Raw genomic sequence first — 115,343 nt, forward strand, 5'->3', positions numbered from 1 at the left:
ATGCCTCTCCATGCCATGACTGCGCCACTAACGCGATGGCCGGTCTGGAGCGAATGGCGTCAGGCGCTGCTGATTTCGGACCCCAGCTTCAACACTTCGGCACCGCTGTCGGTGGCGATGAGATAGGCGGGGTCCTGCGGCGATCCGTTGCGGCGGATGAGCGACCCCTCGATCCTGCGCTCCACATGGTGGTCGAACCGCTCGGCGACACGTCCGCGGCCGACGCCCTGCCCCCAGTTCCACTTGACCCGCCTTCCCTTACGGAATGTCTCGGTCATCTGGGCATCCTCTCCTGCTGGGGCATATGCGTCGGCCGGCCTCTCATCCTGGCAGAAGGCAAAATTCCGGGGGGCTTTTGTGGTTCCCTTGGGTTTTTCATTCTCTTGGGCTAAGGCGCGCCGATGGATGCTACCGGCCTTCGCGTCGCCCTGTTCAGCGGCAATTACAACTATGTTCGGGACGGCGCGAACCAGGCGCTCAACCGCTTCGTCGGCTATCTGCTGAGGCAGGGCGCGGCCGTGCGCGTCTATTCACCAACGACGGACACACCTGCCTTCGATCCGGCCGGCGACCTTGTGAGCGCGCCGTCATTCGCCGTGCCAGGGCGCAAGGAATATCGGGTTCCCTATCGACTGTCGGCGTCATTGCGCCGCGATCTCAAAAACTTCCGGCCCAACCTGGTGCATGTGGCCAGCCCCGACCCGCTGGGCCACCGCGCGCTCAGTTGGGCGCGTGACCATGGCCTGCCGACGGTCGCGTCCGTCCATACCCGGTTCGAAACCTATCCGCGCTATTATGGGCTGGCCTTCCTGGAGCCGCTGATCGAGTCGCTGCTCCGCCGCTTCTACCGCCGCTGCGACGCCATCGTGGCGCCATCCGAATCGATGGCGCAACTGCTGCGCGAGCAGCGGATGAACTATGATGTGGGCATCTGGACGCGCGGCATCGATCGGGACATTTTTCATCCCGCCCGACGCGACCTGGCCTGGCGGCGGTCGCTGGGCATCGCCGACGGTGTGCCGGCAATCGGTTTCATCGGCCGACTGGTGATGGAAAAGGGGCTGGACGTCTTTTCCGACACGATCGACCGACTGACCGAACGCCAGGTGCCCCACAAGGTGCTGGTGGTGGGCGAAGGCCCGGCGCGCGAATGGTTCCAGAACCGCCTGCCCCAGGCCGTCTTCACCGGGTTCCAGCAGGGGCAGGACCTGGGCCGCGCCGTCGCCAGCATGGACATGCTGTTCAATCCATCGGTTACCGAGACCTTTGGCAATGTGACGCTGGAGGCGATGGCGTGCGGCCTGCCCACGGTCGCCGCACGCGCCACGGGCAGCGAAAGCCTGGTCACCGAAGGGATCACCGGCCGCCTTATCCGGCCCGGTGCGATCGGCGATTTCGCCGACGCGTTGCAATATTATTGCCAGGACGAAAGCGCGCGCACTGCCGCCGGCAGGGCGGCCCAGGCCCGCGCCGAACGCAATGGCTGGGACCAGGTCAACCAGGCCCTGGTCGACACCTATCTGCGCGTCATCCGCCAGCGCGCCCAGGGAATGGTACCGCGTTCCAGCCCTGTTCCCTGATCGGCTCTCTGTCCCTATATCGGTCGCGATGGCCGATCTTTTTGCTTCCGATGACCCTGGCTCCGCCGATTTGGCGGACATCGCCCCGCTGGCCGACCGGCTGCGCCCGCGCACGCTGAGCGACGTGGTGGGACAGGAACATCTGACCGGTCCCGATGGCGCAATCGGCCGCATGGTGGCGGCGGGCCGGCTTTCCTCGATCATCTTCTGGGGGCCGCCTGGCACCGGCAAGACGACGATCTCCCGCCTTCTGGCGGATGCTGTGGGGATGCGGTTCGAACCGATTTCGGCGGTCTTTTCCGGAGTCGCGGACCTCAAGAAGGTCTTTGCCCTCGCCAAGGAGCATGGCCGGCGGGGCGAGAAGACGCTGTTGTTCGTGGACGAGATCCATCGGTTCAACCGCGCACAGCAGGACGGATTCCTGCCCTTCGTCGAGAACGGGACCGTCACGCTGGTGGGCGCGACCACCGAAAATCCGAGCTTCGAACTCAACGCCGCGCTGCTGTCCCGCGCACAGGTGCTTATCCTGCGTCGGCTGGACGCCGCGGCGCTGGAGCAGTTGCTGGACCGGGCAGAGGCGCTGACCGGCCGCCCGCTGCCCCTGGACGTCGCAGCGCGCGAAGCGTTGCTGGCGAGTGCGGATGGGGACGGCCGCTTCCTCCTCAACCAGGTTGAGACGCTCTATTCGATCGACATTCCGCAGCCGCTCGATCCCGCCGGCCTTTCCGCCCTGCTCCACCGCCGCGTTGCGGTCTATGACAAGGATAGGGAGGGGCATTACAACCTCATTTCCGCACTGCACAAAGCATTGCGCGGATCGGACCCACAGGCCGCGCTCTATTATCTGGCGCGGATGCTGACGGCGGGCGAGGAGCCGCTTTACGTGTTGCGGCGGCTGGTGCGTTTCGCGACCGAGGATATTGGCCTCGCCGATCCACAGGCGCTGGTCCAATGCCTTGCGGCCAAGGATGCCTATGAGTTTCTCGGTTCGCCGGAGGGGGAGCTGGCGATCGTGCAGGCCTGCCTCTATTGCGCCACGGCCCCCAAGTCGAATGCCGGCTATATGGCGATGAAGGCGTCCTTCAAGTCCGCGCGGGACACCGGATCGCTGATGCCGCCGATGAACATCGTCAACGCCCCCACCAAGCTGATGAAGCAGGTCGGCTACGGCAAGAACTATCAATATGACCATGATGCGGAGGGCGGCTTTTCCGGCGCCAATTACTGGCCGGACGAGATGAGTCCCCAGATCTATTACAGCCCCACCGATCGCGGGTTCGAGGCACGCATCGCCGAACGCATCGCCTATTGGAACCGGCTGCGGGCGGAGCGCGGCCCGGCGTGACGCCCCGCTTCGCGCGCTTCGCCGCGATCGACTGGTCGGGTGCCAAGGGCGCGCGGCACAAGGGCATAGCGATCGCCCTGTGCGAAACTGGACAGGCCGTGCCGCGCCTGATCCGCGCGCCGGGCGGCATCTGGTCGCGGCAGGCGGCCACCGACTGGTTGCTGGAGACGGCGGCCCAGACATCCACCCTGTTCGGTTTCGATTTCAGTTTCGCCCCGCCCTTCGTCACGCGCGGCGCCTATCTGCCGGGCGATGCGGCACCGGAGGACGGCCCGGCCTTCTGGGCCTATGTCGACGCAATCTGCGAGGACGCCGACCTGGGCGCGGCCAGCCTGCTGGAAGTTGCCCATCGCCGCCATTTCTATTTCGGCAAGGCGGATGGGGCGAAGGCCGGTTTCATGCACCACCGCGCCTGTGAAGCCCAATATAATGCAGGTGGCGCGGGCAAGCCTTCGACCGTCTATGATGCGATCGGCGCCGCGCAGGTGGCCAAGGCAAGCTTTGCGGGCATGAGGATGCTGCACAAGGTACGGCGGGAGGTGCCGGTCTGGCCCTTCGATCCCGTGCCCGCGACCGGATCTCTGGTCATCGAAATCTATACCAGCATCGCGGCTCGCGCGGCCGGGCGCCCCAAAGGCCGTACCAAGATGCGCGACACGGCCGCGTTGAATGCGGCGCTGTCGGCTCTGGGATCGGGCCAGCACATGGGGCCGATGCCCGACGACCATGGCGCCGACGCCCTCGTCACCGCCGCTTGGATGCGAAATGCGGCGCTGCGTCCGGACCTTTGGGCGCCACCGGCGCTGACGGCGAAAATTGCGCGAACAGAGGGCTGGACCTTCGGCGTGATCTGATAGTAAGGGCGTCCGACCCGAATGGGTGCGCCGGCTTAGCACAGCGGTAGTGCAGCGGTTTTGTAAACCGAAGGTCGGGGGTTCGATCCCCTCAGCCGGCACCATGACAGGCAGCGATGCCCGATCCCCAAAGCAAAATGGGGGCCGGCATTTCTGCCGGTCCCCACTTCCGTCGAGTCTAGCGATCCGCGTCCGTGAAGGATGCGATCATCGGCCCGGCGTGTCCTGCACGCATCCCTCGATCCGAGGTCGTTGTGCAGGCTGTGCTCCGGGTTATGGCCAAGGGCCGCCTTCCCGGTGCTGGTCATTTCTCCGATGCCCGACGTTCACTTTCGCGCGTACCCGGCAGCGGCTTCTACGACCGATCCGCCATTTGCAGTTCGATCCTTGCGGGCCGGCCTGCGACGAACCATCGATCTGACTTCAAATTCCTGAATTCTCAAGGAATTCTGGATCCGGATCACTCCGCTTCCGTCATCTCGATATGAAGATGGTCTCACCATCTGCGAGTCGTTCAAAGCGAAATCGGACAATTTGGTGACGATTTTTGCGCAAAGCTGTGGATAAGTTCGAGCCTTCGCTCACACGGGAGGCGACCAACCCGCCGGCGCGAGGGAAAATCCCGCAAATTCAAAGCCTGGCGTCACCGTGCAGCTCACCAGCGTCCAGCCGCCCTGCGGCGCGGCCGCCTGCCAATGATGCGCGGGTATCCAGCCCTGCGGGGTCTGACCAGCCAGCACGTCGCCTCCCAACAGCATTTCGCGCGCCGGTTCCTCATCCGCGGCCACTGACAAGCCGAGCGGCGCACCCGCGTGCCAGAACCAATGTTCGTCCGCATCGACCCGGTGCCAGTGCGACCGCTCATGCGCCTCCAGCAGGAACAGGATAGCCGTGCCTGCCGCCCGTTCTCCGGGGGCGGCAGGGGCGCGCCACGTCTCCCGATACCAACCGCCTTCGGGATGCGGCGCCAGACCGAGAGCCTGAATCAACGCCTGTCCCTGACGCCCATCTTCCGCGCACATCGTTTCACCTCAAATTTTATGTGTTTGAAAACAGAAACTTGGATCGTTGTCGTAGGTTCATGCAACTTCGATCAACATAAGGCGGTTCAAGCGACAAATCAGCTATCTGGAGGAGATACTCAATGCGTAAAGCCCTGCTAGCCCTGGCCGCCGTTTCGCTGGCCGTTCCCGTTTCCATGGCGGTGCCGACCGACGGTGCCCAGGCCCGCAAACATTATCGCTACAAGGAATGGCGTGGCCGGGACGGCCGCACCTATTGCCGCAAGTCCGACGGGACGACCGGCTTGATTATCGGCGGCGTCGGCGGCGCGCTGGTGGGCCGCGCGATCGACACCCGCGGCGACCGCGCGACGGGCACCATCCTGGGCGCCGCCGGCGGCGCGCTTCTCGGCAAGGAAATCGACAGCAAGCGCCGCTGCCGCTGATCGGTCGAGCGGGCGCCGCCCCTTGTCGGCGCCCGCTTCCGCAGCATCAGCGCCCATGAAAAAAGGGACGGCATCCCGTCGGATGCCGTCCCTATCTTTTATTTGGCCATAAGCCTTAGTTCGAGGCGGCGCCGCGCGCTTCCTCAACCTTGAAATTGACCTGCTGGCCGCCCGACACGCCCGAAACCTTGCCGTTCTTGACCGCGAGGTTGAAGGCCACGGCGTCGGGGAAGCGACGGCCGGAAATCACCTTGCCACCCTTGGTATCCTTCACCTGGTACACATAGGTGTAGCCCTCGTGGGTGAAGCGCTGCTTGGGGGCTTCCTCCGCCTGGACGGCGGTGGCGGCGATGGCGCTCAGCGCGCCGGCGACAATGAACTTGGACAGCATTCGCATGGGTAAACTCCTTGTGAATGCCGATCAAACACCTCTGTTTTTATTCTCGTTCTGTTGAGGCCGTCATATGTTGCGCCGCGGCAAAGAGACAATCGCAAAAAACGGCGGTCCGATTGCAGCATGTGCAACCATGTCCCACCGACGCTCTCAAGCCTTTGACATGGCGAGAATATGGTCGAACTGCGCCTTGGTCAGGGGAGATACCGACAGGCGTGGCTGGCGCAGCATTGCCATGTCCGCCAGCGCCGAATCGGCCTTCATGGCCTTCAACGTCACCGGCTTGGCGAGCTTGCGATGCGGGGCGACATGGACTGCGATCCACTTGCCGGTGTCGTCGGTGCTGTCCGGTGCGGCTTCCTCGACAATCTCCATGATGCCGACAGCCTCCACGCCGATGTTGCTGTGGTAGAAGATCGAAAGGTCGCCTTTGCGCATCGCCCGCATATGCCCCTGCGCCGCATGGTTGCGCACGCCGTCCCATTCGGCCTTCCCCTTTTCGACCAGGTCGTCGTAGGAAAACACGTCGGGCTCCGATTTCATCAGCCAGTAGTTCATTTTGCCTCCTTGCAACAGCGGCCCGGCGCGATCAAGGATGCGCCCATACGCGGGCGGTCCCATATGCGGTCCTGCCCCTTTTCGATCTTTGGAGAACAGAACGTGTCGCAAACGGTGCTGGAACAGGTGCCCGTCCTGTCCATGGCGGACATGCCCAAGGCGGATTTCGCCATTGCTTTCGGTGAATCCTTCCAACGCTTCGGCTTCGCCATGGTCAAGGACCATGGCATGGACCAGAGGCTGGTCGACGATGGCTGGGCGCTGGCTCGGCGCTTCTTCGCCCAGCCCGAGGCGGTGAAGCAGCGCTACAATGCCAAGATCAATGGCGGCCAGCGCGGTTATACCGCGTTCGGGACCGAGATCGCCAAGGGCGCGAGCGAAAATGACCTCAAGGAATTCTGGCATGTCGGCCGCGACCTGCCAGAAGGCGATCCGCTGGCAGCGACGATGCCACCCAACGTCTGGCCCGAAGAAATGCCGGAGTTCGAACCTGTGTTCGCCAGCCTCTATCGCGAGTTCGACCGCGTCGGCGCGGAACTGCTGTCCGCCATCGCGCTTTATCTGGGCCTGCCCGAACGCTGGTTCGACGGGCCTGTCGAGAATGGCAACTCGATCCTGCGTCTGCTCCACTATCCGCCGGTGTCACCCCAAGCGCCCGGCATCCGCGCCGGCGCACATGAGGATATCAACCTCATCACCCTGCTGCTGGGCGCGGAAGAAGGCGGTCTGGAACTGAAGGATCGGGACGGAAACTGGTTGCCGGTCGTGCCGCCGCCCGGCGCGCTGGCCATCAACGTGGGCGACATGCTGCAACGACTGACCAACCATGTGCTGCCGTCCACCAGCCATCGGGTGGTCAATCCGCCGCCGGAACGACGCGGTCATTCGCGTTATTCCATGCCCTTCTTCCTGCACCTGCGGCCCGACTTCATGATCGACGCGCTGCCGCAATGCGTGACCGAGGACAATCCGCGCCGCGAAGCGCCGATCAGCGCACATGATTATCTGACCGAACGACTGATCGAGATCGGGTTGATCAAGAAGGGGTAGGATCAAGGTTCGGGCGTGTCGACGATCGTTTCTAGACACGCTCGAAACGAACCGAGGCTATTTGCGCCCGCGACCCAGGGTGATGCCGATTTCCTCGCCGCGCTCGCTGAGCGCCAGCTTCACGATCTTCACCTCGACATGGCTGACCTTGTCGTCCTGGAGGAAGATAGTGTCGATGATATGGTCCGCCACCGCCTCGATCAGGGTGAAATGCACGCCTTCGGGCAGCGCGGTCGAGGCGGCGTGCTTGAGGTCCATATAGTTTTTGGACTGGGTGAGCGGGGCTTCGGGACCATAATGGTCGGCGATTCGCAACCGCGCGCTTATGGAAATTCGCAGCGGTTGCGGGAGGTGCGTCTCCTCCGAATAGATGCCGGTCAGCACATCGACGTGCAGATTGTTGACCTCCAGCGTCAGAAAATCGTCAAATCCAGTCTGCATAGCTCGCCACATGCGGCTCCCGGTCCAGCAGGCTCCTGCCGTCCGGGTGGCCCTATTTAGTCTTTCATTTTGCGAAGCGGGCGCTAAAGCCCGCCGCTCCGGCGCTGCCCCATGCGCCATTGATGGCGGATCGGCAAGACGTGTCTCACATTCTTCCCCTGGATAGTCAGCCCGAAGCGGCGATCGAGTGGCTGCTCGACGCGGCCTTCGGTCCCGACCGCCACGGCCGCACCGCCTATCGCATCCGCGAGGGAATGCCCTGGCTCGCCAGCCTGTCCTTTGCCGTCGTGGATGACGAGGGCGCGCTCATCGGGTCGCTGCAAAGCTGGCCGGTGGCGCTGACCCAGGCGGATGGTAGCCAGATCCCGCTAATCATGGTCGGCCCGGTGGCGGTCGAACCCGCACATCAGAAAGGCGGCCATGGCCGTGCCCTGATGGACATGGTGGTCGCCGCCGCGCGGGCGCAGCGCACCGAACCGCTGATGATGATCGGCGACCCGGAATATTATGGCCGCTTCTGGGGCTTTTCCGACGCGGGCACTGGCGGCTGGGACGCGCCCGGTCCGTTCGAGAAGCGCCGGCTGCTCGCCCTCTCGGTCGACGACCGGCCGGTCGGGGGCAAGGGAATGCTGGCTCCCCGGATCGCCGTCGCGGCCTGAACCCCCGCGCTGCAATTACTTCTTTGCGTTCCGAGCGATGCGCTCCTATCTCCGGCCCATGCCGATGGAGCCACTGCCAGACCTGTCCACCCTGTCGCTCGCCGATATTGCGCGCCTGGCGCAGGAAAAGCGCCTGCCACCGGTCGCGCAGTGGAACCCCGATCATTGCGGCGACAGCGAGATGCGGATCGCGCGCGATGGCACCTGGTACCATCAGGGTTCGCCGATCGGCCGCGAGGCGATGGTCCGCCTCTTTTCGAGCATATTGCGGCGCGAGCCGGACGGCAGCCATGTCCTCGTCACCCCGGTCGAGAAACTCGACATAGAGGTGGAGGATGCGCCTTTCGTCGCGGTCGAACTCAGGAGCGACGGCGAGGGTCGTGACCGCACGCTGACCTTCCGGCTCAACAGCGGCGACCTCTTGACGGCTGGCAGCGACCATGGCCTGACCCTGCGAGAAACGCCCGACGGCCCCCACCCCTATCTCCATGTTCGGGGCGGCATGGAAGCGCTGATCGCGCGCAGCGTCTATTATGAACTGATGAACCTGGCGCTGGACGAGGGCGGAGAACGGGTCGGCCTGTGGAGCGAGGGCGCCTTTTTCGCACTGGACGGCCTGACATGACGCTGGCCGAGCGGCTGCGCGCCGCGCTCGACGCAGGCCATCGCCGAGACGACTTGTTGCAACCATCCGATGTGCGCGATCCGCGGATCGAGGGCGACATTCCGCTCGCCCCCGCGGCGGTGCTGGTGGCGATCACCGACCGGCCCGAGCCGGGGTTGATCCTGACCGAACGCTCGGCGCGGCTGCGGAACCATGCCGGCCAGATCGCCTTTCCGGGCGGCCGGGTGGATGAAGGCGATGCGGACGAGATTGCCGGCGCATTGCGCGAGGCGCAGGAGGAAATCGCGCTGCACCCCGACCATGTGCAGGTGATCGGAACATCCGACCGCTATCATACCTTCACCGGCTTCGACATCGTGCCGGTTCTGGGGGTCATCCCGCCCGACCTGCCGCTGCGCCCGCGGGAGGGAGAGGTCGCCGACTGGTTCGAGGTGCCCCTGGCCTATGCGCTCGACCCGATGAACCGGGTGCGGCGCGAGGTGGAGTTTGCCGGTGCTCTGCGACAATATTACGAGATCGACTGGCAGGGGCGCCGAATCTGGGGGATCACGGCCGCCATCCTCGCCAATATTTCCCGAAGGCTGGGCCATGACCGTCTTGCTGCCTGACGCAGAATGGCAGCATCGCCACGGTCTGGACAGCCTGTTCACAACCCTGGGCGCGGCCGAGGGCAAGGCGCGTCTTGTCGGCGGCGCAGTGCGCGACGGATTGCTGGGCCTGCCCGTCAACGATCTCGACATCGCGACCACGCTCGACCCGCAAGAAGTGATCGACCGGTTGAAGGCGGCGGGGGTCAAGGCGGTTCCGACCGGCATCGACCATGGGACCATCACAGCGGTGCTGCCGGATGGGCCGGTGGAGATCACCACATTGCGCCGCGACGTCAGCACTGACGGCCGCCGCGCGACGATCGCCTATACGGATGACTGGCGCGAGGACGCGGCGCGGCGGGACTTCACCATCAACGCCCTCTACGCCGATCCGCTGACCGGCGCGATCAGCGACTTTTTCGGCGGCATCGCCGATCTGGAGGCGCGACGCCTGCGCTTCATCGGCGACGCATCGGCGCGAATCGCCGAGGATCATCTGCGCATCCTGCGCTACTTCCGCTTCCTGGCGCGCTATGGCGACAACGAACTGGACAGCAGCGCCTACGATGCGTGCATCGCCGCCGCCAACAGCCTGATGGCCCTGTCGCGCGAGCGGATCGCAGACGAGATGCTCAAACTGCTGGGCGGGGCCGCGCCGGTCCATGCCCTGCGACTGATGGTCGAAGGCGGCATCTTGCGCCCCGTCCTGCCCGAAGTGGACAACGCCGGCGTTTGCCGGGTCGAAAGCCTGATCGCGCGGGAAGGTAAAGCCGCCATCGCGCCTTCCGCCCTCCGTCGCCTGGCCGCGCTGTTGCCGCCGGACCCGATGCAGGCGGACCAGGTGGGCGCTCGACTGAAACTGTCCAACAAGGCGCGCAAGCGGTTGATGGTAGCGCTGGAACCGGCGGTGGCCGGCGAAGCGCCTCGCGCGCTCGCCTATCGCATAGGCGTCGATGGGGCGACCGATAGGCTGCTGCTCGATGCCGGCCAGTCGCTGGACGCGCTGGCGGAGCTGAACGGTTGGACGCCCCCGGTGCTGCCGATCAGTGGCGGAGCCTTGATCGCGCGGGGGCTGGAACCCGGCCCCGATGTCGCCAAGGCGCTGCAGGAAGTGCAGAAACTGTGGGTCGCGGAAGATTTCCCCAACGCCGCGCGGGTCGCGGAACTGACGGATCAGATCGTCTCGAAATTCCAGCGCGCGCGCCAGTAATCATAGGCATCATTTTCACTCATCGGGCGCGCGAAATGGTAGCCCTGCCCCTGCCAGCAGCCCATCTTCTGGAGCGCGTGCGCCAGATCCTGCGTCTCGATTCCTTCGGCCGTGACCCGAAGGTTCAGCGATTCGGCCAGCGACAATATGGTTCGCACGATGACAGCCTTGTCCCGGTCCTCCAACATGGTCGACACGAAGCTGCGATCGATCTTGAGGATGTCGATCGGCAGGCTGTGCAGGCTCGCCAGGTTGGAAAAGCCGGTGCCGAAATCGTCCATCGCGATCGGCATCTGAAGATCCTTGAGCGCAAACAGCAATTTGCGAGCCTTGTCAGGGTCCGCGATGATCGCGCTTTCGGTGAGTTCGGCCGTGAGCCGGTTGCCGGTGACGCCCGAATAGCGCAGCGCCTCCTCGAACATCGAGGCCACATCGTCGCGCGCCATCTGGATCGGCGAAAGATTGACGTTCACCCCAACCGGGATCACCTGTCCGAATTTGGCATCCCAGCGCGACAGCGCCTGCGCGGCCTCATAGGCCGCCCAACGACCTAGCGACGTGATGAGGCCGCTTTCCTCGGCCACGGCGATGAACTCGGTCGGGGGCACCCGGCCCAGTTCATCATCGTCCCAGCGGGCCAGAGCCTCGAAACCGGTGATTTCGCCGGTCTGAAGATGGATGAGCGGCTGATAAGCCAGCGCCAGCCCACCTTGGGCCAGCGCGTCGCGCAGCCGGCTCTCGATCGAAAACCGCCGCTGCGCTTCTTTGAGCACGCCATTGCGGTAGATCTCGACCTTGCCGCTCCGCTTGGCGATCTTCACCGCCGCCTGCGCCTTGCGGACCACGTCATCGGGGTCCTCCTCCAGATTGATCGAAAGCGCGCAGCCGATCGCGCAATCCACCCTGATCTGGAGGCCGCTGAGCCGGATGGGCGAACTCAGCGCCTCCTTGATCCGCTGAACGATATGAAGAGCGTCAGACAGGCCATTGTTAAGACGAGCAAATATCGCAAAATCATTGCCACCGATACGCGCCAGGACGTCGCCCTGCCGCAATCCGGATTTCAGACGCTTGGCGACGGTAATCAGCAGTTCGTCGCCCGCCATCGGCCCCAGCGATTCATTCACCCGGCTGAACCGGCTGAGGTCGATGGCAATGATCCCGAACTGGGCGTGCTCCGGCCAGGCATTATTCCGGAGCCGGTCGTCGATTTCCTCGCCGAAGCCGGTGCGGTTAGGCAAGGCCGTCAATCCATCCGACAGCAGTTCGCGCCGCAGATTCTTCTCGATCGCCCGCTCGGTCGTTCGGTCGGTGATGGTCAGCAGGATCTTGTGCCCGTCCTCTCCATCAGCCGGCAGCCGCCCCAGGGTACACATGAAATATTCCGGCCCGAGCTTGCCATCGCGGCCCATCTCAAAGCTGAGCGCATCGTTCCCTGACGCCAGGAAGTCGGCGATGCGCCCGACCCATTCATCGGCTTCTTGCACCTTCCCGGCAGTCCGTTGCCGATAACGGACCAGCGCGTCGAGGAAGCGGCGATTGCCGGCGACAACCGACAGGTTGCCGTTTTCGAAATATAATATTCCCGCGGATTGCGGCAATGCTGCAAGCCATTGATCGGCTGTAATCCCCGGATCAAGATGCGCGTCATCGTCCCCGCACAGAGGCTTACTGCTGGTCTTGTTGACCGGCCAGTTGCGCACGGACATGGATTCCATGGGTCCGGCCTATCGGGAAGCGGTAAATATTCCGGAAACGTCGTTGGGATTTGCGATGAATCAAAAGCGGTTATCGCGGGGGAAACCAGTCGGCGGCATACGCCCGGCGGCCCCCCGCGCGACTTTCCAGGGAGTCATGTCCGATTCGGTCCGGGTCCGACCCGATTCGCCTCCCATCGTCCAGCTGAGACCGTCCGACAGCCGGAAGGCGATGGCGTCGGAAAGTCCTCCATCCCGGTAGCGCTGCAACTGCACGCCCTGCCCGCGCGCCATCTTCGGCATCTCGCCGATCGCGAAGACCAGCAATTTGCGGTTCTCGCCGATCACCGCGATGCTATCCGCCCCTGGAATGACGGGATGCACGACCGCCAGCTTGCAGCCGGCCCGGACATTCACGACCTGCTTGCCCTTGCGCGTTTCAGCGATGATGTCGCCCACCGCGGCAATGAAGCCCCGCCCATCCGAGGAAGCGAACAGGATTTCACCGCCGACCCTTGCCGGCATCAGCGCGACGATCGCGCCTTCATTGTCCATGTCCACCAGTGATCGCACAGGATCGCCGAAGCCGCGCCCACCCGGCAGCTTGTCCGACGCCAGCGTGTAAATGCGCCCGGTCGACGTCGCGAGCAGCAGCTTGTCGGTGGTGTAGGCGTGGAAGGCATATTGCGGCCCGTCGCCTTCCTTGAATTTCAGCGTATCGGCAGCGGCAAGATCGCGGTGGCCGCTCATCGCCCTGATCCAGCCGCGTTCGGACAGGATGACGGTAATCGGCTCGCGCTCGATCATTGCTTCCAGCGGGATTTCCCGCGCGGGCGCGGCCTCTTCCACCAGCGAGCGGCGGCGGCCCAGCTCGGTTTCCGGCCCATAGCGCTTGCGCAGCGCGGCCAGATCCTTCTTGAGACGGGTGCGCTGACGAGCGGGGCTTTCGACCAGTTTCTCCAGTTCCTCCTTCTCCTTGACCAGTTCGCCATGCTCGCGGCGCAGTTCCATTTCCTCCAGCTTCCTCAGGGAACGCAGCCGCATGTTGAGGATCGCCTCGGCCTGCCGGTCGGTCAGGCTGAATTCCGCCATCATCACGTCTTTCGGCTCATCCTCGGTGCGGATGATCTCGATCACCCGGTCGAGGTTGAGATAGGCGATGATATAGCCGTCGAGCAGTTCCAGCCGGCCGGCGATCTTCTCCAGTCGATGCTGGGCGCGGCGGACCAGCACGTCGATCTGGTGCTTGAGCCATTCTATGAGCAGCGGCTTGAGACCCAGGACGCGCGGCGTGCGCGTGGCGTCCAGCACGTTGAGGTTCAGCGGGAAGCGATTTTCGAGGTCGGTCAGGCGGAACAGGCTGTCCATCAGCACCTGTTCGTCCACCGTCCGGGCGCGCGGTTCGATGACAATGCGGATTTCCGTGTCGGATTCATCGCGCACATCGGCCAGGATCGGCAGCTTCTTGTCGTTGATGAGCGCCGCAATCTGTTCGATCAGCTTGGATTTCTGGACCTGATAGGGGATTTGCGTGACGACGGCGATCCAGGTGCCGCGTCCATTATCCTCCTTGTGCCAGCGCGCCCGCGTGCGGAAGGCGCCGCGCCCGGTAGCATAGGCTTCGGAGATGATCGACGGACTGTCGACCAGCACGCCGCCGGTAGGGAAGTCCGGTCCCTTCACGATCTGCATCAGCGCGGCATGATCGGCCTCGGGATCGTCGATCAGCAGATTGGCTGCATCGATCAATTCGCTGACATTGTGCGGCGGAATACTCGTCGCCATGCCCACAGCGATGCCGCTGGCGCCGTTGGCGAGAAGATTGGGGAAGAGGCCGGGGAATACCTCCGGCTCCTCATCCTCACCATTATAGGTGGGACGGAAATCGACCGTTCCTTCATCCAGACCCGCCATCAGATCGGCGGCGGCTTGCGTAAGGCGCGCTTCGGTATAGCGCATCGCCGCCGCATTATCGCCGTCGATATTGCCGAAATTGCCCTGACCATCGACCAGCGGAGTGCGCAGCGAGAAATCCTGCGCCAGCCGCACCATCGCATCGTAAACCGACGCGTCGCCATGCGGGTGATATTTGCCGATCACGTCGCCGACGACGCGGGCGCATTTCTTGTAGGCGGTCGTGTTGCGCGCGGGATTGGCGACCAGCACGTCCGGGTTCGCACCGCCCGGCTCCATGCGCAGGAGGCGCATCGCCCAGAGCAGACGACGATGCACCGGCTTCAACCCGTCGCGCAGGTCAGGCAGCGAGCGGGCGGTGATAGTCGACAGGGCGTAGACGAGATAGCGCTCGGACAGCGCGTCGTCGAACGGGTGATCCTTGATGGCGTCGAACGGGTCGCGGAAATCAGTCATCGCCGATGGCTTAGCAAAGCGAGCACGAAACGGAAACGGATTTGCTCGGTCACCCGTCAGCTTGTCGAGGGCGGCGGTGATGGCGCGGTGGTCGTCCCACCGGATTAAGGACCGGCCTCAGCGTGGCAGATACCGTCCCTCCCCGTCCGCGGCGATCGCGGCTGCGAATTCGGCCGTGATCCAGTCGCGGAATGCCTTGACCTTCGGAATGTTGCGCGCGTGGGGCGGATAGACGATCCAGTAGCTGGCGATCTCGCGGACATAGGAAGGCACGGCCTCCACCAGCAGTCCGGCTTCCACCTCCGCCTTCCAGAGGAAATGATTGAGGATGGCGATGCCCTGCCCTGAAATGGCGGCCCGACCTTCCATCACCTGGCTGTCGAGCGCGATGCCGGGCGGGCCGTCCGCCGGGTCGGCCTCCACCCCCATGGCGGCGAACCATTCGTGCCACCACATATCGTCGGGCGAGAGGCGCGGCGCCGCGTGCAACGCCTGCGCATCGGCAATGCGGCCGTGCCGCTCCAGCCAGGCCGGACTGCACATCGGGACAAGGCGATTGTGCGTTAGCAACCTTGCCTCCAGCCCCGGCCATTCCCCCTTGCCGCCCCGGATCGCGAGGTCTACTCCGTCGCGCGCCAGATCGACCACGGCATCTTCGGCCTGGATCCGCACCGCGAGTTGGGGGTGACGCATCTGGAACGCGCCGATCCGGGGCGCCAGCCAGAGATGCGCGAAACTGTTGGTGCAACTGATCGTCAGCACCGCGGCATGATCCTGCGTCAGCGCGGCAAAACCGTCGCGCATCAGATCGAAGGCGCGGGTGAGGACCGGGGCGATTTCCCGCCCCTTGTCGGTCAGAGCCACCTTGCGCCCGAGCCGCTGAAACAGGCTGAGGCCCAGCCGCTCCTCCAATAGCTTCACCTGATAGCTGACCGCCGCCTGGGTCATTCCAAGTTCCTGCCCGGCGGCAGTGAAATTCTCCAGCCGCGCGGCGGCTTCGAAGACGCGGATGGCGGAGAGTGGCGGCAGGGGGGACATGGACATTCAATAAGCTGAGCTTATTTACACCGTCCAGCCTTTTGTTGGCGCGCACCGCGCAAAAACTCCATTCCTGCGCCAGCGGACATCGCGCCGCTCCTTACCACCGACTCATAAGCGAGGATCGCATCATGCGTGACGAATATGACGACCGGCTGTGGAATGACGGCCGCGAACATGCCAACCGCAGCATCGACGCGTTGCTGGCCGGAATCATGCAGGCATTCCGTGCCCTGCACCGCGTTCAGTGGGCGTCGCCGTGGACAGATTCTCCCTCCCCCGACCGGCGCTGCCGATCGTAGAAAAGTGCCGCACCTGCGAGATGGGGGGTTGCGATTTCGACCGGGAGCGCCACTTTCAAGGCCGTGACCGACCCACAGCCCTCCCCGCCCGCCCTTCCCTCCCCACCCGTTGCCCTGCTGGCGGACGCGGCGCTTTTCCTCGATTTCGATGGAACGCTGGCACCGTTGGCCGAGACGCCCGATGCGGTGGATGTGGACGATGACCTCCTCGCCATGCTGGCCGGCCTGCGTGATACGCTGGACGGCCGACTGGCGATCGTCAGCGGCCGTTCCGTGACCACGCTCCGCACGCTTGGCTTTGGTGATTTTTTCCTTGCCGGCACGCATGGGCTGGAATTTGCCCGCCCCGGCGAACCGGTGGACGCGCCGCCCCGCCTGCCCGCCATCGACGCGGTGGAGGCAGCCTTCCATGCCTTCGCCGAAGACAAGCCGGGCCTGCTGGTCGAACGCAAGTCGATCAGCGTCGGCCTTCACTTCCGTGGCGCACCGCCATGGGGCGAAGCGGCCCGGACGCTGGCGGAAGAACAGGCGGATGAGCATGGCCTGACCGTCCAGCACGGCAAGATGCTGTATGAGCTTCGCCCCGGCGGCGCCGACAAGGGCAGCGCGGTACGCAAGCTGATGGGACATCCCATGATGTCGAGAGGCGTGCCCGTCTTCATCGGCGACGACATCACCGATGAGGAAGGCTTTGCCGTGGCGGCCGAACTGGGGGGCGCGGGCATATTGGTCGGGACGCTCCGAGCCACTTTTGCGTCCTTCCGATTGGAACAGGTTGCCGCCGTCAGGCATTATCTGGCGCAGGGGATCGCCGCACAGGATTGTCGGCGCCCATCATCCTGAGCGTCGAAGGGGCCGGAAAAATCCAAGAGCCAATGTCTTCCATCCACGCCGGAAACGAGCGCACGCTCGACCTCTGGCCTATCGGCAACTGCCAGGCTTCCGCGCTGATCGACCGCGCGGGCCGCATGGTGTGGGCCTGCGTGCCGCGCGTGGACGGCGACCCCGTCTTTTCCGCGCTGCTGGATAACAAGGATTGGGACGACGGCCAGTCGCGCGGTTTCTGGGCGATCGAACTGGAAAATGTCGTCGCGATCGAGCAGCATTATATCCGCAACACGCCCATCCTGGTCACGCGCCAGAGTGACGCGCAGGGCAATGCGATCGAAACCTATGATTTCTGTCCGCGCCACAAGCAGAAGGGCCGCATCTATCGCCCCGTCGCCTTCATCCGCATCGTGCGGCCGGTGTCGGGCAGCCCCCGCATTCGCGTCAGGCTGAGGCCGACGACGAGCTGGAACGCGGACAAGGTGCCCGTCAGCTACGGCTCCAACCATATCCGCATGGTCCTGTCCTACATGGCGATGCGCGTGTCGACCAACGCCCCGATCGGGCTCATCAGTCAGGAAAGCTGGTTCCGGCTGGAACAGGACATGCATTTTTTCATGGGGCCGGACGAAGGCTTTTCGGACGCGCTGCGCCCCGCGATCGAGCGGATGCTGGACGACACCATCCATGAATGGCAACTCTGGGTGCGCGGCCTCGCCATTCCCGCCGAATGGCAGGAGGCGGTGATCCGGTCGGCCATTACCCTGAAACTTTGCCAGCATGAGGAAACCGGCGCGATCGTCGCCGCGCTCACCACCTCCATCCCCGAGCATGCCGACAGCGGGCGAAACTGGGACTATCGCTACTGCTGGGTACGCGACGCCTATTACACCGTCGAGGCGCTCAATCGCCTTGGCGCGCTCGACGTGCTGGAAACCTATCTCGTCTATCTCCGCAATATCGTCGATGGCGCGAAGGGCGGGCACATCCAGCCGCTCTATGACGTGCGCGGCAATGCGACGCTGACCGAATGGGAGGCCGACAGCCTGCCGGGCTATCGCGGCATGGGGCCTGTGCGAGTCGGCAACGCCGCCTACAGTCAGGTCCAGCATGACGCCTATGGCCAGATCGTCCTGTCATCGGTTCAGGGCTTCATCGACCAGCGCTTGTTGCGGATGGCGGGCCATGCCGATTTCGAGTCGCTGGAAGCGGTCGGCGAGCGCGCCTGGATGGTCTATGATCAGCCGGACGCAGGCCTGTGGGAATTGCGCACCCGCGCCCATGTCCACAGCTATAGCGCAGTGATGTGCTGGGCTGCCTGCGACCGCCTCGCCCACGCTGCCGCCGCACTCGACCTACCGCTGCGCGCCGCCCACTGGAAGAACCGCGCCGACACGATGAAGGCGCGCATATTGGAAGCCGCCTGGCGGAACGACAGCAAGGCGATTTCGGCCAATTTCGAGGATGATGCGCGCGACGCATCCCTGCTCCAGTTGCTGGACCTGCGCTTCCTGACCCCGGACGATCCGATGTTCGTCGGCACGCTGGCCGCGCTGGAGGCAGACCTGCGGCGCGGCAACGACATGCTCCGCTACAGCACACCTGATGATTTCGGCGAACCGGTGACGGCCTTCAACGTCTGCACCTTCTGGTTGATCGAGGCGCTGCATCGCACCGGACGCACCGAGGAGGCGCGTGCCCTGTTCGAGGAAATGCTGTCCCGCCGCACCGCTGCGGGCCTGCTGTCGGAGGACATCGACCCCATGTCCGGGGAACTATGGGGCAACTATCCCCAAACCTACTCGTTGGTCGGCATCATCAACTGCGCCGTCTTGCTGAGCAAACCGTGGAGCGCGATGCGATGAGCCGCCTGATCGTCATTTCCAACCGGGTCAGCCGCCCCAGCAAGACCGGCAACCAGGGTGGCCTGGCCGTCGCCCTGTCGCAGGCGCTACGCGAGAGCCGCGGCATCTGGGTCGGCTGGTCGGGGGAGATCACGGACAATTTTACCGGCCATATCGGCTTCGCCGAGGATGAAGGGGTCAAGACCGCGACGATCGACCTGGAAGAACAGGATGTTGACGAATATTATAACGGCTACGCCAACAAGACACTCTGGCCGCTGTTCCATTTCCGCATCGACCTGGCCGAATATGCGCGCGATTTCGAGGGGGGCTATAATCGCGTCAACCAGCGGTTCGCCGACACGGCGATGCCGCTGATCGAGCCGGAAGACATCATCTGGGTGCATGATTATCACATGATCCCGCTGGGCCAGATGCTGCGCGACCGTGGACTGAACAACCGGATGGGCTTTTTCCTTCACATTCCATGGCCGCCCACCCGCCTGCTGGTGTCGTTGCCCCATCATACCAAGCTGGTCAGCACGCTGTTCGCCTATGACGTGATCGGCTTCCATACCGAGGAATGGCTCGAATCCTTCCGCCACTATGTCGAAAAGGAGATGGGCGGGACGGTGGATGGCGATTTTGTCACGGTCGGTGACCGGACGATCCAGGCCGTCGCCTGCCCGATCGGTATCAACGCCAGGGAATTTGCAGAAGCGGCGGTAAGCGAGGATGCGGGCGACATGGTCGAACTGCTCCGCGCCTCGCTTCAGGACCGGGCGATGATCGTGGGCGTCGACCGGCTCGACTATAGCAAGGGGCTGGAGGAGAGGTTCAACGGCTATGCCCGTTTCCTAAAGGACCATCCCGAACATCACCGCAAGGTGCTGCTGACCCAGATCGCCCCCCCTTCGCGCGGGGAAGTTGAGAGCTATCAACAGATCCGCGCGACACTCGATTCGCTCGCGGGAAGGCTCAATGGCGAGTATAGCGATGTGGACTGGACCCCTATCCGCTATGTCAACCAGGGCTATCCCCGCGACAAGCTGGCCGGTATCTACCGAGCTGCGAAGATCGGCCTGGTGACGCCGCTGCGCGACGGGATGAACCTGGTCGCCAAGGAATATGTGGCGGCGCAAAACCCCGACGATCCCGGCGTGCTGATCCTGTCGCGGTTCGCTGGGGCGGCGATGCAGCTGAAGGACGCGCTGCTGATCAACCCATATAGCCCGGAAGAAATGTCCGACGCGATCAATCGCGCGCTGGCGATGCCGCTGGACGAACGCAAGCGGCGCTGGCGTGCGATGATGGACAGCGTCGAAGGGCAGGACATCAGCTGGTGGCGACAATGCTTTACCGGCCGGCTGATGGCGGTGGAGCGCCCCGCCATGCGGGCAGAGGCCGAAGTCGAGGCGGGTTGAGCGAAGGCCCGTCCGCCGCTACGCCAGCCCGATGCACATTGACGACGAAGACGAACCGCGCGGGCTGTGGCCCGCCATCCGCGCCCGATCCGGCGTGATATTGGGGGCCATCGGCCTTGCCGCCTGGATCGCCATGGTCTGGTTCATGTTCGGGGACGTCCTATAGGGCGGGCCAAAGGCTTCCTAACCGCCCCGATGATAGTCATATTCAAAGGCGCGTCCCTGCTGCTTGGTCAGGATGGCGCCGATGATGACGCCTCCCGCGCGGCGCAACCGATCGACCGAGACGCGGAGACCGCCATGATGGTTGCGGCCCCATTCTACGACCATCAAGCTCGCCTGCACGCGCGCGCCCAGAAGGGGCGTATCGCCCAGCCCTAGGATCGGCGGCGCGTCGATCAGGATCGTGTCATAATCGTCTCGCACCGCCGCCAGCAGATCGTCGAGCGCCGGCGTGGCCAGCAGTTCGGCCGGATTGGGCGGCACCGCGCCGCACGGCAGCAGCGCCAGGCGCTCGACGCCGGTCGGGATGATCGCGTCGGCCGCCCTCGCCTGCCCTGTCAGCACTTCGCTGATGCCCTTGCCGGGCGCGACGCGGAAGAGCGCGTGCTGCACCGGCCGGCGCATGTCGCCATCGATGACCAGCACGGTCTTGCCGAGACCCGCCAGCGCACGCGCCAAGGCATTGAGCGTCAAGGACTTGCCTTCCCCTTCCTGCGCACTGGTGACGAGGATGGAGCGCGGCAAGCCGCCTGCGGACGCCAGCAACAGCGAACGCGCGATGGGCGTGAAGATTTCGGGCGGCTGCGGATTATCCCCCGTCACAGGCACCGCACCCAGCAGCGGCAGGCCCACCCGTTCGGCCAGCGTGTCCGCGGACGTCACCGCATCGTCGAATATATGCCGCGCCGCCACCAGCAACAGCCCCAGCGCCAGCCCGCCGAGCGCAGCAAGAAGCAGCGTTTCGCCGATCTTGGGCGAGAAAGGGTGCGCCGGCACGGCCGCCCGGTCCAGCGGCTGAATACGGCCGGCCTGGAAGCCCGCCTGCGACGCCATGTCGCGATAGCGTTGCAACAGGCTGTCATGCAGCATCCGATAGGTGTCGACCGACCTTTCATAGATGCTGAGTTGCACATCGCGTCCGCGCGCGGCCTGGGCATCGCGCTCCAGCCCCGCGATCTCGGTCGCGATCTGCTTCTCGCCATGGACGGCGACGTCATATTGCTCCTTGAGCGATGCACGGATGCGGTTCGCCATTTCCGTCGCCTGATCGTCCAAAGCCGCGAGCCTGGCGCGCGCCTCGCGCATTTCCGGGTGCGCGTCCTTGCGAAATTGCCGTTCCTCGACCAGCGCGGCGCGCGCTTGCGCCCGCTCCGCCATCAATTGCTGCATGGCGCCGTTGTTGAGCACCTCCGGCAGCGTCTCGACACTGGCGCGTCTCGCGCTTTCCCAGCGCTTCTGCGCGGCGATCCGTTCCGACACCGCCTGCGCGCGATAGCCGTTGAGCTGCGCCAGCCGGGTCTCGATCGACCCTTCCGATGGCGCGAACTTCGGTTCGGGCGACCGGGGCTTGCCCGCTTCCTGCGCGCCCTTATCCGGCTCGACAGGCGCTCCTCCGGTCCGGGCGGCATAAATGGCCAATTCTCGCTCCGCGCGCGAAAGGTCGCGCCGAGCGCCGTCCAGTTCACCCAGCAGGAAGCGCCGCGCCTGCACGCCCGATTCGAAGCCACGTTTGAGGTCCGACCGGATCAGGCTGTCGGCATAGCTGTTGGCGACCCGCGCCGACAGCACCGGGTCGGCGCTGACGAAGCTGATCCGGATGATCCGCGACTTGCCGGGCAGTTCCACCTCCAGATTCCGGCGCAGCAGGGCAACGACCCGCTCCTGCTCGACCTGCCGCTGGCTGAGGCCGGCCGAACCTTCCTTGGGCCGGCTGACGCCCATCCCCTCGAAAAAGGTCGGCGTGCCGACCAGTGCCAGGTCGCGCACCACCTCTTCGGCCAGCGCGCGGCTGCGCAGCACTTCCAATTCGGTCTGCATGACCGTTTCCGTGTCGTCGGTCATCGATCGCGCCGCGCCCGCGCCGGCGGCGCCGGCGGGCACGTCCTCCACTTCGACCGAAGCCGTGGCGCGATAGTCCGGCGTCGACAGCAGGATGTAGAGCAACGCCGCCAGCAGGCACAGCGCCATGGTGACGAACAGGATCACGCGGTGCCGACGCAGCACCGTCCAGTAGGTGCGCGCGGCGCTCGCCAACCGGGCGCCAATGCCTTCCACTTCCGGGCTGTCCACAGGATCGATCCGGGTCGCGACCATCAACGATCTCCATCCAGCGCGATGAAGCCCGCAGCGATGGCCGGAACCGCGATCAGCGCGCCGCCCAATATCGCCTTGGCGCGCGACAGGCCGACGATCAACTGGTCGCCGGGCAGAATTTCGGGATCGGGCGCTTCGCCCTTTCGGATGGCGGCAAGATCGAACATCGCGGCCCGCCGCTCCCCATCCATGCGGCGCACGACCACGACCTGACCGAGGCTCGCCAGCCGGGTCGGTCCCTTGGCCAATGCTACTGCCTGGGACAGGGTCAATCGTCCCTCGATCGGATAGAGGCCGGGTTCCCGCACCTCACCGTCCAGCGTAATGCGACGACCCACCGCCTTCTTCACGAACAAGGTCACCTGGGGCGACACCAGATAGCGCTCACCCAACCGCCCGGCGATGACGTCGGCGGCCTCACCGGCGGTCAGGCCCGCGACCGGCACGTCGCCGATCAGCGGCATACGGACCATGCCAGCAGCCGTCACCTGTGCATCCTCCAGCGACAGGCCCGGCTCATGATAGACCTGGATGCGCAGCACGTCCTCGGGCGACAGGCGATAATCCATGCCCACGGCCGGCGGCGGCGGCACGATAGCATAGGCCGCCTCCCCCGCAGGCGCATCCTCCACGGTCGCGCAGCCCGTCAGACCCGGCAAGAGCAGGGCGGCCATCCAAAGTCGCGGCGAGCGCCAGCGCCTCATGCCTCATGTCCCCCTCTGGCGATTGATCCATGGCGCGGACAGGCGCCGTTGGATCCGGGGGTTAACGACGGGACAGGGCGATGGCAACTGTCGGCGCGACGGGGCGCGCCGCCACACTGACGGTCAGACGGCGATGCGGTCCGGTGCGGGCGCGATCCGGTGAGGCTGGTCGGGCCGACGGGGCTGATCGGGCCAGATGCCCCGCGTGTCATAGACCGCCTTGCCGGCGCGCTCGTCCACCGGGACCGATTTGAACATGTCATGATCGACCAGAATGACGAACACGCCACATTGTTCCAGAGCCGTATCGAGATCGATCAGTTCGGCCCCCGTCCCGGCAAACTCCATGGGCAGCGACTGCGCATAGGGTTCGACCAGCTTGATGCGGCGCCCATAGCGACGGGCGAGGCGCGCGGCGACCTTCACCGCCGGACTTTCGCGGAAATCGTCGATATTCGCCTTGAAGGCAAGACCGAGGCAGGCGACGTCCTCGCCCGCGAAGTCATCGATCATGTCCGACGCTCTGGCGACCACATGATCCGTCTTGCCATCATTCACCTCGCGCGCTGTGCGGATGATTCGGGCATTTTCGGGATCGCCATGGACGATGAACCAGGGATCGACGGCGATGCAGTGGCCACCGACACCGGGGCCGGGATTGAGGATGTTGACGCGCGGATGCCGGTTGGCGAGGCGGATCACCTCCCACACGTCGATATCCATATTCTCCGCGATCACCGACAATTCGTTGGCGAAGGCGATGTTGACGTCGCGGAAGCTGTTTTCGACCAGCTTCACCATTTCCGCTGCGCGGGCCGTGGTGGTGATGCAGGCGCCGCGCACGAACTGGCGGTAGAAGCCCAGCGCCTTGCGCGCGCAACGCGGCGTGATCCCGCCGATACAGCGGTCATTGTCGATCAGTTCGACCAGGATGCGGCCCGGCAGAACCCGCTCCGGGCAATAGGCGATGGCGATGTCGCCCTGGGCGCCCTGCCCGGGCATTCTGAGGTCGGCGCGCAGCGAGCCGATCACGTCGCGCAGCGCCTCGGTCGTGCCGACCGGAGACGTGGATTCCAGGATCACCGTGTCCCCGGGCTTCAGCACCGGCGCGATGGTCCGTGCCGCCTTCAGGACATAGGAGATGTCCGGCGCGCGATCTTCCGCCACCGGGGTCGGGACAGCAATGATGAAGACGTCGCTTTGCTCGACGTCCAGGCTGGCGCGCAGATGGCCCCGCGCGACCACGCCCTGAACCAGGCCGTCAAGATCGACTTCCTCGATATGGACTCGGCCCGAATTGACTGTTTCGACCACATGGGCCGACACGTCCACGCCCACTACCTGGCATCCCCCGCGCGCGATCAGAGCGGCGGTCGGCAGGCCGATATAGCCAAGGCCGATGACGGAAACCTTCTGCTTGGTGTCGACGGGCATGGGGCAGGCAATCCTTTGGGCCGGTTCGATTTGGCTGCCCTTCTGCGCGGAAATGCTGAAGATTTCGGTAATGAGACGTCAGGCGGCGCGTACCGCGGGTTTCACCATGGCCATCACCGCCGCAATCCGTTCCGCCGCCTTCCCATCGCCGAAGGGGTTGTGCGCGCGCGCCATCGCCTGATAGGCGTCTTCGTCATCGAGCAAGGCCAACACCGCGCGCACGATGCGCTCCCGGTCTGCCCCGACCAGCTTGGCTGTGCCCGCTTCGACGCCTTCGGGGCGCTCGGTCGTCTCGCGCATCACCAGCACCGGCTTGCCGAGCGAGGGCGCTTCCTCCTGCACGCCGCCGCTGTCGGTCAATACGAGATGGCAGAGGTCGAGCAGCCGGACGAAATGCGGATAGTCGAGCGGCTCGATCATCGCGACATTGGGAAGGCCGCCGAGCACGGCGTCCATCACCGGGCGGACATTGGGGTTGGGATGGACGGGGAAGATCACGGCCACGTCGGGCCGCGCGGCGATGTCCGCGATCGAGCGGGCGATCGCTTCCATCCCGCCACCGAAATTCTCGCGCCGGTGGCTGGTGACGGCGACGATCCGTTTACCCGCGAAGCGCGCAGCAAGATCGTCCAGTCCGCTCGCCAGGGACGGCTCCGCCAGTACCCGCGCGCGAGTCGCCAGCAGCGCGTCGATCACGGTGTTACCGGTGATGTGGATACTCGCAGGGTCGCGATTTTCGGCTCGCAGCGCATCCGCGGCCGCCTGAGTCGGCGCGAAGTTCATATCGGCGATGCAGGCGACCACGCGGCGATTCACCTCCTCCGGCCAAGGGTGATGGATGTCGCCGCTGCGCAGCCCTGCCTCGACATGGGCAACCGGAATCTTGCGATAATAGGCGGCAAGACTGGCCACCATGGTCGTGAGCGTATCGCCATGAACGACCACCCGGTCGGGTCTCTCGGCATCGAAAGCCTTGCCCAGTTCGACGATCAACCGGGCCGTCAGCCCGTCCAGGGTCTGGTTGGGGAGCATCACGTCCAGATCGATGTCAGGCGTTATGCCCGCTATCTCCAGCACCTGATCCAGTAGGTTGCGATGCTGCGCAGTGACGATGACGCGGGTTTGCACGCCCTGCCTGGCCCGCAGCGCATGGACCACCGGAAACATCTTGATCGCTTCGGGCCTCGTCCCGAACACAATGGCAATCTTCACGGCTCTTCCTTCTGCCTGCCCCTACGCTCCACCTGTCGCAGAAATTGGTATACAGCCCCTGAATCGCTTGCGCATTTTCTCGCTGCATTGCAGCGAACCAAATTGTGCAGAGGTTTTCCTGAAGCCATGCTACATCATATTCTTTCTTTGCGGAGCCAGAGCACCTCATGAAAATCACCATGATCGGCACAGGTTATGTGGGCCTTGTGTCGGGAGCCTGTTTTGCGGATTTCGGGCATGACGTCGTGTGCGTCGACAAGGATGCGGGCAAGATCGCGGCGATCGAATCCGGGCGGATGCCGATCTTCGAGCCGGGCCTGGACCAGTTGGTCGGCGGCAATGCGGCGGCCGGGCGGCTGACCTTCACCACCGATCTGGCAGCAGGGGTCAAGGGCGCGGACGCGATCTTCATCGCGGTCGGCACGCCCTCGCGCCGAGGCGACGGCCATGCGGACCTGAGCTATGTCTATGCTGCGGCGCGGGAGATCGTCGAGGCGCTGGACGGGCCGGCGGTGATCGTCACCAAGTCGACCGTGCCCGTGGGCACCGGCGACGAAGTCGAGCGGATCGCACGCGACCTGCGCCCGGACCTCGACATCCAGGTCGTCTCCAACCCCGAATTCCTGCGCGAAGGCGCCGCCATCGGCGACTTCAAGCGGCCCGACCGCGTCGTCGTGGGCACCACCGGATCGGAGCGCGCCATCGCGGTCATGAGCCAGATCTACCGGCCGCTCAACCTCAACCAGGCACCGCTCATGTTCACCGGCCGTCGCACCGCCGAACTGATCAAATATGCCGCCAACGCCTTCCTGGCGACCAAGATCACCTTCATCAACGAGATGGCGGACCTGTGCGAGGCGGTCGGCGCCGAGGTGCAGGACGTGTCGCGCGGCATCGGCCTCGACAACCGCATCGGTTCCAAGTTCCTGCACGCAGGGCCGGGCTATGGCGGCTCCTGCTTCCCCAAGGACACGCTGGCGCTGGTCAAGACCGGTCAGGACCATGACGCGCCGATCCGCATCGTCGAGACGGTCGTGCAGGTCAACGACCTGCGCAAGCGGGCGATGGGCCGCAAGATCGTCAAGGCGCTGGGCGGCGATGCGCGCGGCAAGACGGTCGCGCTGCTCGGCCTCACCTTCAAGCCCAATACCGACGACATGCGCGACGCCCCCAGCATCGCCATCGTCCAGGCGCTCGAGGATGCCGGCGCGAAGATCGTCGCCTATGATCCCGAAGGCATGGAGGTCGCCGCCCCGATGATGCCCGGCGTCACGATGGCAAAGGACGCCTATGAAGCCGCGAAGGGCGCCGACGCCCTCGTCCTCGTCACCGAATGGGACATCTTCCGCGCCCTCGACCTCAAGCGCCTCGCCGCCTCCATGACCGGCAACGCCCTCGTCGACCTGCGCAACATCTACCCCCTCGCCGAAGCGGCCGATGCAGGCTTCTCCCTGTCCCGCGTCGGTAGCGCGGGGCATTGATCTGGCCCTGGGAGGAAGGGCATGGTCATCACCGCGCCCTTCCTCGCATCCGTCACTGGATGATCGCAGCCCTGCTGCTGACCGGCATGATGATCGTCATGCCGGTTCTTTTCGCATTTATCTAAAGCGGCTCAGGCCTTGATCTTCCAGCCCCGGCGCAAAAGGCCATAGCAGAGACCACCGAAGATCAGGTTGAGCGCCAGCAGCACGAGGCTGCCCGTCACCACATTGGTATCCGCCGCCGCGACGAAACCGTAGCGGAATCCCGAGATGATGTAGAAGAAGGGGTTGGCATGGCTGATCCCCTGAAAAAAAGGTGGCAGCCGGTCGATCGAATAAAAAGTGCCCGACAGCAGCGCGAGCGGACCGATCACGAAATTGGTGATCGCCGCGCCATGATCGAACTTTTCCGCCCAGATTGACGTCAGCACACCAAGAAAGGCGATGAAGCTGGTACCGAGCAGGCCGAACCAGATCACCGCCCAGAGATGCGCCGGCGTCACATGGACGCCGGGCCAGGCCACCATCGCCAGCCAAAGGGCACAGCCCACCAGCACCGCGCGCGTCACCGAGGAGGCCGCGAGCGCGAACAGCAGTTCACCAACCGAAATAGGTGGCATCAGATAGTCGACCAGAGTCCCCTGCACCTTCCCCACCATCAGCGAGAAGCTGGCATTCGCGAAACAGGCGTTGATCATGCCCATGATGATGAGGCCGGGCGCGATGAAGTCGGCAAAGGGGACCGCCTCCCCGCGTAGCGTCACGGTACGACCGCCGCCGCCCAGCGCGACGATGAAGATGATGAGGAACATGAGCGTGGTGATCGCCGGCGCCCATACCGTCTGGAGTTGCACCTTCATGAAACGGCGCACTTCCTTGCGATAGAGCGCCCAGGTGCCAGCCCAGTTCACGTTCCGTATCTGCGGCACCCCCGGTTCGGCAAACAACGATTCGGTGGCAATTTTGGGCTGGTCGTTCATGGGCAGATCGACTATCGGCTGAACCGTTGTGCCGCAAGGGGTCAGGTCCGGGGATTTGAACCTGCGCGCCGCGCTTCCCATATGGGAAGCCATAGACGATTTTTGAGGAGTTTTCATTGTCCTGGACCGACGAGCGTATCGACCAGCTCAAGGCGATGTGGGAACGTGGCCTGACCGCCAGCCAGATTGCGGACGAACTGGGCGGCGTCAGCCGCAATGCGGTGATCGGCAAGGCGCATCGCCTGGGCCTGCAATCCCGCCCCTCGCCGGTAAAGGCGAACGAGGCGCCCAAGAAGGCCGCCCCGCCGCGCAAGCCCGCCCCTGCACCCGAAGTGGAGGCGCCGCGCGCAGCCGCCGCACCGATCGCACCGCCACCGGCCCCGCCGCGCCAGCCAGCGCCGGTCGCGCCCGCCGCTCCGGCTGCGCCCGCAGTTGCCGCCGCGTCCGCGGATGCGCCGCCCCCTCCACCGCAGCCGCGCATCGTCTCGGTCGGCCCCGGCGGCTTCCTGCGCCAGGGTCCGGGCGACCAGCAGGCACCGATCCCGCCCGCGCCTCCGCGCCGTCTCGTACCGGCCAAGCCCAGCCCGGAAATCGCCGACAAGACCAGCCTGCTCGACCTGACCGAGCGTATCTGCAAGTGGCCGATGGGGCATCCGGGCGAACCCGACTTCCATTTCTGCGGTGAGCAGGTGAACCCCGGCTTCCCCTATTGCGTCGAGCATTGCGGGCGCGCCTATCAGGCGCAGTTGCCACGCGGCACGCGCCGCCCACCGCCGCCGATGCCGTTTGGCGGCCCGCGCGTTCGCTAAGCCTATCGAAAAGGGCCGGTTCCCCAGGGGAGCCGGCCCTTTTCCATTCATATCGAACAATCAGAAGCGGAAGCTGGTCGTCACCATCACGCTTTGCGTGTCGAACTTGTCGCCGCGATTGATGCTGGCGCCGCCCGACGGGGTGATCCGGAAGGGATTGGTCGCCGGCGCGCTGCCCGCGCCGACATCGACCCGATAGTCGCCGACATTGTAACGGGTCCACAAATAGCGCGCGCCGATCGAGAAATTGCTCGAAACCTTGGCCTCGACACCGCCGCCCATGGTCCAGCCCCAACCATCCTCGCTCCGGCTTTCCTCCGTGAAGCTGTTGACGCCGTTACTGGTGTTGAAATTATTTTTCACCTTGGCGTAGGCCAAGCCTCCGGTGATGTAAGGCATTATGCCGCCAGGCGTCGTATAGCCCAGCCGCGCGCGCAGATTGGCATTCCAGTCGATCTTGCGCCGCATGGTGTAGAATGCCGGGGTCGTCGAAAATTCGCTGACCTTGTCGTCGACATAGGCTTGGCCGGCTTCGGCGACGACGCCAGCCACCAGGCTGCCGAACTGCATGTCATAGCCGACATGCCCCATCCAGCCGATCGCGTCCTTGTCGCTGTTGCAGCCGGCGCCCGGAGTCGCCCCGCGCGCCGCGCCGCCGCAGGTGCCCGGCGAAAAGGCATTGGCGCCGGCAGCGGTGGTCACGGCATCGTCATAGACGCCGTCGGCATCGGTATCGAAACGCAGATGCTCGCCGCCATCCCGCTTCTGCCAATTATAGCCGAACGAACCGCCGACATAGGGCCCGGTCCAATCGACCCCGCCGCCGCTGTCCTGCGCAAGGGCCGGCGTCGCCAGAACAAACGCCAGGGTGGCGCCAAGCGGCGCGATCGCGATCAACTTCATAATTATTTCTCCTCGCCTGAGCGGTCATTCGATCCGCCATCGCCAGCGCAAACGAGCCACCCCAATTTTTGTTGCACTGCAATCTGTTACTTTTCTTTGCTGGGGTTGCCCGCTTGCAACCCTTGCGCCCTTCGCCCGCCCGCTTATAGCTTGTGCCCATGTCCGAAGACCTGTTCGCCGCCAACACCTCACCCACGCAGCAATATGATGCTTCCACTATCGAGGTGCTGGAAGGACTGGAGCCGGTGCGCCGGCGTCCGGGCATGTATATCGGCGGCACGGACGAGCGCGCGCTGCACCATCTCGCCAGCGAGGTGCTGGACAACAGCATGGACGAAGCGGTCGCGGGTCACGCCACCCGGATCGAGGTGACGCTGGAAGCGGGCAACCGTCTGACCATCACCGACAATGGCCGTGGCATTCCCGTCGATCCGCATCCCAAATTCCCGGACAAGTCGGCACTGGAGGTGATCCTCACCACGCTCCATTCGGGCGGCAAGTTCGAGGGGAAGGCTTATGCCACCTCCGGCGGCCTGCATGGCGTGGGCATTTCGGTGGTCAATGCGCTTTCCACCACGACCGTGGTCGAAGTGGCGCGCAACAAGGAGCTGTTCCGCCAGAGCTTCTCGCAGGGGCTGCCCAGGACCGCGCTGGAGAAGGTCGGCGCGGCGCCCAACCGGCGCGGCACGTCGGTCAGCTTCATTCCCGACACCGAGATTTTCGGCGAACAGAAGTTCAAGCCCGCCCGCCTCCACCGCCTGGCCCGATCCAAGGCCTATCTGTTCGCGGGCGTGGAGATACGCTGGAAATGCGACCCCTCGCTCATCAGCGACGACACGCCCGCTGAGGCTGTCTTCCAGTTTCCCGGCGGCCTTGCCGACCATCTGAAGGAGCAGGTCGGCGACCGCGACTGTGCGACCAGCGTCTTTTTTTCGGGCAATCAGGATTTCCCGGGCATAGCGGGCCGGGTCGAATGGGCGGTCGCCTGGCCGCTCTGGTCGGACGGCAGCTACAGCTGGTATTGCAACACCATTCCGACGCCGGACGGCGGCACCCATGAGGCCGGCCTGCGCGCCGCGTTGGTGAAGGGCATCCGGGCGTTCGGCGATCTTGTCGGCCAGAAGAAGGCGAAGGACATCACCGCCGACGATATCATGACCTCGTCGGAGATCATGCTGTCCGTCTTCATCCGCGATCCCCAGTTCCAGAGCCAGACGAAGGATCGGCTGACCAGCCCCGATGCGGCGCGGCTGGTGGAAAATGCCGTGCGCGACCATTTCGACCATTATCTCACCGACCATATGGACCGGGGCAAGGCGCTGCTAGCCTATGTGCTGGATCGCATGGACGAGCGCCTGAAGCGCAAGCAGGAGAAGGAGGTCAAGCGCAAGACCGCCACCAACAGCCGCAAGCTGCGCCTGCCCGGCAAGCTCACCGACTGTTCCAATGATGATCCCGAAGGCGCCGAAATCTTCCTGGTCGAAGGCGATTCCGCCGGCGGTTCCGCCAAGCAGGCGCGCGATCGCAAGACCCAGGCGATCCTGCCGCTGCGCGGCAAGATCCTCAACGTTGCATCAGCGAACACCGCCAAGATACTGGCCAACCAGGAAATTGCCGACATGATCCTGGCGCTGGGCTGCGGCACGCGCAAGGACTGCAATCCCGACAATCTGCGCTATGAACGCATCGTCATCATGACCGACGCCGATGTCGATGGCGCGCATATCGCCACTTTGCTGATGACCTTCTTCTTCCAGGAAATGCCGGAACTGGTGCGGCGCGGGCATCTCTATCTGGCACAGCCCCCGCTTTACCGCCTGGTCGCGGGCGGCAAGAGCCTGTACGCCAAAGATGACGCCCATCGCGAGGAACTGCTGGCCAAGGAGTTCAAGGGCAAGAAGGTCGATATCAGCCGCTTCAAGGGTCTGGGCGAAATGAACCCGATGCAGCTGCGCGAAACCACCATGGACCCCAAGACACGGATGCTGATCCGCATCACGCTGCCCGACGATGTCGAGGACCGACAGCAGGTTCGCGACCTGGTCGACCGGCTGATGGGCACCAACCCCGCCCACCGCTTCGCCTTCATCCAGGAAAATGCCGCAGCGGTGGACGAGGAAGCGATCGACGCGTGAGGACCGGACCGATGGCTTTTCCTTCGGTCCGAAACCGGCGGAGGTAGCGCGTGCGTCCATGGTCGATCCTGTTCGCGCTGATTCTCCTGGCCCTTCCCATGCGCGCATCGGCCCAGGCCGATCCGACCTATCGATCCCGCGCCGAACAACTGGTTCGCATCCTCGCCGCTCCGGGTGACGAGGATGATTATTTTGCGCCCCTCTTCCGCGACGCCGTGCCGGTCGATCGCTGGCGCGCGGTCGCGGCCGATCTGCGCGCCCGGCACGGCCAGCCCCTTTCCCTCGGATCGGTCCGCAGCGAGACCGCAACGGCCGGCCAGGTCGAAATCCGATTCGAGCGAGCAACCGTGGGCTTCACCCTCGTCATCTCCCCGCAACCGCCCCATCGCGTGATCGGCCTGCACATCATCGGCGCGCGTACCGCCCATGACAGCCTGGACAAGGTGATGGCCGACATTGCCGCCCTGCCCGGCTCGACCGCCTTCGCCATCGCCAGGCTGACCGACGCAGGCCCGCAAATATTGTACGGCCATCGCACCGATACGCAGATGGCGACCGGCTCCAGCTTCAAGCTCTACATCCTCGCGGAACTGGCGCGCGCCGTCGCGGCCCGCGAACATCGCTGGAGCGACAGCATCCCGCTCGGTCCGAAGAGCTTTTCGGGTCGGCTGGCGGCGTGGCCGGACAAGGCGCCCATGACGCTGCACAGCCTCGCCACCGCAATGATCGCCGAAAGCGACAATAGCGCCAGCGACACGCTGCTGCTCGCGCTGGGCCGCGACCGGGTCGATGCCATGCGGCAAGCCGCCGGTCATGCCGATCCTGGAACGGCATCGCCGCTGCTCACCACGGCCGAAGCGTTCGCGCTCAAGATGCCCGCCAACAGCGATCTGCGCCGGCGCTTCGAGGCGGGTTCGCCCGCTTCGCGCCGCGCGTTGCTGCGAGAATCTGCCCAGCGACTGACCGCGGACAAGGTCGATGTGGGCAGCGTCGCCGAAATGCCGGTCGCGATCGAGAGCGTCGAATGGTTCGCAAGTTCCCGCGACATGATCGCCCTGCTCGACTGGCTGCGCCTTCATGGCGGCGACGCGCTGCCGATCCTGGCCGTCAATCCCGGCATTGCCCCGGCGGACGCGCGGCGCTGGCGCTATCTGGGGTACAAGGGGGGCAGCGAACCCGGCGTCATGGCGATGAACATGCTGGCGCAAGGGAGAGACGGCGCCTGGTATGCGGTCAGCGGAAGCTGGAACAACCCCGCAGCGCGGCTCGACGAGGCCAGATTCGTCGCGCTGATGACAAGGGCGCTGAACCTCTTGGCCGGGGATATTCACTGACCGGGTTGCTGCGCCTGCCGGTTCCGCCTTGTCGCGCCGATATCTAGATCGCTGCCAGTTCCACAGCGCGGGCAAACACCGCATCGAGCATGTCCGCCGTCAGCCGGCCGATATTCTGATTATATCGGGAGCAATGATAGCTGTCGATCAGCATCCGGCCATCGGGCATCCTATGTTCGGCCTGATGGGCAAAGCGCGCCTTGGGCAGCTTGCCGCCCAATATCTTCACCGCCGACTGGTGCGCGACCTCCCCCAGCGCGACGAAGGTGCGAGCGCGAGGCAAGGCCGCGACGGCATCCGCCAGGAACGGGCGGCAATTATGGATTTCCTGCGGCACCGGCTTGTTCTGCGGCGGCAGGCATTTGACCGCATTGAGGATGATCGCCCCCCGCAGGACTAGGCCATCGTCGGGGCGCCCGTCATAGCGCCCTTCGACCAGTCCATGCCGTGACAAGGTCGAGAACAGCAGAGTGCCGGCATGGTCGCCCGTGAACGGGCGTCCGGTCCGGTTAGCGCCCTGCCGGCCCGGCGCCAGGCCGATGATGGCGATGCGCGCCTGGGGATCGCCAAAGGCCGGCACCGGCGCATTCCACCAGTCAGGATGTTCGGCGCGGCATTCCTCGCGCAATGCGACCAGCCGGGGGCAGCGCGCGCAGTCGCGCGGCGGCTCGGTTTCAGGCAGGGGGCTTTCCAGGATCATCGCAAGCAGATAGGCGCAGCCCCATGGTGGACACAAGAACCCACATCTATGCGCTGGCGCTGGGATCGAACCGGCCGCTTTCCGCCCGGCGCACGCCGCCCCGCCTGCTCGCGGAGGCGACGGCGCTGATCGCAATGGAAACCCGATTGCGAGCGGTGTCACCGACCATCGCGACGCCGCCACTCGGTCCGTCCGCCCGTATCTTCGCCAATGGGGCGCTGCTGGTGGAAAGCCCCCTCGCCCCGCCGGCAATGCTCGCCCTTCTGCAACAGGTCGAAAACCACCTGGGCCGCCGCCGCCATCGTCGCTGGGGCGCGCGCAGCGTCGACATCGACATCATCCTCTGGTCTGGCGGGCGATGGGACAGCCGGACACTGACGATTCCCCATGCCGCCTTTCGCAGTCGGGCCTTCGTTCTCAACCCGTTGCACGCCATCGCGAGCGGGTGGCCCGATCCGGTCACGGGACTGCGCGTCCGCCATCTGCGCGCGCGCCTGCAAAAAGCAAAAGCGAAACGCGCGACAAGAGGTTGACCATCCGCCCCGCCCCCTCTAGGGGTCCACCACCTCTTCGGGGGCCCTTAGCTCAGTCGGTAGAGCAACTGACTTTTAATCAGTAGGTCGCTGGTTCGAACCCAGCAGGGCTCACCACCCCCCCCCGGAACAGCATGAAATCGTTGGAAAACCGTACTCCAAACGGTTCCAAAACCGTACAGTCTCCTGAAACGGTCCCCCCGAATGCCGTCCCTAATGTCGAGGTAAAGCCTCGGAATTATTCGATAATCAAGTCATCCCGCGTCTACCGAAAGTGTCTATCGAACTAAACATATTTGCTCGTTAAGCATCGGACGGGCCAGCGTCTAACGCGCCCTCGCTGCGTAACCCGAGGATAGAGATCATGCCTCTGCAAAATCGCGTCGATCCATTCGGCAACATTATGGCGCATAACTCGCGCGGCATGCTGATGGTGAATCGCGGTCGCCTTCATGATGAGAACAAGCAAACGGCAGCAAGGGTTGGACAACCAAAGCTGGGTCACCTGTGCCTTGAGTGTCAACCGCGGGAGGCGTGAAATCATGGCGCCCGGTAGCTATTATACCAAACTATTCTTCCTCGACGAAGCCACCGCCCTTGCAGCAGGGCATCGGCCTTGTGGGGAATGCAGACACGAAAATCACAAGGCATTCGTTGCCGCCTGCAAGCGGGGCCATGGGCTCGCCGAGGATCACAGGCTCACTGTCAAAGATATCGACACCATCATGCATCGCGATCGCAAGCAACTCTTCCAAAGCCGCAGCCTTGTCGATCCCAATAGCATTCCAGACGGCGCCATGGTCGCCCATTCAACCAGCCAGGTGTGGATCAAATGGGTGGACGGTTTTTATCCATGGTCCTTCGATGGTTACGGTCCAAGGCAAAGCACACTCGACAGGCCGGTTACGCTGGTCACACCAGCCAGCACAACTCACGTCCTCCATGCCGGATGGTTGCCCCGATAATGCCGAGATGGTCGCTGACAAACGGAATCCAGCAGACCTCACCACCTCCCGTCCCCGATAATTGATTCCATGCGAGCCCGGTCGCGGCATTTGAGTGTCGCCGGGAATGGTTCGGTGCTAGTCCATAGGGACTAGGCCGAACGGGTGAGGGATCGCCATTCTGCGCATCGTACCGGCCTGAATATGCAGCGCCCTGCCCCCGGTGCAGCCTATAGCCTCTCCCGCATCGAGGAAGGTGGCGATGCAGATCGATTCGGGTACGACGCAGGAATTCTGGCAGGGCGGTGAAGATGCCCCGAGGGCATCGGTCAGGCGCCTTACGATCGAGCGGTGCCGGATTGCGTTGTGGTGGCTGATGCTGGTGGCGGTCGTGGCCGTCGCGATCATGAACCTGCGCTTTCTCTGGATAGATGTGCCGCGCATCATGCACCGTGCCGTCGATCATCTGGAGCATGACCGGTTCAAACTGTTCCTGCATCTGTCGACCGCACCCTTCATCCTGGTGACAGGCGCGGTGCTTTTCCGAAGGGCCTTGCGCGAACGCTGGCCCCGGCTGCATCGTTGGGGTGGGCGGATATATCTGAGCGCGGTGCTGGTGACTGCTCCGGCCACATTTCTGATGGCGCTACGGGAGACCGAGGGACCGCTGACAGTGTTGTCGTTCGCGACCCTTTCAATCCTGTGGTTCGGCACCGCGCTGCTCGCCTGGCGGGCGGCGCTGCGGCGGGACCATAATACCCATGGACGCTGGATGGTGCGCAACTACGCGCTGACATTTACGAACGTGACCTTCCGCGCGGAGTTGCATCTCCTGTTGTTGCTCGGCTTTCCGCTGCCGCTCGTCTATGAACCCGTCCGCATCCTCCAGATCATTCCCAACCTGATCGTTGCGGAACTGATCATTCGGTCGAGATTTCTCACGGCTGCGAAATGGTCCAGCCTGCGGCTGGGCCAACGGAAAGAATGGTCGATTACAAGGACCAATAGTGGATCGGGGACGGGAACAACCGCGAATCGAAGCGGCTCCTGACATCCGCGAACATCCCTGCGGGATTAAGCATGTCGCGGAGATCTTCGGACGACAGCTGGTCATAGACGCGATGCGGCACCGCCAGAACCAGCGCGTCCAGTCCGGCAAACATGGTCAAGGGCGTGGTTCCGGCGCCGAAAAGCCGACCAACATCGGCTTCGTCCGCGATCGGATCGTGCAGCAACACATTCAGCCCATAGTCCCGCAGGGTCCGTACCATGTCGACCATGGCCGAGTTGCGAAGGTCCGGCACATTTTCCTTGAATGTCAGCCCGAGTATCCCCACCGACCCGCGCGCTAGCGCGACGCCGCTGATCGCCAGGGTGCGAACCACCTGCCCGGCGACATAGGCACCCATGCCGGCATTGATCCGGCGGCCCGCGAGAATGACCTCCGGATGATAGCCGAGTTGCTGTGCCCTTGCGGTGAGATAATAGGGATCGACACCGATGCAGTGCCCGCCGACCAGGCCGGGATGGAATTTCAGGAAATTCCACTTGGTCCCGGCGGCGGCCAGAACGTCGCTGGTGCGGATGTCGAGCAGATGGCAGACCTTCGCCACCTCGTTCATCAACGCGATGTTGAGATCGCGCTGGGTATTCTCGATCACCTTCGCGGTTTCGGCGACGGCGATGGAGGGAGCGCGGTGCAGACCGGCGGGAACGATGCGGCCATATATGGCGGCCACTCGGTCCAGCGTCGCCATGTTCTGGCCTGCGACGATTTTCACGACATCCGCGATCCCATGCTTCGTATCGCCGGGATTGATCCGTTCGGGACTATAACCAAGGACGAAGTCAACGCCGCGCGCCAACCCCGACGCCTGCTCGAGCAGCGGACCGCAGACATCCTCGGTCGTCCCCGGATAGACGGTGGATTCGATGACGACCGCCGCACCAGGCCGCATATGCGCCCCGACGGTCTCGCAGGCCGCGCGCAGCGCACCAAGGTCGGGGCAATGATTGGCGTCCACAGGCGTCGGCACCGTGACGATCCAGAACGTCACGTCGGCAAGATCGTCCGGGCGGTCGGTCAGCACTAGCCCGGTTGTCCGCAACGCTTCGACGCCAATCTCTCCCGTCCAGTCATGGCCGTCGCGCAGCGCCGCGACGCGCCGGTGATCTATGTCGAAACCGATGACCGGCAGGCCCGCGCCGGCAAAGGCAATGGCCAATGGTAGTCCGACATAGCCAAGGCCAATGACCGCGATCCGCTCCTGCCCGTTCATAGGCATCACGCAGCCAAGCCCGCAGCGTCGGACCTTTCCCGTCGGCAGGAGGAAGCCAGTTCGGCCATCGTCACGCTGGTCATGCCAAAATCATCGGCCATCCTTCGATAATCGTCCAGGATTGCGCCCAACATGTGCAGGTTCTGGTCAATATCCTGCCCGAAATTCTGGGGATGCCACCAGATATGGCATATTCCGCGTCGCTGCGCGGCACACCGCATACGGCCCCTGATCCGGATGCGCTGGAGCTGGTCGAGCGCGGTCAGCCGGATCTGCGCCGGGCGCAAGAAGTGAGAGGCGGCGATGTTCACCAACCCCGCCGTCACGACCGGACGACCGGGCGCGTTAGGTGTCAGCGGCAGATAAGTTTCCGCCAACCGGGCGGCGCGATGGCGCAGATGGTCCCCCCGTCGCGGACGACCGTCATGGGAGCCCCCCTGCTGCGTTCCCCTGAAGCTCTCATATCCTGCAGATCGGCAAAGCGGCAGATAGGCTTCCTTCACCTGATTGCGCGGAAAGACGAGGCTTTTCAACTCTACGCCCAGCGAGGCCGCCGCTTTGGAAGCCGCTGCGAGGTCCGCGGCGAAAGATTCCGGGTCATTACCGTCTTCAAGGGCGTAATAATGCGAGAAGCTGTGGCCCGCTATCTCCTGCCGAGGATAGGCCCCGATCCGCCGCAACAGCGACCGACCGAAATGAAGCGGGTCTTCCCGCTCGTTACGACCGACATCGTTCAAACGGGCATAGGCGGAAAGGGCCGGATCGGCATAGCTGGGCCGCTGGGCAGGCAGTTGGCTCAGCATCTCGTCCCTCTCATCGAAGAACAACAGGCCAACCGTCGCCCATGTGAGCGCGACATTCCGCTCCGCCACCAGGTCGAGGATGCGCGGAATCGCGCGACGGGCACCATGATAGGCCGCCAGTTCGGCCGGGCCGATCCGTTGCGGCTCGCTGCCCCAGGCCTGTTCAAGGTCGAGGGAGATGACCAGCGCTGGAAGGCATCCTTCAGCAGACAATCGCGCGCTCCAGGGATAGAGGGAACCGAACTCAATCTACCCGCACCGAGCCGCCATGCCTCGTTGACATAACGGCGCGCCCAAGCGCATCCGACGTACCGATTTTGGGCTAAGGCAACCGGCCCGCAATCGACATTGCCCCGACCCGGCGCCTGCATCAGCTTCCTACCAAAGTGATCGAAGGAAGGCACGTGTCCAGCTCAGTTTCGCGATGTCGAGCCGATGCGGAGTCTATCCATCGGACGGACATATTGATCATCGGCGCCGGTCCCTCCGGCCTCACCGCAGCCGACCGCCTCGTCTCGGCCGGACGACGGCCACTGATCGTCGAGCGATCCCCGCATGTCGGCGGCCTGATGCGATCCCTGCGTCACGGCCGCTTCACGGTCGACCTGGGCCGCAAGGAACTCTATGCCCGCATTCCCGAGATCGACGCACTGTGGACAGGGCTGCTCGGCGACGCCCTGAAACCCTACTCCCACCGGATCGGCAGCCTGTTCGCCGGACGGATATTGGAGCTGGCCGGCCAGTTTCGTGGCCCGACGCGCGGTATGCCGCCCGGTCTGCTGATGCGCGGGGGCTGGGATCTGGTACGCGGCTGGATCGACGGAGCGATGCGCAGGCCCGACAGCTATGAACGTTTCTGGCATCAGCGCACGGGGCGTCGCTTTGCACAGGTACTGGCGCAGGGCTATTGGGAGAAGTTTCGCGGTCGCCCGTGGCGCGACATGCCGGTTCCCGAAGAGCTGGCGGACGGCGAACGGGGCGGATCGCACAGTTTCGCGGCGGTAGCGCAGGGACTTAGGCTGGCCGCGCGAGGCGGTGTCGGCCGCCAGTCCAGCTGGCGCCATCCTGCGCTCGGCACAGGACAGTTGACCGACCAACTGGCCCGGCGGGTAAGGCAGGGCGGCGGCGAAATCCGTCTGGAGACGGAAGTCGTAGCGCTGGCGCCGGACGCGGATCAGTCCTTTTCGGTGACTTTGCGCCATCGCGGCGATGCGATACGGTGCCATGTCGGTACCGTCATTTCCAGCTTGGCGCCCGACGCGCTCCAGTCACTGCTGGTGCCCGGCGATGAACACGGACGCGCCGATCCAACCCGCTGTGTGGTCATGGTCTATCTGTTCCTCGATGAGCCGCCCCGCTTTCCCCATGCCTGGTTGGAAGTGAATGACCCGATGGTGCAGGCCGGCCGGATCACCAATTATGCGGCTTTCGGCGGAGACATGGTGCCGCCCGGGATGACCGCACTGTGCGTTGAGTTCTTCCTTGACGAGGATGATCCGAGACATGGCCGTTCCGATGGGGATTGGATCACGCTCGCCATCGACGAATGCCGCTCCAACCGGTTGATCCGGCCCGATCATCTCATCGACACGCGGATTCATCGCCTGACCCGATGCAACGCCGCCGCCAGCTGGCGCGAGGCACAGGACCGCCGACACGGTGCCTTCTACCAGCGGCTGCCCCTGTATCCGAGCCTGTTTCACGTCAATCGACCGGGAACCGACTGGGCGAGCTTTGCAGGGGTTTGCGCGGCGGACGCGATTTTGGCTGGTAACCGCAGGACCTTCGATGCGCGCGCCGACCCCACCCGCAGCTATGCGGCGAGCAATGAGGCTGCGACGCTGATGCGATCGGAGGTCACATGCAGCGCCCCCTGATCGTCATCGCGGGGAGCCTGTCGGTTTCGCTCACCAACTTCCGCGGGCCGCTGATCGCGCAACTGGTCAGCACCGGATACCGCGTCATCGCCTGCGCGCCCGATACGAACCCAGTGGTCATCCAGGAAATCCTTGCGCTCGGCGCCGAATTCCGGGTTGTTCCGATGCGCCGGACCGGGCAGAATCCGCTGCACGACCTGCGGACGCTCTTCTCCTATATCCGCCTCCTCCGACGCGAACGCCCAAAGGTCGTTCTTGCTTACACGCTAAAGCCGATCGTTTACGCTGGACTAGCTTTGCGCTTCTTCCACGCTCCCCGCTTCGTCGCGATGATGACGGGTCTGGGCTATGTGTTCGGCGAAACCGGCAGCAGCGGATGGCTGCAATGGCTGACGGCCCGTCTCAACCGGGCGGCATTGCGCCGGGCGCAGGACATCCTCGTCTTCAATCGCGACGATGCCGATGAACTGTTGCGGCGTCGGATGATCGACGATCGATCCTTGGTGACGCTGGTTCCCGGGTCCGGCGTTGATTTGCAGCGGTTCGCCCGACGCCCCTTGGCCAACGGAATGCCTGTCTTCCTGCTCGTCGCGCGATTGCTGGCCGACAAGGGCATAGGCGAATTCGTCGCAGCAGCCGCAATCGTACGCGCCAGCTTCCCCGGCGCGCGATTCCAGTTGCTCGGCCCGTTCGACTCCAATCCGGCCGCCATATCGCCTGCCCAAATCGAAAGCTGGGTCAGCATGGGTAATGTCGAATATCTGGGCAGCACGCGCGACGTTCGCCCCTTCTACGCGCAATGCACGACCTGCGTCCTGCCCAGCTACCGGGAGGGCCTCCCCCGGACAGTGATCGAGGCAATGGCGACGGGCCGTGCGATCATCACAACCGATGTTCCAGGCTGTCGCGACACGGTGGAGGTCGGCAGAAACGGCTTTCTGGTGCGCGCGCGCGATGTTCAGGATCTGGCCAACGCGATGATGCGTTTCTGCCATGATCCTTCGCTGGCAACCCGAATGGGCGAAGCGTCGTATCGCATGGCTACCGACAGGTTCGACGTGCGAAAGATCAACCGGCAATTACTCGACATCATCGGCCACCTCGCCCGGAGAAGCAATCCGGAAGACTTGCCGTGTGTCCCCTTGTCAGCACAATGCCACAGGTCCATGCAGTGAGCGGAACGGATCGGACGGGGCGACGGAAATTTTGCGCTCGTCACACGAACGTACAATTCGCCGATCCGCTGTCGACCCATCGGAGCGGAAATGGACGATCCCCTGGAGGATGCTTATCGGAACAGCGGAAGAGTATCTATCCCATGCATCGCACGAGCACTTCTGCCACAATCATTACCGGACCGCATCGGCAGACCGTCGACATGTCCAAGATAATGGGGATTGAACATCCCCATCTTCGCCAGCGCTTCGAGATCGGTGATTTCGAGCGTGCGGTGACGCCAGTAAAGCAACCCGGTCGCTCGGAGCAGATTGATGCTGCGATTGACCTGTACCAAGCTCAGCCCCGTGCAATCGGCGATGTCTCGTTGCGCCATCGGACAATCGACCCGGCCCTTTACCCCACTGGTTCCCAGAGCCGACGCGCGCACATATAGTTCACACAGAAGATGAGCGATCCTTTGCGTGGCGCCGAAACGGCCGAGCGTCGAAATCCACTGGCGCTGGATAGCCAGCGTCATGCTCAAATCCCATCGCAGCGCACGTTCGATGCCCGGCACCTGTGCCGTCATGACCGCAAAATCGGCATGGGACAGTTGGGCGAATGCGAGCGGAGACAGCGAGCAGGCGGAGTGATCCTGATGAACCTGGGCGACGTCATGCCCGAAAATATCTCCGGGCATCAGGATCTGGACAATTTGCCGCGTTCCATTTTCGAACTGATGATAACGACATGCCCATCCATCGAGGATGATCCGCACGCATGAGGCCGGATCGCCATCCGCATAAATGTCCTGACGTGGTTTCAGTTGGCGCAACTGTCGACATGCGACTTCCGCCAGCGCCAGCGCCTCTTCGGAAGACAGGCCAAGTTTCCGGCCGATCTTACTGGCATACCCTTTTAGCACCACAGCCTCCACGGACGTGGCTTAGAACGCCTCGACCCGTTTTGAACTTTTAATACAAAATATCTAAAAAGTAACCATGGCATTCGTTGCATTAATTACCATGGAAATCGCAGACAGTATCCATCAGCAAAAATTTCTCATTAACACATTATAGCACTCTCACGGTTGACTGATTTCAACATTTATAAGAATATGATTATCATTATCAATTGCATTTTTATCTTCAAATCTTTTCAATAATAAAATCTGTATACTATTTCCCCACACCTCATGATGATCCAAAATCATCTAATGTCGGCTTGGAGCAGGTTGCTGGCGATAGCGACAACTTGTGTGCGGTTAGTCGCACCGAGCCGACGCATCAGTTCCTTTACATGAGCCTTTACCGTCCTCTCACTGATCGTGAGCCGGACAGCAATCTCCCGATTGGTCATACCACGAGCAACGCCTTCAAGCACTTGGCGCTGCCGTTGGGTCAAACGTTCGTCATTACTGAGCAAGCCGGCGGCAGACAGGAAGTTGGCTTGCAACGGTGGCCCCGAAAGCACGGACCGCGGGTAGATGATGCACCCGCGTCCAACAATGCAAATGGCATCCTTGGTCAGTTCGAACGACATCTCGCTGTTTAGATAACCGTCAACGCCCAGACGCATTGCAGCCGACGCATGCTCCATGTCGGTATGAGTAGTCAGCAGGAGAATTCGCCCATTCGGCGCGGCGATCTGCAAAGGACCGATCATTTTGGCAAGGATAGCCTGGTCGAATGCGTCCGAGGCCAAATTGAGGAGGACGGCGTTGAACAACCGCCGTTCAGACAGGATGGTGGCTGCCTCCCACACGCTGCCAACCGCTGCGACGGAACGTATCTCCGGCGTGTCCTGGAGCGCTGCCATCAGGCAATCGCGCGTCAATGAGCGGGGATCAATCACCAGCAGATGCAGTTCGCGCAACATATCGCGCCCTGCCGCCGCAAGCCCTCCCTCAATTGCGATTAAGTCTGGGGGCAACGACTTGCCCTTTCTAGCAAAACGGTCACCGGTCCGCCAATCTGGCCCGTCCGTATCCTGCATCAGTGCGGTTCCATATAAAGGCCCATTTCCCGCGTTAGCGGAGCAAGCCGATTGAGCGCCGCCCCAGTGACAGGCTCTCCGAACCGCAATATCGCAGGCCGCCTCTCGATTGATCGAGCGGGTTCCGCGAAGCAGGCATAGGGTTCCTGGAAGACCCGCTCGATGATAGCGATCCGGTTCCCGCGACGTTTGGCCAACCGGGGAACACCACCCCACAGCGGCAGAGCGGCGATTGCTGAGATATGCCGCCGCGCGACGTAAGGGGGCAGCCGAAAATCTGGCAGCGCACGATGCTGCATAATCGATCACTCCGAATCGGAATGCCGCCGGACATTGGTGGCCGGTCAGAGCTTACGCGTGGCTCAAGGCGCTGCTAGGAGCCAGAAGTATGTAGCTCGGCAATTCCGGGTAACTTCGCGCATCCCAATGCTGATCGCGAGCTCAATTCTACCCCTACGGAACTATCCCTCTTTGCCGCTGGAAAATTGCTTCGTAAAGCGGCAGGCCAAGACCATGAACCAACCGCCGTCGCCGCCGCCCCTTCCCGCACCGGTCGACAGGGCTACAGAAGCAATGGCTGTCGCGCATGTCCCGCGGCACGATTTAGCCGCCCCGCCGAGCGTCCAGTCTCCCCTTCAGAGGATGCTGCGACAAGCGGCACATCTTGCCACCGGGAACGCCACCGCGGTCGGAATCGGCATGATGACTCTGGCGCTTATGGCGCAGATGCTGGGACCGGCTCTGCTCGGGATAATCGCCATGGTCGAAGCCTATGGCCGTCTGATCGACCAGATCATTCGCCTCGAATCCTGGCAGGCCATCATCCGCTATGGCTCAGCCGCAATAGAGAAAGGCGATCGGGCGGCTTTCGTGCGCCTGGTTCAGTTCGGTGTAGCGCTCGACGCGATTGGCGCGCTGGCAGCCGGCGCCATCACTTTTCTGGCCGTTCCGTTTGTCGGCGCATGGTTGGGCTGGAACTTGGAAACCCAGAACATGGCCAGATATTATAGTATCGCGGTCGTGTTCGGTATTTCTTCCACGCCGATCGGAATTCTGCGCCTGTTCAATCGTTTTTCGGTCATCGCCTGGCTCGAACCAGTGCTTGCTTTGTTGCGTCTTGCTGGCGTCGTTAGTGTTGCAGTGTTGGGCGGGGCGATATGGCCTCTGCTGGCAATCATTATCGCTATTCCTTGCCTTCAGCGGCTCGCCCTGACTTTAGCGGCGATCCTTGAGTTAAGACGCAATGGCTACAGATTCGCACCGAGCTTCAGCGGCCTTTCCCATGCACGCGAATTTCCGGATATCTGGTCTCTCGTGCTTTCATCCAATGGCGTCGTCCTCATTCGCAAGGCCACGCAGGAAATGGATATTCTCGCCGTCGGCGCCATAGCCGGCCCGATCGGCGCCGGCATCTATCAGTTCGTACGCAAGTTTACCCTTGCAGCCATGAAAGCGGGTTCCATGCTGCAACAGGTGGCACTGCCCGATCTGGCGCGCCTGTGGGCGCGCCGGGATATCGACAATTTCGTGACAGCGATTCGGCACGTCGAACTGCTCACACTTGCGGTGGCGGTATCCTTCGTGCTGGGAGTGCTTGCGGTAGGCGACCGAGCGATCCTGCTGATCGCCGGCCCGGGGTTCGAGGATGCCGGACCAGCGTTGCTGGTCCAGTCCTTCGCCGCATTGCTCTTCCTGGCCGGGAGCGCCCTCCGCCCCGCGCTGATGACGATGGGCCTTCAGCCCCAAGTGTTCCGGGTCGCACTAGTCGCCGGCGTCGTTTTTGCACTCACCCTTTACCTTGCAACACCAAGGCTGGGCGTGATCGGCGCCGGCGTGGCGCACATTTTGTTCAATATTATATGGCTACCTTCATGTCTGCTATTGTTCGCACGGGCTCTAAAACGGGAGCGCGAACCGGCGTCTCCGCATCACTCACCAGCCCCCGACTGACGGCCCAGATCGCCGCCTGTGTCCGGTTCCGCACGCGCAGTTTCCGCAGGATTGCCTTGATATGGACTTTCACGGTAGCATCGGCAATCTGCAAGCGACGAGAAATCACCTTGTTCGGCTCGCCGTCGACCAGGCAACGCAGAATGTCGACCTCGCGGGTGGAGAGATTGCTGCCGGCGACGCCCACGCTCCAATATTTCGAAATCGAGCAAGGTTGCGATTGCGCCAGAGATTCAGCGATCTGGGACGGCAGCACCTTCTCACCAAGGGCCGTCAGTCGCAGAGCGCCCGCCAAAGGACGGCAGGAGATCTGCTTGACGACATAGCCGTCCACCGCTCCGGTCATGAAGGCGCGCGAGACATCCTGCACACTATATTCGTCGGCCATGATGACGATACGGCCATTGGGATAGCGTGCGCGAACCTCCTCGCAAGTCGCCAGCCCTTCATCGATGTCGGTTGCATCGACGATGATTACCGTGCTCTCGTCAACCCTATGATCCAGATCAATCGGTCGTGAAACGGTGCCGTCGACCAGGAAGTCCTCTTCTATAAGTATTCTCTTCAAACCTTCGCGGATTATCTCATTCTTGCCTACAATGGCCAGATGAACGGGTGCTTCTATCATGTCCAGTCTCCCCCTCGTGGATTAGGGCGGATCGTGCGACCAATTCTCGAAGACTTTTCCGATCCTCGGTTGATAACTATTTATTAACCCCACTTACGTCCAAAAGGGCTAGAAAAAAAATATACCAGTTTAACAATCGCTCGATAAATGCATCGACGCAAAAGAATGTCCGAAAATGTGACACTTCGACAGGCATTGCTTACAGCAACAGAAGCAGTTTCAGACATCAACTTGACACAGGTTAGCAATGCTGTCCTTGCATCGCACCATTTATCAGGATCGCAGGGCCGGTGTCCCGATTGATGGAGATGCGGCGCCTCGGCGCGAATCGAAAGATTCGTCACGCGCCATCTCTATCGCGCGCATCCACGTCTCCAATATAGCGCTCTCGCCAAACTGTTTCGCCCTTTCGATCGCGGCAGCACTCAGCCGCCTGCGGCGATCCGGAGAAGCCATCAATCCGGCGAGCGCATCCGACAGCGCGGCAACATCTTCGGGCTGCACGAGAACACCGCTTACGTCAGGTTCGATCATGTCGGAGGGGCCGAAGTCGCAGTCATAAGCCACGACGGCAAGCCCTGCCCGCATGGCTTCGCCAACGACGTTGCCAAACCCCTCATATCGAGAAGAAAGCACAAACAACGTCGTCTCTTCAATCCATTCGCCATGCCGCGCCGTACATCCGGGCAGACTTATCCGATGTGCCAATCCCAGCTCTTGTACCTGTCCTTCCAAGGCGGACCGTTCCGGTCCTTCACCGAATATCCTCAAATTCCATTCGGGAAAGCGATCGGACAGCGTCGCGAAGGCAGCGATGAGCATGTCGAAGCCTTTTTGCTTGTCGAGCCGGCCGACCGCAACCAGTTGAGGCGTTCCGCCCTGTCGCGGCAGATAGGGGAAGGCCGAAATAGGATTAGGTATGACAATGGCCCGATCGCGTTCAGCCTTGCGCAAACGTTCCCTGCCGCGATGAGTCAGCATGACAATGGACGAGGCACGCGGGTACAAATAACGCAGTGCGCAACGCCACAAGGGATGCGCGGGCTGGCGGTCCGGATTGTTGCGTTCCGAAACCAAGACTGGAACATCCAATCCAAGGGTGGCCAGCAAAGTGAGCACGTTGATCTTCGTGAGGAAGGATATGACGACGTCAAACCGCCCGCGCAGGTGTCGCCGGAGCATCCACAGGCGGCGCGCCACCCTGATTGCTGCCGCCGGCCCTTTACCCCCACTAGGCAAAGCGAGACGCACCAAGGCGACGCGCGGATCAATCGCATGAAAAATCGGGTCATCGGGTGAATCGAACGTGATGATCGTCACGTCCCAGCCGCGCCCGAGCGCAGCCTCCGCCAGTTTGCTGATCACGCGTTCGGCGCCGCCGGCGCTCAGGCCCGACAGGATGAATGCGACCTTCATACGGCCTGTCGCCGTTCGGCTACCTGATCCAGCAGCGCCTCGATTGAGCCATGACTCAACTGGTCCAGCGACTGGATCGTCATGTCAGCCCGATGTGCGTCACTGGGCGCCGTTCTGGGATGGACGGCTTCAGGGCGGTCGATCTGAATGGTCGCCCAGCCCATGGCGCGCGGCGCGAGGAAATCCTTGGCCGGGTTGTCGGCCACATAGATGAAGCCGGTCGCCCTTCCCGCATGGGCCGTCCGCACGGCCTCGAACGCGCGCCGATGCGGCTTCCAATAATCCCGCCCCCAATCATCGGTGCAGATCATCGGGCCAATCGCGAAGCGGGACAGTCCCAGAGCGGCAATCTTGCCATGTTGCGCGACGCTGAACCCGTCAGTCACCAAGGCGAAGCCGTAATCATGACCGGCGGCGAGAAAATGCTCCGCGTCAGGCGCGAGCCGGATGTCCGGAACATGCTCCCGATACACCGAGACCATTTTCGCGATGACCGCAGGATCGAGCGGATGGCCCAAAGCAGCCAGCGACGCGTCGAACAATCGGTCATTCCGTCCTGACCGCAGCAGTCCGGTCGCGGTCATGCCCAGTCCTTCCATACCAAGCGTCGCGCGAGCCCAGCCATCCACCGCGCGGATACCGCTATGGATATAGTCCCGCTCCAGATAGAGCGTATCATCGAGGTCGAAGACGAGGGAGACGGTCATGGCGATACGAAGATCGCCGCGTCGTACCGCAGCATCATAACTCCGGCCGTCCAGTCATTTCCCGCGCTGCTGGGCAAACCCATACGTTCCTCGATCAGCCATTGGGCAAAGGAAGCGCCAGCGGACTCCGCAAGGGGATAGCCGCCGCCGAAGCGGGCGTTGATTTCGAACAGCTTGGCCGACCCGTCCGGCGAGATGATCGCCTGATAGCAAAGCGCCCCACGCGACCCCGGGAGCGCGCGTGCCAATTTTTCCGCGATATCGACAAGTTGGGGCGGGCGTCCGGTAATCCCCTTCTCCACCTCACCCGCGCGTACCTGCAAGCGATGATGCGGCACGACAGAGCGAAGCCCGCCCTTGCCGTCAAAATAGAGATTGACCGTCCACTCCTCCCCCTGGAGCAGTTCCTGGACGATCATCGGTTCAGGCGCGGTCGCCGGCAGCGCAGAGATATCGTCCAGTCGCGTGATCGCACGGCCGGCACTGCCATGACGGGGTTTGACGATCGCCGGCCCTTTCCAAGCCTGGCGATCGACATGTTCCCAGGCGACACTATGGGGAACCGGAATGTCGTGCGCGGCCAGAAATTCGGCCGTGAGCAGCTTGTCCCGGCATATCTCGACAAGACCCGGATCGCTGACGGACACCCAGACGCCCGCTGCAGCGAAGCGCTCTCGCGCGTCGGCCAGCGGCTGAAGCTCCGGATCTATCGTCGGCACCACGAGCCCAACGCCATGATCGCGGCAAATTGCCTCTATTGCAGCGACATAGCCCGGATCGTCCGCACGCGGCACGCGGATCGCCTTGTCGGCGAAGCGACAGGCCGCGCTCCATTCGGGCTGGACGTCGCAGGCGATGATCCGCAGATCGACACCCAGATGGCCCGCCGCGCGGCGGAAGGCGATGAGCAGTTCGACCCTGCGCCCGGCGGAGCAGAGCAGCATGGTGAGTTGCCGTTGCGAGGGCGGCGGAGGCGTGACATCCATCACCCGTTCTCCCGTCTCCTGATACATCAGATCATCTCCCGAATAAGCAGGAATGCCTCGGCGGCATGACGATGCACGGTCGCCCCCCGCAACATCGCGAGCGCGCGCAACGCTTCGGGCGACCGCTCATTGGGGAAGGCGCAGCATTGTGACCCATAGCAGGCGAAAGCCGCAAGTTTTCGCTCCAGCGTTTCGCTGATGTCGATGAAGACATTGGGCACGAAAGACGGCTCGATATGCGGCGCGGCCCAGTTCGTCTCCGATAGGGTTTCATAGGCATAGAGGCGTCGTGGATAGGTCCACGTCCGGGGCCGCGCGGCGACCATGGCGGAGCGAAAGATCAGTTGATGATCCAGATGGATGTCACCCAGAAACGGAAGGAATATCGTGTCGGGCCGCACCTCATCGAACAGCCGGCCAAAGGCGGCATTCAAGTCGGCATGGGGCACCCGATCCAGCTCCGCCGCGGGTTGATCGAGAAAGTGGGTGCGCGCCACGCCCAGCAACTCGTGCGCGGCCACCGCCTCCTGCCGCACCCGATCGGCGCTTTCCTCGCTGTAACGCGGCGGCCGGCCGCGCGTCGCGATCGCCACATGGACTTGCTGCCCCGCGCTTGTCAGGCGTGCGATCGTACCGCCGCATCCCAACACCTCATCATCAGGATGAGGCGCGATGACCAGCGTGATGCCGGCGTCGCCCAGCGGCCCCTTCATCAATTCCCTCCCAATATGCTGTGCAGCGCTGGCCTGCGCGACAGGCCGGATTCGAATTCCATCACATGGATCGCGCGGCCGTCGCCGCAGCAAACGGCGAAGCCTTGCTCGTCGCGCAGGACCACCTGTCCGGGACTGGCATGTTGGCGATCAGCGCAGGCGCAGGCCCGCGCCGCCCATATTGTGATCCGTTCATCCCCCGACATGGTGAACGCACCGGGATAGGGGCGTCCGACCGCCCGCACCAGTCGCTCGACCACGGCCGCCGGCTGCCGCCAGTCGATCAACCCGTCGCTGGGCCGACGCCGCGTCGCCCAGGTCGCCATACGCTCATCCTGGGGCGTGCCCGCCACATCGCCCTGCAACAGTCGCGGCAGCAGTTCGCGCAGCATGGCGTCGAGCGCCGTCATATGCCTGGCGTACAGCGTGGCGGCCGTCTCGTCCGGGGCGATATGAAAGAAGCGTTGCGCCAGCAGCGGCCCGCTGTCGACCCCTTCGTCGATCCAGAAGAGGCTGGAGGCCGTGATCTTTTCGTCCAGCAGGATGGTCCAGGGGATCACTGCTCTTCCCCGCAGGCGGGGAAGCGGCGCGGGATGGTAGCCGACCACGCGCCCTCCTGCGGCGGCGCGAAACTCCGGTCCGCATATCTGTGACCAGCCGATTACGAAGACGATGTCCGGCGCGATGTTTCTGACCTGCTCGATGAATTCGGGAGCATTGCAGGCGGGCACCGGGATCAGCGCTGCGCCGGCGCGCGCCGCAACCGGGGCCAGATCGACGAAATCCGAATGACGGGCCGCCAGTTCGGGGGGCAATGTCCCGATCGCGACCAGTTCCCAGCCCGGCGTCGCGGCAATGGCTTCGGCGGCAACCAAGGTGCCTTCAACCGCGCCGATCAGCAACGCTCGCATAAGCCCTCCCGACATGCCGTTGGCTGATCCGTTCACCGCCAAACAGAGTTGCGATCGTGCGGAGCACGATCCATAGATCGCTCGCCAGCGACCGACGATCGACATACCAGATGTCGAGCGCAAGCTTGTCCGCATCGCTCAGCAGCGCATTACCATTGACCTGCGCCCACCCGGTCAGTCCCGGCCGCACCTGCCCGCGATGCTTTCCACCTTCGCCCATGTTCTGCACCGTTTCCGGGAGCAGTGGCCGGGGTCCGACGAAGCTCATCTCGCCGCTTGCGATGTTCCAGAGTTCGGGCAGCTCATCAAGCCGGCTGCGGCGCAGCAGCCTCCCAAATCGCGTCAACCGCGCCGCGTCCGGCAGGATATTCCCCTGTCCATCCCGCAAATCCTGCATTGAACGGAACTTGACGAGTTCGAAAACATCGCCATCCAACCCCGCGCGACGCTGCCTGAAAAGGACGGGCCGACCGAGGAAGAGCCCCACCGAGACCGCCACCAGCGCCATGACCGGGACTGCAGCCAGCAGAGCGATCCATGCAAGCGTGCGTTCGGCCAGACGATGATCGCCGAGCGCGCGCCTCATAGGCCGTACCGTGGACGCCCCGATCAGCCCCATCTCCGAAAGGAGCAGGCTGTTTACCTTTTCGACATGGTAACACTCTTCGGCGAGGCGCCGCGAACGGGCGCCCATTGCGCGTATCCGTTCCGGATCGCGCGCCAGCGCCGCCATGGCGTCGGCAAGCGCCGTTACATCGCGCGGTGGAACGAGCAGCCCGTTCTCGCCGGGGATGACAGTTTCGCGACAGCCCGGCGTCAGCGTGGTGATGATCGGGCGCCCCACGGCCATGGCTTCCAATATGGTCCGGGGCAGCCCCTCGCGGTAATAGGTCGGCAGCACGAACACGCTTGCCGCAGCAAGATGGGGCCGGACGTCACGGGTTGTTCCCAGATATTCGACACCTCCGCCTTTCCAGGCCGCCATTTCCTCCGCGCTGAAGCCAGCCGCGCCCGGCTCGGCCGGACCCAATATCTGGAACCGCGCGTCGGGATATCGCTCCCTTACTGCCGCGGCCGCCGCGACGAACTCGGATATGCCCTTGTTGCGCATCAGGCGCGCGATCAGCAGGAAGGTGGGCGGGCCATTCCCGAAGGGCTGTTGCGCGAATTGCACCGTGTCGATGCCCGATCCCGGCACCTGAGTCGCGCGCTGGCGAGGGGAAAGGATGGCGTGCCGGCGCATTTCCGCTTCATCGTCGGCGTTGAATACGAAAATTCCCGCCGCCCGGCGAACAGCGACGCGGTAGAGCAGCGAGATCAGCGGACGCAGGAACTGCGTCTTTCGCGACGTGGTGCCATCATCCGAGTAGACATGGCCGAGTCCGCTCACCATCGCAAAGAAGCCTGCGCCGGGCGCTGCAAGCCGGGCTGCGATGCCGCCGTAGACAATCGGCTTCTGGGTATAGGCCAGGATCACATCAGGCGCCTCGGAACGGATTGTCTTGCCGATAGCCCAGAGGGTGCCAAGGTCGCGCACGGGGTTGGTGCCGATGCGGTCCATCGGTACCCGCCGGAAGGCGACGCTCATCTTCCGCAGTTCACCCGATGTGACGGGGTCTTCATCGGGCGCGCAGGCGACCACATCATGCCCCTCCGCCACCATCCGCCGCAACAGCGCGCCCCGGAAATTGACCAGCGAGTAGGAAAGGCTTGCCAGCACCAGAACCTTCATAAGCTCTGCGCTCCGGCCTCGCGCGCCAGGGCGCTGGCGTTCACCGACCCTGCACCCTTGGATACATGACGGACTGCGCTCGCATAGAGCCGGCGATACTGCACGGCGATGTCGTTGATGTCGAAATGCTCCACCGCGCGGGCGCGACCGGTCGCACCCATCCTCCGCCGCGCATCATCGGGCAGGTCCGCGAGGCTACCGAGCGCAGCCGCCATGGCGTCGGCGTCCCGTGGCGGCACGATACGTCCGCCCTCACCCAGCACCCAGGCGCTGTCGCCAACATCGGTGGCCACGCAGGGCACGCCACAGGCCATCGCCTCGCCCAATATGTTCGGGAAAGCCTCTCCCCATGCCGATGAGAGCGCCAATATGTCGAGGCCGGGCAGCCAGTCGGCCACGTCCGTCCTTTCGCCCGCGATCGCGACCATTTCCGGAGGCAGATGTTCCGCAATGGACCGCATCAATGCGGGATCGGCGGCGTCCATGCCGGGCCCGACCAGAAGAAGCCGGCAATCCCGCCCCCCCGCAAGCATCCTGCCCATGGCGCGCACGAGCATGGCATGGTCCTTCATCGGATGATTGCGCGCCACCATGCCCACGACCAGTCCCTGCTCCCCAATCCCGAACAGGGAGCGGAACCGCTGGCGCGCGCTGGGATCGGGGCGGTAGCGCGTCAGATCGAAACCATTGGGGATATGGATGGCGCGAGCCGGATCGAAACCGATGGCGGCATGTTCCTGCGCCGCGGTCCGCGAATTATAGATGATGCCATCGACATTACGCGACATTCGCGCGCTCAACGACAATAACGCGCGGCTGGCCAGTTTTTCGACCTTCGGATCGGCCAGCGAATGACGGACGTTCCACAGCAGCGGCACCCTGCGCCTGACCGCTAACTGGGCCATGCTAGCGGCAAGATTGCCATGATACATCCACCCCTGGAGCAGATCGGGCTGGAGCATCGTCGTGATCCGCAACAGCCGGAGCAGAGCGATTGGCCCCGGATAGCCCCGCGTCATACCCAGCGTGTAGGTGGGGCAATTAATCTGCCTGAGACGCTGCTCGAACGTGCCGGGTGGCATGAGCGAAAGCACGGCGGGCCGGACACCATTGCGCTTGGAGGCGGTGGCCTCGACCAGTTTTACGAGCATCGATTGTGCGCCACCGACGTCCAGGCTGGTCGTGATATGTTGCACGAGCCCCGGCATGGCCGATACCTCGCATGGGCGATGAGCGGTCATGCGGCAAGCACCTCCCTGTAGATTCTGGCGATCTTGTTCAGATGGGTCTCGACGCTGAATTTCTGCAGCGCCTCCCCGCGCGCCCGTTGCGCGATGGTCATGGCCGTTCGCGGCTCGGTTATCAGGCTCAGCACATGATCGGCCAGATCCTCGGGATCGTCCGGGTGAGCCAGCAGGCCGTTGCCCCTGTTCCTGATCGCCTCCATATTGCCGCCCGATGCCGCCGCGACGACCGGCGTGCCAACTAGCATCGCCTCGATCAGCGTGCGTCCGAAGGGTTCTTCCACCGCCGGCACGAGCAACACATCGCTCGCCGCGAGCCATGGCTCCACCGGCTGCACGAAACCCATCATTCGCACGCAATCGGCGAGGTCGAGCTCCTGGATTCTCTGCTGGATGCGGGCCTCGATCCCCGGCTCGAATTCCTCGCCGAACAGAAGCCCAACCACGCGAATACCGGGTCGGGACCGGCGCATCGCGGCGATCGCCTCTACGAATACGAGGGGACGCTTGCGCGCCGAAAACTGACCCAGAAATGCCACCACCGCCGTATCCGGGGTGATGTCCAGCCGGGATTCGAGCATCGAACGCGCCGCCGCACGATCAATCTGGGCGATCGAGGTGTCGAACGGACTGTAAGCTACGCTGGATTTAGTGCGCGCGGACCAAAGGCCCGGCAGCGGCGCCGCGAAATGGGAAACGCATATGACACGATCGGCCACCAACGGCGCCAGAAAGCGCAGGCCCGCCGCGCGCGGATTGCCGCGATGATGCCAGATGTGCCGAGCGCCGGCGAGCCGAGCGGGCAAGCCCCAGGTCGCGTGCATGGCGCCCTCGTTGCTGTGCACAATCCTGATGTTCCTGACGCGCAGGAAGGCACGCATTCGCGCGATATTCGCAGGCACGCGCATCAGGGCGCCCAGGGATGGGCGACTGCCCGGCTCCCAGTAATGAGGAACCGGCGCCTGTTCGAAGTCGATCCCGGCTTCCTTGAAAAAGTCCGTCAGCGGACCATTCATGCCGTGGAGCAAAACGACAGGCTCAAATTGGGTATGCTGGAGGGCCTGGATCAACTTCAGCGCCGAGATGTGGCTGCCGCCGACAAGTCCTCCAGCAAAGGGAAAGCACACCCGGTACCTGCCCGCGTTATCCGCACGGCCCTGACTCCGCTCCAGCGGCGGAAGAAAAGGTGGGACGTTCAGGTCGGAAGCCATGTGGCTTTGTCGCTCGAGCATGTGGGAATCATCACCCCTTACAAACCGTTATCGAGCATAGTCGTCACTCGACCGGCACGCCGCCACAGCAACTACGGACACTATCCAAAGGAGGGAGGAGAAAGGGCGATCTTCCCTCTTCGCGTCCGCAAAATGAACGCAGGGCGCACAAGGCTTAGGCCACCGGCACCCATATTCGACCGTCTACCGGCGATAGATCATTAAGGATTACACCAAGGCACAAGGGTTATCGCCCCCCTGTCCGTAAGGACGAAACCTGATGCCCAACTTAATGACACCCCGCTTCCTGTCTAACCTCTCTTCCAGAAACTCGCCAAAACAGTCGCCACAGCAACCGACCACGCTGATTGTGCAGCGCATGAACTGCGAAGGGACCGAAGATGGCAGCAGCAACTCAATTTCGATTTTCCGCTCCAGGCCGGACTTCTCTTGTCTACCTGATCGACGGCCTGATTGCGGCCGCCTCTCTTATCGGCGCGATCAGCCTGCGCGTCGGCTTGGTGCGAGCGGAGGCCGTGCTTGCGGAACATCCGCTAGCACTGCCGCTTTTCGTCGCGGTTGCGCTAACGACTTTCGCGGCAATGCGGCTTCACCGGCGGGTGTGGCGCTACGCTTCGACCGGAGATATTTTCGCCGTTATGAAGGCGGCCTCAATCGCCATCGCCGCCTATGTGATGCTTCTGGTGGCAATAGGGGGGGCGGCCTGGCTGCCGCGGTCGATCCCGATCATCCAGTGGCTGGTTCTGGTCGTCTTGATGGGCGGCGCGCGCATGGCGCGGCGCCTCGTCGGTGAATATTTTGCAGGTCGCTTCCATCCGCCCGCACCAACTGCCGATCCACTTGTCTCGAGTCGGCCGGCGCTGCTGTTCGGATCGAGCGACGACATCGAACAATTGCTCCGCCAACTGGAACAGGAATCCCATCCCGGCTTCCGGCCGGTCGGCATCCTGGAGGAAACCGGAAAGCATATCGGCGGATGGATGCGCGGCGTGCCGATCGTGGGCCGTCCCACCGACCTGGCCCAGGTGGTGGGGCGCCTCGGCGCAGAAGCGGCGAGGCCGGAATGCCTGATCTTCGCCGGTGCGGTCGAACGGCTGCAAGGCATGGCGATGGTTGATCTGGTCGCACAGGCCCAGGTGCTTGATCTGGACATCGCCTACAGACCCGCCTTCACCGGCTTCACGCCGGAGCGAGGCGTCAAGCTCGACTTCCGCTTCCTCAACGTGGCGGACCTGCTGGGTCGCCCCCAGGCGCCGATGGATAGTTGCGCGGTCGCCGGCATGATCGCCGGACGGCGCGTCCTGATCACCGGGGCCGGCGGAACCATCGGTCGTGAGTTGGCGCGCCAGATCGCCGGCTTTGCGCCCGCGCATCTGGTCCTGCTCGACGCAAATGAGTTCAATCTCTATGATGTCGACCTGGAAATGCGGGAAAATCATCCGGAGATCGATCGCACACCGGTGCTCTGTTCGATCCGGCAGCGCAACCAGTTGATGCAGGTGTTTGCCGAGCAGCGGCCCGAACTGGTCTTCCACGCCGCCGCCCTGAAGCATGTGCCGCTGGTCGAGGCGCATCCTGTGGCGGCCATCCAGACCAACGTGCTTGGAACGCGCAATGTCGCCGACGCAGCCCGGCGCTATGGCGCACGCGCCATGGTGCAGGTATCGACCGACAAGGCGGTCAACCCTGTGGGCTTCATGGGCGTCACCAAGCGGCTCGGCGAGCTATACTGTCAGGCGCTGGACCTGGAAGGACGAATCGATCCTCGCGCCCCGCGTTTCATTACGGTCCGCTTCGGCAATGTGCTGGGATCGAGCGGTTCGCTCATTCCCCTGTTCCAGCGCCAATTGAGCAAGGGCGGCCCCCTGACCGTCACTCATGAGGAGATCGAACGCTTCTTCATGACGGTGCATGAGGCCGTGCAACTCATCCTGCAAAGCGCCTCGCGCGGATTGCGCGACGGGGTTCGCCATGGTCGGATCTTCGTACTGGACATGGGCGAACCGATCCGCATCATCGAGATTGCGCGCCGCATGATCCGCCTTGCCGGGCTTGACCCGGAGGTCGATGTCGGGATCGAGATCGTTGGGCTGCGTCCGGGCGAGAAGCTGTTCGAAGAGCTTTTCGACGTCGAGGAGGAACAGCTACCCTCATCCATTCCCGGCGTCTTCGAAGCAGAGCCCCGGCCCGTCCCTCTGCATGTCCTCAACGAGGCGTTCGACATACTTCAGGAAGCGAGCAACGATTCCGACGATGATGCGTGTCGCTTCATCGCGACGGATCTGCTCGATCGCAAGTCATCCCTCGTCCAGGGCCATATCGCGATGACGAGCCGCACGCCGGGAGCTGCCCATGTTCACGCGAATTGACTCCTCCATGTCGATGGCCGCCGCGACACGTGTCAGCCACCTGGCCGAGCGACCCTCGCCCACCCTCGCGAGCGGAACCGGGGAACCGATCCGGTCCCGCTGGCCGGTCTATTCCGAAGACGAGATCGCCGCCGTCGCCTCTGTCCTGCGCAGCGGCAAGGTCAATGCCCTGCATCATGGGGAGCAGACCCGCGCCTTCGAACGCGCCTTCGCCGACCTCTGTCGCGCGCCTCACGCCATCTCGGTGGCGAACGGAACCCTGGCGCTGGAACTCGCGCTGCGGGCGCTGGGCATCGGTCCGGGCGACGAGGTAGTGGTTCCCGCGCGCAGCTTCATGGCATCTGCCAGCTGTGTGGCAGCGGTCGGCGCCACGCCAATATTCGCCGATGTCGATCCTGATTCGCAAACGCTCAACGCCTGCACGATCGCCCAGGCGATCAGCACCCGAACACGCGCGGTCATCGTAGTCCATCTCGCAGGCTGGGCCGCTTCGATGCACGAGATCATGGTGCTCGCCCGGTCCCAGGGCATTTTCGTGATCGAGGACTGCGCCCAGGCGCATGGCGCAGCGCAGGACGGCGACCCCGTCGGCTCGCTTGGCGACGCCGCGGCCTTTTCCTTCTGCACCGACAAGATCATGTCCACGGGCGGCGAAGGGGGGATGCTGGTCCTGCACGACCGGAAAGCATGGGAACGGGCCTGGGCCTACAAGGATCATGGCAAGCTGCCGCATCCCGTCGATCAGGGTGGCGCCCCCGGCACATTCCGCTGGCTGCACGCCAGCCTTGGCAGCAACTACCGGGCGACCGAAATGCAGGCGATGCTGGGCCTGTGCCAACTGGGCAAGCTGGCGGGTTGGGTGGAAACGCGACAGCGCAACGCCCGCATTCTCGATGCCGAACTCGCGCCCTTGCCAGCTATTCGGCTGACGGTACCGCCATCGGACGTCCACCACGCCTATTATAAATATTATGCGTTCGTTCGGCCGGAACGGCTCGCCAGCGGTTGGAACCGCGATCGCATCATAGGCGAATGCATCGTGGCCGGCGTTCCCTGCGGCGCGGGCAGTTGCCCCGAAATCTACCGGGAGCAGGCCTTTGTCGGTAGCCCTTCCGCCCCATTGAACCGACTGCCCGTTTCTTCGAGGCTGGGGGAAACCAGCCTGATGCTACCGGTCGATCCGACGCTCGACGCCGAAACCGTCCGGCGAATGGGCATGATCGTCGCGTCGGTCGTTGCAAACGCCACAGCTTGAAGAGTGACCAGATGAACGAAGCGCCTCTTCCGAATATGATCGTAATCGGCGCCGCAAAGTCCGCAACGACGTGGATCGCCCGGCAGCTTCGCACCCGGCCCGACATGTTCATGCCCGGACCCGAGCCGCATTATTTCAGCCGGGATTTCGACAAGGGCCTACAATGGTACCAGTCGCTGTTTGCGGACGCCCGACCAGGCCAGTTGGTAGCGGAAAAGTCCGCCGACTATCTGGCCCATCCTCATGCGCCGGCGCGGATCGCCGCGCTCCTGCCATCGGTGCAGTTGATCGCGCAGTTGCGCAATCCGGTCGAGCGCGCCTATTCCGACTATTGCATGTTGTTCCGCCGTGGACAGGTCGATGGTGATGTCGCGCGCCATCTCCACTCGAGGACGGCCATCGAATCCCGTTTCCTGGAGGACGGGCTTTATGGCAGACACATCCGCCGCTTCCTGGACCATTTTCCCCGGGAGCAACTCAAGATCATCCTGCACGAGGATATCAAGCGCGATCCGGCCGGGGTGACTGCGGGCGTGCTACAAACGCTCGGCCTGCCACCACTTCCCGATTCCGCGCATCTCGAAGCGCGGGTCAACGATGGCGCCTCGCCGTTGGTCCCCTTGGCGCTGCGCCGCTTGCCCTCACCGATCAAGCGGATGGTCGCGCCGCTGCGCGGCAATCCCCTGTTCGAAGGCGCGCGCAACCTGATTGCCCGCCCCGTTCGCTATCCGCCGCTGCCCGACGATGTGCGGCGCTATCTTGTCGACTTCTATCAGCAGGATATCGAAGATCTGGCGCATATCCTGGACCGACCGCTGTCGGGATGGGCCGGACACGCTCTGGCCGCCTGATGCCCTATCCCGCCGCGCTCGCGGAGTGGGGCTCGGCGTGGCAGGATCGAAATCGTACACCCCATCATTATGCCATGCTTCGCTTGGCCGGATAGGTACTGGTGCTGGCGGTGTCGCTGGTGCCCTACATCACCTGGCGCGTGGTTCCGCCCTATCTCTTCACCCTCAGCGACGCGCTCTTCTGCCTCGCGGCCGTGCTGCTGTTGGCAGGGCGCGGCGTGGCACTTTGTCCGCTAGGCGAATGGTGGATCGTGTGAATTTCCGGCCTGAATGCGCTGCTGCTGGGGTTTTTCGTCGACAGCAGCGTCAACGGCGATCCGCTCCGCTGGATCATCGTCGCGGGCCAATATGGCTTCGCGTTCGCGGTTCTCCCCTCACTCCTGCTGCGGGAGCAACGCTCATTCCTCGTCACGTGCGCCCTAGCGCTGATCTCAGGGGTTGCCACGATGGCCTGTTCGGGACGCTCGTCTATCACGCCACCGACGGCTCTCATGAAGAGGCCAAGCGGTTGACTTCGAATTCATCACCGGCGCCCACCGATTTGCGGCCTTCATGGCCGACGCCAACTGGAACGCGGCGATCATCGGGACGACATTGCCGTTCATTTTCTTTCTCGCGCGTACAGGCCGGCTGCACTCTGTAATGACCTTGTCCGCCCTGGCGCTGCTATGTTCGGGCCTTTTGTTGTCCGGTTCCTTCACTGGATTCACGAGCGCGGCCCTGGGGTACTGACCTTCCTGCTGCTCGACTGGGGGATGCGGTCCGCAACCATGCTCGCCATTATCGTCTCCTTGGCGGGCATGGTTGCTTCTTCGGGCGTGGCGCTGCCCACCGTCTTCCGGAACCGCGTGGTAGCATCGCTCGAACAGGGCGACATCAGTCAGGCAGGAACCTTCACCGCCCGGATGGCACTGATCCGCGAAGCGTGGGACATGGCAGGCGAAACAACCATAGTGGGCCTGAGAGTAGACCAATATCGCGTTGTGAGCGCTGAGAAAGCACCAGTCCACAAAATGTATCTGCTCGCCTGCACCGAGGGCGGTCTCCTTTCGCTGACCGGGTGGCTTCTCGTTCTTTGCGTGCCCCTGGCCATAGCGCTCAACCCATTGCCCGTAGACCGCAATGCCGCCGCACTCGTCTTGGCGGTGCTCGTTCCGTTCTTGATCTTTTCCAATGCCGCGCCGCACGTGTATCCGCGCAGCTGGGTCGTGCCGCTGATCCTTGCGATCGGCATTGCGATCACCCGTGCGCCCCGCCCTGCAGCGCCCCCGCGTGCCGGACTACTCATTTCAGGGTAGTTTGGGTCTCGGAAGTATAGGCCCTTATGAAGCCCATTCTGCCTCAGATGCGTACACCTACGGACAGGTTGGAACGGCTAGCATCATGTCAGTGGAATCGACCATAGCTGGGGAACTGCCGTGAACCGCCGTAATATGCTGATCGGCTTGATCGCGCTGCCCGTTGCGGGCTGCACGAATGCCTATTCGAACCTGCCCGTAGCCGCAGCCGCGGCGTCCGACCGTTATACGCTTGGACCTGGCGACTCAGTCAAGATCGCCGTGTATGGCTTCGATATGATGGCCGGCAGCTATCTCGTGAGCGACGCCGGCACGATATCGCTGCCCATGCTGAGTACGGTGGAAGTTGCCGGCAAGTCTGCGCCGGAGTTGGAGGGATCGCTCGCGGCGCTGCTGCGCGCCCGCAATCTTGCCCCCAATGCCAGCGTCAGCGTCCAGGTCGACAAATATCGGCCCTTCTACATATTGGGCGAAGTGCAACAGCCCGGCCAATATGCCTATGTTCCCGGCATGACGTTGCTGACTGCGGTTTCCATCGCGGGAGGCTATACATTCCGCGCGAACAAGAACATGGCTGCGGTCAACCGGAAAAATGGCACGAGCCAGGGCAAGGTCCGGCTAGCCCCGGATTCGCCGATAATGCCCGGCGACACAATCACCATCCCTGAAGCCTGGTTCTGAGCGCCCGCCGTGTCGCAAGATCGATTCGTCGGGGCCGAAAGAGGCCGGTCGCCTATCCTCTGGGCCGCGTCGCTTGTGGTGATGGCGATCTTTGGAGCCAGCGCCAGCCAGGCCCAGGACGTCCGGCGTGGTGCATCGCCGCGCGACCTGCCCCGCCTCGGTTATGAACGGCGTCCGATCCGCCTTGGTCCCACCAACGTGCGGATCGACCTCGATCTCTCCGCGCTGTACGATACAAATGTCTATGCGACATTGCGAAATAGGACCGACGATATCGTCGTCTATGCCCAGCCCAAGGTTCAAATTGACTGGCAGGGCGCAAATGCCCAGATTCACGGTGAAGTTTACGCCCAAACGCGGCGCTTTGTCGATCTGACGAGGGAAAATGCGACCAGCTTTGGTGCAGCAACTTCCACCCGGCTCGCGCTCAGCCGGGCGCACAATCTGTCGACCGAACTACGTTACGACCGGACGATAGAAAGCCGCGGAGATCCCGAAGCGCGTGCCAGTGCGCTACAGCGCCCGCGCAAGATCGACGTGCTGGCCGGTGAACTGAACTATGGTCTCAGGGGTAGCAGGATCGGCCTTGACTTGACCGGGGGTGTCCAGAAATCGAACTATCTCGATCCCAATGAGAAGGATCGCGACTTTGCGATGTTTCGTGGTTCGGCGCGCACTATCTGGCGTCCGGCCGCACCTCTCGCCCTGTTCGTGGAAGCCTATGTCAACCGGCGCAACTTCCGCACCGCGATCGACATCAGCGGCATCAACCGTGACGCGACCACCTATGGCCTGCTTGCCGGCGTCAGCCGCGAAGTAACCGGCCGGCTGACCGGCAGGATCGGCGCCGGCGCATTCCGGTTCGATCCGGACGACAGTCAACTCGATCGTTATTCAGGCTTGGCCTTCAGCGGCGACATCACCTGGACGCCGCGCCCACGAACCATGATGACCGCTCAGTTTTTCCGCGGTGACGTTGCAACCGCGCGCATAGGCGCGACCGGCCGGACCGACACGCGGATCGCCTGGACCCTCCAGCAAGAGGTGCGCCATAATCTTCTGCTTATCGGCCGTGCCGGATGGACGCGTACCCAGTATCGAGGAATTGGCGCCGACCGGTTGAGCACGGCCAGCGCCGGCGTCGAGGTGGAATATCTGGTCAACCGGCGGTTCTCGCTCTTCACCGGCGTCGACTATGGACGGCGGACGTCGAACGATCCGTTGGAGGAGTTTTCACGCGCGCGCCTCCAAGTCGGCGTCCGCGCCGGTTTCTGAGCATCAAGACGATGGAACGAAAAGTCCTGAAAAAAGGTGAGTCACGACTGGGGTCCGGCGCTATTCCGGGACATCCGTTTCTGCCACCCGCCGCCCGTGCGCCGAGCCCCGTTCCGACAGATTAGCGCGTCACCTTTCCCGGCGCGGAGGATATAGCCGTTTCGCCCATTGCAACCGGAGCGGAACGGATACATCAGCCGGGCAATCTCATCTACGACGGTCAGATCATCATCCAACCATCGCGCAGTCGGCTATGGTCGCCTCCTCGGCGTGGCCGATCGAAAACGAGGTTCTCGACGCGCGTCGGGTCCATCGCCTTGCGCGCGCGAGCGCCTTAACCTCTTCCCGTGGCGTGCACAGACCAGGATGGAAACGGCTGGGCCAGTTTCGAGCAGTTCTTGAACCACGCCCAAGAAATGTGGCTCGCGGGGCTCGATGCGGTAAGGTAACGGCAGCGAAATGGCGGGCCTGTCCTTCAACCGGCCATATCCAACACGATATGTTCGACTTCCGATCCTGATCCATATCGGTCCATGATCGTCAGGGCGCCATTTTCCTTCATGCGGAACAGCGTCCCCTGGTGGTCGGCCAGGCCGTGCGTGCGGACAACCAGGAACCACGCCCCCGGACCGCTGAGATAGGCGATCGCATTGCCGATGGCCCGCCGAAGGACGTCAGGTTCGAAATAATGCAGGTTGAGCAGGTTTGCTGCGCGTACCAAGTCGAAGCGACCGAGCATTGCCGGACTGCGTTGAGTGATATCATCCTCCAGCCACTGGAAGGCATCGGCATGACGAAGCCGCGGGCTGATGAGCGCGACTTCCGTGCCCTGCCCGGCGGCGGCCTGGGCAATGGCGGGCTCGCGCAACCGGCCCTCGACCAACCTGCGGACAATGTGCATTCCAGTCCAGCGATCGAGACGACGCTCCCATGGGCGAACGGCCTGGCCGAGCACTTCATATTGCAGAACATGCCCGTTCGGTTCGACCAGCGCCCTGCACCCGAAAGGCAGAGTGACGAGCCGTGCCCGCACCGATCGATCGGTGCCGGTCAGTTGCACATCATGCCCCGCCGTGCGCAGGCGGTCGAGCAATTCCAGCGTCGTCACCCCCGATGAAATGCCCAGGTCCAGCGCCGTGCCGATCCGGCTGCCATGTCGAGACATCATCTCCACCAAAGCGGAATCGATCCCGGCAAGACGCGATGACTCGGTCCGCTTGAACGTGTTGTTGGCGGTCTTGAGGAGCCCGAAGAAACGCGCCTCGTCCCGCGCGCTGATGCGATCCGGAGCGACCGAAAAGAAGGAACTGGCGCAATGCACGGCTAAATCGCCTCCCTGATCGAACGGCGACCGATCTGGCCGCACGCGTGATCGGGTCTAGCATTCCGGCACGCGATGATCAGGAGTGCCGTGGAGGTACCTCTCCTGCCCACGTCCCGCCCCGGGGTGGCTGCGCTATTCAGAAGGCAGAAGCTGTCAGGATGACCAGATATGACGACGATGGACATTGGCTCGAACGTCGCATTTCGCCAGCAAGGGCGGCTGACCAAGCTCAGCGCCTATGCCGTGCATGGCGCCATCGCCGCGCTCGCCCTGTGCGTGCTGGCCCTGTTCGCGCGGATCATGACCTATCCCCTACAGCATGACGAACAATTCTATGTGTCCGCGGGCATATTGATGGACCGATATTCGCTGTATCAGGATCTGGGCTTCAGCCATTTTCCGAATATCGCCCTGCTCTTTTCCGGCGCCTTCGCCTTGCTGGGCGACACCCATTATCTGCTGATCGGCCGCCTCATCGTCTTTGCCTGCTGGATCGCGACGATCGCCGCGCTGCTGCTCTTAGCGCGCGATTATGTCCGCAGCCTGCTGGTAGGTAGCCTGATGGTCGCATTCGTGCTTCTCAACCCCATGTTCCTCAACGCGACGGGCATGGCGGCCACCAACAATTTCATGCCGGTGCCCTTCGCCCTGTTCGGTCTCTACCTCTTCCTGCGAGCGACGGACGCCGTCCCAGCATCGGCGGCACTGGCATTCGCCAGCGGCGTCCTGCTGGCCATCGCGGCAGGGTTCAAGGCCAATTATGCCCTGCTTCTGCTGCCCTTCGGGCTGGCGGCGCTGCTCGCGCCGCCGTGCATCCCACTGGCCCAGCGGCTGCGGCTGATCGCGCTGCCGATGCTGGCGGGCGGATTGATCGGTGGGCTGCCGACGATCATCTACGCGCTGGAGGACATGAAGGGCTTTATCGTCCACGTCCTGGATTTCCAACGCGGGCCCCAGCTCGGCTACTGGGCGACCCACGCCGATCCAGCCGATCCCAAGGTGATCGCCATTGGCGACAAGCTGCTGCTGGCGCATCGGCTGTGGCTGTCGGGCGTCTCCATGCTGATGATCGTGACCTTGCTGTCGTTCGCCGCCATCGCCATCTCCCGACGATCGCCGCTGTTGCGCTGGCCGGTCCTGCTCGTGGCGGCCATCGCCGCGCTCGGCACGTTGCTCGCTTTCGTGCCAAGCCCCTCCTTTCCGCAATATTTCACGCCGGCGCTGCCATTCCTGGCCGTTCTCATCGGACTGGTGTTCGGCGCGTTCGATGAGGAGGGACGCAGGCTCGCCCAGCCGCTCATTGTCTCCATCCTGCTGCTGACCGGCGTCACTGGCGCCCCGCTGCTGCTGCCGTCCCTGACGGGCTTGGTGAAGCCGGCGGGATGGACCGGGCTGCGCGTAGCGCGCGACGGGCGCGAGATCGCCACGATCATCCGCGCGCGATCGGCAGATGGTCCGGTCGCAACCCTGTCTCCTCTTCATGCACTGGAAGGTGGCCTGCCCATCTATCCGCATTTCGCGCTGGGGCCGTTCGTCTATCGCGCGGCGCCCTGGATCCGGGAGGATCATCGCCGATATTTCACCTATTTCGTGACGGCCGACACCATCCCCGCGCTGCTGGCCAGCCAGTCGCCTGCCGCGATCATGACCGGCATCGAAAGAGGCACAGACGCCCCACTCGAACGGTTTGCGCAGCAGAATGGGTATCAGGCCATCACGATGTCGCTTAAGAAGACCGAAGATGGCGAGGTGGTCCGCCTCTACCTGTCGAACTGACCCGCGCTATCCGATCGATCCGGCATCCTTCAGCCCTGCATCCGCCGGTCCTGACAAAACACGCCATCGTCAACGGCGGCGGAGGGGATGGCGGAGTTGAGTTCCGCCTCCACGATCGGCGTTGTCGATCCCTTCACCTGCAGGAAGATGCGACCCAGATATTCGCCGATTATACCGAGGAACATGGCGTTGAGCGTGACCCCCATCAGGATCAGCATCGTCGTCGTCGCAAAGCCCGCCGGCCATTGCTGGCCGAACACCAGCCGCCCGGTCAGGTAGAAAAGGGTCAACAGGAAAGTGCAGACGCCGACGGCCAATCCCGTCATCGACGCGATCCGAAGCGGTATGAGCGAGTGGTTGAGGAGGCCATCGAGCGCCAGGCTGATCATCTTGCTGAGCGGAAACTTGCTTTCGCCCGCCTGCCGGGCTTCCCGGTCATAGGGAAAGCCGACCTGGGAAAAGCCCATGGCGCTGATTAGCCCGCGCAGATAGGGGGTTGCGTCATTAACCTTGCGCAGTTCCGCGATAACGCAGGCATCGACCAATCGGAACTCACCGGCATTGACCGGCAGGTCATCCTCACTCAGTGCATTGAGGCCCGCGTAAAATCCCCGGCGCAGGGCTGCGACCGCAGGGCCATCGGGCAACTTCCGGCGAACGCCGTAGACGACCTGATGCCCCTGCCGCCACATGTCCAGCATGTGCGGAATGAGCTGCGGCGGATCCTGAAGATCGCAGTCGATCTGGATGGCGCAGGCTCCCCGCGCACGCTGATAGCCGACCAGCAGGGATCGCTGATAGCCGTTGTTACGGGAGAAGCGCACGACGCGCACGCGCGGATCGACAGCCGCGATCGCCTTCAGCTTCGGAAAGGTCTGGTCGGTCGAGTGATTGTCCGTAAAGACCAACTCAAGCGCATAATCAGGCAGCGTGTCGAACAGACCGGCAATCTCGCGATAGGCGCGTTCAACGGCCGCCTCCTCGTTGAAGGCCGGAACGACCACCGAGACGAGCGTCCTGTCGTTCATGCCGCCGCCTGCGCGCGCATCTGCTCGACCATGCATCTCACGCCCTCCTCGAACGATATGGCGGCGGTCCAGCCCAGCAGTTCGGCTGCTCGGGCAGGATTGGCGCCGACCCGGTTTACTGCGGACGACTGCGACGCCTGTACTCCATAGCGGACCGAGCCGGCCGGCGCAGATGTGGCGGCGAGCACTGTTTCCGCGATAGTTCGCACGCTCAATAACTGGCCGCTGCAAAGATTGATGATCGTCCCTCCGGGCAGGTCGCTGCTCGCAAGCGCGCGAAGCCCGGCAACGCAATCCGCCACGGCCAGCATGTCGCGCAGGGCGTCCGGCGAACGGACCTCGCTCACCTGTCCGTTCAGGCAACGTCGGATCAGCCAGGGCAACAGGAAATCCTCCGATTGCCCGACGCCATAGGTCAGCCCCAGCCTTGCGGTCAGCACTGGGAAATGCAGTTGCGACCGTAGCGCGGCCGCATAATGGGCGCCTGCCGTCAAAGCCAGCGTGTAAGGAGCCAGCGGCTCTTCGCGCGCATCCTCATCCGGATACTCGGCGGCATTGCCATATTCGGCGATCGAACCGGTGCGGACGAAGACGCGAAGCGTATCGACCCTGGACGCAGCCGACAGAAGCGCCAGCAGATTGATGAGATCATCCGCCAGCCCCGGCCATTCCTCGGGTGCGGGCAGTTGTGCGCCGCGACCGGTGCCCGTGCCCAGATGATAGAGCAAAGTCGGCTGCACCGATTGCAGGCAGCTCTCGACCGCGCCTCCGTCGGCCAACGCCACGCGATGGACGATGGCACGGCTGAGCCGGTCCGAACGCAACTGGTGCTGCGGGCGGACGAGAATATGTACCTCGTCGCCCGCCGCCAGATGCCCGGCCGCCAGGTGGGAGCCGATAAAGCCCCCACCTCCAGTCACGAGCACGCGTTGCGCCATGATTCGGTCCGGACGATCAGTTGACCAGCATGGGCTGGGGCAACGGAACCAGGAACCTGCCGCCACGCGCCACGAAGTCGGCCTGCTGCTCGCGGATCTCGTCGAAGAAATTCCAGGCCAGCACCATCAATATGTCGGGATTTTCAGACTCGATGGCGTCGGGGGAGCGGACCGGAATCTTCATGCCCGGCGAATAGAGGCCCTGTTTCAGTGGGTTGCGGTCGACCAGAAAATCCAGATCGTCCGGCCCGATGCCGAAATAGTTGAGCAGCGTATTGCCCTTGGCCGGCGCGCCATAGCCCGCGATTTTCTTCCCTTCCGCCTTCAGTTCACTCAGCATGTCGAGCAACTGGACCCGGATCGCCTCGATCCGCGCGGCGAAATGCTGGTAGGTTTCCGGCTCCAGCATCCCGGCCTCCCGCTCCTCGCGCAACATGGCATGGACTTCCTCGCTCGGCACGGCCAGCCCGTTCCGACGGAAGAAGACCCGCATCGAACCGCCATGAACGGGCATACGATGCACATCAACCACGTCCAGATCAAAGAAGGCGCCCAGCTTCTGCAGGGACAGCAGGCTGAATTCGGACACATGTTCCTGATAGACGGTGTCGAACTCGTTGCGCTCCAGCAGTTCCTTCGCCCATGGCACTTCCACGATGAAGTGGCCGTCGTCCGCCAGCAGCCGGGTGACGCCCTCCATGAAGCGATGCAGGTCGCCAATATGGTTGAACGTGTTGGTCGTGACGATCACCTTGGCGGGGCCATGCGCGTCGCGCACTTCCAGTGCAGTGTCGGGATCGAAATAGGCGACATGCACCTTCACCCCGCGCTCCTCGGCGATATCCGCCAGGTTTGCCGCCGGATCGATGCCCAGAGTCTGCTGACCACGCGCGTTGCAGGCCGCCAGCAGCAGGCCGTCATTGCAGCCAATGTCGACAACCAGCCCGCCGTCGGCAGCCGTGCCCAATATGTCGGCCAGCTTGTCGAAATGGTGATGCATCGTCGTCGCGCTCGACGGGACATAGAGATAATGGCGGAAGAAGTCGGCCGGGATCTGGTCGGCAATCTCGATCAGGCCGCAGTTCAGGCAGACTTCGGTATTGAGCGCGAAAGCCGGCTGCATTTCGCCATGCTCCTCGGGCCGGACGAACATATTGGCCGGCGGATGCTGGCCCATCGGCAAGAAGAGATAGGGGCTGGGCGCCAGGCAGGCGCGACAATGCTGAAGACGGTCCATGAAAATTCCTCCCGCTAGATGATGGGTTAGGCCGCGTTCCATGCAGGCGCGGCGTGACGTTCGGCGAAGCTGCGAAAAGTCTCGTGGATATGGTCGATCTGCGGCTCGCTCAGACCGTGGTGGCAGGCCAGCAATATGCCCCCGCGCGTGACCGCGTCGGCGACGGGATAGCCTCCATCGGTGACATGCGTCTTGATCTGCGCCATGGCCGGCTGCCGCAGGATGTTACCGGTGAAGACAACGCGCGTCTGAATGTCGGCCTGTTCGAACCAGATCTGCAACGCGCGTCGGTCGAACGGCGCGTTCGGACGCACGGTAAGCGGAAAGGCGAGCCAGCCCGTCCGCGCTTCGGGCAACTGGCGCGGCAACACGAACCAGTCCTCATATTGCGAGAAGAAGGCCAGATGCCGGGCGAAGTTATGTTCGCGAAGGGCGATATTATTGTCCAGCTTGTTCAACTGGACCAGCCCGAAGGCCGCCCCCATTTCCGACGGCTCCATATTATAGCCCAGTTCCTCGAACAGGAATTTGGCATCATAGGGTATGTCGCCCAGCGTCACGTCGAAACGGCGCTCGATCGCTTCGGAATCGACGAAGATCGACGAAGATCGACCCCAAGACCGCAGCAGCAGGCCGCGACGGTCCCACGCCTCGTCATTCACGCACAACATGCCGCCATTGCCGGCCGCGTTGATGACATGCGAACCATAGAAGCTGGTCGTGCTGATGTGCGATCGCGCACCGGTGGGCGTCCCACGCAAAGTCGCTCCCAGCGTGTCCGCGCTGTCCTCGATCAGGATCAGATTATGCCATTCGGCGATTTCGCGCAGCCGGTCCCAGTCGGGCAGGTTACCGATCAGCGAAGGAATCATCATCGCCCGCGTGCGCGACGTGATCATCGACTCCAGCAGATCTTCGTCGATATTATATGTGCCCTCACGCACGTCGACGAAGGCCGGGACCAGGCCATGACGCACGATCGGAGCCACCGTCGTGGCAAAGGTCAGTGCGGGCGTGATGACCTCGCTGCCAGCCGGAAGTCGAAGCAGTTCGACCGCAAGATAGTTGGCCGACGATCCGGAATTGACCATGATCCCATGTCGCTTGGCGAACAGTGCGGCGACGCGTGCTTCCATGTCGCGCACATTCGCGCCCATCTGCGTGGAACCGCGCAGCACGGAGACGACGGCATCGATCTCCTCTTCCCCATGAACGCTCTGACCGTAATTCACCCTCATGCGACTGCCTCCCGAAAAACCGGATCAAATTGCGGCGGCGTCGCCGGACGCACGCCTAGCGCGTAGCGGGCGATCTGCCGCTCGCTCAGCAGACGAAGATCAGCCTGGCCCGCCAGTGCAGCGCGATACCACTCCACCGTCAGCGCGACAGCGTCGGCGAGCGCCAGATGGGGCCGCCAGCCCAGCCTCTCGCGCGCCTTGCTGCTGTCGAGGCGCAGGATCGCCGCTTCGGGGGGCGACTGCCCCGGATCACCGAACATGAAGGTCGGCGCGCCCTTGCCCCACGCAGTTTCGACCAGCGCCGCAAGCGTAGCCACATCGACGGTCGCTTCGGCATCAGGCCCGAAATTCCAGGCGCCCTCTACGCTGCGGTCCCCGTCGGCCATCCGGGCCGCCAGCATCAGATAGCCGGCCAGCGGTTCAAGTACGTGCTGCCAGGGACGCACGCTGGCGGGATTGCGTATCTGGACGGGCTTGCCCGCCTCAACCGCGCGGATGATGTCGGGCACCAGCCGGTCCACGCTCCAGTCGCCGCCGCCAAAGACGTTCCCCGCACGGACCGATGCCAGCACGGGACTGTCAGACTCGCGGAAAAAGGAATGGCGATAGGCTTCGACCACCAGTTCGGTACAGCCCTTGGATGCGCTATAGGGATCGGCGCCGCCCAGCCGGTCGGTTTCGCGATATCCCCAGTGCCAGCCCTGATTTTCGTAACATTTGTCGCTCGTCACAACGATGACGCCCTTGAGCGATCGGAAACGCCTTGCCGCATCCAGCACAACCGCCGTGCCCACAACATTGGTCTGGAACGTCTCGATCGGCGACACATAGGAAGGACGGACCAGCGCCTGCGCCGCCATATGGATTACCAGATCGGGATTGACGTCCTCAACCGTGCGCAGGAAGGCCGCCTCATCGCGTATGTCGCACAAGCGATGGTCGACCAGGCCATCGACACCGATGGCGTTGAACAAGCTGGGTCCGCGGTCGCACGGGGGTAGTGCGACCGCGGTAGTGTCGGCGCCCAGCCGCCGGAGCCACAACGCAAGCCAGCCGCCCTTGAATCCGGTATGTCCGGTCAAGAGAATCTTGCGACCGGCGAGCGCACGGCTCAGCCGCTCTTCGTCGAACCGCTGATCAGGCATCAGCGCTTACCCTTTCAAACGCGGAAGCGACGGGCCGCTGCACATTGGGGAGCCACGGCGGCGAAGCGGCCGCACAAAGCTGATTGAGGTGATCGCGGTCCCGGACGGTATCCATCGGATGCCAGAAGCCGGTATGTTTGTAGGCGAAAAGTTCGCCATCGGCCGCGAGCCGCGCCAGCGGCGCCTGCTCCAGCGGTTCCTCATCGCCGCTCAGATAGTCGAGTACGCCAGGTTCGAAGATGAAGAAGCCGCCGTTGATCCAGGTTTCATGCTTGCGGACCTTCTCGGTGAACTCTACGACGCGCGGACCATCCAGTTCCAGATTGCCGAACCGCGCCGGCGGCTGAACCGCGGTAACCGTCGCCAACCCGCCATGGGATTTGTGAAACTCCAGCAGCTTACCGATATCGACATCGCCCACGCCATCGGAATAGGTCACCATGAACGTGTCGTTTTCCAGCCATTCGCGCAGGCGCAGCAGGCGACCGCCGGTCATGGTCAGTTCGCCTGTATCCACCACTGATATGTTCCAGTCCACCGACCGGCATTGTCGCAATGCGATCTGGCCGTTTCCGACCTTGATGGTGAAGTCATTGTTCATGAAATGAAGGTCGTGGAAGAACTTCTTCATCAGCATCATTTTGTAACCGCACGCGACGACGAAGTCGGTAAAACCATGACGTGCATAAATGTCCATGACATGGAGGATGATCGGCTTGCCGCCGACTTCGACCATGGGTTTGGGGACGCGAACTGTCTCTTCCGCGAGACGCGATCCCAGTCCGCCCGCCAACAGCACAATCTTCATCTCGGTGCTCCTTGCCCCTCGACGCTTTCCGTCTCAGCGACACAGTAGGCGAGGTTCGGGGAGAAGCGATTTGGGCAGATGAGTTACCGCATCGCTCAAGCGGAGTATGGCGACGGCTTAAAGGAGACGCCTCCCTGCCAGTGCCGCTGCCCAAGATCGAACAGGCACGCCCTTATTTCGCAGGATTTTCCGCTTATCCCCCTGCTCGCGCCTCCAGGCCTCCAGCATTTCGCCCTCGAAATCCCTGGTCGGATCAGGAAAAGCAAGCCTTGGTCCAATCCTGCCCGGTCAGACAACAGCCCCCCTAATCCCAAGGATCATCGCACATGGTCCCAACAGCCATGCACTAGCCAGATTGGGTAGGGCATGGACAATGGCCTGGTAGTGATCGCTCACCGCGTGGCCTTGGCCCTTGCTGTCCTGGTGGATTGATTGACATTTGCGTCGCCTTGGCGCCTGGGATGGGTCTGCAAATGTCTAAATCGTAAAATCCATTAGAATTCATAATTTCTAATGGCCCTGAAAGAGTCTGGCATTCGAATGCAACTTGGCTTCGAATGCTATCGAATGTCAGAATCGGACCACTTGCCTGGCGCATCCGCAACCGGAGAACCCATGACGAAAATCCTGTCGACACGGCTGATCTACGAAGACTGGCTGAACCTGCGCATGGCCCATGTTCGCGCCGAAAGCGGCGACGAGTTCGAGCGTCATGTCGTCGAAATGCGTCCCGCCATCGCAGTACTGCCCTATGATCCGGAGCGGCGTGTCGCCCTGACCGTTTCCATGCCGCGCGCACCCGTGACCTTGGCCGGCCTGCCCGACATGATGGAGGCCATCGCCGGCCTGATCGACGAGGAAGCGGAACGATGCGCGCGCCGCGAAGCGATGGAGGAAGCGGGCGTGCGCCTGGGCGATCTCGTTCATGTCGGTCAGATCTGGAGCATACCCAGCGTCGTTACCGAGAGGATCGACTATTTTCTGGCGGCGTACCGAGCGCAGGACCGCATCGAAACGGGCGGTGGTCTTCCCGACGAGCAGGAGAATATCACCGTCCATGAACCTTCTCTTGACACGCTCTGGACCATGATGGTGCGCCGGGAACTGACGGATGGCAAGCTCGCCATCCTGCTTATGGCGCTCCGTCTGCGCCGGCCGGACCTGTTCAGCGTGCCGGTGGACTGATGGCCACGGCGCGGGGCGGAACCAGCATCTCTCCTTCGGGCAACAGGAACCGGCATTCCTCGCCGCTTCCGTTGATGCAGACGGCAAAGCCGCTCGACCGGTGGCGCAGCGCGATCCGGCGGCGCTGCGGGTCTTCCCACTGGCCGACGGTCATCGCATGGCCCCGTTCGTCCAGCCACTCCACGTCTCCGTCAGCGAGTTGCGCCGTCCCGTGCAATTCCGGACTGGACCCGCGCAACGCCGCAAGGGCGAAGGCATGGGCCTCCAGGTCGGTGTCCCGTCCGGTCCAGTCGACCCAGCTGATCGCATTGTCCTGGGCATAGGCATTATTGTTCCCCTGCTGGCTGCGACCGAATTCATCGCCCGCCGTCAGCATGATCGTCCCGCGGGAACAGAAGAGCGTGGCAAGCAGCGCCTTTATGTCGCACCGCCGCGCCAGTTGCACGGCGGCATCCTCGCTCGGTCCCTCGACTCCATTGTTCCAGCTGAAATTCTCGCCATGACCATCGCGATTCTGCTCGCCATTGGCTTCGTTATGGCGATGTGCATAAGCCACCATGTCCGCCAGGGTGAAGCCGTCATGCGCAGCGAGGAAGTTCACGCTGCGCGTCTCGCCCTCCCTGAAAATATCCGATGATCCCGCCAGTCGCGTTGCCAGCGCGCCAAGCGTCGACGCATCCCCGCGCCAGAAGCGGCGCACGTCGTCCCGATAGCGATCGTTCCACTCCAGCCACCCTTCGCCAAAGCGGCCAAGTTGATAGCCGCCCGGCCCGATATCCCATGGTTCGGCGATCATCACCCGGTCGGCCAGCACCGGATCGGCGCGCATGTCCTCCAGCAGCGGCGCGCGGGGATCGAAACCGTCCGGCAGCCGGCCCAGCGCCGGCCCCAGATCGAAACGGAAACCATCCACCCCGGCCTCGGTCACGAAATGGCGCAGCGAGTCCAGGATCAGCGCACGGACGAGCGGCGCATTGCAGGCGATGCTGTTACCTGTACCGGTGTCGTTGATCAGCCGACCGTCCGGCTCGTGCCGGAAATAGCCGCGTGCATCGAGCCCACGCAATGAAAGCGTCGGCCCGGAGATGTCGCTTTCGCCGTCGTGATTATAGACCATGTCGAGGATTACGCCGATCCCCGCCTGATGCAGCGCCGTCACCGTAGCCCGCAAGTCGGCAAGGCCGCCCGGCGCCAGGCGCGGGTCGATCGCGAACCAGCTGACCGGATTATAGCCCCAATAGTTGGTGAGGCCGAGCGCGCCCAGATGGCGCTCGTCGATCCAGGCGTTGATCGGCATCAATTCCACGGCGGAGACACGCAGCGCCTTGAGGTGCGCGATGACCGCGGGATCGGCGAGTGCGGCAATGGTTCCGCGCTGTTCCTGCGGCACGTCGGGCTGCAGCATGGTGAAACCGCGCACATGGAGTTCGTAGATCAGCCCACCCGGGGTGAAACGCGGCGGTTGTCTCGCCAGTCGTGGTAAAGGCGACTCCAGCACGCCCTTCGACATTAGCGGCGCGGTGTCCCTGCCCTGCCCGCGCGGCGCGGCGAGCGCCGGATCATAGACGAACGCGCGGTCTATAGCGGTCGCATAAGGATCGAGTAGCAGTTTGTCTGGATCGAACCAGAAGCCCGCATTAGGATCATAAGGGCCATCTGCACGAAGGCCATAGCGGGCGCCCGCGCCAATCCCCGGTGCATCGATACGCCACAGACCGTCGCCTTGGCGAACCATCGGCAGCCTGACTTCCCGATCGTCGCGATCGAACAGGCAGAGCCAGAGTTGCGACGCATCGGGCGACCAGACGGCAAAGCGTGCGCCTGCCGATGACAGCTGAGGCGCGCCCGGCCGCACGGTCACACCGCTTCCGCCAGCAGCATCCGGTAGAGCGCGGCATAACGCGTTGCGCTATGCCGCCAGGACACGTCGCTGCGCATCGCGGCGCGCTGCATCGCCTGCCAAACGGGCTTGTCGCGGTGCAGTTCGATTGTCCGCGCGATCGCGCCATGGAGCGCCAGCGGATCTGACGGCGCGAACATGACGCCCGTGGCCGCGCCTGCGCTCACCGCCGCTTCATTGGCGTCGATCACCGTATCAGCAAGGCCACCAACGCGCGCCACGACCGGCAGGCAGCCATAGCGCAACCCGTATAACTGGGTGAGGCCGCAGGGTTCGAAGCGCGAAGGGATAAGAATGGCGTCACCGCCCGCCTGCATCAGGTGGGACAGCGGCTCGTCATAGCCGATCTGCACGCCCACCCGCCCGCGATACCGGTCGGCGGCGCCCAGGAAGGCGCCTTCCAGCGGATGGTCGCCCGATCCCAGAAGCGCCAGCTTGCCGCCCAACCCAACCAGATGGTCGATCGCGCCGATCATCAGGTCCATCCCCTTCTGCCAGGTCAGGCGGCTGACGATGATGAATAGCGGCGCGCCATCCTGCTCCAGTCCGAAACGATTTTCGAGCGCGCGGCGGTTCACGGCTCGGGCAGACAACGCCCGAGCGCCATAACTCCTGGCGATCAAGGGATCGTCAGCGGGGTTCCAGATGTCGGTATCGACCCCGTTCAATATGCCATGCAGCCGGTCGACCCGCCCATTGATCAGGCCGTCCAGCCCCATGCCATGAACCGGGGACCGGATTTCCTGCGCATAGGTGGGGCTGACGGTCGTGATCGCCTCGGCAGACACCAGCCCTGCCTTCAGATAGCCAATGCCGCCATAATATTCGACTCCATCGACGCCCCAGGCTTCGGGCGGCAGGCCCAGGCCGGCGAAGACATCCGCCCCGAACCGCCCCTGAAATGCCAAGTTGTGGATCGTCACGATCTTGGGCACCGCATGGGCCGCGCCGAAGCGCATATAGGCTGCGGTCATCGCCGCCTGCCAGTCATGCACATGCACGATGTCCGGCCGCCACCCCTTGAGCGCGCCTTCGGCAATGTCCGCCCCGACTCGCGACAGGGCGGCGAAGCGGCGCCAATTGTCGGTCCAGTCATTGCCGCCATGGTCACCATAGGGCCCGCCCTCCCGCGCGAAGAAAGAGGGCGCGTCCAGCACCAGCAGGTCCAGACCGCCGACGCTGGCGGCAAGGACCGTCGCTGGCGCGCCGAACAGCGCATCATAGCGACGCACCACCTTCGCCTTGCCAAGCCGGGCGATGACAGAGGGATAGCCAGGAACCAGCGTCCGGGTGACGACACCCTCCGCCTCCAACGCGCCGGGCAACGCGCCAACGACATCGGCAAGCCCGCCAGTCTTGATGAGCGGATAGATTTCGGACGCGACCGACAGCAGTTTCATCGACACGATGTCGTCCCCTGTCAGCCGACCAGCCGGTCGATCATTGGCTGCGTCACCAGGCAGACGCCATTGTCGGTACGGCGAAAACGCTGCGAATCATGCTCAGGATGTTCGCCGATGATGAGGCCTGGGGGAATAACGATGCCGGAGTCGACGACGCATTTGTGCAGCCGCGCGCCGCGACCGATCTCGCAGTCGGGCATGATGATGCTTTCGGTGACGGACGAAAAGCTGTGCGTCCGCACGCCGGAAAAGAGCAGGCTGCGGTGCAGGGAGGAGCCGGAGACGATGCAGCCGCCCGCGACCAGTGAAGAGGTCGCAGAACCGCGCCGGCCATCCTCATTATGCACGAACTTGGCGGGCGGCGTGACCTCCGAATAGGTCCATAGCGGCCAGCTGCGGTCATAGAGGTCGAGCGAGGGGACAACGTCGGTCAGGTCGATATTGGCCTGCCAATAGGCATCGATCGTCCCGACGTCGCGCCAATAGGGGACCAGTTCGCTTTCCGCACGCACGCAGCTGCTGGAAAAGCGGTGCGCCACGGCTTTCCCGTGCTTGACGATGTAGGGGATGATGTCGCCGCCAAAATCGCGCTTGCTGTCTTTCTCGTCGGCATCGCGCAAAAGCTGCGCGATCAGGAAGCGGGTGCGAAAGACATAAATGCCCATCGACGCGAGCGCCATGTCGGGCTGGCCCGGAATGGCGGGCGGATTTTTCGGCTTTTCGACAAAGTCGGTGATGATGTCATTTTCATCGACATGCATGACGCCGAAGCCGCTCGCCTCCTTGCGGGGCACCTCCAGGCAGCCGACGGTGACGTCCGCGCCACTATCGACATGCTGCTGGAGCATCAGTTCATAGTCCATCTTGTAGACATGGTCGCCCGCCAGGATGACCATATATTCGGGCGCGTAGCTTTCGATGATGTCGATATTCTGGAACACGGCGTCCGCCGTGCCCTCATACCACTGGCTTTCGGAAATGCGCTGGCTGGCCGGCAATATATCGAAACTCTCGTTGCGCTCGGGCCGCAGGAAATTCCAGCCACGTTGCAGATGCCGGATCAGCGAATGCGCCTTATATTGGGTCGCCACGCCGATGCGGCGAATGCCGCTGTTGAGCGCATTGGACAGGGCGAAGTCGATGATCCGCGCCTTGCCGCCGAAATGGACGGCCGGCTTGGCGCGCCTGTCCGTCAGTTCAGCCAGCCGACTGCCGCGCCCCCCGGCCAGAACATAGGCCATGGCGTCGCGTGCGATCGGCTGATATTTTGTCTGCATTGGGCCTCTCCTTATCTGCCCGCTCGTCGCCTGCACGCGCCCGTCGGTGTTCAATAATCCAGTTCCAGCATCAAGGTTGCGAAGGGCGGGATAGTGATGTTCGCCCAGCCTTCCTCGTCGGCCCTGACCGCCCCCATATTGCCAGCGCCGCTGCCGCCATAGTCGGCTGCATCACTGTTCAATATCTCTCGCCAGCGTCCCCCCGATGGCAGCCGCATCCGATAGGCGTGCCGCATCACAGGGGTGAAATGGCTGATGACGACGATTGGCATGGCGCCCGGCGCGCGACGCACCCAGGCGAACACCGAATCCGCCGCCGCGTCTACCAGCACCCATTCGAACCCTTCCGCTTCGCAATCGCGCGCGTGCAGAGCGGCCCGGCTACGGTACAGGCGGTTGAGATCGCCCAGCAACTGCTGCACCCCCCGATGCGGCGCATGGTCCAGCAAGTGCCAGTCGAGCGCCGCAGCCTCGTTCCACTCAGCCCGCTGAGCGAATTCCTGCCCCATGAATAGAAGCTTCTTGCCCGGATAGCCCCACATCAGGCCATAATAGGCGCGCAAAGTCGCAAATTTCTGCCAGTCGTCGCCCGCCATCTTGTGCAGCAGCGAAGCCTTGCCGTGCACGACTTCGTCATGGCTGAGCGCCAGCACGAAATTCTCGCTGAACGCATACATGAGGCCGAAGGTGATGTCGTCATGATGATGCGCGCGATGCACCGGGTCGCGCTCCAGATAGCGCAACGTATCGTGCATGAAGCCCATATTCCATTTGAAACCGAAGCCCAGTCCGCCACCGTAAACCGGTTTCGAGACGCCGGGCCAACTGGTCGATTCCTCCGCAATGGTCATCACGCCGGCATGGGTGCCGTAAAGCGCCTTGTTCATCTGCTGGAGGAAGGCGACGGCCTCCACATTCTCGCGCCCGCCATGGTCGTTGGGCACCCACTCCCCGGCCTTGCGCGAATAGTCGAGATACAGCATCGAGGCGACCGCATCTACGCGCAGGCCATCGACATGATAGCGCTCCGCCCAGAACAGGGCGTTGTTGATCAGGAACTGCGCCACTTCGCGCCGGCCGAAATTGTAAATGGCGGTATTCCAGTCGGGGTGGAATCCCTTGCGTGGATCGGCATGTTCATAGAGCGCGGTGCCGTCGAAATTGGCGAGGCCATGTTCGTCGGTCGGGAAATGCGCCGGCACCCAGTCGAGCAGGACGCCCACACCCGCCCGATGGGCCCCGTCCACGAAGCGAGCGAAGCCGGCGGGATCACCGAAACGCGCCGTCGGCGCGTAGAGGCCCAGCGTCTGATAACCCCAGCTCGGATCATAGGGATATTCGCTGATCGGCAGGAACTCGATGTGGGTGAAGCCCATGCCGACGACATAGGGGATCAGACGCTTCGCCAGTTCGTCCCAGCTGAGGAATTCGCCGTGCTCGTCGCGTTGCCAGGAACCTGCATGGACTTCGTAGATCGAAATCGGTTCCCGGCGCGGGTCAGCCTTGCGCCAATGATCGCCATGATCGTCATCGCCCCACACATGATCCAGCGGCGCTGCGACGATCGACGCGGTCGATGGGCGTAACTCCGACTTGAAGGCGAAAGGATCGGACTTGAGCGGCAGCATGACGCCATCGGCGCCGATGATCTCATATTTATACGCGCTGCCCGGCCCGACGTCAGGCAGGAAGATTTCCCAGACGCCCGCATCCGCGCGATGCCGCATCAGGCCACGGCGACCATCCCAGCGGTTGAAGTCGCCCACGACAGACACCCGCTTCGCATTGGGCGCCCACACCGCGAAATGCGTGCCCGTCGCGCCTTCATGCGCGATCACATGGGCCCCCAGCTTGTCAAACAGCCGGCCGTGCGATCCTTCGGCGAAATAATGATCGTCCAGCGGACCCAGCACCGGGCCAAAACCATAGGGATCGATCAGCGCATAGTCGCCGCCATCGTCATAGTGGGCGACATAGCGCAACGGCTGGCGCTTGCGCACTGATACCCTGCCGAAGAAAAGCCCGTCGGGATGGATGCGCTCCAACGCGCCGACTGCCTTTCCCGCCAAAGTCTGCGCGGTGACTCGGACTGCTTGCGGCAACAGGACGCACGCCGTGAAGCCCTTTTGTGCCGGATGAACGCCCAGCGTGGCAAAGGGGTCGTCCTCGCGGCCGTGGATCAATCGGTCAATCTGCTCCTGCGTCAGCACACCCGCGTCCGCGCCTCCGTCATGCGTCGATCTTCCAGATGTCGGCGGCATATTCGCGGATGGTGCGGTCCGACGAGAACCAGCCCATACGCGCGACATTGTGAATTGCCTTCTTCGCCCAGAGCCCCTGGTCCGTCCAAAGCCGGTCGACATCGCGCTGGGCGGCGGAATAGCTGTCGAAATCGGCCGCGACCATGAACCAGTCATGGTCGTAAATGCCTTGGATCAGCGCCTTGTAACGGTCCGGGTCGTCGGGCGAGAACACCCCGCTGGCGATCGCGTCCAGCGCCTGGCAAAGTTCACGGCTCTGCCCGATCACCTCGCGCGGAACATAGCCCTGGGCGCGCCGGTCGTTCACTTCCTGAGCGGTCAGGCCGAAAATGACGATATTTTCCGCGCCGACATGATCGCGCATTTCGACATTCGCGCCGTCCAGCGTGCCGATCGTCAGGGCGCCATTCACCGCGAATTTCATGTTGCCCGTACCGGAGGCTTCCATGCCGGCGGTCGAAATCTGTTCGGACAGGTCGGCGGCGGGGATCATCATCTCCGCCATGGAGACATTGTAGTTGGGCACGAACTGGACCTTCAGCAGCCCCTGGACCGCTGGATCATAATTGACCGCGCGGGCCACGTCATTGGCCAGTTTGATGATCAGCTTGGCATTATGGTAGCTTGACGCCGCCTTGCCGCCGAACAGCTTGACGCGTGGCACCCAGTCCTTTTCCGGATGTGACCGGATCTGGTCGTAGAGCGACACCGCCTCCACGATGTTGAGGAGTTGGCGCTTATATTCATGGATACGCTTGATCTGGATGTCGAACAGCGCGGCCGGATCGATGCGGGCATTTACGCGCTTGCGCAACAGGTCGGACAGGGCCGCCTTGTTGGCGCGCTTTACCGCTAAGAATTTTTCCTGAAAGCCCTTGTCGTCGGCGAAGGCGTCAAGATCGCGCAGTGCTTCGGGATCATCCATGAACCGGTCGCCGATCGCCTCGCGGACAAGCATGAACAGCCCATGGTTGCACTGCATGAGCCAGCGGCGGAAGGTCACACCATTGGTCTTGTTGTTGATCCGCGCCGGATAGAGTTTGTGCAGGTCGGCAAAGACCGTGACTTTCATCAGGTCGGTATGCAGCGCCGACACGCCATTGACGCTGTGCGACCCCGCAAAGGCCAGATTGCCCATGCGAACGCGACGGCCACCATGCTCGTCAATCAAGGATATGGCGCCGATCGCACCATCGTCGAACTGGCCCGACCGCCGCGCCTCCGCCAGCAACCGGCTGTTCACGGCATAGACGATCTGCATGTGCCGGGGCAGCAGCCGTTCGAACAGCGGCACCGGCCAGCTTTCGAGCGCTTCTGGCAACAATGTGTGATTGGTGTAGCTGAACGTGCGCCGGGTTATGTCCCAAGCCTCGTCGAAATCCAGCCCATGGTCGTCGAGCAGCATCCGCATCAGTTCCGCGACTGCTACCGCCGGGTGGGTGTCGTTGAGCTGGATCGCCGCCTTGTCGGGCAGGGTCTGGATGCTGCCGAAATATTGGATATGCCGCCGAACGATGTCCTGCAACGATGCGGAGGAGAAGAAATATTCCTGACGCAGCCGCAATTCCTGCCCAGCTGGCGAACTGTCGGCGGGATAGAGGACGCGCGTCAGTGCCTCGGCCCGGTTGCTTTCGGACAACGCCCCCAGATGATCGCCGGCATTGAACTTGTCGAGCAGGATCGGATCGATCGGCTGCGCTTCCCACAGGCGCAGCGTGTTGACCCTCTTCCCGCGCCAGCCGGCGATCGGCGTGTCATAAGGCGTCGCGATCACCCGCTCGCTCGGCTTCCAGTGCATCTGGTGCGGGCCGGCATCCTCATCCTCGGCCGGATCGACCCTTCCGCCGAAGCCGACCTCGTAACTCGCCTCGCGCCGCTCGAACTCCCACGGGTTCCCGTGCGCCAGCCAGTTTTCGGGCAGTTCGACCTGCCAGCCGTCACTGATCTCCTGCCGGAACATGCCGTTCACATAGCGGATACCATAGCCATAGGCCGGCACGTCCACTGTCGCCATGCTTTCCATGAAGCAGGCTGCCAGCCGCCCCAGGCCACCGTTGCCCAGCGCTGCATCCGGCTCCAGTGCGGCGATCAGGTCGATGTCCACCCCCAGGGAATCAAGCGCGGCCTGAAGATCGTCCAGCATTTCCATATTGGACGCCGCGTCGCGCATCAGCCGACCGATCAGGAATTCGAGGCTCAGATAATAGACCCGTCGCCCCTGTTCTTCATAAGTTTTCTGCGTGGAATCGATCCAGGCGTCGATCACCCGGTCGCGGATCGCAAGGATCACGGCGTGCAGCCAGTCGTGCGGCTTGGCGGCCGTGGCATTCTTGCCGATGCGATAGGTCAGCCGCTCGACAATCTCATGCGCCAGCACATGCGGATCGACCTGACGCGGCGCGGGTTTGGGAAGCTTGGTCTGGCCCTTGAGGTTCATGGCGCGGCGGTCCCCTGCTGAGTCACCATGGATGATGGCACAGGCTCCAGCCCCGCGCCATCGCCATTTTGCGGTGCAACAAGAAGAACTGGACGACCGTCCTGCCGCTGTCAGACCCCTCGCCTTTCGGTAATGGCGTCAGCCACCCCTTGTCGCAGTTGCGCCCGCACGGGATAGGCGCTCGACGGCAGCAATTGCGTCATGAAAATTCCGATCAGCCGTTCGACGGGATCGATCCAGAAATAGGTCGAGAACACCCCGCCCCAATAATAGGTACCGCTGGCGAGGTTCATGGCGAAGCCAAGGCCAAAGCCCACGCCCTGATAGTCCGCCTCGCTGAACATTCCGCTCGAGAGGCTGGCAAGGTCGCCGCCACCGGGAAGATGATTGGCGTGCATCAGCGCCACCGTCTCCGGCTTCAACAGCCGCCTACCATCCAGTTCCCCCTCCCCCAGCAACATGCGCGCGAACCGGTGATAGTCGGCCGCGCACGACACCAGGCCGCCTCCGCCCGACAGGAAGCGCTGCCGTCGCCAGCCGCTGCGCGCACCATGATCGGCAATCGCCCGGCCACCGCCCTCAGCCAGCCGCCAGGCGTCGGTCATCCGATGCGCCTTGTCCTCAGGCAGAAGAAAGCTGGTGTCTGCCATAGCCAGCGGATCGAAGATACGCCGGCGAAAAAAGCTTTCCAGGTCGAGGCCGCTCAGCCGCTCTACGACCACGCCCAGCACGTCGGTCGATACCGAATAGGTCCATCTGTCTCCTGGTGAGAATTCCAGGGGCAGCGTCGCCAGGTCGGCGATGAACTGGTCCGACGTGCGCTTCTGCTGGAACTCGTCCAAGCCCAGCCTGCGATAGCGAGCGTCGATCGGGGTCTGGCGTTGCAAGCCGTAGGTCAGGCCCGACGTATGGCGCAGCAGGTCGATCATCGCCATGGGCCGGCCGGGCCGCGCGCGGTTGGCCCGCCCGACCCGCAGCTCCGCAAATTCGGGGACGATGTCGGCGACCGGTGTATCGAGCGCGACCCGCCCCTCATCCACCAGCATCATGAAGGCGACCGAGGTGACCGGCTTGGTCATGGACGCGATGCGGTAGAGAGCGTCCCTCTCCAGCCTGGCTCCGTTTGCACGGGCGGCGCCACGCGTCACCGAAAGAAGCGGCTGCGCATCGCGCGACAGCAAAAACTGCATGTGCGGCAGCTTGCCCGATGCGATATAGGTCCGGTCGAGCATGTCCACCAGCGCTGCCAGCCGGTCCGGATCCATCCCCGCCGCTCGCGCCGCTACCCTGTCCAGACCATCCGTCATCCGTCCCATGCTCCCGCCAATCTCTAACGACCGCTAGAACAGCGGTGCGCGCGGGTAAACAGCTTGCCGATTGCCAAGACCCCACCCTCCCCTCTATGGCAACCCGCCTGATCGCCACGCATTGGACAAAGACAGGCATGGCCACCGGCCTTTCCGCAATATTCATGGCAAATCGTCCCGCCCTGCTGCGCTTTCTGCGCGCGCGCGGTGCGGGTGACGATGCCGAGGATCTGCTCCAGGACATGTGGATGAAGCTGGAGGCCAAGGATCTCGGCCCGGTCAGCGACCCGCTGCCCTATCTTTACCGGATGGCCAACAATCTGATGCTCGATCGTTATCGATCCGCCACCCGGCGCGAACGGCGGGAACAGGATTGGGCCGAAGGTGCCGGCGGGGTCATGGCCGATCCAGCCGAGGACATCGCGATCGACGAACGCATGATCCTGAACGAAAAGCTGAAGGAGGCACGCGGCGTGCTGCGCGACCTCGGACCGCGCGTCGAATTGGTGTTCCGCCGGTTCCGTATAGAGGGGGTCGGACAGAAGGTCATCGCGGCCGAACTCGGCGTCAGCCTGACCACGGTCGAAAAGGATCTGCAAAAAGCCTATCGTGCCATGCTCGCGCTCAAGCAGAAAATGGATACGGAATGAGCGGGTCGGCGGCGTCAGGCTCTGCAAGGGGCAAAAAATGAACGGGGCTGAAGCCATGATGAATCAGGAGGCGCTCGCGTGGGTGATCCGCACGCGTGATCCCCAATTTGACGACTGGGATGGCTTCACCCTGTGGCTGGAGCGCGATCCCGCCCATGCCGCGGCCTATGACGCCCTGATGGCGGACGATGCCGATCTGGAAGCGATTATCCCGCCCGATCCGGTGGGGGTGCCCGTCGCCGCAAACGACGTCGAACCTGGCAGGCGTCCCTGGCGCTGGGTCGGCGGCGGCGTGATCGCCGCGGCGCTGGTTGCTGCGATCTCGGTCGGCATGGTGAACCGGTCCGACATCTATACCGTCGCGACCCGGCCTGGCGAAACCCGCACGATCGCGCTGGGCGACGGCACGACGATCGACCTGAACGGCGGCACCCGCCTGCGCCTCGATCACAAGGACGCGCGTTTTGCCGCACTCGACAGCGGCGAAGCGGCATTCACGGTGCGCCATGATGCGGCCAATCCCTTCCGGGTCACGGTAGGCGATGTCGTGTTCGAGGACGCCGGCACGGTCTTCAACATCGTCCACGCTGGCGGCGCGACCCGGATCGGCGTGTCCGAAGGCAAGGTCATCTACAATCCGCAGGCGGAGGCCATCGCCCTGCCCGCCGGACGGGCGCTGACGGACGACACGCAGGGGCTGCGCGTCATGGATATCGCCCCAGCCGCGGTCGCCAGCTGGCGGCAGGGCAATCTGGTCTATGCCAATGCACCTGTGACGCAGGTGAGCGAGGACATCGCCCGTTCGCTCGGCATCACCGTCCGCTTCACGCCCCAAGCCGGAGCCAGCCGCTTCACCGGCACGATCCGTCTCGACAGGAACGCCGCGCGCTTCTTTGCCGGAGCCGCGCCGCTGATGGGCCTTTCCGCCGTGCGGCAGGGTGACGGATGGCTGCTGAAGGAAGGGCCGCTCAAGGAAGGAAATGAGCCGCAGAGCTGATCTTCTTCTCGTCACCGCCCTCGCCATAACGAGCGCAACGCCCGCGCAAGCGGCGGACAGACATACTATCAGCATCGCTCCCGGCAGGCTGGGCGAGGCAGCGATCGCGCTCGGCCGTCAGACCGGCGTCAGCATCGGCATGTCCGACCAGTCCCTTGCCGGCGTCGCGACCGGCCGGATCGAGGGCCATCTCTCGGTGGAACAGGCGATCAGGCGCTTGCTGAAAGGCACCGGCGCGACCGCGCGGCGGATCGACGCCACCACCTGGCGCATCACCCGCATTCGTCCCGCGCCGCCCCCGGTCGCCGCGTCGCCCGCACCGGTCCAGGCTGCACTCGCGCCCGATCTGCCGCCCGCCGAGATCATCGTCACCGCCTCCAAGCGTGACACGCCGCTGCCGCGCTATGCCGGCATGGTGGAAGCGCTGGACAATCGCGCCTTCACGAGTGGCGAAGCGGCGAACGGCACCGCAACGCTGCTCGCGCGGATATCCAGCCTCAGTTCCACCCACGCGGGCAATGGCCGCAACAAGCTGTTCATCCGCGCCATCGCCGATTCCGCTCTCGCCGGGCCTACACAGGCGACGACCGGCCAGTATCTGGGCGACATGCGCCTCAATTATGCCGCGCCCGATCCGGACCTCAAACTCTACGACGTCGGCCGGGTCGAGGTGCTGGAGGGACCGCAAGGCACGCTCTATGGCGCCGGATCGCTCGGCGGCATCATCCGCATCATGCCCAACGCGCCCAATCTCGGCGAATATGGCGGGCAGCTGTCCGCCGGCCTTTCCGCCACCCAGCATGGCGATCCCGGTGGCGATGCCTCCGTCACGCTCAACCTGCCGATTGTCGCAGAAAAGCTGGCGCTCCGCGTAGTCGGCTACGGAGTGCAGGAAGGCGGATATATCGACGATGTCGACCGCAGCGAGGACGACGTCAACCGTGTACGCACCTGGGGGGGCCGCGCGGCACTGCGCTTCGCGCCGGGCGACGACTGGACCATCGACCTCAACGGCGTTTACCAACATATCCGCGGCGACGACGCCCAATATGCGACACGTTCGGTCGGGCGCTTTCAGCGCGCCTCTTCCGTCGCACAACCCTATTTTTCGGACTACCTGCTCGGCAACGTCCGCATCGAACGCCAATGGGATAGCCTGCGCCTCGTCTCTTCGACCGGCTATGTCCGCCACGAACTGGCTGAAAGCTACGACGCGACCCAACCCGACAGCGCGCCTGCCCTGTTCCGCCAGAACAACGAAGTGGACATCTTCACTACGGAAAATCGGCTGGTGCGCGACCTCGACAATGGCCTGGGCTGGATATTGGGCGGCTCCTATCTCGAGAGTTCGTCGCGCCTGCACCGCTCGCTGACATCCTATGGCGCCGGCGTCCAGCCATCGGTCATTCCGGGCGTGCCCATCTACGGCATGGGCCGCCCGGCTCCTGCAACAGGCGTGCGCAACAGGGTGAGGGAAGCGACGCTGTTCGGCGAAGCCTCGTTCGAGCCGGCCGATGGGCTGATCGCCACAATCGGCGGACGGCTCACCAACAGCCGTCTGTCAGGCGAGGCGCTCGATCCGGTCGCGGCCCTATCCTCCGCCGACCTCGCCCGGGCCGAGGCGCAGGCCGACCGCAGCGAGACCATCTTCCTGCCTTCTGCGTCCGTTCTGACCGACGCCATTCCTGGCGTTACCCTTTACGCAAAGTTTCAGCAGGGCTTCCGTCCCGGCGGGCTGGCGGTCGATGACCAACGCGTCCGTCGTTTCCGGAATGACCGCATCTCCACGTTCGAGTTGGGCTTCCGCAAAGGTGCGCCGGGCCGCGATCGGGTCGCGATCAGCGCCAATCTCGCCTATACCGACTGGCGCGACATTCAGGCCGACATCACCGACAGGATCGGCCTGCCTACCACCGCCAACATCGGCGACGGACGCATCTACACCTTCGAAGGACGCATCTTCGTGCGACCGCTGCCGTCGCTCAGCCTCGACGGCAGCTTCATCTACAATGACAGCCGTCTCAGCCAGCCGGCCCAGTTCCTTCGCGCCCTCTCCTATGACGGACGGTCGCTCGCGCTGCCGAACGTCGCAAATCTTGGCGGCAGGATCGCCTTCGATTATCGCGCGCCGCTGGCAGATGACATGGATTTTCACCTGAACGGCGCAGCCCGCTATGTCGGCAAATCGCGCCTCGGCGTCGGTCCGATCCTCGGCCAGACGCAAGGCGACTATGTCGACACCAGCCTGACTGCCAGCCTGACGCGCGGGCCGGTGCAATATTCGCTGTCGCTCACCAACTTGCTGGACAGCAACGGCAATCGCTTTTCGCTCGGTACGCCGTTCGATCTGCGGACCGACTATTATACCCCGCTCCGCCCCCGAACCGTGCGGATCGGCATCGACTTCGCCTTCTGACCATTTCTTGATCGCATCGCCTGACGGAATGCACCGTCCGGCGTCGTCCCAAGCCGACGCGCGCACAGAATATCCAGCGCGACACGCAGAGGAGACATCATGCGACATCTACTGGCCTGCACGGCCATCGCGCCCGTGCTGGCAGCCCTGACGGTGGCTGAAGCGGCCGCTGAAACCACGATAAGTACCGCCACGACAACAGCGGTCAGGACCTCAACGGTCGCCAGCGGCGCGGCAGACGACATCACCATCAGTTCCGCCGGATCGATCACCGTTACCAGCGGCGCGGCAGTGACCGTTGACAGCAACAATGACGTGTCCAATGCCGGTACGATCACCATCAACGATGCCGACGCCGTAACAGCTATCCTGGCCGCGCCAGGCACAACAGGCGACATCACCAACAGCGGCACCATCACGCTGACCGAGGACTACACCGCCGAGGACGAGGATGATGACGACGACACCGATGGTGCCTTTGCCGAAGGATCGGGCAAGAACGGCATCAGCGTCCAGTCCGGCGCGGCGCATGTCGGCAATATCGTCCAGAGCGGCACCATCACTATCGAGGGCAATGAATCCGCCGGCATCCGTCTCGACGGCGCACTGACCGGCAATCTATCCAACAGCGGCACCATATCCGTCACGGGCGACAACAGCTATGGCATCGTGGCCAACGATGTTACCGGCAACGTCACAGTGCAGGGCGCCGTCACTGCCGTGGGCGGAAACAGCGTAGGCGTCGCGCTGCTGGGCGACGTGACCGGCGCGGTGAAAATCCAGGGCAGCATCGTCAGCACTGGTTATCGCTACACCACCCGTCCCAGCGACACCACCGACCTGGATGCCGACGACCTCCTGCAGGCCGGGTCGGCCGTGGTGATTGCCGGCAATGTCAGCGGTGGCGTGATCTTCGACGTGCCGCCTACGGCGAGCGACGATGACGACGAAGATGATACCGACATCGACGACGACGGCCTGACCGACAGCAGCGAAGGCACTGCCTCGGTCGTGACCTATGGTTCGGCCGCGGCCGTGCAGGTGGGTGCGGCCGATATCGACACCGTCATCGGCTCGGTAGCGACCAACAGTTCGGGCTATGGCCTCGTCATCAATGGCAGCATCGCCGGCTATGGCATCTATGACGGCGTCGCCGCCAACGGCCTGGTCGTCGGTGGCCTGGGCGGCGCGGTCGACATCGCCAGCGGCATTTTGGTGGACGGCACCGTGGCAGCGGTGTCCTACAACAGCGACGCGACCGCTCTGCGCCTGGGATCGGGCGCAAGCACCGGCACGATCGAGGTGAACGGCACGGTCGGCGCCACCGGGTCCGCCAGCACGGGCACGGCAGCGCGGGGCCTGGTGATCGACGCTGGCGCGAGCGTCGACAGCATCGTCGTCAGCGGAACCGTCGGCGCTGTGGCGCTGGACGATGAGGACGGGACGGCAATAGCCATCCTCGATGCCTCGGGCACCGTCTCGCGCCTGAGCAACAGCGGCGCGATCGGGGCGACCGGCGGGCTGACCAACACCGCGATCGACCTCCGCGCCAACAGCAGCGGCGTCACCCTGACCCAGGCACTGGCGGACACGGATGCCAGCGCACCCGCGATCACCGGCGACATCTATTTGGGGTCTGGCAATGACATCGTGACGGTATCCGCTGGCACCATTACCGGCGACCTCAGCCTTGGCGCGGGCAACGACAACCTGTCACTGTCCGGCACCTCCAGCCTGACCGGCGACGTCACCTTCGGCACCGGGGATGCGACGCTGACGCTGGCAGACAGCGCCGCCATCACCGGCGGCGTCGATTTCGGCGGCGACAGCGGCACGTTGACGCTGGGGGGCACGTCTTCCCTGTCCGGCGCGATAAGCAACAGCAGCGGCATCGCCGTGGTGCTGAACGGCGGCACGCTGAACGCCACCAACACCGGCAGCGTCGGCCTCGCCTCGCTGTCGGCCAGCGGCACCTCCACCATCGGCGTCACCATCGACGCGGCCACCGGCACCCATACGGTCTATGACGTGACGGGCGCCGCCAGCTTCGCCAGCGGGTCGCAGGTGAAGGTCAACCTGACGCAGGTCGCAGGATCGGAAGGCGACTATGTCATCGTCCGCGCCGGCGCGCTCAACGGCACTCCCTCGCTGGATGCCGACACCTTGCTGCCCTATATGTTCAAAGGCAGCCTGGCGAGCGACACCGGCGCCGGTACCGTAACCCTCTCGGTGGCGGCGAAGAGCGTTTCGGAACTGGGGCTCAGCGGATCGCTGGCGCGCGCCTATTCGGCGATCTTCAACGCCCTCGACAATGACAGCGACATCGCCAACGCCTATCTCGGCATCACCGATGGCAGCACGCTGACCGCCAACCTGCGTCAGATGCTGCCGGACCATGCCGGTGGCACCTTCGAAGCGGTGACGGCCGGGTCGCGCGCGACCGCGCGCATCCTGTCCGACCCCAACGGCATCTACCGCACGCGGGACGGCCGGCTCGGCTTCTGGCTGCAACAGGTCGCCTTCGGCAGCGCCAAGAGCGTGGGCAGCACCGCCTCCTACGACATCAACGGCTGGGGCGCGGGCGGCGGCGTGGAATATCTGACCGATCTCGGCGCCTTCGGTGGCTCGCTCGCCTACATTCATGGCAGCGATTCCAGTGGCAACTCCAACAATGCGGTCGATTCCGACCAATATGAACTGGCGGCGCACTGGCGCGGGCAATGGGGTCCGCTGCTCGCCTTCGCCCGACTGTCCGCTGCGGCGATCAACTTTGCGGGTACGCGCCATTTCGAGAATGGCGACGTCACTCGCACCGCCAACGGCAGTTGGAACGGCAGACTCTATTCCGCCACGGCCGGCGCCTCCTACCAGTTCCAGATGGGCCGCCTCAGCCTGCGGCCCGCTGTCGGCCTCGACTATTATCGCCTCAAGGAGGATGGTTATGCCGAAACCGGGGGCGGCGACGCGTTCAACCTGACCGTGCTCGGCCGCAACAGCGATGAGGCGACCGCCAGCGGCACGATCACGGCGGGCTATGACTTCGGCGCCCTCAAGCGCGAGGATGGCTGGCTGCGTGTCGAACTGGAAGGAGGCCGCCGCCAGATCATTGGCGGGTCGCTTGGCGACACCATCGCCTATTTCAAAGGCGGCGATCAGTTCACCCTGGTGGCCGAAGACCGTACCAACGGCTGGACCGGCCGCGCGCGGCTCTACGGCGGGACCGACACGTTCCGCATCGGCGGCGAGTTCGGCGCGGAGGAACAACAAAATCACGTCGCCATCTCATTTAGGGCGACGGTTAATTTCGTCCTGTGACGTCTTGAGGATGAACAGGCGGGCCACACCCCACAGACCCTCCCGGTCCGCCTGTTCCGCTGCGGCATGATGTCCTTCCCCAGGGACGCCGCGCATAAAAGAGGGGCGTCGCCGGCCCCCGGCGGCGCCCCTTATGCTTTGGCGAACTCAGTGCTGAATCGAGAAATCGAAGATCCGTGAAGCACCGGTACCTCGGCTCCACATCCCAGGCCCCGTGCCGCCGCCGATGGCATAAAGGAAGCCATATTCGCCGGCCGGAAGGTCCGCCTTGGGAGACACTTTGAACACGCCCGGCGCAATCTGCTCATAGACGAATGCAATCCGATCCTTGTCCATGACGCCCGACTTCGCTCCCGCCAGGTTCATGCTCCCCACCCTCGTCTCGCGCCGATCCTTCTTGATCTCGAAGCTGACCAAAGTGAACTCATTGGGCGACGAGACGGCGGAAGCCGCTCCCGAGAGCCAAACCGAGCCGGCCGGCGGCTGAGAAGGCGCGCGGTTGGCCTCGTCGAAATAGAAATAGAAGGTCGGGCGGGATCGGCTTGCCTTGATGGGCGCCGTTACGTTCGGGATGACCGTCTTGATACTGAGCGACGCGATGCCGCCAGTAAACGCATAACCGAGCAGACCGCCGGTCTTGCTCTGGTTCGAAATCGTGGGATCCAGGCGGACCATTTTGGGCTGCGGAAGCCAGTCCGCCAGCATGTAGAGGCCAGACGGATGCGGGACCAATGGGTCTGCAGAATCTGCCGACAGCGCCGCCCTGGATGGCACGCCGCCCCTTGCATCCGCTTCGATCATCGCAGCGATGACCGACCCGGAAACGCCGCTTTTCTTCAAAATGATGAGATCGTTCGTCGCCAGATTATAGGTGGCGGTCGAAGCCCTGACCTTGGCGATAACGGCTTCGTCGCCAAGCCCCGCCATAACCAGATCGACCACATTTTTATTAGTCAGCGTTTCCGCTTCCAGGTCGGCCGCCGTCCCGATCGAAACCATGAGGCATAACCCCACAGCCAACAACCCTCGCTTCATCTGCGCCCCCAATAGTCGATCCCGGAGTTCCCCTCCGGGATCGACTATGGCTTAGTTCAATGCCTTGCGCACCAGCTCATTCACCACCTGCGGGTTCGCCTTGCCCTGCATGGCTTTCATCGTCTGGCCGACGAAGAAGCCGAACAGCGCTTCCTTGCCTGCCTTATACTGTTCGACCTTGTCGCCATTTCTGGCGAGCACGTCGGCGACCGCTGCCTCGATCGCGCCTGTGTCGCTGGTCTGCTTCAGTCCCTTTTCCTCGACGATCGCCGGCGCGCGGCCGCCGGTTTCGAGCATGATCTCGAAAACCTGCTTGGCGATGGTGCCGCTGATCGTGCCGTCCGCGACGAGGGCGAGCAATTCCGCGCCCTCTTCCGGGCCGACCGGGCTTTCGTCCAGCGACTTGCCGAGGCGGTTGAGCGCGCCATAAAGTTCCGACAGCAGCCAGTTGGCCGATGCCTTGGCGACTTCGCCCTCGCTCTTCTTCTGGATGCGCGCGCCTTCGGCCAGCAGCGCCTCGAACCAGCGGGCGGTATCGGCGTCCGCCGTGAGGGTCGCGGCATTATAGGCGCTCAGCCCCAGATCCTGCTCATAGCGCTTCCGCTTGGCGTCAGGCAGTTCGGGCAGCGACCGGCGACATTCCTCAAGGAAGGCGTCGTCCAGTTCCAGCGGCAGCAGGTCGGGATCGGGGAAGTAGCGATAGTCATGCGCGTCCTCCTTCGACCGCATCGAGCGCGTCTCGTTGCGATCGGGATCGTAGAGGCGCGTTTCCTGGACCACCGTTCCGCCCGCTTCCAGCACGTCGACCTGACGGCTCGCCTCATGCTCGACCACGGCCATGACGAAGCGGACCGAGTTGACGTTCTTGGTTTCGGTTCGGGTGCCGAAGGGCTGGCCGGGCTTGCGGACCGACACGTTCACGTCGGCGCGCATCGACCCCTGGTCCATATTGCCGTCGCACGAACCGACGTAACGCAGGATCGTCCGCAGCTTCGACAGATAAGCCCCCGCTTCCGCAGGCGAACGCATGTCCGGCTTCGACACGATCTCCATCAGCGCTACGCCCGACCGGTTGAGGTCGACATAGGAGCGGGTGGGATGCTGGTCGTGCATCAGTTTGCCGGCATCCTGCTCGACATGAATGCGCTCGACGCCGATCACCTTGGTGCTGGCTTCCGGGTTCTTCTCGTCCAGCACGATCTCGATCTGCCCTTCCCCCACGATCGGGTGATAGAGCTGGCTGATCTGATAGCCCTGTGGCAGATCGGCGTAGAAGTAGTTTTTCCGGTCGAAACGCGACCATTTGTTGATCTGCGCGTCGATCGCCATGCCGGTTCGCACCGCCTGGCGGATGCACTCGCGGTTCGGCACGGGCAACATGCCGGGCATGGCCGCGTCCACCAGACTGACCTGCGTGTTCGGCTCCGCGCCGAACGCCGTCGCCGCGCCCGAAAAGAGCTTCGCGTTCGACGTCACCTGCGCATGGACTTCCAGGCCGATCACGACCTCCCACTCACCGGTTGCGCCCTGGATGCGATAGGTTGATTCAGTCATATTACCACCACTTGGCCGGACGAGCCGTGAAGCCCGCACGTTCTTCAATCGCGAGGCTCGCGTTCAGCACGGTCTGCTCGTCCAGCGCCTTGCCGATGATCTGCAATCCGATCGGCAGCCCGGCCGAATCCAGCCCGCCCGGCACCGCCATAGCGGGTAGCCCCGCCAGCGACGCGGGAACAGTGAATACGTCGTTCAGATACATGGCAAGCGGATCGGCCTGCTTCTCGCCCAGCGCGAAGGAGGCGCTCGGCGCGGTCGGCGTCAGCAGCAGGTCGCACTTTTCAAAAGCCTGCTCGAAATCGCGCGCGATCAGCGCCCGGACCTTCTGCGCCTGCGTATAATAGGCGTCATAGAAGCCCGCCGACAGAACATAGGTGCCGATCATGATGCGGCGCTTCACTTCCGGCCCGAAACCGGCGGCGCGGGTCGCGGCATACATGTCCTGCAAACCGGCCCCATCGGGCAGGTCGCGCTGACCATAGCGCACGCCGTCATAGCGAGCGAGGTTCGACGAGGCTTCGGCAGGCGCAATGATATAATAGGTCGGCAGCGCATATTTGGTGTGCGGCAGCGACACCTCGACCACCTCGGCACCCGCATCCTTCAGCCATTCGATCCCGCGATCCCACATGGCGGAGATTTCTTCGTTCAGGCCATCGGGGCGATATTCCTTGGGGATACCGACCTTCTTGCCCTTGAGATCGCTCGACAGACCGGCTTCCCACTGGGGCACGGCCAGATCGAGGCTGGTCGAATCCTTGGGATCGAAGCCCGACATCGCCTCCAGCAGGATCGCATTGTCGCGCACCGTCCGCGCCATCGGCCCGGCCTGGTCCAGCGACGAGGCGAAGGCGACGATACCCCAGCGCGAGCAGCGGCCATAGGTCGGCTTGATGCCGCTGATGCCGGTGAAGGCGGCAGGCTGGCGGATCGAGCCGCCGGTGTCGGTGCCGGTCGCCGCCGGGCAGAGCCGCGCGGAAATGGCCGAGGACGAGCCACCCGAAGATCCCCCCGGAGCCAGCGCGGCATTGCCGCCGTCATTGCGCCGCCAGGGCGAGATGACATTGCCAAAATAGCTCGTCTCGTTCGACGACCCCATGGCGAACTGGTCGAGGTTCAGCTTGCCGAGCATTCCCGCGCCAGCGTCCCACAGCTTCTTCGACACCGTGGACTCGTAGGTCGGCACGAAGCCTTCCAGCATGTGGCTGGCGGCAGTCGTCTGCACGCCTTCGGTGCAGAACAGATCCTTCATGCCGATCGGCACGCCGGAAAGCGGCTTCAGCGCTTCGCCAGCCGCCTTCGCCTTGTCGGCGGCATCGGCCGCTTCCAACGCCTTTTCCGGCGTTTCGACGATGAAGGCGTTGAGCGCCTTGGCTGCGGCGACATTGGCATTGAACGCCTCGGCCACTTCGCGCGCCGAAAAGTCACCCGCGCGGAAGCCGTCGCGGATTTCCGCGACCGTCAGATCAGTAAGGTTGGTCATTATTCGATCACCTTGGGCACCGCGAAGAAGCCATGTTCGGCCTGCGGCGCATTGGCCAGCACCTTGTCGCGCACATTGCCATCGGTGATGGCATCGTCGCGCAGGCGTTGATGGTTGGGGATGACGGCGGTCATCGGCTGCACGCCGGTTACGTCCACCTCGCCCAGTTGCTCCACCCAGCCAAGGATGTTGTTGAGTTCCGGCACCATCGCTTCGGCTTCGGCGTCGGTCACCGAAATGCGCGAAAGGCTGGCGATCTTCTTTACGGTCTGAAGGTCTATCGACATGGGCCGCCGCTACCACCCGCGCCCGTCCGCTTCAAGCGGCTTTAGCGCCCCTTGCGCACGCCCACGCCATGCGCCAGACAAGCAGCACAATTACGGAGAGTGTGGGTGGCGCGCAAATTCCTCTATGTCATCGTGGCGCTGGTGGTGCTGGTGATCGCCGCGCTGCTGATCTACCGCGTCTGGGGAATGCAACTGATCCGCATGGCGATGGTGCCGCGCGAATCCTTCACCGCGTTGCAGCCACTGCCCGAAGATGCCTATATCGACGCGACGATGTGGATCGCCCGTCCGGACATCCAGAAGGACAATCCCGCGCTCTGGACGCCTGCCGGCGTGACCACGCCCAACGCGCCCCAGAAAGCCGCGATCTTCTTCATCCATCCGACCAGCTACATAACGACCTTCGGCGATGCACACTGGAACGCCCTGCTGGACGACAAGGACGCCGATGCCACCGCCCGCCGCTTCGTCATGAGCCAGGCCAGTGCCTTCAACGCTGCCGGCACCGTCTGGGCACCGCGCTACCGCCAGGCCAATTATGGCGCCTTTCTCACCGACAAACCGGAGGGCGATCAGGCGCTTGCCGCCGCCTATCGTGACGTGGCGCAGGCCTTCGCCGCCTTCGTGAAGGCCAACCCCACAGGCCCGCTGATACTGGCCGGGCACAGCCAGGGGTCACGCCACCTGTTGCAACTGTTGCGCGACCAGGTCGCGGGCAAGCCGGTCGCCGACCGCATCGCCGCCGTATATGCCGTGGGCTGGCCGGTCTCGGTGGAGGCGGATCTGCCCGCGCTCGGCCTGCCTGCCTGTGCGCGACAGGATCAGGCGCATTGCATCGTCAGTTGGCAAAGCTATGCCGAACCGGCTGATCCGTCTGCCGTCGTGGAAAGTTTCGAACGCAAGACCGGCTATACCGGAAAGCCACGCAAGGGCACGCACATGCTCTGCACCAATCCGATCACCGGCGCCTTCAACGGCGCCGCTCCGGCCAGCGCCAACAGCGGCACGCTCGACGCGCGGGAGGAAGGCAAGTCACCAACATTGCTCACCGGCATCGTCCCTGCGCGGTGTGACACCAGCGGCGTGCTGATGATCGGGCAACCTGTCGACATGGGGCCGTTCACGCTCCCCGGCAATAATTACCATGTCTATGACTACAGCCTCTTCTGGGGCAACGTGCGGCAGGACGCGCAGAAAAGATTGGCGGCTTTCCTGAAGAAGTGACAGAGGCATGGTCATGAGAGATTTTGGCCTATGACGCTGGTTACAACGGATCGCGTCGCCTTTCGCGAAGCCCTGCCGGCAGGCGGCCGGCTGATCGGCATGGATGTCGGCACCAAGACGATCGGCCTTGCCCTGTGCGATGCCGCCTGGACGATCGCCAGCCCTGCCTACACCGTCAATCGTGGCAAGTTCAGCAAGGACAAGGTCGGCCTCGCCGCCTTCATCGAGCAGCAGCAGGTGAAGGGCATCGTCATAGGCCTGCCGCTCAACCTCGACGGCACCAATTCACCGCGCAGCCAGGCCAGCCGCGCCTTCGCCCATAATGTCGCGGAGCTGGGCTATCCGGTGCTGCTCTGGGACGAACGCTGGTCGACCCAGGCCGTCACCCGCACTCTGCTCGAAGCCGACGCCAGCCGTGCCCGTCGCGACGAACTGGTAGACAAGCTCGCGGCAAGCTACATCCTGCAAGGCGCGATCGACGGGCTGGTGGCGGGACTGGAATAGCCGCCTCGTCGGAGCGCGGCGCCACCCCGAGGCAAGTCGGGGTCTCCGGCAGCGCGCCATCGCCTGAAAGGAGGGAGAGACTTGACCATGTGCCCCCGAACTCTTCGCTACGCCGCCGCCCTGGCGACGGGCGCCCTTTCCCCGGACGCGGCCTATGCCGGTTTCTATTCGGGCGACGAACTCTATACCGTCTGCACGACCGACAAGGCCGACAAGGATTTCTTCGAGAAATCCTACGAATGCGTGGGCTATATCAGCGGCGCGGTCGATGCGTTCAACACGACGCGGGAAGCGAACAAGCTCAAAAGCTGCATCCCCGCCGACGTGACGATAAGCCAGTTGCGCAGCATCACGGTCGACTATCTGGGCAAGAACCCGATAGACCGGGCCAAGTCGGCATCCTCGCAGGTCTTCGCTGCGACCCGAAAGGCGTGGCCTTGCCCCGCGACCAAGCCGGTGTCGAAGAAGGCGAGCAGGAAGAAGCGCTGAAGGGAGCAACAGCCTGTCCGATCGATCGCACCTCCCCCTATCCCTCGAACGCCGCGATGATCGGGCAAGGCCCTTCCTCGCTTGCATGGCATTGCCGCGCCAGCCGCTCCAGCGCGGCGCGTGCCGCCTGCAATTCCGCGATCCTGACGTCCAGCGCCACGATGCGCTCCGCCGCCAGTTCGCGCGCCCGCGCCCGGTCCTGCCCGGCGTCGAGCTGGAGCAGCTCACCGATCTGCTCCAAAGTGAAGCCCGCCCCCTGGGCCGAACGGATGAACGCCAGCCGCCGCACGTCTCCCTCGCCATAGCGGCGCACCCCCGGCCCGCGTTCGGGCATGTCGAGCAATCCGCGACGCTGGTAATAGCGCACCGTTTCCACATTCACCCCGGCCGAACGGGCCAGCCCAGAAATCGTCATGGCCATACTTGACTCCGTACTATGGTACGGACCCTATATGGGGTGCATCCGCCCATAGCCAAGGATGCGTCGATGACCAGCCCTGCCCCCAAAAGTGCCAGCCTCTATCGTATGGTGATGCCCGGCCATACCTGCCCCTATGGGGTGAAGGCGCGCTGGCTGCTCAAACGCCGTGGCTATGTCGTGGACGATCACTGGCTCCGGAGCCGTGAGGAAACCGACGCGTTCAAGACACAGCATGACGTGACAACCACGCCGCAAATCTTCATCGACGGCCAGCGAATAGGCGGTCATGACGATCTGCGCCGGCACCTGGGCCTCAAGGTCCGCGATCCCAAGGCGACCAGCTACGTCCCGGTGCTTGCGGTCTTCGCTGTCGCCGGGCTGCTCGCGCTGGCGGTCAACTGGCTGACCTTCCTGCCGCTTGTTTCCTTCATGGCGCTGGAGCGCTTCGTCGCCATTGCGATGATGCTGCTCGCCATGCTCAAATTGCAAGATGTCGACAGGTTCGCGACCATGTTCCTGAACTATGACCTGCTCGCCCGCCGCCTGCCGCCCTATGGCGCGGCCTATCCATTCCTGGAACTGGGCGCGGGGGTGCTGATGCTGACGCGGGCGCTCGACTGGCTGTCCATCCCGGTCGCGCTGTTCATCGGCGGCATCGGCGCCATGTCGGTCTTCAGGGCGGTCTATATCGAGAAGCGAGACCTCAAATGCGCCTGCGTCGGCGGCAACAGCAATGTGCCGCTGGGCTTCGTCTCGCTGACCGAAAATGTCATGATGGTGGCGATGGCGCTTTGGATGATGGCGGGACTCCACTGAGCCGCCCGGCTACTCTCCATCCCTCCCATAGACATCGGGCAGGAACTGAACCCCCAGCGCGGTCGGCACGGCGGTCAGATAGGTCAGATAGACCGGCACCGGCTGAGGCAGGGGCACATGCTGTTCGGGCTTTTCGCCATCCGTGCTCGGCATCCTGCCGAAGAACCAGCGGCCCAGCCGCTGCGCATCCTCCAGCCGGACACAGCCATTGCTGAAATGGCGGTCCGCCTTCGCGAACAGGTCGCGCTGCGGCGTGTCGTGGAGGTAGATGCCAAGATCGTTCGGGAACATGAACTTGACCTTCCCCATTGCATTGTTGCCGCCCGGAAGCTGGCGCACCCGCACCTCCTGACGGCCCGCCGCCACCGCGTCCCAGTTGATCGCGCTCTGCGCCAAGGGCGCAGGATCAGCGCTCCAGTCGGCCAGCGCTTCATATCCCATCCCTTGCAATGACCCGCCGCTTAGGATTTTGGGCGCGACCTTGCGCTCCACAAGATCGGGCGGGATGTTCCAATAGGGATTCAGTGTTGCGTATCGGATCATGCCCGCCATCAGCGGCGTCTGCGTTTCCTTCGCCCCGGCGACGACCTTCATCGTGCCGTCCAGCGCGCCCTTGCTATAATACCAAAGGCGCGCCGAGGCGGCGTCGACCACCACGTGCCGTGTCCACGGTCCCGGCAGAAGCCGCGCGCGCTCCAGGTTGAGGGACAGCAGGCGCGCATAGCGCGCCGGCCCCTGGTTGATCGCCGAAATCGTCATCGCCCCCGCGACGCCATCAGGCTTCAGGCCATGATCGGCCTGGAAGGCGCGCACCTTTGCGGCCAGCGCCTTGTTATAGGTCATGCCGTCGGCCAGCCCCAATCGACGGCGCAACATGCCGATCTCCGCCCCCTTGCCGCCCGGTCGCATCTTCACCCCTTCGGGCACGGCGACATCCGGCAGGCCACCCCATTTCTTGAGATAGCCGGCCCGCGCGGTCCGCAGCTTCATGTAGAGGGGGCTCATCCAGCCGGCAGTCGCGATATAATCCGTGAGCGACGGCGCCAGAGCAGCAGACCGCAATATGTCCGACGGGTCGGAATCGCGCGGTTCGACTTCCTTGTCGAGATAGCGGATCTTCACGCCCCTGGCCGGGCGGCGCATGTCCGCAACCAGGCGAGCAAAGCTGCGCGACAAGGCCAGGTCGGCGCGCGCCAGGAGCTTTGGATCGTCACTGGCGTCCACCTCCTCGATCAGGCGCCGCAAGTCGCCCGGATCATAGTCGCGGGGATCAAGCCCGTCGGCTTCGCTCTGGTCGATCAGCGCCAGCAGCGCATCTGCCTGCGGCCCGATCCGGCCCTTTTCCAGCCAGAGCGGCCAGTAACCGCGTGGCGCGTAGAAATCCTTGTATTTCCCGCCCAACTGGGCACGGATTTCCGCCCCGATGCTCGACTTTGCGGCCTGTTCGAGGTCAGGCTGCGCGACCGTTGCCTGGGGAACCGCGGCAGCGATCAGCAGGCAGGGAATGAGGCAATCGCGTAGCGAAGGGGCGCGGCGGACATGCCGCGCCCGAAAAACTGCATGGATCAGCCGCGTTCTCCCGAACGGGGCGGTGGCGGGGGCGGCGGCGGGGGACAGGGCGGCCCCTGGATCGCATGATAAATGCCATCGGTCGTGTAATAGCCGTCGATGATGCCGTCGCCGTCGCGATCGGCGGCCACCGTACCGGCGATAGCGCCGGGGCCGACCGGCGGTGCCGTCGTGACCGGGGCCTCATTCTTGGAGCAGGCGCTCAGAGCCAGTAGCCCTGCAGCAGCCAATGCCATGGATTTGAATTGCATATACTCTCCCTGGACGCGGAACGGAAAACCGCCCGACGCCGTTAGACCTCCCACCACCATAAGGTGGCGGAGGGCCAACGTCTAAAGTTGCGAAACGAATCCATTACCCGACCGCAATGACGGCAAATGGTGCATTAACAGCGTCAGTCCGTTAGGGCGTCACCCAATCGGCCGAGGCGATACCCTGCGCATAGAGCAGCACCGACAGATCGCCATGCACGATCTCCGCTGCGGCGGCCGCGCGGGTCTTGGGCTTGGCATGATAGGCGACCCCCAGCCCCGCCCCCTCGATCATCGGAATGTCATTGGCGCCGTCCCCGACCGCCAGCGTCAGCGCGCGATCGATGCCACCGGCGATCGCCGCTTCCAGCTCCGCCCGCTTGCGCGCCGCATCGACGATCGGCGTAGTCACCGTTCCCAGCAACGCGCCGTCCGCAATCTCCAACTCATTGGCCACCGCCGCATCGAAGCCGATCTCCTCGGCCACCGGGCCGGTGAAGCGGGTGAAGCCGCCGGACACCAGCAGGGTCTTGGCGCCACGCGCCTTCATCGTGCGGACCAGCGCCCTGGCCCCCCCCATGATGACGACGCGCTCGTCGCGACACTGGTCGATGGCGCTGTCCGCCAGCCCCTTGAGCAGCGCGACCCGGCCGTGCAACGCGCCCGCGAAATCCAGTTCGCCTCGCATCGCCCGCTCTGTAATTTCGGCAATCTGCGGCTTGATCCCCGCATAGTCGGCCAGCTCATCGATGCATTCGACCGTGATCATGGTCGAATCCATGTCGGCGATCAGCAGCTTCTTCTCGCGGTTGGCGACCGGCTGAACGATGACGTCCACGCCCTGCCCCCAGTCGGTCAGCGCCGCGCGGGCCTGGACCGGATCGGCCGCGAACAAGAGGTCGGCTGCCTTGTCGCGGTCGAGCCAGGCCGTTTCCCCCGGCCGGCAGCCGGCATCACGCAGTCGGTCGGCGGCTTCGGAAATATCCCCCTGCCCGATCGAGCCACTTGCCACTAAGGTCGCGACGAACATGAACACTCCTGCACCAAATCCCGAAACCGGCCGGGGCGAATCCCGCCCACGGGTCGCGCTTATTGCCGGGCCGACCGCCAGCGGCAAGAGCGCGCTGGCCTGTCGCCTGGCCAAAGCGACCGATGGCGTCGTCATCAATGCCGACGCCAGTCAGGTCTATGCCGATCTGGCCATCCTGTCAGCACGCCCCTCGCCAGAGGAAATGGGTGACGTGCCGCATCGCCTGTTCGGCCATATCGACGGGGCGGAGGCCTGCACCGCGCCACGCTGGGCAGCCGAGGCGAAGGCGGAGATCGCCGCGGCCCATGCCGCCGGCAGGCTGCCTGTGCTGGTCGGCGGCACCGGCCTCTATATCCGCACCCTGCTCGACGGCATCGCCCCGGTGCCGGAGATCGACCCCGACATACGCACCGCCGTCCGCGCACTGGCCGTTGCGGACGCCCACGCCGCCCTGACCCGCGAAGATCCGGAAGCTGCCGCCCGGCTTGCGCCTGCCGATACCACGCGCGTCGCTCGTGCGCTGGAAGTGGTGCGATCGACCGGCATCCCGCTCAAGACCTGGCAGCAGCATAAGGAAGGCGGCATCGGCGACCGTGTCAGCCTGGTGCCGATGATCCTGCGGCCGCCGCGCGACTGGCTGATCGAGCGTTGCGACCGGCGTTTCGTCCAGATGGTGGAGGGCGGCGCGATCCCGGAAGTGTCAGCGCTGCTCGCCCGCCAGCTCAACCCGGACCTGCCGGTGATGCGGGCGATCGGGGTGCCGGAAATCGCAGCCTTGCTGAAAGGCGACAGCGACATGGACACTTGTATCGCAAAAGGCAGCCTGGCCACGCGCCAATATGCCAAGCGGCAATATACCTGGTTCACCAACCAGCCCCCACAGAGTTGGCCGCGCGAAGAGCGCGAAATAGATGATAAAATTATCGGTGAATTAGCAATTAAATTACAACATTAGGGGTTGACCCGTCATTTTCTGTCCACTAGAGGCAGGCGCCTTGCCATTAAAAGCGCTTGGGCGCAAAGCACGCCCCCTTGCATCAACGGAGGAGTAACATCGTGGCCGAAAAGAGCGGCGCGGACATATTGGTCGAATGCCTGGTCGATCTGGGCGTCGAAGTCGTGTTCGGCTATCCGGGCGGCGCTGTGCTGCCCATCTATGACGCGCTCTACAATCATCCCACGATCAAGCATGTGCTCGTCCGCCACGAACAGGGCGCGACCCACATGGCGGAGGGCTATGCCCGCTCCACCGGCAAGCCCGGCGTCGTGCTGGTCACGTCCGGCCCCGGCGCGACCAATGCCGTCACCGGCATCACCGATGCGCTGCTCGATTCGATCCCCATGGTCGTCATCACCGGACAGGTCCCCACGCAGCTGATCGGCACCGACGCTTTTCAGGAAGCTGACACGGTCGGCATCACGCGCCACTGCACCAAGCATAATTATCTGGTGAAGACACCCGGCCGCCTGGCCGAGGTCGTTCATGAGGCCTTCCATATCGCCACCACCGGCCGCCCCGGCCCGGTCGTCGTGGACATTCCCAAGAATGTCCAGATCGCGACCGCGCCCTATGCGAGGCCGGAACTCAAGGTCCACGCCAGCTATCATCCGCAGACCAAGGGGGACGCCGCCGCAATCGACGCGGCGGTCGAGATGCTGGCCGCGGCCGAGCGCCCGATCCTCTACACCGGCGGCGGCGTCATCAATAGCGGTCCGCAGGCCAGCGCATTGCTGCGCGAACTGGCGGCGCTGACCGGTGCGCCCGTGACCTCGACACTGATGGGCCTGGGCGCCTTCCCCGCCTCGTCCGACCAGTGGGTCGGGATGCTGGGGATGCACGGCACCTATGAAGCCAATTGGGCGATGAACCAGGCCGACCTGATCCTGTGCGTCGGCGCGCGCTTCGACGACCGCGTCACCGGCCGGCTCGACGCGTTCGCCCCCAATAGCAAGAAAGTCCATATCGACATCGACCGCAGCTCGATCAACAAGATCGTCGATGTCGATGTCGCAGTGGTCGCCGACGTCGCCAGCGCGCTGGAAGATATGATCGCGCTTTGGAAACAGCGCGACCACCATAAGGCGGACCTGTCCGAATGGTGGGCGCGGATCGCCGGCTGGCGCGCGCGCAAGAGCCTGGACTATGCCGAGAGCGGCGCCGAGATCATGCCCCAGCGGGCGATCGCCGATCTGTACAAGGCGTGTCAGGCCACCGGCAAGGACGTCATCATCACCACCGAAGTCGGCCAACACCAGATGTGGGCGGCCCAGCATTTCGGGTTCGAGGCGCCCAACAAATGGCTGACCTCGGGCGGTCTCGGCACCATGGGCTATGGGTTCCCCGCCGCCATCGGCGCGCAGATGGGCAATCCCGACAGCATCAGCATCTGCATCGCCGGCGACGCTTCGATCCAGATGAACATCCAGGAAATGGGGACCGCGACCCAATATCGCCTGCCGGTCAAGATCTTCATCCTCAACAATGAATATATGGGGATGGTCCGCCAGTGGCAGGAACTGACCTATGAAAGTCGTTATTCCAACAGCTATTCCGACAGCCTGCCCGACTTCGTGAAGCTGGGCGAAGCCTATGGCTGGACCGGCATCCGGATCGAGGGACCGCAGGAACTGGAAGCCGGCATCCGCCAGATGCTGGAAACCGACGGCCCGGTGATCGTCGATTGCCGCGTGGCGAAGCTCAGCAACTGCTTCCCGATGATCCCGTCGGGCGCGGCCCATACCGAGATGCTCCTCGATCCCAACCAGATCGAAGGCGTGATGTCGGACGAGGCGAAGGCGCTGGTGTGAAGGCACGGATGTGACGCAACATCTGAAGCTCCGTATCCATGTGACGGAGCCATGGGATTTCGAGAGGGTCGCGGGGACCGCCGAACTGACCGGCTGGACCGTCGACCATGTCGATCCGGACAATGGGGAATGGGAAGTGCATCTGGACCAGGGGTTCGATTTCAACAAGCGGCATATCGGCACGCTGCTGGCCGGTCCCCGCTATGTCGGCGAACGACTGGACCGGATGTTCGACACGGTGACGGGCTTTCCGGTACGCCTTGCCCATCGCCTCGACGGTGACTGGCAGTTCGCCTTCGCCGCCACGATTTCGCAGCGCCCAGACAAGGTCAGGCGCGAAGACCAGGACAGCGGGACGACCATCTGATGCATATCCAGGAAGAACTGAGCCAGCGGCACGTCCTGTCGCTGACCGTTTCCAACGAGGCCGGCATATTGGCGCGCATCGCGGGCCTGTTCACCGCGCGCGGCTATAATATCGACAGCCTGACCGTGGCGGACATCACCGACGACCATGCGATCAGCCGCATCACCATCGTCACCAGCGGCCCGCCCAAGGTGATCGACCAGATCATCGCCCAGCTCGACCGGCTGGTGCCGGTCCACAAGGTGACCGACCTGACCGAGAACGGTCCCTTTGTCGAGCGCGAGCTGGCGCTGGTGAAGGTCGCCGGCACGGGCGAGGACCGGATCGAGGCGCTGCGCCTGGCTGACGTGTTCCGGGCCAAGGTGGTCGACACCACGATCGAAAGCTTCATCTTTGAAATTACCGGCACGACCGAAAAGGTCGATAATTTCGTCGGCCTGATGCGGCAGATCGGCCTGGTCGAGGTCGGCCGCACCGGCGTCGTCGGCCTTATCCGCGGCAAGGAGCCGAACTGAAGAAATTGCCCCTTTCCCCTCGTGGGAGAGGGAGGTCGAAAAGAGTCACGCGCCTCTTTTCGACATCGCATGGCGATGGGAGGGCGAGGGCAAACCCCTGCCCCGCGCGCGGGTGGTTCCCCCTCACCGCAAATCTCGGCTCCGCAAGGCGCCAATCGGACTGAAAGAAGGAACGTCACATGAAGGTTTACTACGATCGCGACGCGGACATCGGCCTGATCAAGGGCAAGAAGGTCGCCATTCTGGGCTATGGTTCGCAGGGCCATGCCCATGCGCAGAACCTGCGTGACTCGGGCGTCGCGGAAGTCTGCATCGCGCTGCGCGCCGGTTCGCCGAGCGCGAAGAAGGCCGAAGGCGCAGGCTTCAAGGTTCTGCCCAATGCCGAAGCCGCCGCATGGGCCGACGTCCTCATGATCCTCGCCCCTGACGAGCATCAGGCCGCGATCTACGCCGCCGACATTCACGCCAATCTGCGGCCCGGCGCGGCGCTGGCCTTCGCCCATGGCCTCAACGTCCATTTCGGCCTGATCGAACCGCGCGCCGACGTCGACGTCATCATGATCGCGCCCAAGGGGCCGGGTCATACCGTGCGCGGCGAATATGTCCGCGGCGGCGGCGTGCCCTGCCTGATCGCCGTCCATCAGGATGCCACCGGCAACGCGCATGACATCGCCCTCTCCTACGCGTCGGGCGTCGGTGGCGGCCGTTCGGGCATCATCGAAACCAACTTCCGCGAAGAATGCGAAACCGACCTGTTCGGCGAGCAGGCCGTGCTGTGCGGCGGCACCACCGCGCTGGTCCAGGCCGGCTTCGAAACGCTGGTCGAAGCCGGCTATTCGCCGGAAATGGCCTATTTCGAATGCCTCCACGAACTGAAGCTGATCGTCGACCTGATGTATGAAGGCGGCATCGCCACCATGCGTTATTCGATCTCGAACACCGCCGAATATGGCGACATCAAGACCGGGCCGCGCATCATTACCGAAGAGACCAAGAAGGAAATGAAGCGTGTGCTGGCCGACATCCAGTCGGGCCGCTTCGTCAAGGACTTCGTCCTCGACAACCGCGCAGGCCAGCCGGAACTCAAGGCCAGCCGCATCGCCGCCCAGCGTCATCCGATCGAGGAAACCGGGGCCAAGCTGCGCGCGATGATGCCCTGGATCAGCGCCAACAAGCTGGTGGATCAGGACAAGAACTGAGCCAGTCCGGCAGCATAACCGGAACGATCCGTTTCCGGTTACGCCTCTGGAACAATCGAGGGGCGCCGCATATTGTTGCGGCGCCCCTTGAGCGTTTTTCGGAGACCATTCTCATGCGCAAATTTCTGATCCCTGCCGCCGCCCTTGTCGCCATTGCCGGCGGCACTGCCCTGATTGCCCAGATGCCCGCCCCCGGCAGCAAGGACGTCGCGAAAGTCACGGGAGGCACATACAAGGTCGATGGCGGCCACAGCCAGGTCGTCTTCGCCTGGGATCATATGGGCTTCACCAACAATATGGGTACGATCGCCGAACCGACCGGCACGCTGACCCTCGACAAGGCAAATCCTGCGGCTTCGAAGGTTTCTGTCGAATTCACGGTCGCCAAGCTGCGGACCGGCGTGCCCAAGCTGGACGAGCATCTGATGACGGCGGATTTCTTCGATGCCGCCAAATTTCCCACCGCGACCTTCGTTTCGACTGCCGTCAAGCCCGAAGGGGCGACCGGGGCCGAGATCACTGGCAATCTTACCATCAAGGGCGTGACCAAGCCCGTGACGCTGGACGCCGAATTTTACGGTGCGGGCATTCAGCCGATGAGCAAGAAGGAAAATATCGGTTTCATCGCCACCGCGACGATCAAACGCAGCGATTTCAACATGAGCTATGGCGTCCCGATGGTCGGCGACGCGATCGAGTTGAAGATCATCGCCGGTTTCGAGAAGCAATAAATCATGCGTCTGCCGGCACAGGCAATCCTGCTTCTAGGCATGATGATGCTTGTGCCGGCAGCGGCCACGCCGCCGCCCGCGCCTCCGGCACAGGCGGCGCTTTACGTGCCCGGCCGCTATCAGGTGGATGGCGCCGCGACCAAGGTTCATTTTCATGTTAAGGCGCTGATCGGCAGCTATGAGGGTGATTTCGTTGATCCCGAAGGCGCTGTCGTGATCGACGCCGCACTGCCTGGCCGCGCCGCCATCGACATCCGGTTCCCGGTCGAAAAGCTGACCACCGGCGACGCATCGACCGACGCGATGCTGAAGGGCGAGAGCTTCTTCGACATGGCGCGCTTCCCGACCATCCGCTTCACCGCGCAGGACGCACCGCTCGCCAGCAGCGTTGCGACGACGTCGATTTCGGGCGAATTGACCATGCATGGCCAAAGCCACCCGATCACCCTCTCCGTCCGGCTGGTCGGCGTGACGCCGGATGAGGCGCCCGGCCTGTCGGTGCTGCACTTCGCCGGGACGACCTCGGTCGAGCGCAGCCAGTTCGGCATGGGTTTCGGACGCCCGTTCGTTTCCGACCGCGTCGACCTCGCCATCGACGCAATCTTCCGTCGCTCCTGAACGGCCTTCTGCAAGAATCATCTTTACCCTGACCCTCGAAAAGGGTTAAGGGGACGCATCATGCAGAGCCGCGCGCTTCTTACCCTGCTACGACTTACACGCCCTTAGGCGTGGCTTTTGTGCTGCCTTCCGGCTAAGGGCAGCGTTGATCCGCCTAAGGGCATCCATCACAGTCAAGTCGTATCCGTAGGGGCGAACATGCGCCCCGACCGCTGAGAAGTAGTTTGATCCCATGATGCTGACCGATCCCACCCTGAAATATCGCGCCTTCCCGCAGGTCGACCTGCCCGATCGCCAATGGCCGTCCAAGGTCATCACCGCGCCGCCGCGCTGGCTGTCGACCGATCTGCGCGACGGCAACCAGTCGCTGATCGACCCGATGAACGCGGAAAAGAAGCGCCGCTTCTTCGACCTGCTGCTCAAGGTCGGCGTCAAGGAGATCGAGATCGGCTTCCCCGCCTCGGGCGCGACCGATTTCGACTTCATCAGCGGGCTGGTGCAGAGCGGCGCGATCCCCGACGATGTGATGCCGCAGGTGCTGACCCAGGCGCGCGCCGACCTGATCGCCACCACCTTCGATTCGCTGCGCGGCGCGAAACAGGCGATCGTCCACGTCTACAACGCCGTGTCGCCCGCCTGGCGCGACATCGTGTTCCAGATGGACCGGCCGCAGATCCGCGAGATCGCCGTCACCGCCGCCAAGCTGCTGCGCGACAATGCGGCGCGCCTGCCCGATACCGACTGGCATTTCGAATATTCGCCGGAAACCTTCTCTACCGCCGAACTGGATTTCAGCCTGGAGTGCTGCGAAGCGGTTATGGAGATTTTGCAGCCGACGCCGGAACGGCCACTGATCCTGAACCTGCCCGCCACGGTCGAGTGCGCGACGCCCAATATCTATGCCGATCAGATCGAATGGATCTGCCGCAATATCAGCAAGCGCGACAGCGTGGTGATTTCGCTGCACACCCATAATGACCGCGGCACCGGCGTCGCCGCCGCCGAACTGGGTATCATGGCCGGCGCCGACCGCGTCGAAGGCTGCCTGTTCGGCAATGGCGAGCGCACCGGCAATTGCGATCTGGTGACGGTCGCGCTGAACATGTACACGCAGGGGATCAATCCCGGCCTGGACTTCAGCGATATCGACGAAGTCATCCAGACGGTCGAATATTGCAACCAGCTGCCGGTCCATCCGCGCCATCCCTATGCCGGCGAACTGGTGTTCACCGCCTTCTCCGGCAGCCATCAGGACGCGATCAAGAAGGGCTTTGCCGCACAGGAAGCGCGCAACGACCTGATCTGGAACGTCCCCTATCTGCCGATCGATCCCAAGGATCTGGGCCGCGACTATGAAGCGGTGATCCGCGTCAATTCGCAGTCGGGCAAGGGCGGCGTCGCCTGGGTGCTGCAACAGGACAAGGGCTATAAGCTGCCCAAGCGGATGCAGGCCGACTTCTCGAAGGTGGTGCAGGCGCTGGCCGACGGGTCCAGCCGCGAACTGAACGCCGCCGATATTTCCGCCGCCTTCGACGAGCATTATCACCAGACCGACGACCAGCCCTATGCGCTGATCGACTATCACGAGGGCGGCGCGGCGGGCGACCGCATCTTCACCGGCAAGATCATTCACAAGGGCGGCGAACGTTCGATTTCCGGGCGCGGCAACGGCCTCATCTCTTCGGTGCTGGCGGCGCTGCGCGACGAACTGGGCGTGGAACTGGAAATCGCCGATTATAATGAGCACGCCATCGGCGCAGGCAGCGACGTGAACGCCGCCGCCTATGTCGAATGCCGCACGCCTGACGGCCGCACCGTCTTCGGCATCGGCACCGACAGCGACGTCGCGACCGCTTCGGTCAAGGCCGTGCTGTCGGCCGCGAACGGGATTGCGGTGCGGGGGTAAGCAGACTCCGTTCGCTTCGAGCCTGTCGAGAGGCTTTGCACGATGTTCGGCTTCGCTGAGCCGGGCACGCCTCGCTTCTCGACTTCGCTCGAAACGAACGGACGCTGTTCTACTTTGCCAAAGCCCGGATCACCCGGTCCCATTGCTCCAGTGATTCCCGGATGCCAGCCACGGGCACGCGCTCGTTCAGGCCATGGGCGAAGCCGTCCTCGGCCTTCATGAACAGGCTGGAGACACCATAGCTGGGAACGCCCAGCGCCCGGAAGTGGAGACTGTCGGTCGCTCCGGCCGACATGCCCGGCATGACAGTGACACCAGGTGCCCGCGCCGTTACCGCATCCCTGACCGCCTTCATGACGTCGGCGCGCAGCGGCGAGGCGGCGCTGGCCAGCGGATCGCCCAGGGTCTTGACCGTCGCGCTGTCGTCATCCACCAGCTTCACCAGTTGCGCCCTGACCTCCTCAATGGTCATGCCGGGGAAGATCCGGCAGTTGACGCTGACTTTGGCGCTTTGCGGCAGAGCATTGAGCGCATGGCCTGCCTGCGCCATGGTCGCGACGCAGGTGGTGCGGACCTGACCGATAAATTCCGGCCGGGCCGAGAGCAGGTCCGCCGAAGCCGGGTCGCCGGTCTGCGCATAGCGCTGCATCGCCTCGCCAACCTCGCCGCCCATTCGGCCCGCCGACAGCGCCAGTGATGCCTTCGTCAGTTCGTTGCGCATCGGCGCAAACCGATAGGCCGCAATCCGGTCGATCGCCCTGGCCATCCGATAGATGGGATTGCCAGATGTCGGGGCGCTCGAATGGCCGCCCGCATCAGCGAAGGAAAATTCGAAATCGGCATAGGATTTCTCCCCCGCCTGCAACTGATAGAGGACCGGCTTGCCTTCCTCATTCAGCAATCCGCCGCCGCCGTCGCCGTTGAGCAGCAGGTCGACATCCCTGTATCGCATCGCCAGCGCCCTGGTCGTGACCATGTCGGTTTCCTCGTCGCCCGACAGCAGCAGGATGACGGAACGGCGCGGCCGCCATCCCTCCTTCTTCAACTGGGCAATCGTCGCGACCATCATCGCGACGTCATATTTATTGTCCTCCGACCCGCGCCCGTAAATATAGCCATTCTCCTCGATCGGCACGAAGGGATCGCGCGTCCAGTCGGCACGGTTGGCGGCCACAACATCCATATGACCGATCAGGGCCATGGGCCTGAGCTTCGGGTCGCTGCCCCTGATCGTCGCGGCCAGCGTCGCCGTCTCGCCCATCGGCGTGATGACGATATCGGCATCGGCGAAGCCAGCCCCCTTCAGCACCGAGGTATAATAGGCTGCGAGCCTGGGCACCTGTCCTTCGCCCTGCACGGTCTTGAAGGCGATCGAGCGCATCAGCACCTCCTTGGCGGCTCCCGCATCGGCCGCCGCCTGCGCGCCTTGCGGCGCCGCCAGCACCGCCAGCCCAAAAAATGCGCGCCTCATATCCATATATTTGCACTCCCCGATGGACCGATGCTGCCTCTGTGACATAGCGGATAGACGCGGCCAATGCGTTTGGCCCTGTTGGGGTGATGTCGGAGGCGCCGGATGCTTCATCCGGCCTGACATCGCTCCGATCGACATACGGAAAGAGGGCCGCCTTATCCGTATTGAATCCCTTGAAAGAATTGCTTGCGCGCAATCGGACCTATCGCCTCCGATATAGCCGCCGGTCGCCCAAAGGAAGATGAGCCATGGCCCTCAACTATCGCAGTTTCGGATTTCAGGTGCTTGCCGGCATGGCCGTCGGGCTCATCCTCGGCCTTGTCGCCCGCCAGATCGGCGCCGGGCCGGATGGCAGCCTCAACTGGCTGGCGACGACGCTGAAGACGGTCGGCTCCATCTTCGTCTCGCTGCTGAAGGCGATCGTTCCGCCATTGATATTCGCAGCCATCGTCGCATCGATCGCCAATCTGCGCGCGCTCGACAATGCCGCACGGCTCGCCGGACAGACCCTGCTCTGGTTCGCCATCACGGCGCTGATCGCCGTCACCATCGGCCTTGCGATCGGCCTGGTGGTGGAACCCGGCGCAGGATTGCGCGGTACCCAGCTGGCGATGAAGCAGGCGGAATCGGTCGGCGGCTGGCTCGATTTCCTCAAAGGCCTGATACCCGGCAACAGCCTGGCGCTGTCGGGCAGCAGCAAGGTCGCGGAGGATGGCGCGATCACCACCAGCCTCACCTTCAACATCCTGCAACTTCTGGTCATCTCGATCGCGGTCGGCCTTGCCACGCTGAAGGTCGGCGAGAAGGCAGACCCCTTCCTCGCCTTCGTCCGATCGTTGCTCGCCATCGTACGCACGATCCTGAACTGGATCATCCGTCTGACGCCGGTCGGTTCGGCCGCGCTGATCGGCACGGCCATCGCGACCTATGGCTGGAGCGCTTTGGCACAACTCGGCAGCTTCACCGCCGCCGTCTATCTGGGCCTCGCGCTGGTCCTGCTGGTGGTCTATCCGGCGCTGCTGATACTGAACGGGCTCAAGCCCGGCCCCTTCTTCGCGACGGCCTGGCCCGCGATCCAGCTCGGCTTCGTTTCGCGTTCCTCCGTCGGCACCCTGCCCGTCACCGAAGCCGTGACCGAAAGGATGGGCGTCGACAAAGGCTATGCCGCCTTCGCCATCCCGTTGGCGGCGACGACCAAGATGGACGGCTGCGCGTCGATCTACCCTGCGCTGGCGGCGATCTTCGTCGCAGGCTTCTACGGCATCCCGCTCCATTTCATCGATTACGTCCTGATCATCTTCGTATCAGTGATCGGATCGGCGGCGACGGCCGGGTTGACGGGCGCGATCGTGATGCTGACGCTGACCCTGTCCACCCTTGGCCTGCCGCTGGAAGGCGCGGGCCTGCTGCTGGCCATCGACCCGATCATCGACATGGGCCGCACGGCGGTGAACGTCGCGGGCCAGGTGCTGGTCGCAACGATCGTGGCAAAGCGTGAAGGGATATTGGACGAGAGCGCCTATCAGCGCGAGGCGGAGGCAGTGCAGGCGATCGCCTGAGCCATCGACGGGTTGCCCGCCGGAACGGGTGCCCCCGACAGGACGGTCAGTTCATGGCGAGGATCATGTTCCGCACTTGCGGATAGACCTGCTTTTCCCACTTGCTGCCCGAAAAGACGCCATAATGGCCGACGCCCGGCTGGAGATGATGGCGCTTGAGATGCGGGCGCAGGCCGGTGCAAAGGCCGTGGGCCGCCGATGTCTGGCCCACAGCGCAGACATCGTCCCTTTCACCCTCGACGGTGAGCAGCGCGGTCTTGCGGATCATGCCAGGATTCACGGTGCGCCCACGGACTGTCAGTTCGCCCTTGGCGAGCAACGCGCGCTGGAACACCATGTCGACGGTTTCGAGGTAGAATTCCTTGGTCATGTCGAGGACGGCGAAATATTCCTCGTAGAAATCCTTTATCTTCTGCGCCTCGACCCGCTTACCGTCGGCGAGCAACTGATAAAGTTCGCGATGCGTCGACCCATGCCGTTCCATGTTCATCGACATGAAGGCCGAAAGTTGCAGGAAACCGGGATAGACTTCGCGCCCGCGGCCCGCATAGCGGAAGGGAACGACGGAAATCAGATTGTCCTCGAACCACTTGATCGGCTTTTCATTGGCAAGGTCGTTGACCACCGTCGGCGCCGCATTGGGATCGATCGGCCCGCCCATCAGCGTCATCGACCGCGGTGTCGCCCTGTCCTTGTCCTCCGACATCAGCGCGACCGCCGCCAGCGCGGGTACGCAGGGCTGGCACACCGATACCAGATGCGCGCCCTCGCCCAGTTCCTGAAGGAAGCGGATCACATAATCGACATATTCGTCGAAGCCGAAGCGCCCTGCCTCCATCGGCACATCGCGCGCATTTTTCCAGTCGGTGATGTAGACGTCATGGTCGCGCAGCAATGTTGCAACCGTGCTGCGCAACAAGGTGGAAAAATGGCCCGACATAGGGGCGACGACCAGCACGCGCGGCTGTTCAGCCTCCACCTCATCCTTTGCAAAGTGCAACAGATTTCCGAAGGGCAGGTCCAGCGCGATCTCCTCACGCACGGACACCTCTGCATTGCCGCTCGTGACGGTATGGATGTCGTAAGCAGGGCGCTTGTGCGTCAGTTTCGCGCCCTGAAACACGTCCATCAGGGCGAACATACGGCGCGGCATCGCCCAATCGGCCATCGGCCCCATCCGGTCGCGCATGGCAAGCGCGTACTGCGCACCAAGCCGCGCTGGGGCCAGCATGTCGTTCCAGGCCTGATAACCGCTGTAGAGCATCCGCATGATAGCAACCGTGCCTTATATTATTCCGTCAACCGAATCGGTCTTTTGCTGAAACGCTATACAGGCTTTTTGTGTTGCACCGCATCATCATTAATGGGAGGTTGGTCGAAAGCGGGAGGGAAAGCCATGGCAATTGCGGAACTCACACTTTCTAGCAAAAATTATTCCTCCTGGTCTTTGCGCGGATGGCTGCTTTGCCGTCTGGCCGGGTTGCAGGTCGTGGAAAAGCTGATCGCGCTCGACGATCCGGAAAACCGCGCGGAATTGCTGCTGCTCTCTCCCTCCGTGCTGGTTCCCCGCCTCACCCACGAGGGCGCGAGCGTGTGGGACACGTTGGCGATCGCCGAATATCTGCACGAATTATACCCCGATGCGGGCATGTATCCTGTCGATCGGATCGCGCGCGCGCACTGCCGTTCGGTATCAGGGGAGATTCACTCGGGTTTCGCCAATCTGCGCTCCGCCCTGCCCATGAACCTCAAGGTCC

103 protein-coding genes and 2 tRNA genes (2 of these 105 only partly in view) are annotated in these 115,343 nt (G+C 63.7%); 52 read left to right on the forward strand and 53 right to left on the reverse strand.

Translation table 11 applies throughout. From position 1 onward, the window contains the following. Together K3M67_RS08455 and K3M67_RS08460 are read right to left on the reverse strand one after the other, a co-directional pair. Positions 1-2: a 2-nt sliver of an MOSC domain-containing protein gene (locus K3M67_RS08455; protein WP_285831270.1), read on the reverse strand. The gene continues 652 nt to the left of window position 1, outside the view; just 2 of its 654 coding nucleotides fall inside the window; only part of the start codon is in view: it crosses the left edge, with 2 bases visible at positions 1-2; its stop codon lies off the left edge, out of view. A 57-nt stretch (positions 3-59) separates the two neighbouring features. Next, complete coding sequence (locus K3M67_RS08460; RefSeq protein ID WP_066859089.1) at positions 60-278, reverse strand: hypervirulence associated TUDOR domain-containing protein; 219 nt, start codon at positions 276-278, stop codon at positions 60-62. Positions 279-401: 123 nt separating this feature from the next. Here K3M67_RS08460 and K3M67_RS08465 point away from each other — a divergent pair, with 123 nt between their 5' ends. From K3M67_RS08465 to K3M67_RS08480, 4 genes are all read left to right on the forward strand, one after another. Next, on the forward strand, positions 402-1,580 hold the full coding sequence (locus K3M67_RS08465) for a glycosyltransferase family 4 protein (protein WP_066859088.1): 1,179 nt from the start codon (positions 402-404) through the stop codon (positions 1,578-1,580). 28 nt (positions 1,581-1,608) lie between these two features. After that, positions 1,609-2,925, forward strand: coding sequence for a replication-associated recombination protein A (locus tag K3M67_RS08470; protein ID WP_285831271.1), 1,317 nt, complete (start codon positions 1,609-1,611; stop codon positions 2,923-2,925). After that, complete coding sequence (locus K3M67_RS08475; RefSeq protein ID WP_066859464.1) at positions 2,922-3,779, forward strand: hypothetical protein; 858 nt, start codon at positions 2,922-2,924, stop codon at positions 3,777-3,779. Before K3M67_RS08470 ends, K3M67_RS08475 begins: the two co-directional genes overlap by 4 nt. 29 nt (positions 3,780-3,808) lie before the next feature. Then, a tRNA-Thr gene (locus K3M67_RS08480) sits at positions 3,809-3,883 on the forward strand. Positions 3,884-4,360: 477 nt separating this feature from the next. On the opposite strand, the gene K3M67_RS08485 is transcribed toward K3M67_RS08480, so the two are convergent. Then, positions 4,361-4,801, reverse strand: a complete 441-nt coding sequence (locus tag K3M67_RS08485) for a cupin domain-containing protein (protein ID WP_285831272.1) — start codon at positions 4,799-4,801, stop codon at positions 4,361-4,363. 122 nt (positions 4,802-4,923) lie between these two features. On the opposite strand from K3M67_RS08485, the gene K3M67_RS08490 reads away from it, so the two are divergent. Further along, positions 4,924-5,226: a glycine zipper 2TM domain-containing protein gene (locus K3M67_RS08490; protein ID WP_066859085.1), complete on the forward strand. Its 303-nt coding sequence runs from the start codon at positions 4,924-4,926 to the stop codon at positions 5,224-5,226. Between the two features lie 115 nt (positions 5,227-5,341). Here the strand turns inward: K3M67_RS08490 and K3M67_RS08495 are convergent, their stop codons facing one another. Both K3M67_RS08495 and K3M67_RS08500 read right to left on the reverse strand, forming a co-directional pair. Next, positions 5,342-5,617 carry a hypothetical protein gene (locus K3M67_RS08495; protein WP_066859084.1) on the reverse strand — a complete coding sequence of 92 codons (276 nt, stop codon included), beginning with the start codon at positions 5,615-5,617 and terminating at the stop codon, positions 5,342-5,344. 153 nt (positions 5,618-5,770) lie between these two features. After that, positions 5,771-6,178 carry an EVE domain-containing protein gene (locus tag K3M67_RS08500; protein WP_285831273.1) on the reverse strand — a complete coding sequence of 136 codons (408 nt, stop codon included), beginning with the start codon at positions 6,176-6,178 and terminating at the stop codon, positions 5,771-5,773. 102 nt (positions 6,179-6,280) lie between these two features. On the opposite strand from K3M67_RS08500, the gene K3M67_RS08505 reads away from it, so the two are divergent. Next, a complete protein-coding gene (locus K3M67_RS08505; RefSeq protein WP_066859083.1) occupies positions 6,281-7,228 on the forward strand; it encodes an isopenicillin N synthase family dioxygenase in 948 nt (315 codons plus the stop codon). Between the two features lie 57 nt (positions 7,229-7,285). Here the strand turns inward: K3M67_RS08505 and K3M67_RS08510 are convergent, their stop codons facing one another. Further along, complete coding sequence (locus tag K3M67_RS08510; RefSeq protein WP_285831274.1) at positions 7,286-7,669, reverse strand: dihydroneopterin aldolase; 384 nt, start codon at positions 7,667-7,669, stop codon at positions 7,286-7,288. Positions 7,670-7,791: 122 nt separating this feature from the next. Here K3M67_RS08510 and K3M67_RS08515 point away from each other — a divergent pair, with 122 nt between their 5' ends. From K3M67_RS08515 to K3M67_RS08530, 4 genes are read left to right on the forward strand one after another with little or no spacing between them, the layout of a single operon-like run. Further along, positions 7,792-8,328, forward strand: coding sequence for a GNAT family N-acetyltransferase (locus tag K3M67_RS08515; RefSeq protein WP_198162890.1), 537 nt, complete (start codon positions 7,792-7,794; stop codon positions 8,326-8,328). A gap of 58 nt (positions 8,329-8,386) precedes the next feature. Beyond that, complete coding sequence (locus K3M67_RS08520) at positions 8,387-8,953, forward strand: DUF1285 domain-containing protein (protein WP_285832914.1); 567 nt, start codon at positions 8,387-8,389, stop codon at positions 8,951-8,953. Then, positions 8,950-9,561 (forward strand): CoA pyrophosphatase, encoded by a 612-nt coding sequence (locus tag K3M67_RS08525; RefSeq protein ID WP_285831275.1) that lies wholly within the window; start codon positions 8,950-8,952, stop codon positions 9,559-9,561. The genes K3M67_RS08520 and K3M67_RS08525 overlap by 4 nt, the downstream gene beginning before the upstream one ends. Continuing rightward, positions 9,542-10,753, forward strand: coding sequence for a CCA tRNA nucleotidyltransferase (locus K3M67_RS08530; protein ID WP_066859079.1), 1,212 nt, complete (start codon positions 9,542-9,544; stop codon positions 10,751-10,753). Before K3M67_RS08525 ends, K3M67_RS08530 begins: the two co-directional genes overlap by 20 nt. On the opposite strand, the gene K3M67_RS08535 is transcribed toward K3M67_RS08530, so the two are convergent. The 3 genes from K3M67_RS08535 to K3M67_RS08545 form a co-directional block, all read right to left on the reverse strand. Next, positions 10,717-12,471, reverse strand: coding sequence for a putative bifunctional diguanylate cyclase/phosphodiesterase (locus K3M67_RS08535; RefSeq protein ID WP_285831276.1), 1,755 nt, complete (start codon positions 12,469-12,471; stop codon positions 10,717-10,719). The two genes, K3M67_RS08530 and K3M67_RS08535, sit on opposite strands and share 37 nt — an antisense overlap. 60 nt (positions 12,472-12,531) lie before the next feature. Then, entirely contained in the window at positions 12,532-14,820 is a 2,289-nt protein-coding gene (gene parC, locus K3M67_RS08540; RefSeq protein ID WP_285831277.1) for a DNA topoisomerase IV subunit A, read from the reverse strand. A 117-nt stretch (positions 14,821-14,937) separates the two neighbouring features. Next, positions 14,938-15,858, reverse strand: coding sequence for a LysR substrate-binding domain-containing protein (locus tag K3M67_RS08545; protein ID WP_285831278.1), 921 nt, complete (start codon positions 15,856-15,858; stop codon positions 14,938-14,940). Between the two features lie 131 nt (positions 15,859-15,989). On the opposite strand from K3M67_RS08545, the gene K3M67_RS08550 reads away from it, so the two are divergent. The 5 genes from K3M67_RS08550 to K3M67_RS08570 all read left to right on the forward strand — a co-directional run bounded on the left by K3M67_RS08550 (position 15,990) and on the right by K3M67_RS08570 (position 20,422). After that, complete coding sequence (locus tag K3M67_RS08550; RefSeq protein WP_198162889.1) at positions 15,990-16,160, forward strand: hypothetical protein; 171 nt, start codon at positions 15,990-15,992, stop codon at positions 16,158-16,160. Positions 16,161-16,223: 63 nt separating this feature from the next. Continuing rightward, on the forward strand, positions 16,224-17,003 hold the full coding sequence (gene otsB, locus K3M67_RS08555; protein WP_285831279.1) for a trehalose-phosphatase: 780 nt from the start codon (positions 16,224-16,226) through the stop codon (positions 17,001-17,003). 32 nt (positions 17,004-17,035) lie between these two features. Next, positions 17,036-18,853 (forward strand): glycoside hydrolase family 15 protein, encoded by a 1,818-nt coding sequence (locus K3M67_RS08560; RefSeq protein WP_269747240.1) that lies wholly within the window; start codon positions 17,036-17,038, stop codon positions 18,851-18,853. Then, positions 18,850-20,256 carry an alpha,alpha-trehalose-phosphate synthase (UDP-forming) gene (gene otsA, locus K3M67_RS08565; RefSeq protein WP_285831280.1) on the forward strand — a complete coding sequence of 469 codons (1,407 nt, stop codon included), beginning with the start codon at positions 18,850-18,852 and terminating at the stop codon, positions 20,254-20,256. The genes K3M67_RS08560 and otsA overlap by 4 nt, the downstream gene beginning before the upstream one ends. Before the next feature lie 31 nt (positions 20,257-20,287). Further along, positions 20,288-20,422 (forward strand): hypothetical protein, encoded by a 135-nt coding sequence (locus K3M67_RS08570; RefSeq protein ID WP_269747239.1) that lies wholly within the window; start codon positions 20,288-20,290, stop codon positions 20,420-20,422. Positions 20,423-20,439: 17 nt separating this feature from the next. Here the strand turns inward: K3M67_RS08570 and K3M67_RS08575 are convergent, their stop codons facing one another. The 4 genes from K3M67_RS08575 to wecB form a co-directional block, all read right to left on the reverse strand. Continuing rightward, positions 20,440-22,572, reverse strand: a complete 2,133-nt coding sequence (locus K3M67_RS08575; RefSeq protein WP_285831281.1) for a GumC family protein — start codon at positions 22,570-22,572, stop codon at positions 20,440-20,442. Further along, positions 22,572-23,276, reverse strand: coding sequence for a polysaccharide biosynthesis/export family protein (locus K3M67_RS08580; RefSeq protein WP_066859074.1), 705 nt, complete (start codon positions 23,274-23,276; stop codon positions 22,572-22,574). Before K3M67_RS08580 ends, K3M67_RS08575 begins: the two co-directional genes overlap by 1 nt. Positions 23,277-23,399: 123 nt before the next feature. Further along, positions 23,400-24,710: a UDP-N-acetyl-D-mannosamine dehydrogenase gene (wecC, locus tag K3M67_RS08585; protein ID WP_066859073.1), complete on the reverse strand. Its 1,311-nt coding sequence runs from the start codon at positions 24,708-24,710 to the stop codon at positions 23,400-23,402. Between the two features lie 78 nt (positions 24,711-24,788). Then, a complete protein-coding gene (gene wecB, locus K3M67_RS08590; protein ID WP_066859072.1) occupies positions 24,789-25,922 on the reverse strand; it encodes a non-hydrolyzing UDP-N-acetylglucosamine 2-epimerase in 1,134 nt (377 codons plus the stop codon). Between the two features lie 167 nt (positions 25,923-26,089). On the opposite strand from wecB, the gene K3M67_RS08595 reads away from it, so the two are divergent. Then, positions 26,090-27,403: a UDP-glucose dehydrogenase family protein gene (locus tag K3M67_RS08595; RefSeq protein ID WP_285831282.1), complete on the forward strand. Its 1,314-nt coding sequence runs from the start codon at positions 26,090-26,092 to the stop codon at positions 27,401-27,403. Between the two features lie 131 nt (positions 27,404-27,534). Here K3M67_RS08595 and K3M67_RS08600 read toward each other — a convergent pair whose 3' ends face one another. Continuing rightward, positions 27,535-28,383: an ABC transporter permease gene (locus K3M67_RS08600; RefSeq protein ID WP_285831283.1), complete on the reverse strand. Its 849-nt coding sequence runs from the start codon at positions 28,381-28,383 to the stop codon at positions 27,535-27,537. A gap of 116 nt (positions 28,384-28,499) precedes the next feature. On the opposite strand from K3M67_RS08600, the gene K3M67_RS08605 reads away from it, so the two are divergent. Further along, the gene (locus K3M67_RS08605; RefSeq protein ID WP_285831284.1) at positions 28,500-29,192 is read left to right on the forward strand and encodes a GcrA family cell cycle regulator; all 693 of its coding nucleotides are present in this window, start codon (positions 28,500-28,502) and stop codon (positions 29,190-29,192) included. A 60-nt stretch (positions 29,193-29,252) separates the two neighbouring features. Here K3M67_RS08605 and K3M67_RS08610 read toward each other — a convergent pair whose 3' ends face one another. After that, positions 29,253-30,095: an outer membrane protein gene (locus tag K3M67_RS08610; RefSeq protein ID WP_066859068.1), complete on the reverse strand. Its 843-nt coding sequence runs from the start codon at positions 30,093-30,095 to the stop codon at positions 29,253-29,255. 158 nt (positions 30,096-30,253) lie between these two features. Between K3M67_RS08610 and parE the strand changes: the two genes are divergently transcribed. Together parE and K3M67_RS08620 are read left to right on the forward strand one after the other, a co-directional pair. Then, positions 30,254-32,230 (forward strand): DNA topoisomerase IV subunit B, encoded by a 1,977-nt coding sequence (gene parE, locus K3M67_RS08615; RefSeq protein ID WP_066859067.1) that lies wholly within the window; start codon positions 30,254-30,256, stop codon positions 32,228-32,230. A 50-nt stretch (positions 32,231-32,280) separates the two neighbouring features. Next, on the forward strand, positions 32,281-33,564 hold the full coding sequence (locus tag K3M67_RS08620; protein WP_232313740.1) for a serine hydrolase: 1,284 nt from the start codon (positions 32,281-32,283) through the stop codon (positions 33,562-33,564). 43 nt (positions 33,565-33,607) lie between these two features. Here K3M67_RS08620 and K3M67_RS08625 read toward each other — a convergent pair whose 3' ends face one another. Beyond that, positions 33,608-34,264, reverse strand: a complete 657-nt coding sequence (locus K3M67_RS08625) for a uracil-DNA glycosylase (protein ID WP_066859066.1) — start codon at positions 34,262-34,264, stop codon at positions 33,608-33,610. 23 nt (positions 34,265-34,287) lie between these two features. Here K3M67_RS08625 and folK point away from each other — a divergent pair, with 23 nt between their 5' ends. Beyond that, on the forward strand, positions 34,288-34,797 hold the full coding sequence (gene folK / locus K3M67_RS08630) for a 2-amino-4-hydroxy-6-hydroxymethyldihydropteridine diphosphokinase (RefSeq protein ID WP_066859065.1): 510 nt from the start codon (positions 34,288-34,290) through the stop codon (positions 34,795-34,797). A gap of 41 nt (positions 34,798-34,838) precedes the next feature. Further along, positions 34,839-34,914 (forward strand) — tRNA-Lys (locus K3M67_RS08635). A 452-nt stretch (positions 34,915-35,366) separates the two neighbouring features. Here K3M67_RS08635 and K3M67_RS08640 read toward each other — a convergent pair. Then, entirely contained in the window at positions 35,367-35,606 is a 240-nt protein-coding gene (locus tag K3M67_RS08640) for a hypothetical protein (protein ID WP_285831285.1), read from the reverse strand. A 397-nt stretch (positions 35,607-36,003) separates the two neighbouring features. Between K3M67_RS08640 and K3M67_RS08645 the strand changes: the two genes are divergently transcribed. Continuing rightward, positions 36,004-36,792, forward strand: coding sequence for a DUF2306 domain-containing protein (locus K3M67_RS08645; RefSeq protein WP_285831286.1), 789 nt, complete (start codon positions 36,004-36,006; stop codon positions 36,790-36,792). Here K3M67_RS08645 and K3M67_RS08650 read toward each other — a convergent pair. Together K3M67_RS08650 and K3M67_RS08655 are read right to left on the reverse strand one after the other, a co-directional pair. Continuing rightward, positions 36,734-38,026 carry a nucleotide sugar dehydrogenase gene (locus K3M67_RS08650; RefSeq protein WP_285832915.1) on the reverse strand — a complete coding sequence of 431 codons (1,293 nt, stop codon included), beginning with the start codon at positions 38,024-38,026 and terminating at the stop codon, positions 36,734-36,736. The genes K3M67_RS08645 and K3M67_RS08650 overlap by 59 nt on opposite strands. Continuing rightward, positions 38,026-39,036 (reverse strand): polysaccharide deacetylase family protein, encoded by a 1,011-nt coding sequence (locus K3M67_RS08655; RefSeq protein WP_084439019.1) that lies wholly within the window; start codon positions 39,034-39,036, stop codon positions 38,026-38,028. The genes K3M67_RS08650 and K3M67_RS08655 overlap by 1 nt, the downstream gene beginning before the upstream one ends. Positions 39,037-39,287: 251 nt before the next feature. On the opposite strand from K3M67_RS08655, the gene K3M67_RS08660 reads away from it, so the two are divergent. Both K3M67_RS08660 and K3M67_RS08665 read left to right on the forward strand, forming a co-directional pair. Then, positions 39,288-40,700, forward strand: coding sequence for an FAD-dependent oxidoreductase (locus K3M67_RS08660; protein WP_066858659.1), 1,413 nt, complete (start codon positions 39,288-39,290; stop codon positions 40,698-40,700). Continuing rightward, positions 40,685-41,875 carry a glycosyltransferase family 4 protein gene (locus K3M67_RS08665; protein WP_285831287.1) on the forward strand — a complete coding sequence of 397 codons (1,191 nt, stop codon included), beginning with the start codon at positions 40,685-40,687 and terminating at the stop codon, positions 41,873-41,875. Before K3M67_RS08660 ends, K3M67_RS08665 begins: the two co-directional genes overlap by 16 nt. A gap of 113 nt (positions 41,876-41,988) precedes the next feature. Here K3M67_RS08665 and K3M67_RS08670 read toward each other — a convergent pair whose 3' ends face one another. Together K3M67_RS08670 and K3M67_RS08675 are read right to left on the reverse strand one after the other, a co-directional pair. Beyond that, positions 41,989-42,795 carry a Crp/Fnr family transcriptional regulator gene (locus K3M67_RS08670; RefSeq protein WP_084439017.1) on the reverse strand — a complete coding sequence of 269 codons (807 nt, stop codon included), beginning with the start codon at positions 42,793-42,795 and terminating at the stop codon, positions 41,989-41,991. 272 nt (positions 42,796-43,067) lie between these two features. Then, positions 43,068-43,853 (reverse strand): response regulator transcription factor, encoded by a 786-nt coding sequence (locus K3M67_RS08675; protein WP_066858650.1) that lies wholly within the window; start codon positions 43,851-43,853, stop codon positions 43,068-43,070. Positions 43,854-44,552: 699 nt separating this feature from the next. Between K3M67_RS08675 and K3M67_RS08680 the strand changes: the two genes are divergently transcribed. Beyond that, complete coding sequence (locus K3M67_RS08680) at positions 44,553-45,803, forward strand: lipopolysaccharide biosynthesis protein (RefSeq protein ID WP_285831288.1); 1,251 nt, start codon at positions 44,553-44,555, stop codon at positions 45,801-45,803. On the opposite strand, the gene K3M67_RS08685 is transcribed toward K3M67_RS08680, so the two are convergent. The 9 genes from K3M67_RS08685 to K3M67_RS08725 form a co-directional block, all read right to left on the reverse strand. Further along, positions 45,709-46,431 carry a LuxR C-terminal-related transcriptional regulator gene (locus K3M67_RS08685; RefSeq protein ID WP_084439015.1) on the reverse strand — a complete coding sequence of 241 codons (723 nt, stop codon included), beginning with the start codon at positions 46,429-46,431 and terminating at the stop codon, positions 45,709-45,711. The genes K3M67_RS08680 and K3M67_RS08685 overlap by 95 nt on opposite strands. Positions 46,432-46,704: 273 nt before the next feature. Next, on the reverse strand, positions 46,705-47,847 hold the full coding sequence (locus tag K3M67_RS08690) for a glycosyltransferase family 4 protein (protein ID WP_285831289.1): 1,143 nt from the start codon (positions 47,845-47,847) through the stop codon (positions 46,705-46,707). Further along, complete coding sequence (locus tag K3M67_RS08695; protein WP_066858640.1) at positions 47,844-48,554, reverse strand: HAD family hydrolase; 711 nt, start codon at positions 48,552-48,554, stop codon at positions 47,844-47,846. The genes K3M67_RS08690 and K3M67_RS08695 overlap by 4 nt, the downstream gene beginning before the upstream one ends. Beyond that, positions 48,551-49,567, reverse strand: a complete 1,017-nt coding sequence (locus tag K3M67_RS08700; RefSeq protein ID WP_232313710.1) for an ATP-grasp domain-containing protein — start codon at positions 49,565-49,567, stop codon at positions 48,551-48,553. Before K3M67_RS08700 ends, K3M67_RS08695 begins: the two co-directional genes overlap by 4 nt. Beyond that, a complete protein-coding gene (locus tag K3M67_RS08705; protein WP_285831290.1) occupies positions 49,567-50,253 on the reverse strand; it encodes a PIG-L deacetylase family protein in 687 nt (228 codons plus the stop codon). The genes K3M67_RS08700 and K3M67_RS08705 overlap by 1 nt, the downstream gene beginning before the upstream one ends. Further along, positions 50,253-51,164: a formyltransferase family protein gene (locus K3M67_RS08710; RefSeq protein WP_066858635.1), complete on the reverse strand. Its 912-nt coding sequence runs from the start codon at positions 51,162-51,164 to the stop codon at positions 50,253-50,255. Before K3M67_RS08710 ends, K3M67_RS08705 begins: the two co-directional genes overlap by 1 nt. Next, positions 51,136-52,896: a sugar transferase gene (locus tag K3M67_RS08715; protein ID WP_285831291.1), complete on the reverse strand. Its 1,761-nt coding sequence runs from the start codon at positions 52,894-52,896 to the stop codon at positions 51,136-51,138. Before K3M67_RS08715 ends, K3M67_RS08710 begins: the two co-directional genes overlap by 29 nt. After that, entirely contained in the window at positions 52,893-54,137 is a 1,245-nt protein-coding gene (locus tag K3M67_RS08720) for a glycosyltransferase (RefSeq protein ID WP_285831292.1), read from the reverse strand. The genes K3M67_RS08715 and K3M67_RS08720 overlap by 4 nt, the downstream gene beginning before the upstream one ends. Then, a complete protein-coding gene (locus K3M67_RS08725; protein ID WP_285831293.1) occupies positions 54,134-55,351 on the reverse strand; it encodes a glycosyltransferase family 4 protein in 1,218 nt (405 codons plus the stop codon). The genes K3M67_RS08720 and K3M67_RS08725 overlap by 4 nt, the downstream gene beginning before the upstream one ends. A 401-nt stretch (positions 55,352-55,752) precedes the next feature. Here K3M67_RS08725 and K3M67_RS08730 point away from each other — a divergent pair, with 401 nt between their 5' ends. From K3M67_RS08730 to K3M67_RS08760, 7 genes are all read left to right on the forward strand, one after another. Continuing rightward, complete coding sequence (locus K3M67_RS08730; RefSeq protein ID WP_066858626.1) at positions 55,753-57,741, forward strand: polysaccharide biosynthesis protein; 1,989 nt, start codon at positions 55,753-55,755, stop codon at positions 57,739-57,741. Then, positions 57,725-58,996: a DegT/DnrJ/EryC1/StrS family aminotransferase gene (locus K3M67_RS08735; RefSeq protein WP_285831294.1), complete on the forward strand. Its 1,272-nt coding sequence runs from the start codon at positions 57,725-57,727 to the stop codon at positions 58,994-58,996. Before K3M67_RS08730 ends, K3M67_RS08735 begins: the two co-directional genes overlap by 17 nt. A gap of 11 nt (positions 58,997-59,007) precedes the next feature. Next, positions 59,008-59,847, forward strand: a complete 840-nt coding sequence (locus K3M67_RS08740; protein ID WP_066858623.1) for a sulfotransferase family protein — start codon at positions 59,008-59,010, stop codon at positions 59,845-59,847. A gap of 119 nt (positions 59,848-59,966) precedes the next feature. Beyond that, positions 59,967-60,104, forward strand: a complete 138-nt coding sequence (locus tag K3M67_RS08745) for a hypothetical protein (protein ID WP_157102476.1) — start codon at positions 59,967-59,969, stop codon at positions 60,102-60,104. A 411-nt stretch (positions 60,105-60,515) separates the two neighbouring features. Further along, on the forward strand, positions 60,516-61,145 hold the full coding sequence (locus K3M67_RS08750) for a hypothetical protein (RefSeq protein WP_285831295.1): 630 nt from the start codon (positions 60,516-60,518) through the stop codon (positions 61,143-61,145). 120 nt (positions 61,146-61,265) lie between these two features. Continuing rightward, the gene (locus K3M67_RS08755) at positions 61,266-61,826 is read left to right on the forward strand and encodes a polysaccharide biosynthesis/export family protein (protein WP_232313708.1); all 561 of its coding nucleotides are present in this window, start codon (positions 61,266-61,268) and stop codon (positions 61,824-61,826) included. A gap of 81 nt (positions 61,827-61,907) precedes the next feature. Then, complete coding sequence (locus tag K3M67_RS08760; protein WP_285831296.1) at positions 61,908-63,101, forward strand: outer membrane beta-barrel protein; 1,194 nt, start codon at positions 61,908-61,910, stop codon at positions 63,099-63,101. A gap of 475 nt (positions 63,102-63,576) precedes the next feature. Here the strand turns inward: K3M67_RS08760 and K3M67_RS08765 are convergent, their stop codons facing one another. Beyond that, positions 63,577-64,422, reverse strand: coding sequence for a hypothetical protein (locus tag K3M67_RS08765; RefSeq protein ID WP_066858608.1), 846 nt, complete (start codon positions 64,420-64,422; stop codon positions 63,577-63,579). Positions 64,423-64,593: 171 nt separating this feature from the next. Here K3M67_RS08765 and K3M67_RS08770 point away from each other — a divergent pair, with 171 nt between their 5' ends. Then, positions 64,594-66,201, forward strand: a complete 1,608-nt coding sequence (locus tag K3M67_RS08770; RefSeq protein ID WP_285831297.1) for a hypothetical protein — start codon at positions 64,594-64,596, stop codon at positions 66,199-66,201. A 29-nt stretch (positions 66,202-66,230) separates the two neighbouring features. Here the strand turns inward: K3M67_RS08770 and K3M67_RS08775 are convergent, their stop codons facing one another. Genes K3M67_RS08775 through rfbF form a run of 6 tightly spaced genes read right to left on the reverse strand, consistent with a single transcriptional unit; the run spans position 66,231 to position 72,595 of the window. Further along, positions 66,231-67,229, reverse strand: a complete 999-nt coding sequence (locus K3M67_RS08775) for a glycosyltransferase family 2 protein (protein WP_285831298.1) — start codon at positions 67,227-67,229, stop codon at positions 66,231-66,233. Further along, positions 67,226-68,167: an NAD-dependent epimerase/dehydratase family protein gene (locus K3M67_RS08780; protein WP_066858602.1), complete on the reverse strand. Its 942-nt coding sequence runs from the start codon at positions 68,165-68,167 to the stop codon at positions 67,226-67,228. Before K3M67_RS08780 ends, K3M67_RS08775 begins: the two co-directional genes overlap by 4 nt. Positions 68,168-68,183: 16 nt before the next feature. Then, positions 68,184-69,404 carry a class I SAM-dependent methyltransferase gene (locus tag K3M67_RS08785; RefSeq protein WP_066858599.1) on the reverse strand — a complete coding sequence of 407 codons (1,221 nt, stop codon included), beginning with the start codon at positions 69,402-69,404 and terminating at the stop codon, positions 68,184-68,186. Between the two features lie 26 nt (positions 69,405-69,430). Continuing rightward, entirely contained in the window at positions 69,431-70,642 is a 1,212-nt protein-coding gene (locus K3M67_RS08790; RefSeq protein ID WP_066858596.1) for a DegT/DnrJ/EryC1/StrS family aminotransferase, read from the reverse strand. Further along, the gene (gene rfbG / locus K3M67_RS08795; RefSeq protein ID WP_066858593.1) at positions 70,639-71,787 is read right to left on the reverse strand and encodes a CDP-glucose 4,6-dehydratase; all 1,149 of its coding nucleotides are present in this window, start codon (positions 71,785-71,787) and stop codon (positions 70,639-70,641) included. Before rfbG ends, K3M67_RS08790 begins: the two co-directional genes overlap by 4 nt. Next, on the reverse strand, positions 71,780-72,595 hold the full coding sequence (gene rfbF, locus K3M67_RS08800) for a glucose-1-phosphate cytidylyltransferase (protein WP_066858590.1): 816 nt from the start codon (positions 72,593-72,595) through the stop codon (positions 71,780-71,782). The genes rfbG and rfbF overlap by 8 nt, the downstream gene beginning before the upstream one ends. Before the next feature lie 615 nt (positions 72,596-73,210). Between rfbF and K3M67_RS08805 the strand changes: the two genes are divergently transcribed. Further along, positions 73,211-73,780, forward strand: coding sequence for an NUDIX domain-containing protein (locus tag K3M67_RS08805; protein ID WP_066858587.1), 570 nt, complete (start codon positions 73,211-73,213; stop codon positions 73,778-73,780). Here the strand turns inward: K3M67_RS08805 and glgX are convergent. From glgX to K3M67_RS08835, 6 genes are all read right to left on the reverse strand, one after another. Next, entirely contained in the window at positions 73,761-75,641 is a 1,881-nt protein-coding gene (glgX, locus tag K3M67_RS08810) for a glycogen debranching protein GlgX (RefSeq protein WP_285831299.1), read from the reverse strand. The genes K3M67_RS08805 and glgX overlap by 20 nt on opposite strands. Further along, positions 75,638-77,086: a glycogen synthase GlgA gene (gene glgA, locus K3M67_RS08815; protein ID WP_285831300.1), complete on the reverse strand. Its 1,449-nt coding sequence runs from the start codon at positions 77,084-77,086 to the stop codon at positions 75,638-75,640. Before glgA ends, glgX begins: the two co-directional genes overlap by 4 nt. A gap of 14 nt (positions 77,087-77,100) precedes the next feature. After that, positions 77,101-78,360 (reverse strand): glucose-1-phosphate adenylyltransferase, encoded by a 1,260-nt coding sequence (gene glgC / locus K3M67_RS08820; RefSeq protein WP_066858578.1) that lies wholly within the window; start codon positions 78,358-78,360, stop codon positions 77,101-77,103. A gap of 50 nt (positions 78,361-78,410) precedes the next feature. Next, positions 78,411-80,570 carry a 1,4-alpha-glucan branching protein GlgB gene (gene glgB / locus K3M67_RS08825; protein WP_285831301.1) on the reverse strand — a complete coding sequence of 720 codons (2,160 nt, stop codon included), beginning with the start codon at positions 80,568-80,570 and terminating at the stop codon, positions 78,411-78,413. A 19-nt stretch (positions 80,571-80,589) separates the two neighbouring features. After that, on the reverse strand, positions 80,590-83,058 hold the full coding sequence (locus K3M67_RS08830; protein WP_066858572.1) for a glycogen/starch/alpha-glucan phosphorylase: 2,469 nt from the start codon (positions 83,056-83,058) through the stop codon (positions 80,590-80,592). A 110-nt stretch (positions 83,059-83,168) separates the two neighbouring features. After that, positions 83,169-84,365 (reverse strand): serine hydrolase domain-containing protein, encoded by a 1,197-nt coding sequence (locus K3M67_RS08835; RefSeq protein WP_066858570.1) that lies wholly within the window; start codon positions 84,363-84,365, stop codon positions 83,169-83,171. Between the two features lie 137 nt (positions 84,366-84,502). Between K3M67_RS08835 and K3M67_RS08840 the strand changes: the two genes are divergently transcribed. The 4 genes from K3M67_RS08840 (at position 84,503) to K3M67_RS08855 (ending at position 91,743) form a co-directional block, all read left to right on the forward strand. After that, positions 84,503-85,015, forward strand: a complete 513-nt coding sequence (locus K3M67_RS08840) for an RNA polymerase sigma factor (protein WP_066858677.1) — start codon at positions 84,503-84,505, stop codon at positions 85,013-85,015. A 55-nt stretch (positions 85,016-85,070) separates the two neighbouring features. Then, on the forward strand, positions 85,071-86,012 hold the full coding sequence (locus tag K3M67_RS08845) for a FecR family protein (protein ID WP_066858680.1): 942 nt from the start codon (positions 85,071-85,073) through the stop codon (positions 86,010-86,012). Then, positions 85,996-88,428 carry a TonB-dependent receptor gene (locus K3M67_RS08850; RefSeq protein ID WP_285831302.1) on the forward strand — a complete coding sequence of 811 codons (2,433 nt, stop codon included), beginning with the start codon at positions 85,996-85,998 and terminating at the stop codon, positions 88,426-88,428. Before K3M67_RS08845 ends, K3M67_RS08850 begins: the two co-directional genes overlap by 17 nt. A gap of 99 nt (positions 88,429-88,527) precedes the next feature. Further along, entirely contained in the window at positions 88,528-91,743 is a 3,216-nt protein-coding gene (locus K3M67_RS08855; protein WP_285831303.1) for an autotransporter outer membrane beta-barrel domain-containing protein, read from the forward strand. A 147-nt stretch (positions 91,744-91,890) separates the two neighbouring features. Here K3M67_RS08855 and K3M67_RS08860 read toward each other — a convergent pair whose 3' ends face one another. From K3M67_RS08860 to gatC, 4 genes are all read right to left on the reverse strand, one after another. Next, entirely contained in the window at positions 91,891-92,742 is an 852-nt protein-coding gene (locus K3M67_RS08860) for a hypothetical protein (RefSeq protein ID WP_285831304.1), read from the reverse strand. 87 nt (positions 92,743-92,829) lie between these two features. Next, positions 92,830-94,332: an Asp-tRNA(Asn)/Glu-tRNA(Gln) amidotransferase subunit GatB gene (gene gatB, locus K3M67_RS08865; protein ID WP_066858558.1), complete on the reverse strand. Its 1,503-nt coding sequence runs from the start codon at positions 94,330-94,332 to the stop codon at positions 92,830-92,832. 1 nt (position 94,333) lies between these two features. Continuing rightward, entirely contained in the window at positions 94,334-95,818 is a 1,485-nt protein-coding gene (gatA, locus tag K3M67_RS08870) for an Asp-tRNA(Asn)/Glu-tRNA(Gln) amidotransferase subunit GatA (RefSeq protein WP_066858555.1), read from the reverse strand. After that, positions 95,818-96,105, reverse strand: coding sequence for an Asp-tRNA(Asn)/Glu-tRNA(Gln) amidotransferase subunit GatC (gene gatC / locus K3M67_RS08875; RefSeq protein WP_066858551.1), 288 nt, complete (start codon positions 96,103-96,105; stop codon positions 95,818-95,820). The genes gatA and gatC overlap by 1 nt, the downstream gene beginning before the upstream one ends. 105 nt (positions 96,106-96,210) lie before the next feature. Here gatC and K3M67_RS08880 point away from each other — a divergent pair, with 105 nt between their 5' ends. The 3 genes from K3M67_RS08880 (at position 96,211) to K3M67_RS08890 (ending at position 98,322) form a co-directional block, all read left to right on the forward strand. Beyond that, entirely contained in the window at positions 96,211-97,329 is a 1,119-nt protein-coding gene (locus K3M67_RS08880) for a DUF3089 domain-containing protein (protein ID WP_285831305.1), read from the forward strand. 30 nt (positions 97,330-97,359) lie between these two features. Then, positions 97,360-97,833 (forward strand): Holliday junction resolvase RuvX, encoded by a 474-nt coding sequence (gene ruvX, locus K3M67_RS08885; protein WP_443019644.1) that lies wholly within the window; start codon positions 97,360-97,362, stop codon positions 97,831-97,833. Positions 97,834-97,920: 87 nt separating this feature from the next. Beyond that, positions 97,921-98,322 (forward strand): Rap1a/Tai family immunity protein, encoded by a 402-nt coding sequence (locus tag K3M67_RS08890; protein WP_285832917.1) that lies wholly within the window; start codon positions 97,921-97,923, stop codon positions 98,320-98,322. A gap of 37 nt (positions 98,323-98,359) precedes the next feature. Here K3M67_RS08890 and K3M67_RS08895 read toward each other — a convergent pair whose 3' ends face one another. Then, the gene (locus tag K3M67_RS08895) at positions 98,360-98,743 is read right to left on the reverse strand and encodes a MerR family transcriptional regulator (protein ID WP_066858539.1); all 384 of its coding nucleotides are present in this window, start codon (positions 98,741-98,743) and stop codon (positions 98,360-98,362) included. Between the two features lie 66 nt (positions 98,744-98,809). Here K3M67_RS08895 and K3M67_RS08900 point away from each other — a divergent pair, with 66 nt between their 5' ends. Continuing rightward, a complete protein-coding gene (locus K3M67_RS08900) occupies positions 98,810-99,559 on the forward strand; it encodes a MauE/DoxX family redox-associated membrane protein (protein ID WP_285831306.1) in 750 nt (249 codons plus the stop codon). A 9-nt stretch (positions 99,560-99,568) separates the two neighbouring features. Here the strand turns inward: K3M67_RS08900 and K3M67_RS08905 are convergent, their stop codons facing one another. The 3 genes from K3M67_RS08905 to serB form a co-directional block, all read right to left on the reverse strand. Continuing rightward, positions 99,569-100,960 carry a L,D-transpeptidase family protein gene (locus K3M67_RS08905; protein WP_502958874.1) on the reverse strand — a complete coding sequence of 464 codons (1,392 nt, stop codon included), beginning with the start codon at positions 100,958-100,960 and terminating at the stop codon, positions 99,569-99,571. A gap of 164 nt (positions 100,961-101,124) precedes the next feature. Continuing rightward, positions 101,125-101,379, reverse strand: a complete 255-nt coding sequence (locus K3M67_RS08910; protein WP_066858528.1) for a hypothetical protein — start codon at positions 101,377-101,379, stop codon at positions 101,125-101,127. A 151-nt stretch (positions 101,380-101,530) separates the two neighbouring features. Beyond that, entirely contained in the window at positions 101,531-102,409 is an 879-nt protein-coding gene (gene serB / locus K3M67_RS08915) for a phosphoserine phosphatase SerB (protein WP_066858525.1), read from the reverse strand. Between serB and miaA the strand changes: the two genes are divergently transcribed. The 8 genes from miaA (at position 102,408) to leuA (ending at position 110,553) form a co-directional block, all read left to right on the forward strand. After that, a complete protein-coding gene (gene miaA, locus K3M67_RS08920) occupies positions 102,408-103,364 on the forward strand; it encodes a tRNA (adenosine(37)-N6)-dimethylallyltransferase MiaA (RefSeq protein ID WP_066858522.1) in 957 nt (318 codons plus the stop codon). The two genes, serB and miaA, sit on opposite strands and share 2 nt — an antisense overlap. A 101-nt stretch (positions 103,365-103,465) precedes the next feature. Then, a complete protein-coding gene (locus K3M67_RS08925) occupies positions 103,466-105,217 on the forward strand; it encodes an acetolactate synthase 3 large subunit (protein WP_285831307.1) in 1,752 nt (583 codons plus the stop codon). A gap of 10 nt (positions 105,218-105,227) precedes the next feature. Continuing rightward, positions 105,228-105,584 carry a hypothetical protein gene (locus K3M67_RS08930; RefSeq protein ID WP_066858516.1) on the forward strand — a complete coding sequence of 119 codons (357 nt, stop codon included), beginning with the start codon at positions 105,228-105,230 and terminating at the stop codon, positions 105,582-105,584. Then, the gene (gene ilvN / locus K3M67_RS08935) at positions 105,584-106,099 is read left to right on the forward strand and encodes an acetolactate synthase small subunit (RefSeq protein ID WP_066858513.1); all 516 of its coding nucleotides are present in this window, start codon (positions 105,584-105,586) and stop codon (positions 106,097-106,099) included. Before K3M67_RS08930 ends, ilvN begins: the two co-directional genes overlap by 1 nt. A gap of 179 nt (positions 106,100-106,278) precedes the next feature. Beyond that, positions 106,279-107,298, forward strand: a complete 1,020-nt coding sequence (gene ilvC, locus K3M67_RS08940; protein WP_066858510.1) for a ketol-acid reductoisomerase — start codon at positions 106,279-106,281, stop codon at positions 107,296-107,298. Positions 107,299-107,411: 113 nt separating this feature from the next. Then, positions 107,412-108,029, forward strand: coding sequence for a YceI family protein (locus tag K3M67_RS08945; protein ID WP_066858507.1), 618 nt, complete (start codon positions 107,412-107,414; stop codon positions 108,027-108,029). Between the two features lie 3 nt (positions 108,030-108,032). After that, positions 108,033-108,647, forward strand: a complete 615-nt coding sequence (locus K3M67_RS08950; RefSeq protein ID WP_232313707.1) for a YceI family protein — start codon at positions 108,033-108,035, stop codon at positions 108,645-108,647. 232 nt (positions 108,648-108,879) lie between these two features. After that, a complete protein-coding gene (gene leuA, locus K3M67_RS08955; RefSeq protein ID WP_066858502.1) occupies positions 108,880-110,553 on the forward strand; it encodes a 2-isopropylmalate synthase in 1,674 nt (557 codons plus the stop codon). A gap of 109 nt (positions 110,554-110,662) precedes the next feature. Here the strand turns inward: leuA and K3M67_RS08960 are convergent, their stop codons facing one another. Next, entirely contained in the window at positions 110,663-112,024 is a 1,362-nt protein-coding gene (locus K3M67_RS08960; RefSeq protein WP_502958875.1) for a M20/M25/M40 family metallo-hydrolase, read from the reverse strand. Positions 112,025-112,275: 251 nt separating this feature from the next. On the opposite strand from K3M67_RS08960, the gene K3M67_RS08965 reads away from it, so the two are divergent. Further along, a complete protein-coding gene (locus K3M67_RS08965; protein WP_285831309.1) occupies positions 112,276-113,586 on the forward strand; it encodes a dicarboxylate/amino acid:cation symporter in 1,311 nt (436 codons plus the stop codon). A 46-nt stretch (positions 113,587-113,632) separates the two neighbouring features. Here K3M67_RS08965 and K3M67_RS08970 read toward each other — a convergent pair whose 3' ends face one another. Next, positions 113,633-114,856, reverse strand: coding sequence for a polyhydroxyalkanoate depolymerase (locus K3M67_RS08970; RefSeq protein ID WP_066858493.1), 1,224 nt, complete (start codon positions 114,854-114,856; stop codon positions 113,633-113,635). A gap of 126 nt (positions 114,857-114,982) precedes the next feature. On the opposite strand from K3M67_RS08970, the gene K3M67_RS08975 reads away from it, so the two are divergent. Next, positions 114,983-115,343, forward strand: the 5' portion of a protein-coding gene (locus K3M67_RS08975) for a glutathione S-transferase (RefSeq protein ID WP_285831310.1). The gene runs 296 nt beyond the window's last position; the window shows 361 of its 657 coding nt (coding positions 1-361); the start codon lies at positions 114,983-114,985; the stop codon falls past the right edge of the window.

Origin of the sequence: Sphingobium sp. V4, assembly GCF_029590555.1 — a bacterium.
Taxonomy (GTDB): Bacteria; Pseudomonadota; Alphaproteobacteria; order Sphingomonadales; family Sphingomonadaceae; genus Sphingobium.

Coding starts and splice junctions, on each gene's coding strand:
- K3M67_RS08460 (WP_066859089.1), bottom strand. CDS start 278: ATGACCGAGACATTCCGTAAGGGAAGGCGGGTCAAGTGGAACTGGGGG.
- K3M67_RS08465 (WP_066859088.1), top strand. CDS start 402: ATGGATGCTACCGGCCTTCGCGTCGCCCTGTTCAGCGGCAATTACAAC.
- K3M67_RS08470 (WP_285831271.1), top strand. CDS start 1,609: ATGGCCGATCTTTTTGCTTCCGATGACCCTGGCTCCGCCGATTTGGCG.
- K3M67_RS08485 (WP_285831272.1), bottom strand. CDS start 4,801: ATGTGCGCGGAAGATGGGCGTCAGGGACAGGCGTTGATTCAGGCTCTC.
- K3M67_RS08490 (WP_066859085.1), top strand. CDS start 4,924: ATGCGTAAAGCCCTGCTAGCCCTGGCCGCCGTTTCGCTGGCCGTTCCC.
- K3M67_RS08495 (WP_066859084.1), bottom strand. CDS start 5,617: ATGCTGTCCAAGTTCATTGTCGCCGGCGCGCTGAGCGCCATCGCCGCC.
- K3M67_RS08500 (WP_285831273.1), bottom strand. CDS start 6,178: ATGAACTACTGGCTGATGAAATCGGAGCCCGACGTGTTTTCCTACGAC.
- K3M67_RS08510 (WP_285831274.1), bottom strand. CDS start 7,669: ATGCAGACTGGATTTGACGATTTTCTGACGCTGGAGGTCAACAATCTG.
- K3M67_RS08515 (WP_198162890.1), top strand. CDS start 7,792: ATGGCGGATCGGCAAGACGTGTCTCACATTCTTCCCCTGGATAGTCAG.
- K3M67_RS08520 (WP_285832914.1), top strand. CDS start 8,387: ATGCCGATGGAGCCACTGCCAGACCTGTCCACCCTGTCGCTCGCCGAT.
- K3M67_RS08525 (WP_285831275.1), top strand. CDS start 8,950: ATGACGCTGGCCGAGCGGCTGCGCGCCGCGCTCGACGCAGGCCATCGC.
- K3M67_RS08530 (WP_066859079.1), top strand. CDS start 9,542: ATGACCGTCTTGCTGCCTGACGCAGAATGGCAGCATCGCCACGGTCTG.
- K3M67_RS08535 (WP_285831276.1), bottom strand. CDS start 12,471: ATGGAATCCATGTCCGTGCGCAACTGGCCGGTCAACAAGACCAGCAGT.
- parC (WP_285831277.1), bottom strand. CDS start 14,820: ATGACTGATTTCCGCGACCCGTTCGACGCCATCAAGGATCACCCGTTC.
- K3M67_RS08545 (WP_285831278.1), bottom strand. CDS start 15,858: ATGTCCCCCCTGCCGCCACTCTCCGCCATCCGCGTCTTCGAAGCCGCC.
- K3M67_RS08550 (WP_198162889.1), top strand. CDS start 15,990: ATGCGTGACGAATATGACGACCGGCTGTGGAATGACGGCCGCGAACAT.
- K3M67_RS08560 (WP_269747240.1), top strand. CDS start 17,036: ATGTCTTCCATCCACGCCGGAAACGAGCGCACGCTCGACCTCTGGCCT.
- otsA (WP_285831280.1), top strand. CDS start 18,850: ATGAGCCGCCTGATCGTCATTTCCAACCGGGTCAGCCGCCCCAGCAAG.
- K3M67_RS08570 (WP_269747239.1), top strand. CDS start 20,288: ATGCACATTGACGACGAAGACGAACCGCGCGGGCTGTGGCCCGCCATC.
- K3M67_RS08575 (WP_285831281.1), bottom strand. CDS start 22,572: ATGGTCGCGACCCGGATCGATCCTGTGGACAGCCCGGAAGTGGAAGGC.
- K3M67_RS08580 (WP_066859074.1), bottom strand. CDS start 23,276: ATGAGGCGCTGGCGCTCGCCGCGACTTTGGATGGCCGCCCTGCTCTTG.
- wecC (WP_066859073.1), bottom strand. CDS start 24,710: ATGCCCGTCGACACCAAGCAGAAGGTTTCCGTCATCGGCCTTGGCTAT.
- K3M67_RS08595 (WP_285831282.1), top strand. CDS start 26,090: ATGAAAATCACCATGATCGGCACAGGTTATGTGGGCCTTGTGTCGGGA.
- K3M67_RS08600 (WP_285831283.1), bottom strand. CDS start 28,383: ATGAACGACCAGCCCAAAATTGCCACCGAATCGTTGTTTGCCGAACCG.
- K3M67_RS08610 (WP_066859068.1), bottom strand. CDS start 30,095: ATGAAGTTGATCGCGATCGCGCCGCTTGGCGCCACCCTGGCGTTTGTT.
- parE (WP_066859067.1), top strand. CDS start 30,254: ATGTCCGAAGACCTGTTCGCCGCCAACACCTCACCCACGCAGCAATAT.
- K3M67_RS08625 (WP_066859066.1), bottom strand. CDS start 34,264: ATGATCCTGGAAAGCCCCCTGCCTGAAACCGAGCCGCCGCGCGACTGC.
- folK (WP_066859065.1), top strand. CDS start 34,288: ATGGTGGACACAAGAACCCACATCTATGCGCTGGCGCTGGGATCGAAC.
- K3M67_RS08640 (WP_285831285.1), bottom strand. CDS start 35,606: ATGGGCGACCATGGCGCCGTCTGGAATGCTATTGGGATCGACAAGGCT.
- K3M67_RS08645 (WP_285831286.1), top strand. CDS start 36,004: ATGCAGATCGATTCGGGTACGACGCAGGAATTCTGGCAGGGCGGTGAA.
- K3M67_RS08650 (WP_285832915.1), bottom strand. CDS start 38,026: ATGCCTATGAACGGGCAGGAGCGGATCGCGGTCATTGGCCTTGGCTAT.
- K3M67_RS08665 (WP_285831287.1), top strand. CDS start 40,685: ATGCAGCGCCCCCTGATCGTCATCGCGGGGAGCCTGTCGGTTTCGCTC.
- K3M67_RS08675 (WP_066858650.1), bottom strand. CDS start 43,853: ATGCAGGATACGGACGGGCCAGATTGGCGGACCGGTGACCGTTTTGCT.
- K3M67_RS08680 (WP_285831288.1), top strand. CDS start 44,553: ATGATGACTCTGGCGCTTATGGCGCAGATGCTGGGACCGGCTCTGCTC.
- K3M67_RS08685 (WP_084439015.1), bottom strand. CDS start 46,431: ATGATAGAAGCACCCGTTCATCTGGCCATTGTAGGCAAGAATGAGATA.
- K3M67_RS08690 (WP_285831289.1), bottom strand. CDS start 47,847: ATGAAGGTCGCATTCATCCTGTCGGGCCTGAGCGCCGGCGGCGCCGAA.
- K3M67_RS08695 (WP_066858640.1), bottom strand. CDS start 48,554: ATGACCGTCTCCCTCGTCTTCGACCTCGATGATACGCTCTATCTGGAG.
- K3M67_RS08700 (WP_232313710.1), bottom strand. CDS start 49,567: ATGTATCAGGAGACGGGAGAACGGGTGATGGATGTCACGCCTCCGCCG.
- K3M67_RS08705 (WP_285831290.1), bottom strand. CDS start 50,253: ATGAAGGGGCCGCTGGGCGACGCCGGCATCACGCTGGTCATCGCGCCT.
- K3M67_RS08710 (WP_066858635.1), bottom strand. CDS start 51,164: ATGCGAGCGTTGCTGATCGGCGCGGTTGAAGGCACCTTGGTTGCCGCC.
- K3M67_RS08715 (WP_285831291.1), bottom strand. CDS start 52,896: ATGAAGGTTCTGGTGCTGGCAAGCCTTTCCTACTCGCTGGTCAATTTC.
- K3M67_RS08720 (WP_285831292.1), bottom strand. CDS start 54,137: ATGACCGCTCATCGCCCATGCGAGGTATCGGCCATGCCGGGGCTCGTG.
- K3M67_RS08725 (WP_285831293.1), bottom strand. CDS start 55,351: ATGGCTTCCGACCTGAACGTCCCACCTTTTCTTCCGCCGCTGGAGCGG.
- K3M67_RS08730 (WP_066858626.1), top strand. CDS start 55,753: ATGGCAGCAGCAACTCAATTTCGATTTTCCGCTCCAGGCCGGACTTCT.
- K3M67_RS08735 (WP_285831294.1), top strand. CDS start 57,725: ATGTTCACGCGAATTGACTCCTCCATGTCGATGGCCGCCGCGACACGT.
- K3M67_RS08740 (WP_066858623.1), top strand. CDS start 59,008: ATGAACGAAGCGCCTCTTCCGAATATGATCGTAATCGGCGCCGCAAAG.
- K3M67_RS08750 (WP_285831295.1), top strand. CDS start 60,516: ATGTTCGGGCCTTTTGTTGTCCGGTTCCTTCACTGGATTCACGAGCGC.
- K3M67_RS08760 (WP_285831296.1), top strand. CDS start 61,908: ATGGCGATCTTTGGAGCCAGCGCCAGCCAGGCCCAGGACGTCCGGCGT.
- K3M67_RS08770 (WP_285831297.1), top strand. CDS start 64,594: ATGACGACGATGGACATTGGCTCGAACGTCGCATTTCGCCAGCAAGGG.
- K3M67_RS08775 (WP_285831298.1), bottom strand. CDS start 67,229: ATGAACGACAGGACGCTCGTCTCGGTGGTCGTTCCGGCCTTCAACGAG.
- K3M67_RS08780 (WP_066858602.1), bottom strand. CDS start 68,167: ATGGCGCAACGCGTGCTCGTGACTGGAGGTGGGGGCTTTATCGGCTCC.
- K3M67_RS08785 (WP_066858599.1), bottom strand. CDS start 69,404: ATGGACCGTCTTCAGCATTGTCGCGCCTGCCTGGCGCCCAGCCCCTAT.
- K3M67_RS08790 (WP_066858596.1), bottom strand. CDS start 70,642: ATGAGGGTGAATTACGGTCAGAGCGTTCATGGGGAAGAGGAGATCGAT.
- rfbG (WP_066858593.1), bottom strand. CDS start 71,787: ATGCCTGATCAGCGGTTCGACGAAGAGCGGCTGAGCCGTGCGCTCGCC.
- rfbF (WP_066858590.1), bottom strand. CDS start 72,595: ATGAAGATTGTGCTGTTGGCGGGCGGACTGGGATCGCGTCTCGCGGAA.
- K3M67_RS08805 (WP_066858587.1), top strand. CDS start 73,211: ATGACGAAAATCCTGTCGACACGGCTGATCTACGAAGACTGGCTGAAC.
- glgC (WP_066858578.1), bottom strand. CDS start 78,360: ATGCAGACAAAATATCAGCCGATCGCACGCGACGCCATGGCCTATGTT.
- K3M67_RS08830 (WP_066858572.1), bottom strand. CDS start 83,058: ATGAACCTCAAGGGCCAGACCAAGCTTCCCAAACCCGCGCCGCGTCAG.
- K3M67_RS08835 (WP_066858570.1), bottom strand. CDS start 84,365: ATGACGGATGGTCTGGACAGGGTAGCGGCGCGAGCGGCGGGGATGGAT.
- K3M67_RS08840 (WP_066858677.1), top strand. CDS start 84,503: ATGGCCACCGGCCTTTCCGCAATATTCATGGCAAATCGTCCCGCCCTG.
- K3M67_RS08845 (WP_066858680.1), top strand. CDS start 85,071: ATGATGAATCAGGAGGCGCTCGCGTGGGTGATCCGCACGCGTGATCCC.
- K3M67_RS08850 (WP_285831302.1), top strand. CDS start 85,996: ATGAGCCGCAGAGCTGATCTTCTTCTCGTCACCGCCCTCGCCATAACG.
- K3M67_RS08855 (WP_285831303.1), top strand. CDS start 88,528: ATGCGACATCTACTGGCCTGCACGGCCATCGCGCCCGTGCTGGCAGCC.
- K3M67_RS08860 (WP_285831304.1), bottom strand. CDS start 92,742: ATGGTTTCGATCGGGACGGCGGCCGACCTGGAAGCGGAAACGCTGACT.
- gatB (WP_066858558.1), bottom strand. CDS start 94,332: ATGACTGAATCAACCTATCGCATCCAGGGCGCAACCGGTGAGTGGGAG.
- gatA (WP_066858555.1), bottom strand. CDS start 95,818: ATGACCAACCTTACTGATCTGACGGTCGCGGAAATCCGCGACGGCTTC.
- gatC (WP_066858551.1), bottom strand. CDS start 96,105: ATGTCGATAGACCTTCAGACCGTAAAGAAGATCGCCAGCCTTTCGCGC.
- ruvX (WP_443019644.1), top strand. CDS start 97,360: ATGACGCTGGTTACAACGGATCGCGTCGCCTTTCGCGAAGCCCTGCCG.
- K3M67_RS08890 (WP_285832917.1), top strand. CDS start 97,921: ATGTGCCCCCGAACTCTTCGCTACGCCGCCGCCCTGGCGACGGGCGCC.
- K3M67_RS08895 (WP_066858539.1), bottom strand. CDS start 98,743: ATGGCCATGACGATTTCTGGGCTGGCCCGTTCGGCCGGGGTGAATGTG.
- K3M67_RS08900 (WP_285831306.1), top strand. CDS start 98,810: ATGACCAGCCCTGCCCCCAAAAGTGCCAGCCTCTATCGTATGGTGATG.
- K3M67_RS08910 (WP_066858528.1), bottom strand. CDS start 101,379: ATGCAATTCAAATCCATGGCATTGGCTGCTGCAGGGCTACTGGCTCTG.
- miaA (WP_066858522.1), top strand. CDS start 102,408: ATGAACACTCCTGCACCAAATCCCGAAACCGGCCGGGGCGAATCCCGC.
- serB (WP_066858525.1), bottom strand. CDS start 102,409: ATGTTCGTCGCGACCTTAGTGGCAAGTGGCTCGATCGGGCAGGGGGAT.
- ilvN (WP_066858513.1), top strand. CDS start 105,584: ATGCATATCCAGGAAGAACTGAGCCAGCGGCACGTCCTGTCGCTGACC.
- ilvC (WP_066858510.1), top strand. CDS start 106,279: ATGAAGGTTTACTACGATCGCGACGCGGACATCGGCCTGATCAAGGGC.
- K3M67_RS08945 (WP_066858507.1), top strand. CDS start 107,412: ATGCGCAAATTTCTGATCCCTGCCGCCGCCCTTGTCGCCATTGCCGGC.
- K3M67_RS08950 (WP_232313707.1), top strand. CDS start 108,033: ATGCGTCTGCCGGCACAGGCAATCCTGCTTCTAGGCATGATGATGCTT.
- leuA (WP_066858502.1), top strand. CDS start 108,880: ATGATGCTGACCGATCCCACCCTGAAATATCGCGCCTTCCCGCAGGTC.
- K3M67_RS08960 (WP_502958875.1), bottom strand. CDS start 112,024: ATGAGGCGCGCATTTTTTGGGCTGGCGGTGCTGGCGGCGCCGCAAGGC.
- K3M67_RS08965 (WP_285831309.1), top strand. CDS start 112,276: ATGGCCCTCAACTATCGCAGTTTCGGATTTCAGGTGCTTGCCGGCATG.
- K3M67_RS08970 (WP_066858493.1), bottom strand. CDS start 114,856: ATGCGGATGCTCTACAGCGGTTATCAGGCCTGGAACGACATGCTGGCC.